Source organism: Marinobacterium jannaschii DSM 6295 (assembly GCF_000620085.1).
GTDB classification, from domain to species: Bacteria; Pseudomonadota; Gammaproteobacteria; order Pseudomonadales; family Balneatricaceae; genus Pontibacterium; species Pontibacterium jannaschii.
This window is the reverse complement of the sequence record NZ_KK211066.1, coordinates 129,135-244,477: the sequence shown is the minus strand read 5'-3', so window position 1 is coordinate 244,477 and position 115,343 is coordinate 129,135. Positions and strand designations below refer to the sequence as shown.

The following is a 115,343-nucleotide window of genomic DNA, read 5'->3' as shown; positions in this document are numbered from 1 at the left end:
ATCGCTGGCAGAAGCTCTATCAGGACCCGACTGCGGCGGTCAGTCACGCGGTGCCGCTGCGCACCCTGCTGATGGATCTGGTGAAGCTGCATCATGTCGACAGTGCACGGATTGCGCCCTTGATGCAGCGTCTGGGGTTGGGGCATGAGCTGCTGGATCGCACTGCCAGCCAGGTGTCCGGCGGCGAGTTGCAGCGATTTTGTTTGTTAAGGGCGCTGTTGCTGGATCCGGTGTTCCTGTTTGCCGATGAGCCGACCTCACGACTCGATCCGATCACCACCCGGGAGGTCAGTCAGTTGCTGGTGGAGGTAGCGCGGGAGCAGGGCTGTGGGGTAATGCTGGTGAGCCATGATCCGGCGCTGATCGAGAAGCGCTGTGACCGGGTGATCCGGCTCTGAAAATGGCCCTGCGGGCAGGGTTTGGCCCGGCCCGCAGGGCATCGTGGACTAACGCTTAATTGCCCCGTGCCATCCCTTCACGGCGTGGGTCGGCGGCGCCGATCAGCTTGCCATCTTTGAAGTGGATCGCATGCAGGCCGGAGTTGAGATCCTTTACATTAACCTTGTAGCCCATCGCTTCCAACGGTGCCTTGAAGCGCTCGGCAGCGGTGCCTTTCTCCAGGTCATAAGGGCCAAAGCGGTTATTGAGATGCGGCAGGTCGATCGCCTGCTGGATCGGCAGATCCCAGTCGATATGGGCGATCAGCGCCGAGGCGACGTAGCCGATAATGCGCGAGCCGCCCGGTGAGCCGATTGCCATATAGGGCTGGCCGTCCTTCATTACGATGGTCGGTGACATGGAGGAGCGCGGACGCTTGCCGGGCTCCAGCCGGTTGGCGATCGGATAGCCGTTCTTGTGGCTGGCAAAGGAGAAGTCGGTCATCTCGTTATTGAGCAGGAAGCCGTTGCTCATCACCCGGGAGCCAAAGCCGTTCTCGATGGTGGTGGTCATGGAGACGATATTGCCCGCCTTATCGACAATCACCAGATGGCTGGTAGAGGGCAACTCGATCGACTGGTCATCCGCCTGGTCCACAGCCTGTTCCCAGTGTGGCTCGCCAGCGCTGACCTTTTGCAGCGCCTTGCCCTGGGTGATCAGCCGGGCGCGTTCGGCCAGATAATCCGGGTCGAGCAGGCCTTGTGGCATCGGTACATAGTCAGTGTCGGCCATATAGCGGCCACGGTCGGCAAAGGCGAGGCGGGAGGCATCGCCGATCACCTGCCAGGCCTCGGCGCTATCGGGTCCCAGTGCCTTCAGGTCAAAGTGGCTGGCGATCCCCAGAATCTGGCCGACGGTGAGCGCACCTGAGCTGGGCGGTCCCATGCCGCAGATATCAAACTGGCGGTAGGGGGCACAGGTGGCGCTGCGTTCTTTGATGCGGTAGTTGGCGAGATCCTGACGGCTGAGCAGGCCGGGATTGTCTTTGACGCTGCGTACCTTGTTGACGATATCGCGACCGATCTGTCCCTCATAGAAAGCCGCAGCACCCTCGCGGGCCAGCGTTGCCAGGGTCTTGGCGTATTCAGGATTTTTCAGCAGCGTGCCTTCACTGAGCGGCTCGCCTTCCGGGGTGAAGAAGTAGTTGCGGGTATCGGGATAGCGGCTGAGGCGATCTTTATCGTTGGCGATGGCGCCGGCCAGACGGGGCGATACTGCAAAGCCTGCCTGAGCGGTGGCCTGGGCAGGCAGTAGCAGCCCGGCCCAGGGCTGCTTGCCATAGCGGGCGTGCAGCTCGGCCATCAGCTTGACCGTGCCCGGCGTGCCGACGGATCGGCCACCCACCACGGCATCGAAAAACTGCAGCGGATTACCGCTTTCATCCTGAAACAGCTCTGGCGTGGCCGCCATCGGCGCGGTCTCGCGGCCATCGAAAGTAGTGACCTGCTGACTGGCCGCATCGTAGTAGACCAGGAAGGCACCGCCACCCAGGCCAGAGGATTGTGGCTCGACCAGGCCGAGCATCGCCTGCACGGCGACCATCGCATCGATGGCGCTGCCACCTTTGTTCAGGGCATCGTAACCGGCCTGTACCGCCAGTGGGTGGGCGGCGGCCACCATAAAATTGTCGGCGCTGACGCTGGTTTTGCTGGCAAAACCGCTGGCGGCTTCAGGGGCGACGGCATCGGCGGTCTGGGCAGCATGCAGGTGCAGCGAGAGCAGGGCTGAGCTGATCAGCAGGGTGGATCTCTTCAGCATCATGGATATCCCTTCTTGATGAGATGACTTAGGTGAACCCGTTCGATACAGGATAGCGGATCGGCCGGGGCAATTCCCGCAACGCTTTGTTTGCTGTTGCAGTCGCCGGATCAGCGGTGATAATAGCCGGCCCGCTTTAGTGAATGATATTAACCTATGCGCCTTGACCGATTTATCTGTAAAAGTACCGAGCTGAACCGTGACCAGGCGACTCGCGCCATCGAAGCGGGTGAGGTGGTGGTAAACGGCGAAATGGTGACCGAAGCCCGGCAACAGGTGCATGAGAGTAACCTGATCAGCCTCAATGGCGAGTCGCTGACACCGCGACCTTCGCGCTACCTGATGCTGCATAAAACCGCAGGCACCGTCTGCTCCAACAGCGACGGGCACTATCCCTCGGTGCTGAACGGCCTGGATATTGAGCGGGTAGAAGAGCTGCATATCGCCGGACGGCTGGATGCAGATACCACCGGGCTGGTGCTGGTCACCGACGATGGCCGCTGGTCATTCAATATTATCTCGCCGAAGATGCACGCCACCAAGGTGTATCGGGTGGGCCTGCGCGATCCGCTGGCGGACGGTGTGGCAAGCCGCTTTGCCGAAGGCCTCTGGTTGCAGGGGGAGGAGAAGCCCACCCTGCCGGCAACATTGCAGCAGGTAACTGAGCGGGAGGTGCTGCTGAGCATTACCGAGGGGCGTTATCACCAGGTGAAGCGAATGTTTGCCGCGGTGGGCAACCGGGTGGTGTCACTGCACAGGGAGCAGGTGGGGGAAATCCGCCTGGATATTGCCGAAGGCGAGTGGCGCTATTTGACTGAGACAGAGGTGGCCTGTTTTGCCGGGCTATCCCAGCTGGACTAAAAAGGATTGGAAACGATGAGCAAGACACTGGTATTGGGTGCAGGTGGCCAGATCGGTCAGATGGTAGTGGCGAGCCTGCGCGACAGCGGCTGCGAAGTGCGGGCCCAGGTGCGTGAACCTGCGCGCTTTAGTGAAGGTGACAGCTTTGGCGGCTCACTGCAGGGGATCGAACTGGTCACCGGTGACCTGGAACAGGATATCAGCGCGCTGTTTGAAGGGGTTGATCAGGTGGTGTTTAGCGCCGGTTCCGGAGCCTCAACCGGCTTCGACAAGACCCTGTTGGTGGACCTCTGGGGTGCCTGCCGGGCGATCGATTGTGCCAGGGATGCGGGGATTCGCCAGTTTGTGATGGTCAGCTCCCGGGGCGCGAATAACCCGGATAACGGCCCGGAACGGATCAAACCCTATCTGGTGGCGAAGCACTTTGCCGACAAGCATCTGGTTGAGAGCGGCCTCGAGTACGTCATCCTGCAACCGGGAAGACTGCTGGATGAACCCGCCTGCGGCAGGGTGACGACAGTAAGACCGGTTGATCCGGCCGAGCAGATCATCTCCCGCCGCGACGTCGCCGACGCAGTCTTGCTGAGCCTGGGCAACGAAGCCCTGAATGGCAAGACCATCGAGTTGTTTAAGGGCGAGACAGAGCTGGCGGAGGCGTTGGCCGCCGTCTGAAGACGCCCACGATCCCAAGTCAGAGGTGACCGGAGGCGTTCGTCAGAGGGGCTGCGTCCGTCAATAGGTGTAGGAGATGGAGATCGAGCCGAAGTTGTGGCCTTCGCGCTGGTTCTTAAACTCCTTGCTGCGATGGACGCGGGCGAAGGAGACTTTCCAGCCTTCGTAGATGGCGGCGACGCCGATGGAGATTTCGCCGACCAGATATTCCTTATCGATGGAGTGGCTGTCTTCGAAGGTGTTGCCGTCGAGGAAGATATCCTGGACAACGAAGCGCGCATCACTGGAGATAAAAGCGTGTAAACCCATTGCCCGGGCACGCTTTCTCAAATGGAAGCGGTCGTCGGTGCGGCCCGGCGCGGCATTGTCGCCTCCGGGACGCAGGGCGGCGGTACCAAAGTCCTGGGGCAGGCGCCAGCCGAAGCGGATCTCGCCCCCGGCGTTAAGGTAGGTGGCAACGTTACCGATGCTGGCCCCGCTGTGGACGATGACGTCATAGCCAAAGATATCGCTGGTATAGCCCTTGATAATGCGGTTTTTATGCTCATACACCAGCTGTACGCCGAGTTCGTTTTCCAGCTGGTTATCCCAGCCGTTGAATTTTTCGAAGCCGCGCAGGTCATGGATAAAGTCCTGGGTGGTTTCACCCAGTGCTGCCGGGCCGACGATACCGAGGTTCAGCTCGACCGAATTCAGTTTATCCTTGGTGCGGCTGTGATAGGCGACGTTACCGTAGAGCCAGCCGGCGTAGGGGCGGTCGTTGGGATCGACGGTACGGCGGTCGATATCTTCCGGGGTATAGATCTGCTGGCCGAAGCCGATCACCATATTGCGCTGAACCCGGTCGCCATATTTTGAGGTTGGTTCGGGGTCAAACAGGGGTAGCAGCTTGTTCACATCCTGCATCCAGTTGGGCAGGATCGGATCGGTCAGGTAATCCTCTACGTTGGGGGATACCCAGCTCATACGTACGCCACTGGTATAGTTCTGGTCGGTCTCTGCGAAGAGATCGTTCTCGACGTAGAGGTTAAATGTCCAGGGCAGTGCATTGCTGTCGGCAGCGCTGGCAGCTCCGGCCAGTAACGAGGTGGCAAGGGTCAGTGATCGGCTAAATCGCATAAAATCGTGTAGCTCTCTGGTCCGTCCGGTGATGGCGTGATTCTGTTGGAGTGCAAAATGCTATGACAGTTCAGTCATACCTTAGATCGATTCAGTATAGATAGGGAAAGTGCGAAAAAGCCTGGGATTTTCGCTATTGCTAACTGGTTTGTGAGCTGGACGGCTGGCGGGCCGTGATTACCCGGGTGCGGTTGCAGGGCTCTGTTGCAAAGCGCTGATTCGAAGAGGTTCATGCTGGCGACCGGCCTGAGCCAGTCGCCGGTGCTGTCAGTCGTCGTCCAGCTGCAGGTCGTAGATCCGCTCGACGGCGTCTTTCAGGTGAAAGATCAGGTCGGTGTACTGGTCACTGTCGGCTTCGATATCCAGATCACCGAGGCGGTCCGCAGTATCTTCGAGGGATTCGCCGCGGAAGTCGATACCCTTATCCCGCAGTAGCCATGCCATCAGACCGGTGACTTCGGCGGCACTGAAGACGGCGTCGAGGTCATCGATATAGAGGTCGCGGAGCTGGCACAGCAGTGCCATTTCCGGGTTGTCGTCATCGGTGGCGACATAGCGTTCCAGCAGGTCACCGGCCTTGAAAATGCGCAGGTCGTTGTCGGACAGTTCCGCTTTCAGCAGAGCCGCTTCGTTGTCGAAACGCTGGTAGCTGTTCTGTTCGGGTTGCAGCAGGAAATACATCAGCGCAGCTTCCGTACCACGTTCATGCCGTCACGTACGGTCAGGAACATGTTCTCGACATTGGGATCGGCCGCGATGCGGCGGTTCATCTCCACCAGCACATCGTCAATCTCCGACTCAGGCTGCAGCACTTTGCCGGACCAGAGCACGTTATCCAGTACGATCAGTCCGCCGGGACGGGTCATCTCCAGCACTTTCTCGTAGTAATTGAGGTAGTTGCGCTTGTCGGCATCGATGAAAGTGAAGTCGAGCTCCATATCCAGCGTTTCGATGGTTTCGATTGCCGGGCCGAAGATGACTTCGATTTTGTGGCCGTGCGGGCTGCGCTCATAGAAGGTCTTGGCGAATTCGATGGCGCGCGGGTTGGTTTCGCAGCAGATGATCTTGCCATCTTCCGGCATCCCTTCCGCCATCGAGAGGGCGGAGTAACCGGTGAACATACCGATCTCCAGCACGTTCTTTGGCTGGTGCAGGGCGGTCAGCATCTTCAGGGTGCGTCCAACCAGGCGGCCTGACAGCTTCTGCGGCCAGCCCATGTTCTTGTTGGTTTCATCGATCAGTTCCTGAAGCAGCTCAGGTTCTGCGGTCGTGTTGACGAAAGCGTAATCTTCTACCGCTTCGTTGACGAGAAATTCGGCCATCGTGATTGTAAAACTGTCTGTTAAAAAATAGCGCGCAATCATAGCACTTTGCGTTGCTAAGGGGCAGTTTCCCTAAAGAATGATATGCGGCAGGAAGCGCGACAGGTCCTGGGTAATGGCGTTGCGATCTTCGCGTACCGATATTCCCGCCGGCTGATCGTTAACCAGCCAGGAGCCGATCAGGGTGTGGTTGTCACCGAAGCGCGGCAGTGGATGGAAGCCCTGGACGATATAGCCCTCCTGACCATAGGGGCCTTCGGCCTGCTGTACCAGCTCGCCATCCCTGTAGATGGCGACATTGGCGCCCTCGCGGGAGTAGATTGGCTTGCGCACATAGTGGTTCAGCTCACTGATACGCGGATCGCCGTCGAAGTAAGCGGGTAGCAGGTTCGGGTGATTGGGAAACAGTTGCCACAACAGCGGCAGCAGGCACTTGTTAGAGAGCACGGTTTTCCAGATCGGTTCTATAAAGCGGGTATGGCTCTGGCTAATATGCACACCATAGTCTTCGCGCTGCATAAACTCCCAGGGATAGAGCTTAAACAGCCAGCTGATCGGCCGGGCGCTCAGGTCGACAAAGCGCTGGCGATCGTTGATGCCGATATCCTCGACATAGACGAAGTCGCAGCTGATGCCTGCCTGTTCGGCACAGTCCTGCAGGTACTGCACCGTACCCCGGTCTTCCACCGTATCTTTACAGCTGGCAAAGTGCAGGGTATGGCCGGGTTGGCGTAGCCTGAGCTGCTCAAAACGCCGGATCAGCTGTTCCTGCAGGCTGTTGAACTGGTCGGCGCGGCGGTCGATATGGCCACGGTCTACCTGCTGCTCCAGCCATAGCCACTGCCAGAAGCCGGTTTCGTACAGGCTGGTGGGTGTGTCGGCATTGTTTTCGTATAGCTTGGCCGGACCACTGCCATCATAGGCCAGGTCGATCCGGCTGTAGAGGCTGGGTTCGCGCTCATACCAGCTGCGGGCGATCTGATCCCAGAAAGTTTCCGGGATACAGAATTGCTCCATCAGTTGCGGGTCCCTGACCACCTTGTCCACCACTTCGAGGCACATCTGGTGGATCTCGGCGGTGGGAGCTTCGATATCCTGCTCTATCTGTTCGAGCGTGAACTGGTAGTAGGCGGATTCATCCCAGTAGGCTTCGCCATACAGGGTATGGAAGTGGAAGCCGAACTGCTCGGCAGTCTGCTTCCAGTCCGGACGCTCAGCAAAGGGGATACGCAGCATCAGCCACCCCAGGAGGAGGATGCACGGCTGGAAACGGTCTTGCCGAAACCGCCACGTCCCAGTACCTTGCTACTGCCTTTGGTAGGCTTAAACGCTTTGCTGCTAACACTGACTTTGCGTTTGCCGTAGTCACCGTAGAGATCACCACTTGCACCGACCCATTTCAGGTAAGCCGGGGATCGATGGCTACGGGAGCGGGTCAGACCGCGCGGGCGATCGAAGTCGATATCGTATTCGGCATCCTGACCTACAGCCTCGCCCAGCATAAAACCCGCCAGCAGCGGGATGAAGTGGTTCTGATAGTTGCGACAGTCACCGTAGCCAAAATCGTACTCACAATCCTGCATGCGACTGTAGCGCGGTGCTTCGCGGTTCCAGTCGGACAGCGCTCTGCGGTAGGCGGACTCGCACTGGATCGGCTGGGTCGGATTATCCAGCGTACATTCCTGTGCATCGCGATAGATAAATCCATCCTGTGAGTCACAGCCCGTCAGTAACCAGCTGCCGGCGATTACGGCACTGAATTTGACGCCATTGCTGACCCCGGCAGGGGCCTTGCGCATCTTCTGCAGATCGATATTTCCTGAACGTTTCATCCAGAGCCTCCTGATCAGTAGCTCATGGATGCTGCATTGAGCACACCAATGGCAATGGATGTGGCGCCCAGTACGATACCGGCCGGTACTTCGTCATCCTTAATACGCTGGCTGATCAGCGGCATAAACAGGCGCACCACAAAATATGCGATCACCTGGGCAATCAGCGCCACCAGGGCCCAGACGGCGAAGTCGATCAGCGATACTGAGTTACTGGCGGCACTACCCAGTGCGATAGAGAAGCCGATAATGGCGCCACCCAGGGCACAGGCTGCGGCGGTATTCTTCTCCTTAACCAGCTGCCAGTCGTCGTAGGGGGTAATGGCGGCATAAGCGACTTTGAACAGCAGCAGGGCTGCCAGTGACAGGCCGAAATAGAGTACGAAGCTGGTCAGGCCGATCATCAGGTCTTGCAGGGCATCCATGCGGATCTCCTCGGGTGTAAGTTGTTTAGATTAATTGGGGCTAGCGGGACGCAAGCTGCGCCCAGTCAAAGTGATGTATCCGCCGCGCGGCGATGTAATAGAGGGTGCTTCCCGCCCGTACGCGCTTGTCCAGCGTCGGGTTCACCTCGGGCTTGCCATCCATATCCAGGTCGACCGCGATCAGCATCGCATCATAATGCTCTTTCAGCGGAATATAGAGGTCGCGTACGCTGATCTCCGGCAAACCTTCGGGATAGACCGTGGAATACTGGGTCATGCCCTCTTCGGCCATCAGCAGTTCGCGGTGCAATACACTGGAGCCCGGGTCCATCGCGGCTTTTACCATGATCTCCGCCGACACCGATGGCGTACATTCGATCGTCGGGCAGTGCTCTTTCAGCAACTGGCGCAGAGATTCATCCCGCAGGAAAGCGATCACATGTATGTCGTCTCTGTCCTTAACCTTGCCGTAAGTATACAGGGCCGCCGTCAGGGTCTGATCATCCTGCGAAGTATCGATAATGATGCTGGATGTGGTGGCGATACAGGCGCGATTGAGATCATCTTCATTGTTATAGGCGCTGCAGCGGACAAAATCGATATCGCCCGGCATCGGGTTTTCCATCTCATCGGTGACGCAGAGACAGATGGAACGGTTGCGATTATTGGAGGCTTCCAGCCGTAGCATTTGCAGCAGGTTGGGAGTCCGTTCCGGGTCCCAGCCAATAATTAGAATATGATCCTGCAGGTTATGGTCTTTATAACCCATGATGCCCTTTCTCCATTGATATGCGCCAAAGGCGGCGACCTTACCGGCGGTCAGCGCGAACAGGCTGAGTCCGAAGGGGATAACAAAGAATGCCACTATGGCCTTGCCCGCCGGGGTGGTGGGGGAGAGGTCGCCATAGCCGACTGTGGATGCGGTGACCAGCAGCCAGTAGAAGAAGTCGCTGCCGGTCAGTGCTGATTCACCCGCCTGACTCAGTAACAGCCAGCACAGTGCGGTATAGATACACAGTGAGATCAGCACGGCCTGCCAGTTCATCTGTTTGAAGTGGCGGTAGACGAGTTTTCGAAGCAGTTTTATTACTAGCACCTGAGACAGACTCCTTTCATGCAGCTGGCATCATAATAAGCCGGCGACTGTATAGGAAGCCTTAATCGACGATGCGTTGCTGTAATGAATCCCTTACAATGCGCCCTCAATCAAAGATTGCGGAGAGAGCGATTGTGAATCTGGATATGCAAGCCCTATATGTTTTTCTGTTTACCGGCTTTGTTGCCATGTCAGCGGCGCTGAGCGCCGGGGCGATCAATAAATTGCCGGAGGAGAACAAGCCTGACTTCGTGAAGAAGCCAAATGGCCAGGTCAGCGTCATCATGATGGGTAACTTTGCTGCGCTGGTGCTGATTGCGGCTATGGCCTACGGTGTGCTGAATCTGGACTGGTATATCCCGCTGGGCTGTATGTTCATTACCTTCCCGGCGATTCATGTATTGCTGATCCAGCGTGTGCTGGGTGAACTCAAAAGCCTGTTCGTGATGACGCCCCTGGTGGCATTCTCTGCCGTTGCGCTCTACTACTACTGGTAAGCGACACGATGACTGAAGAGCTGTCCGGCGTAGTGATCGCCGTTGCATTACTGGCACTGGTATTCAATGTGTTGCAATGGCGTGCTCGCCAGCGAATCAGCCGGGCACTGGCTGATTCTGATCAGCTTAACCGGCTGCAGGCTCAGAGAGTCGAACAGCTGGAGGCGGATCTGACGGCGGAAAAGGCCCAGCTGCAGCAGCTCGGCTTGCAGTTGCAGCAGCAGGAGCAATCCCTGCAGACACTGCAGATCCGCCATGCCCGCTATGAAGAGCGGGTCATGCAGCTGGAACGCTATGAAGACCGTACTGCCGAACTGGAAGCCGAGCAGCAGGAACTGCAACAGCAGCTGGCCGACCGCAGTCGTCAGGCGGCAGAGCTGGAAACCCTGCTGAATGCAGAGAGGCGCAATCACCAGGAAAAACTGGATACCCTGAATGAAGCGCGCCAGCAGCTGAAAACCGAATTCCAGAACCTGGCGAATCAGATTCTGGAAGAGAAAGCCGCCCGCTTTACCCAGGCCAATCAGGAAAATATGGGCCAGCTGCTTGACCCGCTGAAAACCCAGCTGGGAGAGTTCAAGCGTCGGGTGGATGATGTCTACGACAAGGAAACCCGGGACCGCCAGGCCCTGTCGGAGCAGATTAATCACCTGAAACAGCTAAACCAGCAGATGAGTCAGGACGCGATCAATCTGACCAATGCCCTTAAAGGCGAAACCAAGACCCAGGGTAACTGGGGAGAGATGGTGCTGGAACGGGTGCTGGAAGAATCCGGCCTGCGTAAGGGGCATGAGTTTGAACTCGAAGTATCGCTGCAAAACGATAATAAGCGTTATCGCCCGGATGCGATTGTCCGCCTGCCGGATGAAAAAGATGTCATTGTCGACTCGAAGGTCTCGTTAGTGGCTTACGAGCAATACTGTACTTCTGAGGACGCACAGCAGAAAGCGCAGCACCTGCGTGCCCATATCCAGTCCCTGCAGGGACATATTAAAGGGCTGAGCGAGAAGGCCTACCAGTCACTGGAAGGGGTGCGCTCGCTCGACTTTGTGCTGATGTTCGTGCCAGTGGAGGGGGCTTTCCTGCTGGCGATGGAAAAAGACCAGAACCTGTTTCGCTTTGCCTTTGAACGCAACATTATCCTGGTCAGCCCGTCGACCCTGCTGATCGCCCTGCGCACCATTCATAATATCTGGCGCTATGAGTACCAGAGCCGTAACGCCCAGGAGATCGCCCGCCGTGGTGGCGAACTACATGATAAGTTTGTTGGTTTTGTTGCTGCGCTTGAGGAGGTGGGTAAGCACCTTGATCGCGGCCAGGAGGCCTATAGCACTGCCTACAAGCGCCTTGCCAGCGGCCGGGGCAATCTGGTGAGTCAGGCGATCCAACTTAATAACCTGGGCGCTGATAGTAAGAAGAAACTCCCCTCAACGCTGACCGAGCTTTCCCGGGAAACCGATCTGCTGGAGTAATTTCCTCCGGTTAATCCTGTTGTCAGGCCTGTATAGCATTGCAGCTTATGCAGGCATTCCTCTGCTCACGCTGATCTAACCCGCGATTTCGCGGCTCTGAGCGGCTATACAGCCGCCTCGTCCCGCCACCTGTATGAATCTTGCTCACGCGCTCGCCTCCTTCTATAGGACGCTAACCCGCCCTTAATTCTGATAGATTTGAGTAGTGTAAAAATCAAAAATCGATATTGATATCTGCGTGAAAAATCAATATTAAATATTGATTTCATCGCGAAAAATCAAAACTTAATATTGAAATTATGGTGAAAAATCAAAATTGGATTTTGAAAGTTTTAAAAATCGTCAATATTAAATATTGATTTTTCAGCGATTTTTAACTGCTTGATGCAACAGGGTTTATTTTCAAAGATGCCTTTTTGGGAAAGCGTCTGAATGCTAGGGTGTTGAAATTCAATGGAAAAATATTCTAAAGCTGGAAAGAATCAGCCGATAACCTTAGTGAGAATTGAGCGCCGCAGCCTTTTTTTGTTGCAGCGCAAACCGGAAAGAAGTGAAAAATGGTCCAGCTTTATCGCTTTACTTTCTTAACCGGTGGCATACATTTGTATCAGTCTATAAAATAAACAGTCGTGAGATTTCAATGGGAATAAATTCGGAAATGGTCGTTGCTCTTGATATAGGCACCTCAAAAGTGGTTTGCCTGATCGCAGAGCTTTGCCCGGATGGTTCTCTTGAGATTGTCGGTGTTGGCAAACAGCCTTCCCGTGGCATGAAGCGCGGTGTGGTGGTCAACATCGAATCAACGGTTGCAGCGATACAGCGCGCGGTTGAAGAAGCGGAGCGGATGGCCGGTTGTAAGGTACATTCTGTCACGGTCGGGATCGCCGGTAGCCATATAAGCAGTATGAACTCCCACGGCATCGTGGCGGTAAAAAACCGTGAAGTCGGCGAGTCAGACCTGGACAGGGTGATCGATGCCGCCAGGGCGGTGGCGATATCGGCCGACCAGAAGATCCTGCATATATTGCCGCAGGAATACATTATCGATAACCAGGAAGGTATCAAAGAGCCGCTGGGAATGTCCGGGGTGAGGCTTGAAGCGAAGGTGCATATGGTGACCGCTTCCTGCAACGCCGCACAGAACATCGAGAAGTGTATTGGTCGCTGCGGTCTGGATACCGACAATGTGGTACTGGAACAACTCGCTTCCGGTTACTCGGTACTGACAGACGATGAGAAAGAGCTGGGTGTGTGTGTGGTGGATATCGGTGCCGGAACCACCGATATAGCGATTTATACCGAAGGGGCTATCCGCCACACCGCGGTACTGCCGGTCGCCGGAGATCAGGTGACCAATGATATTGCGATGGCGCTGCGTACACCGACCCAGCACGCCGAGCAGATTAAGATCAAATACGCCTGCGCGCTGGGACAGCTGGCGGGCGACGAGAAGATTATGGTGCCGGGGGTTGGTGAACGGGCACCGCGGGAGTTGTCACGGTCTGCGCTGGCCGAAGTGGTCGAGCCACGTTATGACGAGCTGTTTCAGCTTGTCCGGGCAGAGTTGCGGCGTAGCGGATTTGAAGACCTGATTGCGGCCGGTGTGGTACTGACCGGCGGTACCGCGCGAATGGAAGGAACCGTGGTATTAGCGGAGGAGATCTTCCATATGCCGGTCAGGCTGGCAGTGCCCAAGGGGGTCAGGGGCATGGAAGATGTACTGTCCAGTTCGATCTACGCCACGGGTATCGGCCTGCTGCGTTATGCGGCCGAACATATTGAAAGGCCTCAGTCCCGAGCAACCGGCATAGAACCGGAGCCGGAGCTGAGGCAGGAAATTCAGACTGCGCCGCAGCTGAATGTATTAGGCCGGATGAAAAGCTGGCTGCAGGGAAACTTTTAATTAGAGCGCGAAGCGCCAGGTGCATCGCACCACAACGGAGGTAGGAAACGATGTTTGAGATGATTGATAGCATTCCGCAGAGTGCCGTCATTAAGGTAATCGGTGTTGGAGGCGGTGGCGGAAATGCCGTACAGCACATGGTGTCTACAGAAGTTGAAGGGGTTGACTTCATATGCGCCAACACTGATGCCCAGGCACTTGATGGCATGGCCGCCAAGGCCCTTATTCAGCTTGGAGGGGAGCTGACTAAAGGCCTTGGCGCCGGGGCCAATCCAGAAGTCGGCCGCAACGCCGCTATGGAAGACCGCGAACGAATCGCAGAGATGATTCGTGGCGCGGATATGGTTTTCATCACCGCCGGTATGGGTGGTGGTACAGGTACCGGTGCTGCTCCGGTGGTTGCAGAGATTGCCCGTGAGATGGGTATCCTGACCGTCGCAGTAGTGACCAAACCATTCCCGTTTGAGGGGCGTCGTCGGATTCAGATCGCTGACGCCGGGATTAAAGAACTGAAGGAGAGCGTAGACTCTCTGATCATTATCCCGAATGAAAAGCTGTTGCCGGTAATGGGTAAGAACTGCACCCTGATTACGGCATTTAATACTGCAAACGACGTACTGAAAGGCGCTGTTCAGGGGATTGCTGACCTGATTATCCGTCCCGGTATGATTAACGTCGACTTTGCCGATGTGCGGACTGTAATGTCTGAAATGGGCATGGCGATGATGGGGTCCGGCGTGGCACGTGGTGAAAACCGCGCAGCTGAAGCGACTGAAGCGGCGATTAAAAGCCCGCTGCTGGAGGACGTTGACCTGCGTGGTGCCCGCGGCATCCTGGTGAATATCACAGCCGGTCTGGATCTCAGTCTGGGTGAGTTCTCGGAAGTGGGTGATATTGTCGAACAGTATTCCTGCGAGAACGCCACTACGGTGATTGGTACGGTTATCGACCCGACCATGCAGGATGAGATGAAGGTCACTGTTGTAGCGACCGGTCTGGGGCGCGCTGAGCAGCAGGCTGCTAAAGTCGGCAACAGTGATGTGGCTGCACGGGCGACACCGGCTGCGGGTTACAGCCAGCTGGAGCTGCCAACGGTAATCCGTAACCGCGAAGCGGCTAAGCCGCGTCGTGTGGCGGAGCAGCGTTCTGAAGTTCAGAACCAGATGCCGCTGCAGAGAACCGGTACTGACGACGGTATCGAGTTTCTGGATATTCCGGCGTTTCTGCGCCGACAGGCTGACTAAACGACAGCCGCTGTAACTACCTCCTTTTGCCGCCTGGCTTGCCAGGCGGCTTTTTCGTGCCTGTAATTCAGGGTATTTGTTACTGACTTGTACAGTTACCGTTAGAAATCTCCCTGTATACTGCCTGTAAGTTTCACTACAGGTGTCTTTCCTTGCGGTTTTTCAGACGACTTTGTCTCCGTTTATTTCTGCTGTTTCTATTGCTTGCCCTGCTGTCTGTGGTGCTGGTTGCGCTGCTGCGTGTCTTTGATCCGCCTGTCTGGGCGTGGCAGTTGGGGCGTGAACTCTCTCCACCGGTGGCCTATCCGGCTAAGGTTCAGCATCGCTGGGTCGGGATTGATCGTATTTCGCCGCGCATGCAGCTGGCGGTGATCGCTTCTGAAGATCAGCGCTATCCGCTACATCGGGGACTTGATCTGGAGGCGATTCAGGATGCGCTGGACGAACGTGAGAAGCGAGGGCGGGTGCGCGGGGCCAGTACCATAACCCAGCAAACCGCCAAAAATCTGTTTCTATGGCCGGATAAGAGTCTGTTCCGAAAGGGGCTGGAAGCCTGGTTTGCGATCTGGCTGGAGCTGCTGCTGGATAAGCAGCGGATATTGGAGTTGTATCTGAATATCGTGGAGTTTGGTCCCGGCATTTACGGCGTCGAAGCTGCCAGTCAGCGCTATTTCGGTAAGGCTGCGGCTGCGCTGCATGACTGGGAAGCCGCCCGCCTCGCGGCCGTACTGCCTAACCCCTACCGCTTCAGCGTGGCGCGCCCGAGCCCCTATATTTTGCAGCGTGGACGCTGGATCAGACGGCAGATGCGTCAGCTGGGGCAGGGTTATCTGAAACAGCTGGACTGACCTGAAACGACGAAACCCTGCACATTGCTGAGCAGGGTTTCTGTAATCGATGGCGGTGAGGGAGGGATTCGAACCCTCGATACCTTGCGGTATACACACTTTCCAGGCGTGCTCCTTCGGCCACTCGGACACCTCACCGTCTTGCTTTCTGAGCGATGCGTTGTTCGTCTCAGGAAGTGGCGCGTATCCTACCATAGTATTTTTCCCTGACAAGTATTTTTCTGAAAAAACTGAATATTTTCTATAAGAATCAGTGGGTTGGATAAATAATAGACAATCAGCGGTGGCTTGGCTGTGTCGGGCGTCCGGCGATGTTAAGTATTCGGCCGGGATGGTCATTGTCGGTCAGTTGTCGTGAGGTGAGACTTGAAGGTTCGATAGTTGTTCTATTCTGGCAGCGTCGTTAAGGCGCTGCGTCCGGGGTGTGGTTTGGGTAGGGAGATTCACTGTGGCGTTGAAAGATGCATTTGAAAATGTACCGGCGGCGGGGGAGATGCTGTCGGTGGCGGATGGGGTCTGGTGGTTACGGATGCCGCTGCCTTTTAATCTTGATCATATCAACCTCTACCTGCTGGAAGATGATGACGGCTGGTTGCTGATCGACAGCGGTATCAACAGTCCGGAGACCAGGGCCCTATGGCGGCAACTGGCTGATAGGGCGCTGGGAGGGTGGCCCTTGAAGCGCTTGCTGGCGACTCACTACCATCCAGATCATATCGGCCTGGCCGGCTGGCTGTGCTGCCAGTGGGATATGCCGCTGATGACTTCGGCGCCGGAGTACAGGGCGGCGGAAGGCTATCTGCAGTTTGTTGCTGCGGGGGCTGAGGTGATTGAGGCTCAGCGTGCCAGCTTGCTGCGTAAGGGACTGGACGAGGCTCAGTGTGACCAGGCGCTGAAGGCGATTGCGCAGGCTGCGCAGGGATACGGGGAGCTGCCCGGAAGTTATGAAGTGATCTCTGAGGGGGATTGCCTGTTGATCGGCGGGCGTGAGTGGCAGGTGCGACTGGCGAACGGCCATTCACCGGCACATATTACCCTCTATTGCGCGGCGCTGGGAGTGCTGATTTCCGGCGATCAGGTGCTGCCAAGAATCAGCTCTAATGTCAGCGTACAGCCCCATCAGCAGGACACTAATCCGCTAAAACACTGGCTGGAGTCGTTGCAGCGATTGAAGGCGCTGCCGTCCGATACGCTGGTGTTGCCCTCCCATGATGAGCCTTTCTTCGGGCTGCATAGTCGTCTGGATGCGCTGGCCGCGGGTCATCAGCGTATGCTGGATAATCTGAAGCAATGGCTGCACGTGCCCCAGACTCTGAGTCAGCTGACCCACCGTTTATATAACCGGCCCTTAAAGTATTTTGATCTGGTGTTGGCGACCGGCGAGTGCCAGGCGCATGTGAATTATCTGATTCAGGCCGGGCTGGTTTGCCGCCTGGATGATGAGGACGGTATTGCGCTTTATCAGCGCTGTTGATGCATGGTTTCCAGCCGCTTCCCGGCCTGTCGGCTAGTGGTTTTTTTTGCGAAACAGGCCCGGTGCAACGCCGGTCCACTGCCTGAAGGCGCGGGTAAAGGCGGCGGGCTCTGAAAAGCCAAGCGTGCGGGCAATCTGGGCGATGGAGAGCTCGCGCTGGCTAAGCAGATGGATTGCCGCGTCGCGCCGCATGCCGTCCTTAATCTGCTGGAAGCTGGTGCCTTCTTCGCTCAGCTTGCGTCGCAGGGTGCGTTCGGTGATATGCAGCTGTTCCGCAATAAATTCCATCCGCGCTTCTGCAACGTCACTCAGTTGTTGCAACTGATCAAGCACCCGGCGGGTATAGACCGGGTAGTAGGCTTGTCGTTTAAACCAGTCGAGCGGGCAGCGACGCAGGTAACCACTCAGGGTCTGTGTGGTTTGCACTACCGGCTTATTCAGCAGGCTGTTGTCGAACTCAAGATAGCTCGAAGGCTGATCGTATTCGATCGGGCAGGGGAACATCAGCCGGTACTCGGCTGAGTGTTCGGGCTCTGCATACCTCAGCCCCAGTTTGTTCAGCTTAATCGGTTGCCCGATCAGCCAGCCGGGAAAGCGGTGCCATATCAGCAACAGCAGTTCGGTCAGCAGGTTATCAGGGTCGCGCCGGGTCTGTTTCAGGCGAAGGCTGAGTCTGGCGGTTGTCTCGCTTTCGGTAAATTCCAGCTCAAAGGCATCGGTCACCAGGTTGTAAAAGTGGCAGATCTGCCGGAAGACGCTGCGCAGGTTTGAGGAATGGATCACCCTCTGGGCCATCAGGCTGAATACCCCGTGACGGGAGGCTGATGTGGCCAGCCCCATCAGTTCGTCATCGCCCTGTTGCCAGATAGCGATCAGCAGCCTGCTTAGCTGAACCGGTGTAATCCGCACCTGTGGGTTGTCGATCAGCGCCTCATTGAGACCGGCATATTCCAGAGCCTGAGTGCTGTCGAGGCCGTTGCTCTGCGCGGCGGCTGCAGCAGCCTGTGCGAAGTGGATCGAAATCGAGTGTCTTTCTACGCCCATTGCAATGTCCGAAACTGTCGATTTTATTGTCAAAAGTGATCGCTCATCGCGATTATTAGCTTTAATGGCGCAGCTCAGTGTAATGGTGATGTCCGCAAATGTTAAGTATTGGGCTGGTTTCGTTATTGTGGCAACGCCCCTCGCAGTGGAGACTAAAACCAGACTTCAGGCGCTCTGTTACAGACTGATGCCGCCCTGCGGGTGTGGCGGTTTAATGCCCGGCGCAGCTCGGGAGGTCGTCGTACTGTTTGAGCGGGACTGTTTGAGGGGGGCTGAGTACCCGATTAGTTTTTATCACTCTGGTTGGCGTTCCACGTCATTTGGCCACGGAAGGCCCTCTTTTTACCGGTCAGAGTGCTGTCTTGTATTAAGTTGCCGCTGGCGTCAGTGGCACTAAGGAGTTGAAGCGATGAGTGAGTATATCCATCCCTACCGTGATGCCGAGTTTGTGATCCGTCAGCTGGTTGAATTCGACAAGCTGTGTAAAAGCGCACAGCTGGAAGATATTAACAGCGACCTGGCTTCTGTGATTATGGAGGAGGCCGCTAAGCTGGGCTCCAACGTACTGGCGCCACTGAATGTTGTCGGTGACCAGAAAGGCGCCCGGTTAACGGATGCCGGTGTCGAGCAGACACCTGGATTTAAACAGGCCTACGAGCATTATGTTGAAGGCGGCTGGCCTTCCCTGACGGCCGCCGAAGCCTACGGTGGTCAGAATCTGCCCAACCTGCTGGGGACGGCGGTCAATGAGATCTGGCAGACCAGCAATCTGGCGTTCTCACTCTGTCCGTTGCTAAACCAGGGGGCGGCAGAAGCGATTGCCCACCACGGCTCCGATACCCTTAAGCGCACCTGGTTGCCGCATATGGTCAGCGGTCAGTGGACCGGCACCATGAACCTGACCGAGCCGGATGCAGGAACCGACCTGGCAGCGGTGAAGACCCGTGCCGTGCCGGAGGGCGATCATTACCTGATCACCGGTCAGAAAATCTTTATCACCTGGGGTGATCATCAGATGACGGAGAACATTGTTCATCTGGTACTGGCGCGTCTTCCTGATGCCCCACCGGGGGTTAAAGGTATCTCGTTGTTTATCGTGCCTAAGTTCCTGCTCGATGAGAACGGTCAGCCTTCCACGCGTAACGATGCCTACTGTGTCTCGCTGGAACATAAACTGGGTATTCATGGCAGCCCGACCTGTGTCATGAGCTATGGCGAGAATGGCGGGGCGGTTGGCTACCTGGTGGGCGAGGCGCACAAGGGGCTGGGTTACATGTTCACCATGATGAACCATGCCCGCCAGAATGTCGGCCTGCAGGGGCTGGCGATCTCCGAGCGTTCCTATCAGCAGGCCCGTGAATACGCCAAAGAGCGATTGCAGGGCACGAAGAAAGATGGCTCGCGCTTCCCGATTATCAAATTTCCCGATGTACGGCGCATGCTGATGCAGATGAAGGCAAGTAATGAGGCGATGCGTGCGCTGGCGTTCGTCGCTTCTGCCGAGATCGACCGGGCCACCTATGCCGCTGATCGCGAAGGTGGTGCGTGCCATCAGGCCCGGGTTGAGTTGCTGACGCCGATCGTGAAGGGCTGGCTGACCGAGTTGGCGCAGGAGGTCACCTATCTGGGCACCCAGGTCAATGGCGGTATGGGCTTTATCGAAGAGACCGGCTCGGCCCAGCATTATCGCGATGCCCGGATACTTACTATCTATGAAGGCACTACCGGTATTCAGGCGCTGGATCTGGTTGGGCGTAAAACGCTGGCGAACCGGGGCGAGCAGTTGGCGTTGCTGCTGACTGAAATTGCCGAAGTTCAGCAGCAGATGCAGGCGAAAGGCGGCTTCGGGCAGCAGGCCGAAGCGCTGGCGCAGGCGCTCAGCTGTGGCAGTCGTGCCCGTGATCTGCTGCTGGAAAATGCCGCCAGCGACCCCGATCACGCCGGCGCTGTCAGCGTCAGCTTTATGATGCTGTTCGGTTATCTGTGCGGGGGCTGGATGATGGCGAAGTCGGCGTTGCAGGCCTATGAGTTGCTGGAGTCGGGTGAGGGCGATCCGGAATTCCTCAAGGCCAAGCTGGTTACTGCGCGTTTCTACAGTGACTACCTGCTGCCGCGCACCGGTGCCTGTCTGGCGGCGGTGGAGGCGGGCAGTGAATCGATTATGGCGCTGGCAGAGGATCAGTTCTGATTGTCGCGAGCGGTTAAGCACCCGGGGTCCGGGCCACGGGTGATCAGAATAATAACAGTTTGCCCCGCTTCTTGACGGGGCCGAGCCGAAGCCGGTCACGGCTGTGCTTCGGAGGCATAGCTAGAGGTGCTTTGAGATGCGCGAAGCAATGGAATTTGATGTTGTGATTGTCGGGGCAGGCCCGGCGGGGCTGTCCGCTGCCTGTCGTCTGATGCAGCAGGCGCAGGCAGCTGCACAGGAGTTGACAGTCTGTGTGGTAGAGAAAGGCTCCGAGGTGGGGGCGCATATCCTGTCCGGAGCGGTGGTGGAACCGCGGGCGCTGGACGAGCTGTTCCCTGACTGGGCGGCGCGGGGTGCGCCGCTGACCACGCCGGTTAGCGAGGACCAGATCTATCTGCTGAAAGATGACAATGCGGCCACCCGACTGCCCAATGCGTTGGTGCCGAAAACCATGCATAACGATGGCAACTACATAATCAGTCTTGGCAACCTGTGTCGCTGGCTGGCGGAGCAGGCCGAGCAACTCGGGGTTGAAATCTTTCCGGGCTTTGCCGCCTCTGAGGTGCTTTATCACGCCGATGGCAGTGTGAAAGGGATTGCCACCGGTGATATGGGGCTGAATGAAAGTGGTGAGCCGAAAGATAGCTATATGCCCGGTATGGAGTTGCATGCCAGATACACGCTGTTCACAGAGGGATGCCGCGGCCACCTGGGCAAACAGCTGATCAGTCAGTTCCGGCTGGATCAGGATTCTGATGCCCAGCATTACGGTATCGGTATCAAAGAGCTGTGGGATATCGACCCCGATAAGCACCAGCCGGGTCTGGTGCTGCACGGATCCGGCTGGCCACTGGAGGGTGGCAGTAGCGGCGGTTTCTTCCTTTATCACGGCGATAAGAATCAGGTGGTGGTCGGCCTGATCGTCGACCTTAACTATGACAATCCTTACCTGAGTCCGTTTGATGAGTTCCAGCGTCTCAAGCATCATCCGGTACTGAAACAACATCTTGAGGGCGGCAAACGCGTCTCCTACGGTGCCCGCGCAATCACGAAAGGCGGGTTTAATGCGCTGCCGAAGATGACCTTTCCCGGCGGGCTGCTGATCGGTTGCGATGCCGGTACCCTCAACTTCTCCAAGATCAAAGGCACCCATACCGCGATGAAGTCCGGCATGCTGGCGGCAGAGTCGGTGTTTGAGGCGCTGGCCGGAGGCGATGCCGGTGGTAGCGACCTGACGTCATTTACCCAGGCCTACCGCGAATCATGGCTGTATGACGAACTCTATCGCAGTCGTAACTTCGGTCCGGCGATGCACAAGCTGGGTACTTATCTGGGCGGTGCCTTTAACTATGTCGACCAGAACTGGTTTAACGGCAAGCTGCCACTGACCCTGCATGACAATACGCCGGATTACAGTCAGCTGAAACCGGCCAGCGGTTTTACGCCGATCAGCTATCCGAAGCCTGACGGCGTACTGAGCTTCGATAAGCTTTCGTCGGTATTCCTCTCCAATACCAACCATGAAGAGGACCAGCCCTGTCACCTTAAGCTGGCCGATCAGCAGATTCCGCTGCGCGAAAACCTGCCACTCTATGCCGAACCCGCGCAGCGCTTCTGTCCGGCGGGTGTCTACGAGGTGGTAGAGGATGAGCAGGGCCTGCGCTTTCAGATCAACAGTCAGAACTGTGTGCACTGTAAGACCTGCGACATAAAAGATCCGTCACAGAACATCACCTGGGTTACGCCGGAAGGTGGCGGCGGTCCTAATTATCCCAATATGTGAGGCCTAAGCCGTCAATCACTGGCAACGGCGGGCAGAGGCTGTTCGCCGTGATTGTCAGAGGCCCAGGGGATGGCCCGCAGATAAGCGGGATTGCCGGGACTGAACAGGAGAAAAGCATGAAAGTGACCCCTAATGTTCGTAGTGAAAGAATCTGGTTGGCTGATCAAAACGCACTGCACCGCCTGGGGTGGCGTCAGGAGATCGGCGGACTGGTCGCCGCTGCGACGATGTGCGATCTATGCTCGGTTGCGCAACTGTTGGTGATCATGCGTAATAGCAACCTGACAGGCACCCTGGTGATCGAAGCGACATTGTTCGCAGAGCTGAGTAAGCGTTTGTCACCGCTGCAGTTCGGCCGGCATAACCTGGCACTGATTGTCTACGGCGCCTCGGCGGTGCACTTCAGTGCGACCCGGCTGAAGCGCTGGAAAGTTCGCGCCGTCATTGCCAAAGACGCCGCTCTGGGGCAGTTAAGGGAAAGCCTGTTCCGGGTACTACAGGGCGGCTGCGTTCGCAGCCGTGTGCGCCCGGCTTTCGATGAAGCGTTGCTTGATCCCGGTTTGCTGCGATTGGCGCAGGGACTGGACGGGCTGACCCGGCGCGAGCGCGCGGTGCTGGACCAGATGGTCGAGGGCCTGCTGAATAAACAGATCGGTTACCATCTGGGTATCCATGAAAGTACCGTCAAACACCACCTTTCCAGCATCTACCGCAAGGTGCAGGTGCCTAACCGGACCCGGCTCGCCGCCATGATGCGGCAGATGCAGGCACTGGGTCCGCTGCTGCAGGAGCAGGCCGGCGTCACGATTGCGGCCTGACCTCAGGGTTTATGGCTGCAGTGGAATCCTGAGCCTGAAATGGGCTCCCTGATCTGACGGCAGGCAGCTTATCTCGCCGTGCAGCAGCTGGCTGGTGAGGTTGTAGCAGATATGCATCCCCAGGCCGGAGCAGCCCTGGTGGCGTCGGCTGGTGACAAAGGGTTCAAACAGCTTTTTCTCCCAGCCGGCGGGAATACCTTGTCCATTGTCGCGGTAATCCAGTATCAGCTGCTTGTCATCGGTGCTCACATCCAGGTTGATATGACCGCCTCGCTGGTTGTCGAAACCATGGATCAGGGAGTTGATCAGCAGGTTGCTGATAATCTGGTAGAAGGCACCCGGGTAGCTCTCCAGCTCAATCGTCTGGTCACACCGGATACTGATCTCCGGGTTGCTTTGTTTTAGCCGGGGCTGCATTGAGACCAGGATTTCCGCCAGGTATTCGCAGACATCAAAGCAGCGGGGCTGCTCGCTGGACTGGTCTACCGATACCTGCTTAAAGGCACTGATCAGCTGGCTGGCCCGCTCCAGGTTCTGGCAGATCAGTTCGCTGCTATCGAGGGCGGTGTGATAGAAGTCCTGCTGCGCCTGCGAGCTGTCCTGGCCGGTCAGTTGTGCTTTCCCGGCGATCGCCTGATCGCGTAACCAGGAGGCGGCGGTAAAGCCTATGCCCATCGGTGTGCTGATCTCGTGTGCCACGCCGGCGACCAGTCCGCCAAGGGCGGCCATCTTCTCTGATTCAACCAGCTGGGCCTGGGTCGCCTTGAGTTCATCCAGGGTTTTATGCAGGGCCTGGTTGGCTGCCTCCAGCTCGCGGGTGCGATCGCTGACGCGTTGTTCCAGCTCGGTGTTGAGGCGGGCCAGCGCCTGCTCCGCCGCCTCCCGTTTGGCAATATCGTCAATCAGTGACTGGCGCATCTCATTAAAGGCATTCACCACTTCCGACAGCTCGTCCGGCGTGCTGCGGCGCTTGCGCTTCAGGGTCAGAGTCTGGCGCAGATCGTTCAGGGTGAGCTGGCGAGCATACTGGGCCATGCGGCTCAGGTGTTGAGTAACCAGCCGGTTAAAAATGGTGAGGATAAAGATCGAGACCAGAAAGGTCTTGATGCCCTGGGTCGTCAGGATCAGCGCCACCCGCTCTTCAAGCCGGTGAATAATCTCTTCCAGCGTGATTACCAGTCGCAGGGTGCCGAGTGGATAGGTGCGTCCCTGTTCGGTGGTGTGGCTAAGCGGGTAGCTGCGTTCGAGCCGGGCGCTGCCGTCATCCGCTGTCACGCCCAGCTGGTAGTGCTCGCCATGCGGGGTATCCAGTTGCACCAGTTCGACATCCGGCAGCTGTTTAATACCGCTGAGCTGAACCTGAACCTGCTCCGGGTTGATCGCCCAGAGGCTGGTGCTGAGGCTGTTCAGGGTGGTGGTTTCTATCTGCAGGATGCGTTCGTCGATCGCCGAGCGTTCGTAGCGATAGTCGAGATAGAGCTGCAGTCCGGTGGCAAACAGCGTGATCAGGGAGCTGCACAGCAGGATGGCGGCAAGCAGCCGGAAGCCGAGGGGCTGGTGTTGGCGGTACAGTTTCAGGCGTTGCAGCATCGGGTTTTGCTTCCTGGCCGGGCTGGGGCCTTATATTAGCGCGAATACGGTGAGTGCTTCTAATCGCTGACGGAGTCTGCTGATTTTTTAGTTTTACCGGGTGATTTAGAAGGGGTTTTAGCTGGCTTGGCACGGAAGGAGGTTTTATTGGCGCGAAATGCGTTCTTTGTTTTTCAGGTGGCTCAGTATGCTTCATATCACTCTTAGGTGAGCGCTCAAATAACTAATCAGTGGCGCGTTGGTCATTGTGTGCTGAGTGGCTCCCCTGAGCATTGTGAGAGTTCCGCCAACCGGCCTGAAGGAAACCGCGACAGGCTGGTGGCTGGAAATAATTCTGGCTGATCAGGATTCCGCGAATCCCGCTCCCGAAAATAACAAAGGATCACTATGTCTCTGAAGAAAAAGATTGCGACTGCTGTAGCGACCGCCACTGTAGGTCTGGCTGCAACCATGGGTTCCGTTGCGGCCCAGGCTGCACCCACTTATGTCACTATCGGTACCGGCGGTCAGACCGGCGTCTACTACGTGGTTGGCCAGTCCATCTGTCGTCTGGTAAACCGCGGTGCTAAAGACCACAACATCAAGTGTACTGCGCCATCTACCGGTGGTTCTGTGGTCAACATCAACGCGATCCGTGAAGGCAAGCAGGATATGGGCATGGCTCAGTCCGACTGGCAGTTCCACGCGCAGAAAGGTACCAAGCACCAGTCTTTCATCGATCAGGGGCCTTTTGAGAATATCCGTGCACTGTTTGCCGTACACAACGAGCCGTTTACGGTTGTCGCCCGTGCTGATTCCGGTATCGAGACTTTCGATGATCTGGAAGGCAAGCGCGTTAACCTGGTAAACCCGGGTTCCGGTACCCGCGGCACCATGGAAGTAATCATGGCCGAGAAGGGCTGGACCAAAGACAGCTTCAAGCTGGCGGCCGAGCTGAAAACAGCAGAGCAGGCTCAGGCACTGTGTGACAACAAGATTGACGCCATGCTGTTTATGGTTGGTCACCCAAGCGGCTCTATCAAGGAAGCCACTACCTCTTGTGACTCCAAAGTGATTCCGGTAACCGGTGCTGCGATCGATAAGCTGATCGCCGATAACGATTACTACTCCACCGCGACTATCCCGGGTGGCATGTACCGTGGTTCGGACGCCGATGTAACTACCTTCGGTAACGCTGCGACAATGGTGACCTCTGCTGATGTCGACGCCGATACGGTTTATCACGTCGTTAAAGCGGTATTCGATAACTTCGATCGCTTCAAGCGTCTGCACCCGGCCTTCGCAAACCTTGATCCTAAGAAAATGATCAATGATGGCCTGTCCGCGCCACTGCATGACGGCGCCGTTCGCTACTACAAAGAACGTGGCTGGATGTAATTCCTGACCCGGTAGACGCCGGAGGAGGGCAGGTACTGCAGTTTGCAGATGGCCTGACCCTCCTCTTTGCGTTACCCCCGGGGTGACGGATTTGTCACCTGTCCGAAGAACGTGAGAGCGATAGCGGTTATGACGACAATAAAACACGATCAGACAACGCTTGATGAGCAGGAACTGCAGGATATGGTTGCTGCGGCGGATACGGGTGCCCGTATCCCGGAAGGAGTTCAGGGAAAGTTTTTGCTGGCAACAGCATTCGCCTGGTCCCTGTTTCAGCTATGGATTGCATCCCCGCTGCCATTTTATGACTGGCCACTGATCGGCAGTTTCGGCATCTTTAATGATACCGAAGCGCGTTCCATCCATCTGGCGTTTGCCGTTTTCCTGGCGTTTACCGCTTACCCTGCTTTTTCACGTTCTCCGCGACACTGTATCCCGCTGGTCGATATGGCGCTGTCACTGGTGGCGGCTTTCAGTGCGGGCTATATATTCCTGTTTTACGAAGCGCTGGCCCAGCGTCCCGGCCTGCCGAACACCCTGGATGTGGTGGTGGCGATCGCCGGTATCCTGACGCTGCTGGAAGCCACCCGTCGTACCCTTGGGCCGCCGCTGATGGTGGTGGCGATGGTGTTCCTGACTTACACTTTTGCCGGTCCCTATATGCCGGAAGTGATCGCCCACAAGGGTGCTGATCTGGAAGATGTGATCAATCACCAGTGGATCACGACCGAAGGTGTCTTTGGTATCGCACTGGGGGTTTCCTCCGGTTTCGTATTCCTGTTCGTACTTTTTGGTGCCCTGCTGGATAAAGCGGGTGCTGGTAACTATTTCATTAAAGTGGCCTTCTCCCTGCTCGGGCACCTGCGTGGTGGTCCGGCCAAGGCCGCTGTAGTCTCTTCAGGCCTGACCGGTCTGATCTCCGGCTCCTCCATCGCCAATGTGGTGACAACCGGTACTTTTACCATTCCGATGATGAAGCGTGTCGGCTTCAGTGCTGAAAAAGCCGGTGCCGTTGAAGTGGCCTCATCCGTTAACGGCCAGATTATGCCGCCGGTGATGGGGGCTGCAGCCTTCCTGATGGTGGAATATGTCGGCCTGTCCTATTTCGAGGTGATTACTCACGCCTTCCTGCCTGCGGTGATCTCCTATATCGCGCTGGTTTATATTGTTCACCTCGAAGCGCTGAAACTGGATATGCAGGGGTTGCCTCGTCGCAGCGAGCCGAAGCCGTTTCTGCGTCGCATCATGGGTGTCCTGTTTGGCTTTATCGCGACGGCGCTGGTCTCCTTCGCGATCTATTTTGCGATTAGCTGGATCAAGCCGGTATTCGGCGCCTGGGCCAGTGCGGTGATCGCCCTGATGCTGGCGGCGGCCTATTTCTGGCTGGCGCGGATTGCCGCATCGGTGCCTGATCTGGAACTGGACGATCCGAACTCGGCGATGGTTGAGCTGCCGGAAGTGGCACCGACCGTAAAAGCTGGCCTGCACTATCTGCTGCCGGTGGTGGTGCTGGTCTGGTGTCTGATGGTAGAGCGCCTGTCTCCGGGTCTGTCGGCCTTCTGGGCGACGGTACTGATGATTATTATCCTGCTGACCCAGCGTCCGCTGATCGCCTGGTTCCGCAAGCAGGCCGATGTTAAAGCCCAGGCCGGTAAAGGCGTATCTGAACTGGTCGACGGTATGATCGCCGGTGCCCGCAATATGATCGGTATCGGTATTGCCACCGCGACGGCGGGCATTATTGTCGGCGCTGTGTCCCAGACCGGTGTGGGCTCGGTGCTGGCCGATCTGGTGGAGCTGCTTTCCGGTGGAAACCTGCTGCTGATGCTGGCGCTGACGGCCGTACTCAGCCTGATTCTGGGAATGGGGCTGCCCACCACGGCTAACTATATTGTGGTTTCATCACTACTGGCACCCGTAGTGATCTCGCTGGGCCAGGAAGCCGGGCTGATCGTGCCGCTGATTGCGGTGCATCTGTTTGTCTTCTATTTCGGCATTATGGCGGATGTAACGCCGCCGGTTGGCCTGGCATCTTTTGCTGCCGCCGCGGTGTCCGGGGGCGATCCGATCCGCACCGGATTCCAGGCATTTGCGTACAGCATGCGTACCGCTGCACTGCCGTTCCTGTTTATCTTCAATACCGACTTGTTGCTGATCGACGTCAGCTGGGGACAGGGGATCGCAGTGTTTATCATTGCCACACTGGCGATGCTGGTCTTTACGGCAGCGACCCAGGGCTTCTTCGTCACCCGCAACCGCTGGTATGAGAGCGTACTGATGTTGCTGGTGGCGTTTACCCTGTTCCGTCCGGGTTTCTGGATGGACCAGGTGGCTGCGCCTTACAGTCAGATCAATCCGGCCCAGTTGGAACAGCGTGCCGATGAAATCGCAGCAGGCACCGAGATGCGTTTCTGGATCAATGGTGAGGATGAAGTGGGCAATCCACGCTCCTTCCTGGCGCTGTTGCCGATGGCTCAAGGTGAGACCGGTGCCGATCGTCTGGCGAAGACCGGCCTGATGCTGGCCGAACTGGATGGCCGCACAGTGGTGGATATGGTTGAGTTTGGCAGTCCGGCGGAGAGTGCTGGCTTTGCATTCGATCAGGTGATTGAGAGCGTCGAAGTGCCCCAGTCCCAGCCCGCCAAGGAGTGGTTCTATATCCCGGCATTTCTGGTCATGCTCGCGTTGATGCTGCTGCAGCGCCGACGCCGGGATAACGCCCCGGAGATGAAGCTGAAAACTGTATAAGTGAAAAGGGGAGGCATATATGCCTCCCCTTTTTTAAGCGGTAAGGCAGATAGTACAAAACTGATCAGAAAACCTTATCGGACTATTTGCTTTGTCTATCAGATGTAAAAGCAATAACGGCCGTGTGGGGATAAATAATTCTTTTCAGCGGGTGTCTGATGAATTTTATTTTGCAGGCTTATCAGTCGATACGACATATTCGGTCGCTGACGGGTAAGTGAAATTTAAACTTTTAGACGCTTAAACGGAAATACAACGGTTTTAATAGAGGGCGAACGCGGTAACATTTCAGCGTTCGTCCGCCGGTATCGGACAGAGGCATCGACAGCTGGAATCTGTCATCGCCGCCTGTCGGAAATGATAGCAGGGGATAACGATGTTTAAGAAAGTACTGGTACCAATCGATCTGGAAGAGCCTGAATTTGCATCCCGCTCTATGGAGCTGGCGCTGCGAGAGGTTCAGCAAAGTGGCGCAGAACTGCACCTGATGAGCGTAATGCCCGGCTACAGTTCGACGCTGGTGGCTTCCTACTTCGGTGAGTCCGACCGTAAGGCGGCGGTGCAGGATATGGCGCAGAAACTGAAAGAGTTTGCCGCGCAGCGTGTGCCGGCCGGGGTGCCGCTGGTGTTGAAAGTATACGAAGGTCATCCGGCGCAGAGTATTCTTAACCGGATCAGTAAGGCGGGTATCGATCTGGTCATTATGTCTGCCCATCACCATAGCAAGATCGACGAATTTTTGATGGGTTCGACCTCTGCCCGGGTGGTTGATCGGGCGAAATGTTCAGTGCTGGTACTGAGGTAAAGAAAAATTTATCAGAGATGATCAGTTAATCTGATCATAGAATAGTGCAAATTCAGCGTAGTTTTCTGCAATATTTTTTAAACTGAATCACCTAGAGTGACGGCGTATTAAATCAGTGTGAAATTGATACGCCTGAAACTGAAAAAAAACAGAGCAACTATCAGCTATCAGCACAGTGTTATTTAGATCATCTGATCTGTGCTGAAATGGGCCGGGGAAGCCAAAGAGAATGTCTGAACATCGCAGCCACAAGAATAAACTGCTGTCTCAGTTAGCCGAGCAGTTCGAGTCCAATCTATCGGACTCTGTCGCCACCAAAGTGAAAGAGTTTGCTGCACAGTATTACCAGGTATCACCGGGTGAGGAACTTTCCGAACGCCGCCTGGACAATCTCTACGGCGCGACGCTGTCCTGCTGGGAGTTTATTCAGGAGTTCGATCCTAAAGAGCCTAAGGTGCGGGTCTTTAACCCGGACTTCGAGCAGCACGGCTGGCACTGTAACCACACCGTTATCCAGATCCTCTTTACCGATATGCCGTTTCTGGTGGACTCCGTTCGTATGGAGCTTAACCGCCATGAGATCGCTATTCACGCGATCCACAATACGGTCCTGAGCACGCGCCGCGATGGTTCGCTCTTTGATGGCTTCGATGCCGACGGCGGTCGCGAATCATTTATCTATCTGGAAGTTGATCGTCACAGCGATGTCGACTGGCTGAAAACGATCCGTCAGGGCCTGACAGAAGTGCACTGCATCGTTGCCGAAGCGGTGAACGATTACGAGCCAATGAAGCAGCGCCTGCAGGATCTGGTTGAAGAGCTGCGTAACGCCCCTTCAGCGGTTCCGTCTGAAGACGCTGACGAAGGCGCCGCTTTCCTTGAGTGGCTGCAGGAAGACCGCTTTACCCTGCTGGCGAGTGACGAACTCAGCTTCAGCGGCGAAGGCGAATCTTTCACGGTGACCCGTGTTGAAGGCAGTGAACAGGGCATCATGAAGCTGAGCGGCGCTTCCGGCCGCAGCCGTGACTATGCAAACCTGCGCGAAGAAGAGCTGGCCTTTATGCAGGACAGCGCGCCGGTACTGTTGGCGAAAGACAGCCATCGCTCCCGCGTTCACCGTCCTGCCTACCAGGATATGGTAGTGGTTAAGCGCTTCGACAAGGAAGGCAATGTTGTTGGCGAGACCCGCTTTTACGGTCTCTACACATCGCCGGTATACCGTGAGCGCCCGACGAATATCCCGATGATCCGCATCAAGCTGGAACGTGCGCTGGACCGTTCCGGATTCGATCGCTTCGGTCACAGTGGCAAAGCCTTGCTGCAGGTGATGACCGACCTGCCACGGGATGAGCTGTTCCTCTCCCGTGATCAGGAACTGTTCGAAACGGCAATGGGCATCTTCAACCTGCAGGAGCGTCGTAAAGCGCGTCTGCTGATGCGTCGTGATCGTTGCGGCAAGTTCTACTCCTGCCTGTTCTTCGTGCCGCGTGATGTTTTCAGTACCGCACTGCGTGTGCAGGTACAGGGCATTATCGGTAACGAGATTAAAGCTAAAGATTCCGAATTTACGACCTATTTCAGCGAGTCGATCCTGGCCCGTGTGCACTACGTTATGCGCATCGACCCGGAAGAGACCCGTGCGATCGACCCGGCCGTGATTGAAGCGGATGTGGTTCATGCGGCACGTTCCTGGGATGATGATCTGCACGGCGCGCTGGTTGAAACCTGTGGCGAAGAGCAGGGCAATCAGCTGGCAAACAGCTACCGTAACGCTTTCCCGGCGGCTTACCGTGAGCACTTCTCTGCCGGTAATGCCGTTTATGATGTACAGCGCATTGAAGACCTGTCAGACGAACAGCCGCTGACCATGAGCTTCTACCGCGTGCTGGAACAGAGCCGCGATCTGCTGCGCTTTAAGCTGTTCCATGCCGACACCACACTGGTGCTGTCCGATGTGATTCCGGTGCTGGAAAACCTCGGTATGCGTGTGGTGGGTGAACACCCATACGAAGTCCGTCGTGCGGACGGTCGTTCCATCTGGATGCACGACTTTACCCTGATCTACCAGAATGCCGAAACGGTCGAACTGGAAGAGGTGCGCGATGTCTTCCAGGATGCCTTCGGTGCAATCTGGAACGGCCTGGCCGAAAATGATGAGTTTAACCACCTGGTGATCGGTGCCGGTCTGAGCTGGCGCGAAGTGGCGATGCTGCGTGCCTATGCCCGCTACAACCGTCAGCTGCGCTTCGGTTTCTCCCAGCCGTATATCGCCGGTACCCTGGCCGGGCACATGCAGGTGACCAAGTTGCTGGTGAACCTGTTCCGCGCCCGCTTTGAGCCGCATCGCCAGAGCCACGAAAAGATTCGTGCGGTCTCTGAACGTCTCGAAAACAGCATTATTGATGCGCTGGATAAGGTCGATAACCTCAACGACGACAAGATCCTGCGTCGCTTCCTCGAGCTGATGAAGGCCACCCTGCGGACCAACTATTTCCAGCAGGATGAAAATGGCCAGCTGAAAGAGTACTTCTCCTTCAAGCTGAACCCGAGTGCGATCGCCGAGATCCCGCTGCCGCGTCCGATGTTCGAGATCTTTGTTTACTCCGCCACTGTCGAAGGTGTTCACCTGCGCGGGGGTAAGGTCGCCCGTGGTGGCCTGCGCTGGTCCGATCGTCTGGAAGATTTCCGTACCGAAGTACTGGGCCTGGTAAAGGCGCAGCAGGTGAAAAACGCCGTTATCGTACCCGTCGGTGCTAAAGGTGGATTTGTCGCCAAGGCCCTGCCGAAGAACGGCAGCCGTGAAGAGATTCAGGCTGAAGGTATCCGCAGTTATAAGACCTTTATCCGAGGCCTGCTGGATATCACCGACAACCTGAAAGGCGGTGATCTGGTACCGCCAGCGGATGTGGTACGTCACGACGAAGATGACCCTTACCTGGTAGTGGCGGCCGACAAAGGCACCGCAACCTTCTCCGATATCGCCAACGGTATCGCCGAAGAGTATGGCTTCTGGATGGGCGATGCGTTCGCATCCGGTGGCAGCCAGGGCTACGACCACAAAGGTATGGGCATCACGGCCCGCGGTGCCTGGGAGTCGGTAAAACTGCACTTCCGCGAAAACGGTCTCGACACTCAGTCCGAAGAGTTCTCTGTGGTTGCGATCGGTGATATGGCCGGTGACGTATTCGGTAATGGCATGCTGCTGTCTGAGCATATCCAGCTGGTTGCGGCCTTTAACCATATGCATATCTTCATCGACCCGAATCCGGAAGCCGCCAGCAGCTTTGTGGAACGTAAGCGTATGTTCGAACTGCCGCGCTCCAGCTGGGAAGACTACAACAAAGAGCTGATCTCACAGGGTGGTGGTATCTTCTCCCGCGCTGCCAAGTGGATCGAGATCTCGCCTGAGATGAAAGCCCGCTTTGATATTCAGGAAGATCGCCTGGCACCGAATGCACTGCTGACAGCGCTGCTGAAAGCGCCGGTCGACCTGATCTGGAACGGTGGTATCGGTACCTACGTTAAGGCTTCGCACGAGAGTCACGCCGATGTCGGCGATAAGGCCAACGACAGCCTGCGTATCAACGGTAATGAACTGCGCTGTAAGGTGCTTGGTGAGGGCGGTAACCTCGGTTTCACCCAGCTGGGCCGTATCGAGTTCTGCCAGAGTGGCGGTAAGTCCAACACCGACTTTATCGACAACGCCGGTGGCGTGGATTGCTCTGACCATGAGGTCAATATCAAGATCCTGCTGAACGAAGTGGTTGCCAACGGTGATATGACGGTTAAGCAGCGTAACGCGCTGTTGAAGGAGATGACCGATGAAGTCTCCGAACTGGTACTGCAGAACAACTACAATCAGGCACTGGCAATCAGCCTGGCGCATGAGCATGCCAAGCAGCACGTGGATGAGTACCAGCGCCTGATTCACCGCCTGGAAGGCGAGGGTAAGCTGAATCGTCCGCTGGAATTCCTGCCGACCGACGAAGAGCTGCAGCAGCGCAAGCAGGATCAGTCCGGGTTCACCCGTCCTGAACTGTCAGTGCTGATCTCCTATGCCAAAGCCGAGCTGAAAGAGCAGCTGGCCAGCACCTGGATCACCAAGGATCCGTACCTGGCCAAAGCCGTATTTACAGCCTTCCCGGCGGTACTGCAGCAGCGCTTCCCGGAAGAGATCGCTGCCCACCGCCTGCAGCCGGAAATTGTAGCCACCCAGATCGCTAACAAGATGGTTAACGATATGGGCATTACCTTCGTACAGCGCCTGCATAAGGCAACTGGCATGGACTTTGCGAATATCGCAGCAGCTTATGTCGTGGCCCGCGATGTGTACGACCTGGATCGCCTGCGTGGCGAGATCGAAGCCCTGGACAATGTGGTCGGCGCCGATACCCAGCAGCTGATGCTGGCGAACCTGATCCGCTTGGTGCGTCGTGCGACCTACTGGTTCCTGCGCAATGCCCGCCTGGAGATGAATGTCAGCGAGATCGTTGGCCAGTACCAGCCAGCCGTTGCCGAGATCGGTGGTCGTATCTCCGAAATGCTCAAGGGGCGTCCGTTGCAGGCGCTGCAGGCTGAGCATCAGGAACTGACCGATTCCGGCGTACCGGCAGAACTGGCCGATTACGCGGCGGCTGCAGACAGCCTGTACACCCTGCTGAGTGTGGTGCAGGCCACCGAGCAGACCGGCAAAGAGCTGAGTCGTGTGGCGCAGATCCACTTCGATCTGGGTGAGCGACTGGAGCTGCACTGGTTTGATGAGCAGGTGCGTGGCTTCGACGCCGTTAACCACTGGCAGCTACTGGCACGGGATGCTTTCCGTGAAGACCTGAGCAGCCAGCAGCGTGCGATTACCGTCGCCGTGCTGCGCCAGAGCGAAGCTGAAGATGAAGAAAGCTCCCAGCTGGACCACTGGCTGCACCGTAACGGTGCCCAGATGTCCCGCTGGCAGCAGATGCTGAACGAGCTGCGTGGCCTCAGCAGCTACGATTGCGCCATCTTTACCGTCGCCGTACGTGAACTGATGGAACTGGCTCAGGCTGAATAAGTCCGGGTCATCAGCAGAGGCGACTGCCCGCCGGGCAGCCGTCTCTGCACGAGATTGATCACTTAGACAAACAATAATCGGATCAGAGATCCATAACCTAACAGGTAGATAAGACAATGACCGCAATGACGTCGCTTCGTCATTTCCAGCCCGTACGTTACGTTCACAAAATCGTCGAGCAGACGGCAAACAGCTGGTGGGTATACCGTCAGCCAATCGGCCATAACGGCAGCCTCAACGCTATGTCCCGCGTGGTGTTTTTTGGCCGCAGTCAGGCGGATGTGGAGAGTTGGATCAACAACCAGACCGAAGAAGCGGTCTTTGTCCTGTCGGATAACTGATCGGCATTGTCTATCAGAATCTGAATTTGTAGTACCCCCGGCGGCCTCTGGCGTGGTTGCCGGGAAAATGTCTGGCGGTTTATCTGCCGGACAGCCCTGATAATGCAGGCTGCCGCTGAACAGCGGTTGCGGGCTTTGAGGGGCAAACAGTTGCTTGTGAAGAGTTTTCGGCAGCCCAGTTGCGCGGGGTGCCGGCACGCAATCGATATTGCACTCGACGGCAGGCTTCTCCCTGGGGCAGGGCGGTAACCGGAAACTGCGCTATCCGCCGACCGGCAGAGGTAATGGCTCTGCCGGGCAGCGGAAAGTCTGGTCTTCCACTGGGTTGCCGACTGTCCAGGCTGGTTTGAGGCTCGTCACCAATAACCAGCCAGATCAGCGTCATAAGCCCTCATCCGGTCCGGAGTTGCGCCTGGGCCGGCTTTTTCAGGCTTATTGTTGATGCATGGTTTACGGCATATGCCAGCGAACCCATGCAACACACCTTACTCCTCTCAACTTGGTATTTTGCCAGACCCGGTCCGCAGGGCCGGGTGGTTTTTATCCCGTCATTCAGCCTTCGCTGACAACTCAGATCGCTATACGGCTGCTGACCAGCGTGCTGTCACCTGCCTGAGCCGAGACTGTCGCCGAACCACCCATCTGCTGGCAGAGCAAGTTGATATTGCTTTCGAGGCGCCGGCACCAGTCCGGATTTTCCGTTGTTTCATCGCCTGTGCCGAACCCGGCCTTTACGCAGATAACCAGCTGCTGCTGTTCCCTGTCGAGTGTCAGTTTAAGGTCAGAACCCCGGCTTCTGAGCGCCGCCAGTTCGACCATTGTCAGCAGTAGCTGCCGTATCAGGTGCGGATCACTGTCGATCTGGTCGGGGACTGCGGGATCTTTGCTGTAATCCAGTAACCAGCCCTGACGCCGGGCCAGTGGCAGAAACGCATTGCTGACCTGATCGAGCAAGATCTTGAGATCCAGCTGTTGCGGAGTAGCGCTGGCCTTAACCGGCTGTAGCTGGCGGCAGCGGTTGTCCAGCCTGCTATGGAGTGATTGCAGCTCGTGGCAGAGGTCACGGGCCATCGGCGACAGGTCGAGCTGATTCAGTCGCTGCCCCTGGCGTTCAAGCTGGCCGGAAAGCTCCGCCAGGGCCTGCCCGCAGGCGGACAGGTCGCCGCTGACGTTGCCATCGGTGGCCGCGTCTGGCGCTGTATCCGGCTGCGCAATATCCCGATAAGAGCGCAGTGCGACCACTACGGAGGTCAGCAGGCGTGAGGCAGACAACTCGGCTTTACTCAGGTAATCGTTGATATCGTAGTTAACGATCACCTCGGTCTCCGGAGCATAGCCAGGGTGTCCGGTGCGCAGGATGATACGGATATGGCGGTTGCCGAGCTGGTTACGGATATATTCCACCAGCTCCAGCCCTTCATGATCGGTTTCCATGACTACATCCAGCAGTACCACGGCGATATCCGGATGACGGTTGAGCTTCTCCCGCGCTTCGCGGCCGCTCAGTGCGCTGATCAGCTCGACCGGGCGCTGCTCAAACTCATAGCTGCGAAAGATCATTCGTGTAATGCCGTGAATACCTTCTTCGTCATCCACGACCAGTATCCGCCAGGGCTGGCTGCTATTCATCATCGGGGGGAGGCTCAGCTTATTTGAATATAAAGGTGAGTATTGTACACAGTGTAAGACAGGGGCGGAATTCGCCGGTTAGTGGGCGAACCGGCTCAACCATTGCTCCAGCTGTGCGGCCTTGGCCTCTGCCGACCACTGGCGGTACAGCGTGATCGCCTGTCTGATCAGCAGGTTTCCGGCCGCCGGACGCTTAAGTGCGACTGAGTACTTGCCATAGCGCTCGCTGATTAATGCCTGCAGCATCAGCCCGGAGGCACCTTGTAGCGCCTGTTCGTAGCACTCAATTGCCTCCGCCGGACGTTCCCCCAGACTGGCTGATTCGGCCCGAATCAGCAGCCACATGGCACCGAAGTTCGCCGGATTGCGCTCAGCCCAGAGTTCAAAGCGGGCAGATTGTCGCTGGACCTCATGCCGGAGTAGCGGATGGTGGCCTGTATGGGGGCTGCGCAGCCGGTCAAGGCGCATCAGGGTCGTGAACAGCTGCATCAGCGCTACGGCCTGCTGGCCGGCCAGCTGATTCTCAAGCTGGGTTTCATGTCGCAGGCAGCGATCCCATTCGGCGCGGTTATCCATCAACAAGGCGCTGCAACTGCGAGCCAGCATATGCCAGCTGTCGCTGCTGTCAGCGGCAGGCAGCTGCCAGGGGGCAGCGGATTTCTGGTTGCCGGCAAGTTGCTGAACCAGCCACAGGGCTGAATTCTTCAGCCGGGCTACCTGATGGGGCAGCTGCAGCTGACGCAGCTGCTCCAGTGGCCCAGCTTCGAGTGCCTTGCTGTCGGGTAACGGCTGGTCAGCAAAGAGTTGCTGATTCACCCCGATCACAATGGCCTGTCCGGCCAGCGCCCATTCCCGGCTGTTCAGGGCGATATCCGTCGCTTGCTGAACCAGTTGTGCCGCGTGGGCATGATCCTGGTACCAGTGACAGGTACGACTGCCACAGATCAGCAAGGCCCGGGCTTTATGACCGCAGTCCGGGAGCCGTTCGGCCCGCTCCAGCGCCTGCCGGGCGTAGCGCTGTGCTGATCCCGGGTCTTCAATTAACCAGCTGCTGACAAAGCTGAGGCCGGCAAAGGTTACGGCATCCCAGGGCCGTTGTGCGGTTTCAGACATCGCTGGCAGGCCGGGGCGGGTAATGGCGCAGGCCTGATGCAGCGGGAAACCGCGCAATTCGGCGACCTGGGCGTAGAGCTCGAGCAGGGCGCGATGCGGCTCCTCTCCGCTGTCTGCATCATCGCCAGGGGCCAGCTCCAGGCGGCTCCACTGATCGGCCAGCTGCAGCCGCAGGGCAGTATTATCATCCGGTATCGGTGCGCCAAGTAGTGTCAGCGCCTGATTCAGTAGCTTAAGCGCATCAGCCTGCTGGCCGGATTCCGACAGTTGCCGGGCGCGATGATACAGCAGCAACTGCTGTTGCTGCGGCAGGCGCTGGCTGCGCTTCAGTTTCCGGTAGACGGCGACTGCCGCGTCCTGCCGCTTCAGTGCCCACAATGACTGCCAGTGCAGGATCTGCAGCTCGAAGTTTAAGCCGTCGCTGGCACTGGTCTGCAGCTTCAGGCCGTGTTGTGTCAGTTGCAGGCCGCGTCCGGCATCATCCTGTTGCAACGCAAGTGATGCCAGGTCCCGGCACTGGGCGGCGAACAGCTGGCGTTGATCTGGTGGCAACAGGTGAGGGCAGTGGGCCAGATGTGATAGGTGTGCACTGCTGAGCGGTTCATCATCTGCCCCACCTTGCGGTATCAGGCTCAGACCGATATGCAGGTGCAGCTGGCAGCGGTGCTGTGCAGGGATGTTGCGATAGATAAAGCTTGCCAGCTGAGGATGACTGAAGCTGAACCGTTGAGGCTGTCCCTCACAGCGGACCAGTATATTTGATTGCAATAGTGGCCAGAGATGGATCTCCATCCGTGCCAGCGGATCGGCCATCAGGTCGGCCACCTGGTCCAGGCTGAAAGGGGCATCGATGACGGCGGCAATATTCAGCAGTTCCCTGCTGATCGAATGCAGCTGCAGCAGGGTATCGCTGTAGAGCGGTCCCAGTGCGGAGTCCGCTACGACCGGTGACTGATCGTCATTGTATCGCCACTGAGCCTGATCGCTGCGGTAGCTCAGCGCGCCGCCTTGCTGTAGCTCGGACAGCAACTGACTGATCTGCGCCAGGGAACCGTCGGTTTTACGGCTTAGCAATGCCGCCAGCACCACGCTATCTGACGCGGGCCGGTTTTCCATTGCCAGCGAGGCGGCCACCAGCTGACTGATCTGCGCCGGGGTCAGTGGCTGCAGCCAGTGAATCTCATTGCCCGGAGAGGTATCGGGATGACTGGCGGTGGTAATCAGCAGCAGTGGTTGTGACAGCGGCCTGGATAACAGGTCGTGGATCAGCGACTGGCCGAACGGGGACAGCTGGTCACAGTTGTCCAGCATCAGTACGACGGTTTGATCGCCGCAGGCCTGAAGCAGTTCGCGGTAGCTTTGCAGCCACTGGGATTCTTTCAGGGCCGGAGCCGCATCGCTGGTTGTGCTTTCACCGTAGAGGCTGCTCAGCCCCGAAAGCTGCCGGCCCAGCTGGAGCGGGTAGCTAAGATGTTGTCGCAGGCGCTGTTGCCAGTGCGCGGGCGCGCGATACATCCGGTGAATCAGCGGGCTGAATATCTGGACGGGCAGGGGGTGCTCTGCATCTATCGAAGCATCTGCGTAGAGTACAATGGCGTGGTGGCACAACTGTTGCTGCAGGTAATTCAGGAAGGCGGTTTTACCGCTGCCGCTGCCGCCACAGATAGCGATATGCTGAAAGTCCTGTGTCTGTGCGATCAGGGGGGATAGTTCTGCCAACGGCGTTTGCCAGAGGATCGCGCTGTTCAGCTCAATCTGGCTGGGCAGGTCCGGATCGGGTGGATACTGTTGCGGGTCAGTTTTCTGTTGCCAGAGTTGTTGGCTGCGCATCAGGTCGGCGGTCAATGCTGCATCGCTGTGATAGCGCGTCTGAGTATCTGCGGCCAGCAGGCGGATGATCAGTGCGGCCAGATGGTCGGGCAGGTGGCGTGGTAATGGCACCCGGTCCGGGTGCTGCTTGGCATCCAGGATGGCGCCGATATCCGGCTGGTCGAAGGCGTCACTGCTGCTCAGCAGGCGGAACAGCAGGGTGCCGAGGTTATATAGCCGGGCGGCGTTGCTGCCGAGCTGCGGACGCAGGCTGCTGAAATCGTATTCGGGTGCCTGATAGCGCAGGCGGTCAAGGTGATTCTTCTCCGGACTGTTGTCCCGGCGAATCCGGAACTGTTCCTGATGCCGGCTCAGCTTAAGCATTGCCGGTGTTGTGCAAGCCGCCTGTAGCGGCCAGAGCCTGCTGCTGGCCACCAGCTGTAGCGCCAATGGATAGAATTCGGACAGAGACAGCGCCGGCAGGTTATCCAGCGCGGTTTCCTTGTCGGCCGGTTGCACCGGTTCGGCACTGGCGCTTAGCTGGCGCCGGTACTCGGTAGGCGGCATCCCCTGCCAACGCTTAAATGCCTTCTGAAATGCCGATGGGTTAGAGAAACCCATGCGATAGGAAATTTCGCCAAAACTCAGTTTGCCTTTGCGGATCTCCTGCAGGGTGGCTTCCTTGCGGGTCTGATCCAGCAGTTGTTGGAAACTGCTGTTCAGCGTACCCAGTTTACGCTGCATGGTCCGCAGGCTCATATTAAGCAGGCCTGCGATCTGTTCCCGGCGTACCTGACCCTCACCATTGGCCAGCTGCAGACGGATCTGGCTGCGGATTCTGGCGATCAGGGCGCTCTCCTCACTGGAGTGGCTCAGCAGGGTATCGGCGAACTCACGGTGCAGCTGGTGCATCTCCTCGTTGGCATCGAGGCAGGGATATTCCAGATAGCGTGAAGGCAGAATGATCTGGTTGGCCGGTGCATCGAAGCGCACTTCAGCGGCAAAGAACTGCTGCCAGACGTGGCTCTTATCCGGCTCGGACTGAAGCAGGCTGACACTGACGGCCGGGATCTGCTTGCCACTGAGCCAGCGAGGCCAGTTGTACAGGCAGGCCAGCAGCCATTCTTCGGTGAATGGCAGTGACTGACTAAGCTCCAGTCGCAATATTCTGCCGGAAGGCGTTTCCCTGTAGTCCAGATGCGCCCCTTCGAGCAGAATCGGCATATAGTCTGCCAGTAGCTGGAAGCTGCTGTTAAGGTCTGTTGCGGTGGTCATCAGGAAACCGACCGACCCCAGCATCCGCGGCTGGGTGGCTTCGCCAATGCGCAGGGCGATACGCGGGTTACCGAGTCGTTCTGCCAGTGTGGCCAGCAAGTCGTTGTGGGTCTGGCTGCTGATTCTGGCCCCGGGTTGATTCAGGGTTTCCAGCGTCAGTCCGGCATTCTGCAGCAGCTCCTGTGGGTCCAGGCGCTGGTGGCGTGCGACTTCAAGGATCGGTTCCAGCAGCTTCGCTAAGACGGTTGAGTCAGGCATTCAGTCTCTGATCTGTGTTGTGGCGTTCGTTTGGCAGATATTATCAGTTGTTGGCGCGTTAGGAGGTTTTTAATGTGCCTGTCCCGGCCTGTTCTCTCTGTTCGAGCTGTTTTCCGGATTGGCGCTGGGGCGTTGCTGAGGGATAATGGCCGTCATTCCACGATGAGGTTTGCTGGTGAAACTGAAAGCCCTTTTGTCCCTGTTGCCGCTTATGTTGCTGTCGCTTTCAGTCAGTGCCGAAAGCCTGAGAATCGGTATGCCCGCGCCGGGACAGGTGCCGTTTCTGTGGCAGGACGAGTCGGGTGTTTACCGGGGCATCTATGCAGATACCCTGCAGCAGATAGCGCAGCAGCTTAATATCGAACTGGAGTATATTCCGCTGTCCCAGGCCAGGCTGGTTGCGCACTTTCTGCAGGGTGAGGTCGATGTAGAGGCCGGTGTCAGTCCCCTGGAACAGGACAGCCCGGGACTTGAGGCGGTGTCGCTGTACAGCCAGCCCTACGGACTGGTGAACGAAGTGATTATCTACCGGCCGGAGTTCTCCTTTCCTGCCTTCGTGCTGTCTGACCTGAAGGGGTTGCGCGTGGCAACGGTGCGGGGAGCCGGGGTGCCGGACTATATTGCCCGCGAGGACTTTGCCAGTCAGATTCAGGTGGCCCGAAGGGTCTCCCGGGGCTGGAACGATGTCGGTTTGATGAAAGAGGCGGCTGCCCTGCATTACCAGCGCTCACTGACACTGGATTACCAGATATCCCTGCCGTATGCCTCAAATCCGGTAGTGTTCCGCTTGCACCGGAGTAAAGCGCCACTGCTGGAGGAGATTAACCGGGTCATTGCGCAGCTGAAAAGGGATGGCACCCTGGATGAGATCATCTGCAATTATCTCTGTGGTACCCAGTAGGCTGTTAGCCCGCGACAAGCCATAGCCAGCAAAGACATCTGCCTCCGGCCTGGCTGGTTCCTGACGTGCGGCAGGGATATGGTAAAGCCTTCCCATGTCCGGATGTGCCCGAGAACCATGAATTCTGAACATACCGATCGGCCCGCCAGGCAGGTCGTCTTCCTGTTGTTTCCAGGCTTTGCCCTGACCTCATTCTCGCTGGCTGTCGAAGCGTTAAGTGTTGCCAACCAGCAGGCGGGCAGAGAGCTTTACCGGGTGTCTCTCTATAGTGCCGGGGGGACGGTGGGCGCTGCGACGGGCGGAGGTGATCTGCAGGTCGTCAGCTCCAATCAGGTGCCTGTTCAGGCTCAGGCACCGCTATCGATGCTGGAACAGTGCGATATCCTGTTTGTCTGCGCCTATCGTCAGGCGGGTCTGTTTGAGGATGCGCCGCTGATCGCCAGATTGCGCTCTTTGTCCCGCCAGGGGTGTCTGTTGGCGGCCTTGTCCGGGGGTAGCTTCGTCCTTGCCAGGGCCGGATTGCTGGATGGGCTGAGTTGCACTGTTGCCGCGGAGCAGGTTGATTCATTTCATGAGCTGTATCCGGATATTCCGCTGCAGGAAAATATTTTTACCGTCAACCGCAATATCCTGACCTGTGCCGGTGGGGTCAGTGCACTGGACATGCTGCTGTATGTCATCGCTCTGGATAATGGTCGGGAGTTCGCCCATGAGGTCTCGCAGCCTTTCCTGCAGGATCGTATCCGCTCTGAGCAGGACATGCAGAACAGTAACCGTTACCTCCGCCTGCGCATGAAATCTGCGACACTCGGGGCGGCAATCGAAGTGATGGAAGCCAACCTGGAAAGCCCCTGCAGTATCGAGCTACTGGCGAAGAAAATCGGTACCACTCCCCGTACCCTTGAAAATGTGTTCCGCCGCTATGAGTCGACCACACCGCGCCGCTATTACCTCAATATGCGCCTGAAGCGCGCCCGCCAGATGGTCGAGGAAACCAGTGTGCCGTTGTCAGTGATTGCCATGGCAACCGGCTTTGCTTCCCAGAGTTACTTTACCAAGTGCTTTAAGGCCCTGTTTGGCGTTCCGCCCCGCGCCCTGCGTAACCCGGATTAACAGCCGCCGGGTAAATCTTATAGTTCTTTTCGGATCTGTTATATCGCACCGAGAGTGACTGAAGGACACTGTGACTCCCCTATACAGCTGATTCCGGAGAGTGAATTCGGGCTCCTTTATCGCTGGGGACGGCAGAATTCCTTCAATATAAGAATAATCGGTAGAACAAAATGACAGTCCTTGTTGATCGCAGTCTGCAAAGTAAAACCACTTCATTCCATGAGATTCCTGTGGTGGATATCGCTGCACTGATCGATAACTCTGATCCCGAACGGGTTGCCCGGGAGATCGGGGATATCTGCGAAAATATCGGTTTCCTCTATGTTCGCAACCATGGAGTGCCGGCTGAACTGATCCGGGAAGTCTATGACCTGACCGAGGCATTCTTTGCTCTGCCGTTTGAAGAGAAGGAGCGGCTTAATATCGTCAGGTCCGGGCCGACGCTGCGTGGTTATATCCCGATGTACGGCGAAAATGTCGACCCGGAGAATACCCGTGACTTTAAGGAATGTTTTGATCTGGGTGCCCATCAGGAGGCGATCTCACCGTTCTTTGGGCCTAACCAGATGCCTGCCCAGCCAGCTCGTTTTGCTGAAGTGATGATGCAGTATCATGAGGCCATGATGGCACTGGGGCGCAAGCTGGTCAGCGCCATCGCTCTGAGCCTGAATTTGCCTGCGGACTATTTTGAAAAGTTGCAGACCCGGCCGATCACAATCCAGCGTCTTCTGCATTATCCGCCGCAGAGTGGCGAGATTACCCGCAAGGAGTTTGGTATCGGTGCCCATACTGACTACGGCTTTCTGACTATCCTGAATCAGGATGCCGTGGGGGGATTGCAGGTACAGAATCGCGTCGGGGAATGGGTCAGCGCGCCGCCGGTGGAGGGGACCTTTATCGTCAATATCGGCGATCTGGTGCAGACCTTCACCAATGGACGCTATACCTCCACCATGCACCGGGTGATCAATACCAGTGGTCGTGAGCGTTACTCACTGCCGTTTTTTATGGACCTGGATTTCGATGCCGTGGTGGACGTGGTGCCGACCTGTATTTCAGAAGATACGCCACTGACGACCCGGCCCTATACCTGCGGCGAGCACAAATACAAACGCTTCGTCGACAGCTATGCTCATCTGCAGCAGTAAGGCCATTATCCGGCTGACAGCAAAAGCCCCGGCATAGCAGCCGGGGCTTCTGGTTTGAATGGAAGCAGGTTAGCCCGCGGTAACCGCTGCAGCTTGCTTCTCCGTAGTCAGCAGCGATTTGAGCATTGCCACGCACATCAGCACCATCACCATCGAGAAGGGTAGTGCTCCGATAATCATCGCCTTCTGGATAGCGCTGACGCCTCCTGCCAGCAGCAGCGAGCCTACCACTAGCGTCAGGATGCCGCCCCAGACAATCCTGTGTTTCGGCAGCGGATCCCTGTTGCCGCCGGCCATGATGGTATTCAGCACCAGCACCCCGGAGTCAGCCGAGGTCACCAGGTAGGTGACTATCAGAATGATGGAGGCGAGTTTCACCAGGGTGCCTAGGGTACCGGAATTCAGCAGGTCAATGGTCACAAACAGAACCGATGCGATATTGTCATTTACGGCCTGAGTGATTGCGCCCTGAGCGGCACCGCTCAGTTCCAGTTCCAGCCCGGTGCCTCCCAGGAAGGCCATCCAGGCGAAACAGGTCAGAGCCGGTACCAGTACACATCCGATGACGAACTCGCGGATCGTGCGGCCTCGGGATATCCGCGCCAGGAACAGTCCGACGAATGGCGCAAAGGCGATCCACCAGGCCCAGTAGAGAATGGTCCAGCCGGTCTGCCAGCCACCGATTTCAGAGCTGCTGCTCCAGACGGAGAATGTCAGGGGAATCAGGTTGGCGGTGTAGTCGAGCAGGCTGGAGCCAAATAGCTGCAGCCCATAGAGGGTGGAGCCAAACAGGATAAAGAATCCCAGCAGTCCGAAGGAGAGGTACATATTAATCTGGCTGAGCCATTTGACGCCGCGTGTTACGCCGGTGAGGGCGGAAATGGTCGACAGGAGCATCACAACCAGCAGGGTGATAATCAGTGCCGCCGCGGTGGGGGTGCCGGCATCACTGACCAGTGATCCGCTGTCAAACACGAACTCTACACCGGAAACCAGCTGTGTAACACCCGCCCCCATAGTAGTGGCAACCCCCAGAGTGGTCGCAACCACTGCGACAATATCGACGATGTGACCGACCGGGCCGTTCAGCTTTTCACCGAACAGTGGCTGCAGGGTTGAGCGAATCGTCAGTGGCTGGCCCTTACGGTAGGCAAAGTAGGCCATGGCCAGCCCGGCTGCTACATACACGGCCCAGGCATGCAGTCCCCAGTGAAGCAGGGTATAGCGCATCGCGCTGGGAACCGCCTCGGCATTGGCACCTTCCGCACCACTCATCATCAGCGCCGGATTAGACTGGAAATGGTAGAGAGGCTCTCCGATGGAGTAAAACATCAGCCCGATCCCCATACCGGCACTGAACATCATGGAAAACCAGGAGAAAAAACTGAACTCCGGTTTTTCATCATCCCGTCCCAGGCACAGGCGTCCATACGGGCTCAGGCAACAGCCCAGACAGAAAATCAGAAAAAACGCCACTGCGTAAATGTAGTAACTGTTGAAGGTGGCCAGAAGGGCTGAGTTGATCTGGCCGAGTATCCTGACCGCATTGTCAGGGAAGGAGACGGCATAGACAACCAGCAGTGCAATGATGGTTTTGCTGACCAGTGTGACTGTGGGATTCAGGCCTTCATAGATCCCTGTGCGGGACAGGCCTATTTTTAACTTACTTGATTTCTGCATTTTGATACCCTGATTTTATATTTATTGTAAAAAGGCCCTTCCTTGGGCAAGCGGTGTTCATGGGGCGGAGTTGCGGACCGACCGAACGCCTGTTTCCCTGATAGTCCTCGGAGTAGGAGGTTGGGCATTCACCCTCGCATCCATCGTCAGTCTTGATGCGGGGGAGACATGTAGGTTGATTCAGGCCCGGGGCGTAATTAGCTCAGTAGGGCTTCTTCAAATGGGAACTTGGATAAAACTTCGATACCGGTTTCGGTCACCAGAATCTGTTCTTCCAGCTTGACTCCCTCAGCCCCTGCTTTCTCGCCGATATAGCTTTCCACACAGAGTGTCATGCCCGGCAGGATCAGGCCGTCATAACCGGCATCGGTGTAGTCTGCATGGTGGTAAAGGTAGGGGTACTCACCGGTCATACCTACACCGTGGGCGGACAGGTAATAGCGGTTAGCGTGGAACTGCTCCGGGATATTCCATGCCTGGTCTGAGTATTCCCTGAAGCTCATGCCCGGTTTGATGATCCCCAGATTGTGCTGGACCTGTTCATGGGCCATTTTATACAGCGTCCGTTGCAACTCGCTGGGGGCTGCCGGGCCGGAATGGAAGGTGCGGGAGAAGTCTGAATAGTAACCGTGGCAGCCGACGACATCAGTATCCAGAGCGATAAGTTCGTTTTCGCCGATCAGTTTGCTTGCACACTCCTGGAACCAGGGGTTGGTGCGACTGCCGGAGCTGAGCAGACGGGTTTCGCAGTAATCGCCATTTTCTGCGATGACAGACTGGTGCAGAACAGACCAGAGTTCGTTCTCGGTGATACCCGGGCGGATCGCCGCGCGCAGGTTTTCTACGGCACGTTCGGTTGCCCGCAGGGAGGCCACCACACATTTAAGTTCTTCGGCTGACTTAATACAGCGTGCCATCTCCAGCGATTCCTGAGCATCGACCACCTTAACGCCCAATTCGGCCAGCGAGATTGCGCTGCCTGCATTCATGCGTTCCATGCCGACGATTGGTCGGGGGCCGGTGATTTCGCTGATAGTTGCCAGCATATCCCTGGCCCAGCGCTTTTCGCGTGCCTGGATATCAGGACCCGCAGCGACGAAGCTGGCGGTCATGGAAGGGCGAACTTCATCGATGGTTTCAAAGCCCTCACCGAGGTGTTCGCAGCCGGTGAATTCAAACAGGATATTTTTACTGGCGGTGACCAGCAGGTAACGAGAAGGGGTGTTGCGGGCGCAAAATATCTGCATATTCCGGGCGCCGCTGGCGTAGCGGATATTGACAGGATCGGAGATGATCAAGGCATCAATATTTCGCTTCGCCATCTCGTTTCGCACTCGTCCCAGCCGATACAAGCGTACTGCCTTCAGGTCTATACCGGCGCTTTCCGGTGCCTGATCCAGCAGGTGAAGTCCGGCCAGGTCTGATCGCTCTGCATGCCAGTCAAGGATTGTCATAAAAGTATTCTCCGCTCAAGGTTCTCTGCAAATAACTAAGAGTTATCTGGGCGATAAAAACCCATAGCTTTATTCTTATTAGTTGGTTAGCTTTCAATCAGAATTTCACGGCTTTTAGTCTAATTTTGTGCAGGCAGGCTGTACATCCATTGGATTTTTATTAAAGGTGATAACCTGAGGTTATGTGCAATCCTGTCCGGGAGGGTTTTGCAATTTTATGAAGAGCATCAGACATCGCCTGCCACCTCTGAACAGCCTGCTGGTGTTTGAAGCTGCCGCGCGAACGCTGAATTTCACCCGCGCAGCGGAGGAACTCCACGTTTCTCAGGCGGCAGTCAGCAAGCAGATTCGCTATCTGGAGGACCACCTTGAGGTTGAGCTATTCGAGCGTCATGGCCGTCGGGTACAACTTTCCGGGCGCGGCGAACAGCTATACCGTAAGGTCAGTGCATCACTGAATTACCTTGCCGACGCGGTTGATGAACTCCAGCCGGTAGCGTCTATCCCGACGGTCACCGTGTCAGCTAATACGGCGATGTCCCATTACTGGCTCAGTGTGGCCATTAATGGATTCCATCGGGCCCACCGCGATAGCCGGGTGAATATCCGTGTTATTACCTCGGACGTGACCCGGGACCTGTTCCATGAAGATGTCGATATAGCGATTGCCTATGAGCCGGGCCGGCGAATTGGATGGCAGATGACGCCGTTGTTTGCCGAGGAACTGTTTCCGGTTGCCAGTCCGGATTACCTGCAGCGATGTCCGTTTCGTGGTGACGGCCCGGCTGAGCTGATGCAGCATACTCTGCTGGACTTTGATCGTATTGAGCCGAACTGGATCAACTGGAAACTGTGGTTTGAAGCACTTGCAGTCGATAGCCGGCAACTGGTACTGGGCAGTCGCTTCAATAACTATATTGTGCTGGTGGATGCGGCTGAGCGTGGTCAGGGCATTACGCTGGGAGCGCGCTTTCTGATAGATCAGAAAATGTGTGACGGCGTGTTGCAGCGAGTGTCTGACTTCAGTGTCGTTTCGGGAAGGAGCTACTGGGTGGCGTTGAATGAGTCGCGTCAGTTACCCGATGAAGTTCGCTTGATCTACGATTGGCTGGCCGCCTGGCAGTCGAGCTGAACAGGGGCTGGTCGTACCAGTTGCTGATTTTTCTGCTTGCTGCATGCTGCTTATTGTTCTGTGTCACGTTGAATCAATAGCCGGAATGTATACTTAACTGCAATTGTTTCGTAAGACTTTCGTCGGTTGTTTACCTTTTGTTGCGGTGCAGCATTAGGTAGAATCCTAGCAACTATCCAGTATCAGAAAGGCAGGATTTGAGTGGCTACCAAATACCTCAAACGTTTTTTTAAACCTAAATCGATTGCTGTGTTCGGCGCTTCCGAGCGGGAGCTGAGCATGGGTGGCATCGTCCTGCAAAACCTGCTGGACAGTGGATTTGAGGGGCCATTGATGGCTGTGAATTCACAGGGATATGAGAGCGTTTTCGGGGTGCCGTGCTATCGCAGTGTGGCCAACCTGCCGGAGATGCCGGATCTGGCGATCATCTGTTCGCCGCCTGATACGGTACCGGACCTGATCCGTAAACTCGGTGCCAATATGGTGAAAGCCGCATTGATTCTCACCGGGGGACTGTCACGCCCGCTCGAATCCCAGGATATGAGTCTGCGTGAAAGCGTGATTGAAGCCGCGAAGCCTTACGGCATCCGGATTCTTGGCCCCGACTGTATGGGCATGCTGGTGCCCGGGCATAAGATGAATGCCAGTTACTCCCATGTAAATATCCTTAAGGGCAAGGTGGCCTACGTAGGTCAGTCCGGGCTGCTGGGGACAGCGATGATCGACTGGGCCAACGGTCAGGAGATCGGATTTTCCCATTTCCTCACCCTCGGTGACGGTGTCGATGTGGATCTGCCCTCGGTGCTCGATTACCTGGCACAGGACCCCTATACCCAGGCGATCCTGTTACAGCTGGATCGGATGGTGGGCTCGTCCCGTGACTTCCTCTCTGCGATCCGGGCCGCATCGCGCAATAAGCTGGTGCTGGTGCTGAAGTCGGATATCGTTGCTGATCCTGAGCTGAAAGCGCAGCTGGCACCGGGAATCCATGATGAAGATATCGTCTATGATGCCGCCCTGCGCCGCGCGGGTGTCGTACGGGTCGAAACTTCGGACGAACTGTTTCATGCCCTGGAAACGCTGTCACGAATGAAACCGATGCGGGGAGAACGACTGGCGATTCTCTGCAACGGCATGGGGCCTAACGCATTGGCGACTGACCGGCTGCTGAAAAGCAACGGCAAACTGGCGCCGCTGACGGAAGAGACCGTCACCCAGCTGGCGGCGATTCTGCCGGGACACTGGAATGGCCGCAATCCGATAGACCTGCATGCAGATGCGACGCCGGAACGCTTTGCCGAAGCGCTGGCGATCGTGACCAAGGATGTCAATGTTGATACGGTACTGGTCATTCATGCGCCCACCCGGCTGGCACAGGGCGTGGAAACCGCCGACGAACTGATCAAGGTTATTCGCAAGACCCGGCGGAATGTGCTGACCTGCTGGATGGGGCGGGCAACGGCGATCGAAGCCCGTAACCACTTTAACAGTGCCGGTGTACCGACCTTCATCACGCCGGAAGAAGCGGTCGATGCCTTTATGCATATGGTCGATTACCACCGGAACCAGGAGGTGATGCGCCAGACGCCGCCGCCCTATATCGAACAGAATACCCCGAACCACCAGCAGGCCAGAGAGATGCTCAGCCAGGCGGTGGCGGAGGGGCGTGACTTTCTCAGTCACCGCGAGTCTTCACAGCTGCTCGACCTGTACGATATTCCCTGTGTCAATTCGCGCTACGCCGATGATATTACTGATGTGGTTGAGGCGGCCAAACACCTGGGTGGTTCGGTCGCAGTGAAGGCGCTGCACAAGGATAATGTCTATCCGTTCTGTTATGACCAGACCTCCGGTCAGCGCTGGAAGGACCTGGCACAGGATCTGTACTCCATCAGTGAAGTACGTCATTCAGCGACTAAGCTGGCCTACCGGGTCAGTGAACGTTACAGCGATGATGAGTGTTTTGGCTACTGTGTGCAGCAGATGAAGCGTGGCTTCCAGTCGATGCAGGTAAATCTGGGCGTAACCCGCGATCCGACATTCGGTCCGGTTATCGTCTTTGGCGCCGGTGGCTATACCACTGATGTACTGGCTGATCGCCATGTGATGCTGCCGCCGCTCAATATGGCACTGGCCCGCTCGCTGGTGAACAACTCCCGTATCAGCCGGATTATCCGCGAGAGCAGCTACCAGCCGGAGAAGGATATCGACCAGATCTGCGAGGTACTGATCAAGATTTCCGAAATGGTGGTGGACCTGCCGCATCTGGAAAGCCTGGAAGTGAACCCGCTGTTGCTTAACAAGCGTGGAGTGCTGGCGGTGGATATGGCGGTATCGATCAGTGCCGAACCGGCGAAACTGTCGATCTCGCCTTACCCGGAACACCTGACCGAGCATATCCAGCTGCGTCGCTCGAAACGGCCGGCGATTGTGCGGGCTATTCGGGGAGAGGATGAGCCGGACCACCTGGTTTTCTACAACACCCTCAGCCCTGAATCGATTCGCATGCGTTACTTCTACAGCCGTGGCGTACCGACTCATCAGGAGCTGGCTTACTGGACCCAGATTGACTATGACCGTGAGATGGCGTTTATCGTCTCCGCTGAAAAACAGGATGGCAGCGGTTATGAGACCCTGGGTGTTGTGCGGGCAGTAACCGACGCCGACAATATCCGCAGTGAGTTCTCTGTAGTGATTCGTGACGAGCTGCAGGGAGAGGGGCTGGGGGTAATCCTGATGCAGAAGATTATCGATTACGTGCGTAGCCGGGGGACCCTGCAGATCGTTGGTTCCACGCTGCCAAGTAACCGGGGCATGCAGGGACTGGCGAAGAAGCTCGGCTTCCAGAACAGCTACAACATGGAAGAGGATGTGGTTGATATGAAGATGATGCTGAATGAACCCGTTGAGGACTGGCAGCGTTACCGCCTGCAGCACTAAGCTATACCGGTCTACGCGAAAGAACAGCCGTCCCCGGGGCGGCTTTTTTAATTCCGGACTTGAATGTCTAAGGGTAAACACTTATATAAGGTGTTTCTTATTTTAATCCTGACTCAATCCTGATCTGCCCCGGATGCGGCCTGCTGGATGCAGTGCCAGTTCTGTGTGGGACAGACTCTTTAACCCCGGCATGGAAAGCCCGGGGTGTCGGAGCAACTTTAGATGCAATCTCAATCCGTCACGGCACAGGCGTTTAGGGCCTCGCTGCCGGTTATGTTCGGCTATGTGCCGTTGGGCATCGCCTTTGGTGTGCTGTTCAGTGATCTTGGCTATCACTGGCTGTTTGCCACCCTGATGGGGGTGATCATTTTCGCCGGAGCGGCCCAGTTCCTGGCCGTTGGCTTATTGGCGAATCAGGCCGGGTTGGCAGAGGTGTTTATCACCACCTTTCTGCTTAATTCCCGCCACCTTTTTTACGGAATATCGCTTCTTAATCAGCTCGAAGTGAAAGGCTGGCGACGGCTTTATGTGATCTTTGGACTGACGGATGAAACCTATTCATTACTGACAGCCACCAAGGTCGATCCGGGAGTTGATCGTGGCGCCTTTCAGTTTAACGTCACGGCAATGAACCAGTGTTACTGGATACTGGGCTGTACCCTTGGTGCCTGGTTGGGCGGACAGATCGAATTCTCAACCGCGGGGATCGAGTTCGCGTTGCCTGCGCTGTTTATGGTGTTGGTGATAGAGCAATATCGCAGTGTGAAGCACTTTGCGCCTTTCCTGCTGGCACTGGTTTGTGGCGTGACGACGCTGTTATTTATCAGCCGTGATCAGATGTTGCTGATCTCTATCGTGTTATCACTGAGTGTATTGCTGCTCTACAAGGGAGGTGAAAGATGGAATCCATATCGTACCTTATCGCAGTAACGCTGGTGATGGCTGTGGCAACGTTTCTGACCCGGGTGTTGCCTTTTGCCCTGCTCTACAAGGTCGCTGACCATCCACTGCTGGGCTATCTGGGACGTTATCTGCCGCCGGTGCTGATGGTGTTGTTGGTGCTATATACCTTCAAGAATGAGGATTTTTCCGGTAGCGGGTTTTTACCGGAGCTGCTGGCACTGGCCTGTGTCAGCCTGCTGCACCTGAGCTTCAGAAGCCCTCTATTGAGTATCCTGGGGGGGACTGGCTGTTATATGTATATGGTGCAGGCCGGGGTGCCGGGGTTGTGACTGAAGTGTCAGCGGCTTGCTGAAGCCGCTGACATGTCAGCGAGATTATCGGTGCGGATAGCTGTCCGGAGGGATCAGTGATCCGGACAAAACATTTCGTGAAGGGTGCTGATGATGCGCTTTGCCGTCTGACCTTCCAGTGAGTAGTAGATGGTCTGAGATTCACGACGGGTTTTTACCAGTCCATCCTTGCGCAACACCGCCAGATGCTGGGAAAGTGCTGACTGGCTAAGGTCCAGGCTCTGATTCAGCTCTGAGACGGAAAGTTCTTTTCCATCCAGGTAGCAGAGAATTAGCAGGCGGCTTTCATTCCCCAGTGCCTTCATTAACTTCGCCGCTTTTCCCGCGTTCGTTTTCATCATCTCCAGCGTTGCCGGGTCCATTGCCGTAACGCTGCTTTCTTTTAGATCATTCAACTTAGTACTCCGGCCGTAATGCGTGTTCGAGCGGGGGAACCGCCGAACGCTTGGGATGTTCTTATTTTGTCAATGCCCCAATTAGCAGTAGGGATTCTACTGAAAGGAAACTTGAATCTCAATTTTCTAATATAATAGTTGAAATATTAGATGTTACTAATGTATATTTTGCGATAACCCCCTAATCAACGGTTATAAACAGGAGCCGGGTTAATGTTATTGCGCAATCGCCTCATCGGGTTCTGCATGAACCAGCCGCGCTGGATATTTATCTTTGTGCTGCTGCTGGCTGCGCTGGCGGCCCTGCAGATACCGAACATTCAAATCGATACCGACCCTGAAAATATGTTGTCGCATGAGCAGCCGGACCGGATGTTTCATGATGAGGTGAAAAAGCGCTTTAAACTGTATGACAGTATTGTCGTCGGTGCGGTCAATGACCGCGATGAAAATGGTATCTATAACCCGGAATCCCTGCGGGACCTGCACCGGTTGTCGGCCGCCATTCAGCAGATGGAGGGGGTGGTTCGACAAGACCTGATGTCGCTTGATACGGTGGATAACATCACTCAGGAGGGGCCTGGTACGATCCGTTTTGCCTGGATGATGAAGCAGGCGCCGGTGACCCAGGCGCAGGCCGATCAGGTACGGGCGGCGGTGAATCGATTGCCATTGTTACAGAACACGCTGGTGTCCGGTGACGGTCAGGCGGCGGCGATCTATGTGCCCATTGTTGCCAAGTCAGAAAGTTACCGCCTGTCTCAGGAGATCGATGCGGTCATTGCATCGCTGGGTTCGGAAAACCGTTATTACATGGCCGGTCTGCCGGTGGCTGAAGATACCTTTGGTGTGGAGATGTTTGTCCAGATGGCCATTTCAGCGCCGCTGGCCGGGCTGATGATCTTTGTGCTGATGTGGTATTTCTTCCGCTCCTTCCTGTTGATTACAGCGCCGATGCTGGTGGCAATGGCTACCGTAATCATCACTATGGGGTTGCTGATCGGTCAGGGCTACACCGTGCATATTATGAGCTCGATGATACCGATCTTCCTGATGCCGATCGCCGTCGTCGACTCGGTGCATATCCTGTCCGAGTTTGCCGACCGCTATAAACCGGGCACCGATCCGCGTCAGGCGTTAAGGGAAGTACTGGGTCACCTTTTTACCCCGATGCTGTATACCTCAATTACCTCAGCAGCGGGATTTGCATCGCTGGCATTCACGCCGATACCGCCGGTTCAGATATTCGGTCTGCATGTCGCGGCCGGTATATTCCTGGCGTTTTTCCTCACCTTCATTCTGGTGCCGGCTTACATTGTCAGCCTGTCTCCGCAGCGTATGGCACGACTGCAGGACCATCGTATCGTCGATGAGGACAGTGGCGCGTTGGGGCGCTGGTTGTCTGCAGCCGGGCGCTTCTCTCTGGCGCGCAGTAAGCTGCTGTTGCTGGGACTGATTGCAATCGGCTCGCTCTCAGTCTGGGGTATTGCTCAGATTCAGATTAACGACAATCCGCTGCGCTGGTTCAAGGAAGATCATCGTCTGCGCATCGCCGATCAGGTGATGAACAACCACTTTTCCGGCACCTATGATGCCTTTCTGGTACTGGAAGAGCAGGGCGTAACAACGGCTAAGCCCCGCCTGATCAGGCAGTTGCAGGCCGCTTCAGTCGCAGCCGACGCCGGCTTTCGCCAGCAGCTGGACTCACATATCGCCGCTGCAGAAGCGGACAGTTTTCAGGTATTTGCAGATAATCTGGTTGCCGCTTTTGATGACGCCGGTTTCTCGGCTTCCGACGCTGATGCCCGCCGCTGGCTGGCACTGCTGAATATGACAGAGCAGGCGCAGGCAGAAGCAAAGTACTTTCTTAGGCCGGATGCGCTCTCCTATGTCGAGGGTCTGCAGGCCTATCTCGATCAGTCTGCCGATGTTGGCAAAACCAACTCGCTGGTGACGCTGCTGAAAACCGTGTATCGCGAACTGAACGGAGGGGCGGAGCCGGCCTACCGTCTGCCAGATACTCAGGCCGCAGCGGCTCAGACGATTCTCAGCTTTCAGTCATCGCACAGGCCGGATGACCTCTGGCACATGGTAACGCCGGACTACAGTTCGACAGCACTCTGGCTGCAACTTAGGAGTGGAGACAATCAGGATATGTCCCGTGTCATCGCTCAGGTTGACAGCTACTTCCGTGATAACCCGTTACCTCAGGGTGTGTCGGCCCGCTGGGCAGGCCTCTCATATATCAATGTGGTGTGGCAGGATGAGATGGTTAAGGGCATGTTGAACAGCCTCCTGAGTGCCTTTGTGATGGTGCTGGTGATGATGGTGGTGCTGTTTCGTTCGCTGCCGCTCGGACTGCTCTCCATGTTGCCCCTGACGGTCACGATCCTGTTTATATATGGCCTGATCGGCTGGGTTGGCAAAGATTACGATATGCCCATCGCGGTACTCTCGGCACTGACTCTGGGCTTGTCGGTGGATTTTGCCATTCACTTCCTGGAACGGACCCGCGCCATCTATCGCCGGCAAGGCGACTGGCAGCAGACGGTTGCCGAGGTCTGTCGTGGCCCTGCACGGGCAATCAGTCGCAACGCTATTGTCGTGGCGATTGGTTTCACGCCGTTATTACTGGCACCGTTGGTGCCCTATATCACTGTGGGCTTCTTCCTGGCCGCCATAATGGCCGTCTCTGCTTTGGTCACCCTGGTGCTCCTGCCTGCGGTGATGAACCACCTGTCGGACAAAAAACGTCTGTTCTCATGCCCTGATTCCCGCCCGGAGGAGAAACAAAATGTTTAAACCGAGTCTTATGCTGTCTGCTTTGCTATTCGCTTCCGGTGGCGCTCAGGCGTCGGAGCTGCAGGATGTAAACAAGATTGTCCAACAGGCTAATCTGGCGGCTTACTATGCTGCCGATGATGGCCGGGCTGAAGCGAGAATGCTGATTGAGGACCGTGATGGAGGGCGCCAGAGCCGGCAGTTTACCATCTTGCGCCGCGACCGTGCCGAGGGCGGGGATCAGGATTTTCTGGTGGCTTTCAGCCGTCCCGCCGATGTGCGAAATACGGTATTTATGGTGGCGAAACATGTTGCAGCAGATGATGACCGCTGGCTCTACCTGCCGGGGCTGGACCTGGTCAAGCGCATCTCGGCAGGGGATAAACGTACCAGTTTTATGGGGTCTCACTACTTCTACGAGGATGTCTCCGGACGCAACCTCAACGATGACGAGCATAAGCTGTTGTCGTCAGAGGGACGCTTCTATCAGGTACTGAATACGCCTAAAGATCCGGCGACGGTGGAGTTCAGCCGCTATCAGGTGTGGATAGACAAAGCGAATATGCTGCCGGTTAAGATTGAGTATCAGGATGAGACGGGCAGTGTCTACCGTCGGGTGGAAGTGCTGGATATTTCTGAGGTGCAGGGGATTCCCACCGTGACCCGTTCCAGGGTTTCGGACCTGCGCAGTGGCGGTTCTACCACCATGGAGTTTCGCTTCCAGAAATACAATATCGGGCTGGATGATGCGGTCTTTAGTGAGCGTTCGCTGCGCAAGTTGCCTCGTCAGTGGCTGAAACGGCCTGCGTCATGAACAGGTCGCTGCCAACCCTGCTGTGGGGGCTGCTTAGCCTGATGGCACCGCTGCCGGCAACGGCTGATGACTCTCCTGTGACCGATGATGGCTGGGAGCAGGGTGACGACAGCTGGGATGATGCCGGCTGGGATCAGACCGATAGCGATACCGGGCCGGTATTGCACGGCTTTTCTGAACTGGCTTTAGGCGGGCGCACCTCTGATGATCCGGCTCTGGCTGATGAGAGTCTTACTCTGGGCGAGTTCCGTAACCGCTTCGAGCTGGAATCGGCGGTCAACGATATGCGCCTGAGCATCAAGGCGGACCTGTATGTCGACGCTGTTGAACATGGTGGCCATGGTCGTCTGCGTGAGGCAAAGCTGGATCTGAGCCCGGCAGAATCCACAGACCTGCGGCTGGGGCGTCAGGTCCTTACCTGGGGAACCGGTGATCTGCTGTTTCTGAATGACCTCTTTCCCAAAGACTGGGTATCGTTTTTCGCCGGGCGTGATGATGAGTATCTTAAAGCGCCGTCGGATAGCCTGAAGCTGAGTCATTTTACCGACAGGGTCAATTTTGATCTGGTCTGGACGCCGGAATTTGAAGCTGACCGCTCGATCAGCGGGCAGCGCTTTTCCTACTTTAACAGCCAGTCAGGCCTGCAGACCGCTCAGTCCCCCCGTATTGTTGGTCAGGATAAGGGGGAGTGGGCGGTACGAATCTTTGGTACTGAGGGCAGTACCGAGTGGGCACTCTATGGTTATTACGGATTCTGGAAGCAGGCCAATGCTATGACGGTCTCCGGGAGTGCCTTCCATAGCCCGCTACAGGTCTACGGTGCCAGCCTGAGAGATAATCTGTTTGGCGGGCTGGGTAATATTGAGATCGCCTGGTATGAAACAGCCGATGGTCAGGGTACGGATCCCGCGATACCAAACGACCAGTTTCGCTGGCTTAGCGGCTATGAGCGGGAAATTCGTCCCCGTCTGACCCTGGGAATCCAGTACTATCTGGAGTGGACACAGCAGTATGATGTGCTTAAAAGCGGCGATGCCGGTAATCCGTTTCGGGTAGATGAATACCGGCATCTGATCAGCCTCCGGCTGACACAGCGACTGCTACAGGATAGTCTGCAGCTTTCCTGGTTCAGTTTCTGGTCTCCCTCTGATCGTGACTGGTTGCTGCGCCCGGTTGCCGATTACCGCTTCAACGATCAGTTTGCTCTCACCGCTGGCGCCAATATATTCGGTGGTAAAGAGCGCCACACCTTCTTCGGCCAGTTCGAAGATGCCAGCAACCTTTATCTGAGGCTGCGTTACTCTTTCTGACAGCAGCCCGGTGTTGGCCGGGGGAAGAGTAACAGACCCTAAGGTCGGTGGTGCTTGTTAGAATATCCTTATATTCGTTTCTTCTAATACCTCTTGCTAATAGGAATTCCCGCTTAGGTGTGGGTGTTTATTTCGTAGGGGGATTCCTGTAATACTTTGGTATTGAAGGGCGACTAAAGTCGCCCTCTCTGTTATCGACTTGCTGCTCTGCACAAAGTAATTTCTCCATGCTTTTAAAACTTGGCATTGTTGGTGTTGCAGTGCATCAGGCACGCATCAGCATGACTTAGCATGTGTGATAACAGGTAGCTCATTATGGCGCTTATAAAAAGAAATCATGGCGAGGAACATCCCTATTGGCCGATGGGGCCATTTAAGGTTCGTATCCCTCTGATTCACTACCGCTGGGAATGGCCGGAAACCGTTCAGGCACTGATCATGTTCGTGGTCGCAATGGGGATGATCCCATTGCTGGAAAAATACCTGGGCCTGCCTTACGACGTAGCACTGGCGTACGTTGTTATCTGTGGTATTGGCTTTATGTTGCCAAACCTGCTGGGGGTTCCTTATGTACCCGGCTGGATTACACCGGCGATTCCGGTGGTCATACTCTACCTGAAGGACTTCGAACCGGGCCCTGAAGCGATTCGTGCACTGGTGGGGCTGCAGCTTATCGTGACGCTGATCTTCTTTGTCCTGGGTATCACGCGGCTCGGCAGTAAGCTGGTGAACATGTTCCCGGATTCCATCAAGGGCGGTATCTTGCTGGGGGCCGGTATTGCAGCAATCACGGGTGAAATCGTTGACGGCGGCCGTCTGGATGCAACACCAATCTCGCTGACGCTGGGCTTCTTCGTAACGGCCTATGTGCTGTTTTCCCTGTCTTTCCGCGACTATGTTGAAAAGCATCGCTGGGCCAAGGTCATCGCCGGTTACGGCATGGTACCGGGTTCTCTGGTGGCAATGTGCATCGGCTGGGGTGTGGGTGAGTATGACCTGCCGGATGTACAGTTTGGTTTCACCTCGCCGGCTTTTGACCAGCTGATCAACTATCTGCCGTTTACCGTCGGCTGGCCAACGCTGGATATGCTGTGGATGGCGATCCCAACGGCGATCATCGCCTACGTTATCGCCTTTGGTGACATCATCGTTGGCCAGACTCTGCTGGGTCGTGTTGACCATCTGCGTCAGGATGAGAAGATCGAAGACAACGTAGACCGCGTTCACCTGGTCACTGCGCTGCGTAACCTGATGCACTCCTTCTTCGCGCCATACCCTGGCCTGGCCGGTCCTCTGTTTACCGGTGTTATGGCTACAATGGCGGAGCGTTACCGCTACGGTCGTTCAGCGATGGATACCATCTACTCGGGCGCAGGCGTGTTCTGGATTGTTGGTTTCCTGGCGCTGTTTATGCTGCCGCTGGTAACCCTGTTCAAGCCAGTACTGCCAATCGCTCTCTCCCTGACACTGCTGATCACCGGTTACCTGTGTATCTCTGTCGGTGTTGAACAGATCAACAATGCGACCTCTATGGGCGTAGCCGGCACTATGGGTGTGGTGCTGTCTGTATACGGTGCCGCTTACGGTCTGGCTATCGGCGTCATCCTTTACCTGCTGCTGGAAAAGCGCTCGAAGAAAGCGTTGGAGGAGCATAAAGGCGAAAAGCATGAGGAACCGATAAAGGTGGAGGAGACGGCGACGGTCGATAGCTGACGCTGATCCCCACTGCTGAATCAAAAGCCCATCCACTGTGATGGGCTTTTTCGTTTCCGACGTCTGTCCCGCAGGAGGCTGATAGCTGAATGCCAGGCACTGAACGTAATGTGATCGATGACCGGCTGAGCGCTGCCTGTTGCCGCGGATATACAGATGTCCAAAGCCATCGAGGCTCAGGTCGCAATGCTTAGCGCTGCCGGGAGGGTACCGGAGTTCTGCAGAACAATAAGAGACTTTGTTGTGCCGCCGGATCTTCGCGCAATAAAGCTGTTGTTAGGCAGCGCGGCTAGCGCGGGGGGTTAAGGCAAAGCCGCAGTTGAAGCTGGCTGGTACTTGTACCGGGCAGCTAACCCTGTCGGGCGAAATCCTTTGGCGCCCCTGCTGCTGAACGCGGGCGTTTTCTGGTTTCAGGTTCCTGCTGGCTGGTGACGGAGCAGTTACGACCGGCTTCCTTGGCCTGATAGAGCGCCTGATCTGCCGACTTGATCACCGCATCGGCATCCTCGTGGCTTTCCTGTTTCTCGGCCACGCCGATACTGATAGTGACTGATACCACTTCGGTGCCGCGGTGGTTATCCCGTAAACGTTTGCCTTCCTTATGGTCGTCTGGGCGCTGTTCGCTGCGGATGGCCATCGGGTAGTTGGCGATTATTTCGCGTACCTCCTCAAGATAGGCCAGTGCCTGCTGCTCGGTTTTGCCGGGGAAAACCACGGTAAATTCTTCACCACCGTAGCGGTAGGCTTTACCGCCGCCCCGCACCTGATTGATCTTGGCGGCGACCATACGCAACACCTGATCACCGATATCGTGGCCATAGGTATCGTTAAACTTCTTGAAATGGTCGATATCCATCATGGCGATACTGTACTGACGCCCCAGCGTGGCCAGTTTATTGCGTAGCGCTCGCCGGGCCGGAATACCGGTGAGTTCGTCGATAAAAGCCATATTGTAACTGTTCTGGACAACCGATATCGCCAGGGAAATCAGCGCTGCAGAGACAAACAGGGATGAGATCAGCGGCCGGTCAAACCACAGAATCATTACCAGCGCAGCCACCAGTGACGCCAGTAAGCCCGCATCCGTATGGGTCTTGCGTAATATCAGTGAGGCCATTACCGGAATCAATGCCAGCAAAAACACTATAGCTGCGGCTTCGCTGAGATAAGTGTCTTCAGCCACCATCTCCAGCATGCTGGCTGGAAGCTCCGGCAACAGGTAGGGCAATTGTTGTGCTTGTAGCAGTATGTACAGCAATGCATAGCCCAATGAGACTACGCCAATACGTAGCAGGCCGGGAAGGGTAAATACGCCGCGTTCGCCATAGATGGCGATGAGCGCAATATTCAGTGGCAGCAGCAGAGATATGGCCGTAAACAGCACATAGGCATCCGGGCGGGCAAGGCTGGTCTGCAGATAAGTCTGAATCAGGAAATAGGCGGCGGCCAGGTTAATGGCGATAAACAGAATACGGCTCCGTCTAAAACTACATCCCAGAAATCCGGTAATCAGGGCCAGCAGGTAGGGCAGGGCGGCAACGGTATTCTGGTGGGCGCTGGGCAGGGTGGCGACGGGCATAAGCGCTGCGAATGCACCACCCAGTAAAACCATTGCCGGTAACAGCAGCGTGAAAAGTCGGAGCGCCAAGCGTTGATCCTTTTTCGGAGCAGATCTTTTAAGGAATAGGAGAGCGCTATTTTAGCCAACCGATATAAAAATAGTATCGTTGCGGGAGTATTTTTTGGCTCTGCTAAGCAATTGAGGTGAATAAATGCAAGATTGCCCTGTTGATAGAAAACAGGGCAATCCATTTTGAGGTTGCGGGCTTTTCAGGCATAGAAAATGAAGGGAACCTGCTAACCAGTCCGGGACTTCGTATCTGGGGATTTTGGCAGCTGGGTTCCCTCTGGGTGCGTCCATAGCTTTACGCTGGCTGTTTGAAGCCGAGCAGCCTGGCGATTGAAAATGCCGGGCACCAGCCGCTGAAGGCAGACTGCAGCAGGCTAAAGCCGAACACAGCTGTCAGCAGCAGGATCATCGGCGTCATCTTCAGGAAGACCACCATTGCAACGGTCACCAGCACCATACTACCGGCGATGATGTGAACGCCCTGATGGATACTTCTACCGGAACTGACACAGGGCTCAGCTTTCAGGCCTGCCATCTTGAAGATCGATACTGCCGGACACCAGCGGGTTACGCCCGACTGAAGCAGGTTCAGGCCAACAAATCCGGTCAGGTAATACCAGTATTCATGTAGATAGGTGCCCAGTGCGAGACTGATCAGGATTACAGATCCAGCCATCAGGCGCAGCGCAGCATTAAGGGTCATAGATCACCTCTGAGATCGGGTTGAGATGGGCTATATTCTACACATAAGATAAATCTAATTTAATAAAAACTAATATAAAAATTGGTTTTATTGGATATCTGTTATCTAAGGTCTGGTTTGATCTGGGAAGCTGGAATTCAGGCCTGAATATCGATCAGTGAGCCAAGCATCTCGTCGCTGGTCTGGATCACTTTAGTGCCTGCGAGGGCATAGGTTTCACTCTGTTGCAGACCGACCAGAGACTCTGTAAGAGGTTTGCGCGCGGACGCATCCGAACTCACGGTTGTGGCTGATGTCGGGGCCAAATTGCGATTGTCTGCAGAATCCGCGGTGGGAGCAGTGGTAACACCCTGTGTCGCAATCTTATGAGCGTGCTGATTCAGCTGCTGGTTGGCAGTGTAGAGACTCTGCACGCCGGAATTAAAAGCAGGAATGGTGCTCATCAACTGTCCCTGAAGCCGTAGAGTTGGTAGGTAAATAGTATGAGTGAAAACACAGCTAAGATCGAGTGATTGTATAGAAAATGTTACAACTTAATCTTGCTGGAACGACAGCTGGAAGCGGCCCGTGTAGGCTGAGTGTCCGTTGCCGTTCCGGGTGGCCGGAAACACGGTCTTAGTCATCCGGCGTCACAAGGCCACGAGGCCACGAGGCCAGACTATAGTTCCTGATTGAGCGGTATTTTCAGGTATTTAATACCGTTGCTTTCAGCTTCAGGCAGCTTACCGGCGCGAATATTTACCTGGATTGCCGGGAAGAGCAGGGCCGGAATAGCCAGAGTAGCGTCGCGTTGCTGTCGGAGGGCGATATAACTGTCACAGTCACCGTTCAGGTGGATATTGGCTGAGCGCTGCTCGGCGACAGTTGCAGAGCAGGTTGCTTCACGACCTTCTGGCGGGTAGTCGTGACAGACATAAATACGGTAATGGTCGGGAAAGTTCAGCAATTTCTGGATTGATTGAAACAGGATACCGGCATCACCGCCGGGAAAATCCGCTCGTGCCGTACCCAGGTCAGGCATAAACAGAGTATCGCCGACAAACAACGCTTCACCTATCTGGTAGCTGATGCAGGCCGGTGTGTGGCCGGGTGTATGCAGTACCCGGATCTCCAGGTCTCCGCATTGCAACCGGTCATCATTATCCAGCAACAGGTCAAACTGGCTGCCATCTGCTGTCAGTGCCGTCCCTTCATTGAACAAGCTGCCAAAAACCCGCTGTACCTGGGTGATCTGGCGACCAATGGCAACCTTGCCACCACATTGCTGCTTCAGGTGTTGTGCGGCTGACAGGTGATCGGCGTGGGCATGGGTTTCGAGTATCCACTCCAATTCCAAACCGTTGCGGGTGATGTAGCTTATAATTTGATCAGCAGATTCAGTTGAAGTGCGGGCGGGCTGGGCTTCAAAGTCGAGTACCGGATCTATCACAAGGCAGCGATGACTGTGCCGGTTCGTCACTATGTAGCTGAAGCTGCCGCTGGGGCTGTGATAGAAGGGTATAACGTTCATTCTGCGTACCTGATTATAGTTATATGTATATTAGTTTTAGTTTATATAGGAGCTTAAGCAAAAATCCGTTTATCTGCAATCGGAGCCGGAGGGACACGGTGCCGACTGGTGTTTGATTTTGGGAGACTCTCAATGTCGGGTATCGAGAAAATTCTTGTTCATGTAGATACGCAGGCAGACAACGGAATGCTGCTGGAAAAAGTGGCACGTATAGCGAAATCCTGTGGTGCCAGAACTGAGCTCTACTCGCCTTGCTATAACCGGGCGATTAAGCAGGGCTACCTGTTCGATAACAAGGCTGAGCAGAGTGCTGAGCACAGGTATCTGAAGCAGATTGAAGCGCGACTGGAAGAGCTGGCACGGCCACTGCTGAAGCGGGGGCTGGAGGTGACAACCGATGTTACCTGGAACAGTCACAGGGTTGAAGCCATTCTGAAGCAGATAGCCCGTTACCAGCCCGACCTGGTTGTGCATGGCATTGCCGAGCACCACACCCTGGGGCACCTGGTTTCCAGTTGTGACTGGGATATGATGCGGGAGTGCCCGGTACCATTATTGCTGCTCAAGGGGCGCAGCTGGGGGGAGGCACTGCACCTTTCTGCCTGCATCGATCCGTTCCATGAGTGTGACGAACCTGTGTCGCTGGATGAAGCAATAGTGTCAGAAACACGTATTTTTGCGACTGCTCTGGCGGGGCGCTGCAGCTATATACACAGCCTTCATACCTTGCCGCACTCGGCGGTTTTTGATGAGCATGTGATTGCGGATTACGGGGCTCTGCAGCACCGGGTACGCGAGCAGCATCGTGACCGGGTCGCATCGTTTTTGCAGCGTTTTGATATCGATACCGGCGCCGGTCAGTTGCATATGCTGGAGGGCGAAACCCATAAGACACTGCCGATATTTGCCAGCGAGCAACAGGTCGATATCCTGGTCGTGGGGTCGGTGCCGAAAGGCTTTATTGATCGCTTACTGCTGGGCAGTACCATCGAGCGGATTGCCGATGATCTGGTATGTGACATGCTGGTGGTGAAACCACCGGGCTTTACAAGCCCGGTGTCCGATATCTGATACGGTCGGCGTCAACAGCTGCCGCTGTGGCTGCATTCAGAGTGTGAATTCAGCCCATAGAGGCGCATGATCAGAGGGTTTTTCCATGCCGCGGATCTCGTAATCCACACCGGCATCGCTGCATTTCGCCAACAGGCTGTCAGTCGCCAGGATAGCATCGATACGCAGGCCACGTCTGGGTTCACGGTCAAAGCCTTTGGAACGGTAATCGAACCAGCTGAAGGTATCGTCGTTCTCTGGATGCAGGTGTCGGAACGTATCGGTCAGTCCCCAGGCCTTGAGCTTGCCCAGCCACTCGCGCTCTTCAGGCTGGAAGCTTGCCTTACCGTCACGCAGCCAGCGCTTACGGTTCGGCTCTCCGATACCGATATCAATATCCTCGGGTGAGATATTGAGGTCACCCATCACGATCAGCGGTGCAGCGGGATCGTATTGCTGCTCCAGTGTTGTCTGCAGGTCGGCATAGAATTTACGCTTGGCCGGGAATTTGGTTTCATGGCTGACATTTTCACCTTGCGGGAAATAACCGTTCAGGATAGTGACGGTACCGCCATTGCCATCTTCAAACTCTCCGATGATCATGCGTCGCTGAGCGTCTTCGGTATCCGTGCTAAAGCCTTTCTGCAGGCTCAGAGGTGGTCGCCTGGAGATCAGGCAGACGCCGTAGTGTCCCTTCTGACCATGAAACTCGACGTGGTATCCCAAAGATTTTATATCCTCTACCGGGAACTCTTCGTCGACAACCTTGGTCTCCTGAATGCCGATCACATCAGGCTGATGTTTGTCGATCACCGCTTTGATTTGATGGATACGGGCCCGCAGGCCATTGACGTTGAAGCATACGAGTTTCATTTAGATCCGTTCCTTAGTGTCAGGCTGCAGGAGTGTATCACGGCTCTTTCAGCTGTGCTGGATAAGCGATAGCTATAAGGCTGTTTGCCTGTTTCTATTGGTAGTTTGACCGCCATGCGATTAGCATTGCCGTCATCGTCTTTTGCACGCCAGCTTCGTCTATAGTATTGGCCGTTGTCTTATCCCGGATGCGATGGAGCTGTCCGGGCGGCGTTTAGCGTTTTGGGGAGAATATTGTGTCAGCATATGATTTTGATCTGTTTGTCATTGGTGCCGGTTCCGGTGGTGTCCGCGCTGCGCGGATGGCGGCAGCGATGGGCGTGCGCGTAGCGGTTGCCGAAGACCGTCACCTGGGCGGTACCTGCGTTAACGTGGGTTGTGTGCCTAAGAAGCTGTTTGTCTATGCTTCTCACTTTGTTGAGGAATTCGAGAACGCCCGGGGGTTTGGCTGGTCTGCCACTTCGCCTGACTTTGACTGGCCGACCCTGCGCGACAACAAGACCCGGGAGATCGAGCGTCTGAATGGCATCTATCGCAACCTGCTGGTGAACTCCGGCTGTGAGCTGATCAATGGCCGTGCCACCCTGGTTGATGCCAATACCGTTGCGGTAGGCGATAAGACCTATACCGCAGAGCGGATACTGGTCGCGGTCGGAGGCTGGCCACATGTACCGGAGTTTCCGGGCAGTGAACATGTAATCAGTTCGAACGAAGTATTTTATCTGGATCAGTTCCCGAAACGCGCGGTGGTCGTCGGTGGCGGTTACATTGCGGTGGAATTTGCCGGTATCTTTGCCGGTCTGGGGGCCGATACCAGCCTGATCTACCGTGGCGAGCTGTTCCTGCGCGGCTTCGATAAAGAAGTACGTGAATTTACTGCTGAGGAAGTTGCGAAGAAAGGCGTGGATCTGCGATTCAGCAGCAATATCGCCTCCGTCGAGAAGCTTGAAGATGGCTCACTGCGCGCCACTCTGGAAGATGGCTCGGTGCTGGAGACCGACCTGATCATGTACGCCACGGGTCGCAAACCGAAGGTCGAAGGGATCGGTCTGGAGGCGCTGGGCATTGAGCAGGCGGCAAATGGAGCCATCGTAGTGAACGATCAGTTCCAGACCTCGGTGCCATCCGTTTATGCGATCGGTGATGTGATCGACCGGGTTCAGCTGACACCGGTGGCTCTGGCCGAAGGGATGGCACTGGTCCGTAACCTGTATGGCAACCAGAACCAGAAGGTTGACTATGAACTGATTCCGACTGCCGTGTTCTGTCAGCCGAATATCGGGACTGTCGGCCTGACCGAAGAGCAGGCGGCAGAGCGCTACAGCAATGTCGACGTTTACAGTTCCAGCTTCCGCGCCATGAAGCACACCCTCAGCGGCAGTGATGAGAAAACCTTTATGAAAATGCTGGTGGACGCCGATACGGATAAGGTGCTGGGTGTTCATATGGTCGGGCCGGATGCCGGCGAAGTACTGCAGGGTATTGGCGTAGCGCTTAAAGCCGGTGCGACCAAGGCGGTCTTTGACTCGACCATCGGCATTCACCCGACCGCAGCGGAAGAGTTTGTTACGATGCGCGAACCGACTCGCAAGGCAGTCAAGGCATAAGGTTACAGTGACGCCCAGTCATTGCGGGTAACGCTGACACTCTTAATCTGGGCGAAGATCTCTTCGCCCGGTTTCAGTTGCAGATCCGCCGCCGCCCATTCCGATACATAGGCCCAGAGTTCGGCCTCGCCCAGTGTCAGCAAGACCTGTATTCGCGATGCTTCACGCTGCATCAGACGGATCTTCGCCGGCAGGATATTGCGGATGCTGGAGTCCTCAGGCCGGCTGCGCGCCAGCGATACCTCCCGGGCATAGATCCTCACCCTGACCGCAGCACCCGGCTGCGCATCAATCTTTGGTACCCACAGCTGTTCCCCGGACCCCAGTTGCAGGCAGCTCATGGGATAGTCTGCATGGTGGTGGCTGAGCTGGGTTGGCAACAGGCTGCTCTGTACATCCGGGCCGAACCAAGGCTGCAGTGCTGCCGACCCCCACAAGCGCTCTACCGGGCCGTTCAGTACCACCTCTCCTTTATCCATCAGCACCATATTATCAGCCAGGTGCAGGATCTCATCCAGGCTGTGACTGACATACAGAATCGGAATTCTGACCTCCTGTGCCAGCTTTTCCAGATAGGGTAGCAACTCTCTCTTGCGGGGCAGGTCGAGTGATGCCAGCGGCTCATCCAGCAGTAGCAGTTCAGGCTCTGACAGCAGGGCGCGACCAATCGCGACACGTTGTTTCTCGCCGCCGGAAAGACGTGCCGGGTAGCGCTCCAGCAACGTTTCGATGCCAAGTAGCTGGGTAATAGTTTCAAACAGGACAGCGTCGGAACGGTCTTTGCGGCCATAGTTGAGGTTGCCTCTGACGCTGTAATGAGGAAACAACCGGGCATCCTGGAAGACGTAACCGATCCGGCGTTTCTCTGGCGGCAGGCATAGCTTGTTAGCCGTATCGAGCAGTGGTTTGCCGTTCAGCTCGATCAGGCCAGACTGCGGCGTTTCCAATCCGCTGATCAGGTTGATCAGGGTGGTTTTGCCGGCGCCGGAGCGACCAAAAATGGCAGTGATCCCCTGATTCGGCATAACCAGCTTGGCGTCGAGGGAGAATGCACCCTGCTGGTGTTGCAGTTCGAGTTTTAGCACTATCCCTCCAGCGTCCGCCGGGCCCGGCGAGACAGCCACTCGGATACCAGCAGCGAGAGCAGGGCGATGATGATTGATATTACACAAAGCCGGGCGGCTGAAGCCTCAGCGCCGGGCGTCTCTATAAACGAATACATCGCCAGCGGAATGGTGCGGGTCTCGCCGGGAATGTTGGATACGAAGGTGATGGTTGCGCCAAACTCCCCCAGGCTGCGGGCAAATGCCAGCAATATCCCGGTGAAGATGCCCGGCAATGCCAGTGGCAGGGTGATAGTAAAAAAGACCCGCAGCGCTGAGGCCCCGAGTGTGCGGGCGGCGGCTTCCAGTTTGCTGTCGATCGCCTCAAATGCCAGTCTTATTGCCCGCACCATCAATGGAAAGGAGACCACCGCTGCCGCCAGGCTGGCTCCAAGCCAGTTAAAACTGAAACTGATACCAAAGTGATCATAGAGAAAGCTGCCGATCAGGCCCTGTTTGCCCATGGCGATCAGTAACAGGTAGCCGATAACGACAGGCGGCAGCACCAGAGGCAGGTGGATAATGCCATCCAGCAGGGCTCGCCCGGCAAACTGATAGCGGGCCAGTATCCAGGCGGTGAAAATACCAACCGGCAGACTGGCGAGTACGGCTACGCCCGATACCTTCAGGCTGAGTAAAAGGGCCTGCCACTCAAACGGCGTCAGCATCAGTGTGCATTCCTGAAACCGTAGCGATGGAAGATCCCCGCCGCTTCTTCCGAGCGCAGGTACTGGTAAAGTTTGTTGCCGGCATCTTCCCGTCCAGAACCTGTGATCAGTGCCATTGGGTATTCGATGGCTGGATGACTGCCGGCCGGAAACTCGGCCACTATCCGGACATTCGGGCTCACCATGGCGTCGGTCTTATAGACGATGCCCAGCGGCGTTTCGCCGCGCTCGACCAGCGCCAGCGCCGAGCGGACGTTCCGACTGCGGGTGATCAGTGTTGCTGCCTGTTGCCAGAGGCCGAGCGATTGCAGGGCCTGCTTTGCATAGATACCGGCCGGTACATGGTCCGGATCGGCCATGGCCAGGCGCTCGCCATCCAGCTGTTGCTTAAGCGGCCAGCCAGCGTCAAGGGAGATTGATTCTGTGTTGTAGTCGCGGCTGGCAATGATCACCAGGCGGTTATTCAGCAGGGTAGCGCGGTTCGATGGCTCGACCACTCCCTGTTGTTGCAGGTAATCCATCCATTTACGGTTCGCCGAGATGAAAACAGTGGCCGGCGCGCCCCGTGCAATCTGCCGGGCCAGGGCCGAAGAGGCTGCATATACCGGGGTCACCTCGATATCCTGCTGAGCCTCAAAGCGGCTGATGACCTCCTGCAGGGCATTGGTCATCGAAGCCGCTGCAAACAGGGTGATCCGCTCAGTTGCCGAAGCGGGCATTGCAGTGAACAGCATAAGCAGCAGAAAAGCCCGAAAGCGGTACATAGCAGTCTATCCATTGGAATCCAGGAATTCGTTATATACCAAGTTATATAGCGATGTACAATCTAAGCCTTGAGATTGATCCAATCAAAGATATGGGAGTTGATATGGAACTGGATTCCGCGCTAATTCTGCAGCGGGCGGGAAAGTTGTTCGCTGACCCCCGCCGTATAGCTCTGCTGGAACAGATCGGGGAGACAGGGTCGATCAGTAAAGGCGCTGCGGCTGCGGGAATGAGTTATAAGTCGGCATGGGATGCCGTGAATCAGTTCAACTCGCTGGCGGAAAAACCGGTGGTGGAACGCGTCGTGGGTGGCAAAGGCGGTGGCGGTGCCCGCTTAACACCCTTTGGCCTGAGGCTGGTGCAGATGTACCGATTGGTCGGGCAGGTACAGAATATTGCACTGACTGCCCTGCAGGACGAAACACTGCCGATGGATAATCTGCACAGTCTGATTGCCCGTATCTCCCTTCAGACCAGTGCCCGTAACCAGCTTAGTGGACAGGTCGCGGCCATCAGCTCGCGGGATCACAACGACCTGGTTGAGATCAGGTTATCAGGCGGCCAGAGCCTCTTCGCCTCTGTCACCCGTGGCAGCAGCCTGCGCTTGCAGTTACAGCCGGGGCGGGAAGTAGTCGCGATGATCAAAGCCTTCGCGGTGAGCCTGGGACCGGGGGGCAGTGACCGGCAGCAGCACAATCAGCTGGATGCCCGAATCGAGGCGGTTACACCGATGAGTCGCGAGACCGAGGTGAAACTGACCCTGTGCGGGGGGGAACCGTTCTATGCTCTGATTGCCAATGATAAGACTGACCTCAGCTGGATCAGTCCGGGCATCTCCTGCAAAGCCTTTATATCGCCGCGCCAGGTGCTGTTAGCAACCCTCGCCGACCCCGGCTCTGCTACAATGGCCGGCCTTTAAGTCTACCGCTGATAGAGACCCGCACTTCATGCGACTGCTGCACACCTCCGACTGGCATCTGGGCCAGAACTTTATGGGAAAGAGCCGCGCTAACGAGCACCAGGCTTTTCTGGACTGGCTCCTGGTGTTGATTGAATCGGAACGGATCGATGCACTGGTAATTGCCGGCGATATTTTCGACACCGGCACCCCCCCGAGCTATGCCCGTGAGATCTACAACCATTTTGTGGTGCAGATTCAGGCCAGCGGTTGTCAGCTGGTTATTCTGGGGGGGAACCATGACTCAGTGGCCACCCTGCATGAGTCGCGGACCCTGCTGGCCTGTCTGAATGTCACTGTTATAGGCGGTGCCCAGCCGGAGATCCGGGATCAGCTGGTGGTCATTCATGACCGCAGCGGCGAGCCGGCGGCGGTTCTGGCCGCAATACCCTATCTGCGCCCGCGCGATCTGGTCAGCAGCCAGGCGGGTGAATCCCCTGAGGCTAAACAGCAGGCGATGACACAGGCGATTGCGGATCACTATGCCGCGCTCTATACCGAGGCTGAAGCGCTGCGGGACAGCTTTAGCAGTCCTTTGCCGATCATCGCTACCGGGCATCTCACGACGGTTGGTTCAACCAGTTCGGAATCGGTACGGGAGATCTATATCGGCACGCTGGAAGCCTTTCCGGCATCGGCTTTTCCGCCTGTGGACTATCTGGCGCTGGGCCACCTGCATAAGGCGCAGAAAGTGGCGGGTGAAGAGCACCTGCGCTATTCCGGCTCACCGATACCGCTCAGCTTTGATGAGATCGGAAACGACAAGCAGGTGCTGCTGGCCGAATTCTCTGAGGGGGCTCTCCAGAGCGTTACACCGGTGGCTGTGCCCCATACCCAGCCGATGGCTCGCTGGAAAGGTAATCTGCAACAACTGGAAGCCCGCTTCCAGGAGCTGGAACCGTTGAGTCTCCGGGCAAAGCCCCTGTGGCTGGATATTGAGGTCCAGGAAGATGATTATCTCAGTGATTTGCATAACCGTCTGCAGGCACTGGCTGAAGAGCATGGTGTTGAGATTCTGCGATTGCGTCGCCAGCGTCAGCGTAATCGTCAGGGGCTGGAGCAGCAGTCCCGGGAAACCCTGAGTGAATTGAATATTGATGAGGTGTTTGAACGCCGCCTCAGCGCAGAAGCGCTGGAGAATGATCCTGCGGCGGCAGGCCTGAGAAATGCTTTTGCAGAGATCAGGGCGTCGCTGGATGAGGAGTTGAACGGATGAGAATTCTTAGCCTGCGGCTGAAAAATATCAACTCCCTGAAAGGTGAGTGGAAGATCGACTTCACCCGCGATGACTTCGTCAATAGCGGCCTGTTTGCGATTACCGGCCCCACCGGCGCGGGTAAAACTTCGCTGCTGGATGCGATCTGCCTGGCGCTTTATCACCAGACCCCCCGTTTACAGGTCAGTCAGAGCAGCAACGAACTGATGACCCGCCATACCGCAGAGTCACTGGCTGAAGTTGAATTTGAGGTTAAGGGGATCGAATACCGTGCTTTCTGGTCCCAGCGCCGCGCACGAGGTAAGGCTGAAGGTAATCTGCAGGCACCTCAGGTCGAGCTGGTGGATGCGGATGGCAAGGTTCTGAGCCGGAAAATCAGTGAGAAGCTGGCCCTGATTGAATCGATCACCGGACTGAATTTCGAGCGTTTTACCCGATCCATGCTGCTGGCTCAGGGCGGTTTTGCTGCGTTTCTGGAGGCCTCTGCCAATGATCGTGCTGAACTGCTGGAAGAACTGACCGGTACGGAGATCTATAGCGATATCTCCATGGCGGTGTTTGAACGTGCCCGCGATAAGGAGTCCGCCTTGCAACAGCAGCGTGCGCGTCTGGAGGGAATAGAGCTACTGCAACCTGAGGCGCAGACCCAGCTAGAGCAACGTCTGGCTGAGCTGCTGCCGCAGAATGAGGCACAGCGTGAACAGCGCAAGCGGCTGGAGCAGCTTCAGCAGTGGCATCTGAAACATCAGCAATTATCGCAACAGAAAGCGCAGGTCGAAGCAGAGCAGAACCAACTGCTGCTGCGTGAGGAGGAGAGTGCCGATGCGCTTAAGCGTCTGCAGCAGGCGCGCCCCGCGATGGTTCTGGAGCCGGACTGGCATATGCTGCAGGAACGCCAGCAACAGCACCAGCGTCTGAGTGCCGAGGCCAGCGCGCTGCAGCAGGACCAGGGACTGAAACGCGAAGCCCTGCAGGTTCTTGAAACCCAGTATCGAGAGGCCCAAAGCCGGGTCGGGCTGGCTGAACAGGCTCAGGCTGATTTCCGCCAGTTGCGCGAGCAGGTGCTGCCGCTGGATCGGGAACTTGAAAGGCTTTCGACAGAGCAACAACAGTTGCGTGCCGAAGTGGAGAGGCAACAACAAGCCGAGGCAGAGTACAGCAGGCAACGGAAGGCGCTGGAGGCGGAGCAGGCTGCAGCGGCTGCCCGGCAGTCTGAAATCGACGCCTGGCTGGCTCACAACAGCCGCTACGCAGAGCTGGAATCACGCTTGTCCGGCTGGCGGCCACAGTTTAGCCAGCGCCGTGAACTGGGCATTCAGCAGGCGGATCTGCGGGTCCGGCTGCAGCAACTGGAGTCCGAGCGACAGCAGTTGCAACGGGATCAGGTACAGCTACAGGGAGATCAACGGCAACTGAAAGCGCTATCGGATACGGCGAGCCAGAAGCTGCAGGAGACCGAACTGCAGCTGAAGACGCTGTTGAATGGTGATGATGAAGCGCTGCTAAGCCAGCGTTATCATCGCTGGGGTGAACTGCGTGGTACCCGAGACCGGTTGATCGCCCTGCAGCAGCGCTACTTTGCGTTGCTGAGCGAACAAGCGGACAGTGATAAGGCGCTGGCGCAGTTGCAGCAGGAAAAAAACCGTTGCGACAGCGGGCTGTTACAAACCCGGGAGCAGTGGAAGCGGGAAGATCAGACACTGAAAGACCTGAAACAGCTGATGCGGCAGGAGCAACTGATCGCGGATCTTTCGGTGCATCGCCAGCAGCTGCAACCTGACCAGCCCTGTCCGCTCTGTGGTGCCACAGAACATCCCGCCGTAGCGGCTTACCAGTCACTCGACAGTCAGGAGACCGGGCAGCGCCTGGAGGCCCAGGAGCTGCTGCTAAAACAGATTCAGGAGCGTGGCAGCCAGCTTCGAGCAGAGCAATCGGCGCTGGAGGCCCGTATTAATGGCAGTGTCGATCTAGCGCAAAAGCTGGCGCAGGAACTGCAGCAGATTCAGCAGCAGTGGCAGGCGGATATTGCGATACTGGAGGTAAACCTGTTGCCGGACCAGGTCGAGCCGTTGCAACACTGGCTGCAACAGCAGGAGGAACAGGGAGCCCTGCTGACGCAGCAGATGCAGCAACTGAACCAGCTCAAACAGCAACAACAAAAGCAGAGTGAAGAGAGGCAGCGTGCCGATCAGCAGCTGCAGGGTCAGCAGCATAAACTCGGCCTTATCGGCCAGCAGCAGCAACAGCTTGAGCAGCAGCATGGGCGGTTACTGCAGGACTTGTCGCAGGCGGATCAGGCGTTGGCAGATCTGACTGAAAACCTTAAAGCCGAAGTGCATGCCTCGGGATTGGACTGGCCTGAGATGGATGATCAGGTTGAGGCCTGGCTGCAGACCCTGGCGGCGGGTAGCCAGCGCTATCTCGCTCAGCAGCAGCAAAGGCAGGGCCTGGTCGAAATGCTGCAACAGCTTGATCAGCAGCAACTGCTTTCTCAGGAACAGGGCCGCCGTGCTGCAGAAGATCTGTCCGGGGTCCGGGCGCAACTGGCACAACGGGTCAGCTGCGCCGAACAAGTTGCTGAGCAACGCAAGGGACTGTTTGGCGATAGATCACTGGGCGTCGAGAGTGAAACTATCGATAGCCAGCTGCTGAACGCCCGGACCGGTTTCGAACAGCTGCAACAGCAACAACAGCTGCTGACTCAGCAGCTGCAGAGGCTGGAGGGGGAGTATGCGGTTAAACACCAGGCGCTACAGCAGGCCAGTGCCGAACTGGATCAATGTCGCGAACAATGGCAACAGAAACTGACTGAAAGCGGTCTGGAGTCAGTTGAGGCGTTTCTGTCCGTCAGGCTGGGCGCGGCAGACTTTGCTTCACTGCAGCAACTGGAGCAGGAGCTGTATAACAACCGCATGCAGCTTGATGCCCGTCTGAAGGATATTGCGGATCATCTGACTCAGCTAGAGGCTGGCCGAAGTGACGAGAAGACCTTCGATCAGGTAGTGCAGCATCTGACAGAGACTGACCAGCTGATTGAACACTGCACCATTGAGATAGCCGGAATCCGGCGCGATCTGGAGAAAGACCTGCAGCAGCGTCAGGCGCAACAGGCACTACTCGCTGAACTGGATAAGGCGATAGCGGACCTCGATGTCTGGCAACGTCTGAACAGCCTGATCGGGTCGAAGGACGGGCGCAAGTTCCGCCGCTTCGCCCAGGGGCTGACACTGGATCATCTAGTGGCGCTGGCAAACCGTCGCCTGGTGCAGCTACAGGGGCGCTATCAGCTGGCACGAAAGCAGGGCGAAGAGCTGGAGCTGGCAGTCATCGATACCTGGCAGGCCGATGTTTGCCGGGATATAAAGACATTGTCCGGCGGCGAAACCTTCCTTGCAAGTCTGGCGCTGGCGCTCGGGCTTTCCGATCTGGTCAGCCATAAAACCAGTATCGATTCGCTGTTTCTGGACGAAGGCTTCGGTACGCTGGACAGCGAAACTCTCGAAATGGCGCTGGATGCGCTGGACTCACTCAACGCTGCCGGTAAAACCGTGGGCGTAATTTCCCATGTGGAGGCATTGAAGGAGCGTATCGCTACCCAGATTCAGGTGAGCAAAATGAGTGGGCTTGGGATTAGCCGGCTGGATAAGCGCTTTGCCTTTAGTCCGGCCTGATATTGCAGTCGTTTCCTGACAATAAAAACGGAGGCCTGATGCCTCCGTTTTTATTGACTCTGACAGATGTCAGCACTGAGTGTTATGCGCTTTAATCTGCGATTACAACCTGATTCCTGCCGTTTTCCTTGGCTTGATACAGGGCCTTATCGGCCCGTTCGATCAGCTGGTCACGGCTTTCCTGTGGCTTGATTTCGGCGATACCGAAGGAAGCGGTGATAGAGCTGATAACATCGCCGGATTTCTTCTGCTTGATGCGGATTGCCTGAATTTTCTGGCGCAGGCTCTCGGCGACTTCTGCCGCTTCAGCTACAGTGGCCTTTTGCAGCAAAATAGCGAATTCTTCGCCGCCGAACCGCACCGGGAGGTTCGGCTCCGAACAGCTATCGCGGAGCAGCTTGCCGACGTACTGCAGCACTTTATCGCCCATAAGATGACCGTAGTCGTCATTAAAGCGCTTAAAGTGATCGATATCGACGATAACCAGGCTGAGTGGAACGGCGGCATCAAGCAATGGCGTGATTTCGCTGTCGAATACGCGGCGGTTAAACAGACCGGTGAGGGGGTCTATGCGGGCATCCTGACGGCTACGTTGCAGTTCCTGTTTAAGCTGCTGTATCTCTGCCTGCGCGTCATTGATCTTCTGCTGGAACTGCAGAGTCGAGCGTCCGATCTCAGCGGTCTTGCTGGCAAGGCTCCTTAGGACTGATTCCAGCGGCAGCTGGCCTTCACCCTGCAGTGCTTCGATGCCTTCCGCCAGGGCATCACCATAGTCGCGTGTATTCTCGGCGGTAACTTCAGTGTGTTTATGCAGGTCGTTGATAATACCGACCAGATTTGACTGAAACTTTTCAGTGTCATCAAACTCCTGCCGGATAAGGTGCTCTCGGAAAAGCTCCTCACTTAACCGGTTAGGACAGGTGCCGTAAGTCTTGAGCGTCTTATCAAGCTCAGAGTTCAGTTGTGGAATACGTTTGGATACGTAGGTATACCACAGGGCGTAGTTTAGCGGGTTTGGCGCGATATTGTGCTTCACCATCAGGGGGACGGCCTGGCGAAGATACTCGGCGGCTTGGCTATTATTCTCTGCGAAATTCATACTTCCTCTTCGCGTAACGCTTAAATTCCGGAATCCGTTCCCACGCATCGATCCCTATACGGCACTCAACCAAAGCTCTCTGGCTTTTCGGTTTTAAACAGTTGTTTTAATCTGGCGTCAGCATAGCAAATTCGCCCGGTGCGCGCAGCATATAACGCCGATAAGGACGAATGTCGTGAATGATCATTACATAAAGGCTATCACGCATCGATTGCCTGTGGTCTCCGTCAAACGACCTAAAAACAGTCGCCTTAATACCAGACTTAGTAGCATATCCTCTACCGTGGCGGCCTGTAATGATAGAGGTCAACTTCCCTGTCCGAATATAGATTATTGAGTAATCGATATTGCTTATCTGGTCGTGAACTGTTGGCTAAAAGGCGTTATTTGTATTGAACCGGTTGAGGGTAAGGTTGATCAGGTCCGGACGGCCGCTGTTTTCAGGCGGGTTATTCAGACGACACTGAAGCTGAATTCAAGATTTTTAGTATTGGCAGCTGATTAACTATTTATCAGTGATAAGCTGAAGTTCATTACCGTAGGGCGCGATTGCCTGCTGCAGATCATTTAGCCGTTCGCTGTCAATCTCCGCTTCGATCTTAAGCTGCTCACCCCATTGGCGATCCGCGACAGTAATCTCAAAGCGCGAGATCAGATGCTCAATGGTACCGGTCTGATTGAAGTCAGCCAGCAGGGTGATTGTATCCCGAGCGACCACCGGTTCCGTAGGCATGCTGGCGAGCGCTTCGTTCACGGCCTGACCATATGCCCGCACCAACCCGCCTGTGCCCAGTTTAACGCCGCCGAAATAGCGGGTTACAACGGCGGTAATCTCGCCGACGCCGCTATGCTCAAGCACCGTTAACATGGGGCGTCCGGCTGTACCTTTGGGTTCGCCGTCGTCGGAACAGGACCAGAAGCGGCCATCACCGGGAGCCGCCGTAATCCTTGCCCAGCAGTTGTGGTTCGCTCCGGGATGAAGCTGCCGGATACGGTCTATGAACTGGTCTGAGCTGAAATTGTCCGGAGTGTGGGCCACGTACGTTATAAAGCGACTGTTCTTAATCACGATTTCAGTTTCAAAGTCGCCGGCGGGACGAAGGTATTGGGACATATCAGGATTTGTTCCACACCTGAATCCTGCCGCACCAGGGGGCGGAGGCACTCAGGGACTGCTGTAGTTGTTGCTCCAGCTGCCGTGCTGTAATGCCAGGCAGGCTGGTGTAATAAAGCTCTATCTCAATTTTGTCACTGTAATGCAGGGTGAGCTGAGACCATTGCGTCAGTGTTGTATCGATTTGCGAGAGCCGGTCGCTGAGTATATCGGAAACTTCCGGCCGCATCGGCAGTGTTTTACAGTAGTTGTCCGATTCGTCGTTGTAAGTATCGATATGGAAGATGATATGCGCGATATCATCGAATTTCTGCAGGATATTACAGACCGCCGAGTCGCCAATATAATGGCCTTCAGAGGCGCTGATGCCGGGTTTAACCTGCAGGTGCATCTCGAGAATACCGCGGCCGGCCATCTTCCTGCTTTTGAAACTGTGAACGTCGAGTACCCCTTCGACGTCCATGATGACTTCTTTCAGCGCGGTGACCCGCTCGGCAGGCAGGGCGGTGTCGACCAGCTCCTTAATGCTGTCCCAGGTCAGTGACCAGCCGATTTTAGCGACCAACAGGGACACTGCCAGTGCGGCTACCGCATCAAGCCACCATATCCCCATCATGGCTCCTGCCACGCCTGCTAAGACCACAATAGAAGAAAGGGCATCGGTGCGGCTGTGCCATGCATTTGCGATCAGCAGGTCAGATTTAAGCTTCTCGCCGATCGCCCGGGTGTAGTGATAGATCCATTCCTTGGCACCGATCGAAATCGCAGCCGCCAGTAATGCGGGCCATTGTGGTGTCTGGGACGGCTCACCCTGAAACAGCTTGACCGCATTCTCATAGCCCATGGCACCGGCAATGGCGATTAGCACCGAGCCGAGAATAACGGTGCCGACCGTTTCAAAGCGGCCATGCCCCCAGGGATGCTCTTTATCAGCTTCCTTGCCCGAGATGCGGATGACGACCACTACCAGTAAGTCGGTCAGAAGGTCTGAGAGCGAGTGAATGCCATCGGCAATCAGCGCACTGGAGTGGGAAAGGGTTCCCACAACGACCTTAAGGGCGCCCAAAAAGGCATCTATAACAGCGCCTATCAGCGTGACTTTTTCCGCGGCTTTTTGCTCAGTGGCATTGCGTTCCATTCCGTCTCCCGGATTGATGCATATTACGCTCAGAGTTGGCTTCCTTAGCCGATTATAGTACCAGTTGCTTTCGCTACTGTTATCCTGACGCTGGTTTTTCCGTCAAAACGGGTGCAACCGCCATAAGTAAGTAGTTGAAATTAATAGGGCTTTAGCGGGTGGCTAAAAAATGATCAATTTAAGTGGGCGTAACGTTTCATAAGGGTTACAGCCTGTTTCATTTGTGTAACTCACAAGCTTATCCACAGAAGTTGTGGGTAGTCCTTTTCAGGCTGCGCCCCGTGCGATGTTGACTGAATGAAAGCGGTGTTGCGCTGCGGAAAGTTGCTATACACTGCCAGCCATATTCAATGGATCTGATTTCAGGAGGCCCAGGTTGTCCGGCGCACTTATCCCTCAGCTGGTTTTACCCGCTGCGTTATTCACGATTATGCTGGGTCTTGGGCTAACCCTGTCAATGGCGCAGTTTATTGAAGTCTTCAGACGGCCTCGCGGACTGCTGTTAGGGCTGTTCCTGCAGATCGCGCTGCTACCGCTGTTAGGCTGGCTGGTAATCGGGCTTTTTGGCCTCACTGCGCCGATCGCGCTGGGGCTGATTATCCTGACTCTTTCGCCCGGAGGGGCCACCTCTAACATTATTACTCTGCTGGCCAGAGGGGATACGGCGTTGTCCGTGTCTCTGACCGCGGTCAGTAGTTTGCTGACGCCTTTCACGCTGCCGCTGTTGGCCGCATTTTTCCTCAGTCAGCTAATGCCGGATATGCCAGCCGCGCAGTTTCCGGTTATTACAGTGATGGCTAAGCTACTGGTTATGAGCGTTTTGCCGGTGCTGTTGGGAATGTGGTTTGCCAGTCGGTTCCCCGCATCCGCTGCCGTGCTCAGGCACTGGGTAGGCCGAGCGGCGCTGCTGTTCATGGCCGTCGCTGTCGGCTTGATTGTCACAGTCAATCTTGAGCGCCTGCCGGGATTGCTTATCGAGTCGGGGCCGGCTGTGGTGTGTCTGATTCTGCTGGCTGCCGGTGTATCCCTGATGTTGTCACGCCAGTTTGGTCTTGATGACCGGCAGTGCTGGACGCTGGTGGTGGAAGTTGGCATTCAGAATGCTGCGACAGCGATATTTGTTACAGCGGTTGTGCTGCAGCGCGCTGATATGGCAGCGACAGCGCTGGTGTACGGAATCTTGATGAACCTGCCGGCGCTGCTACTCATTCTTTACCGCCGACGATTGGGGCAAAAAGAGATTGCCTGAGGGAAGGCGGGTATTTACTCGATGCCGATAATCTTATGCGTCTGCAGACTTAGCTTCCAGCGCGGATTTTCCAGGCAGTATTGTACTGTGGCCGAGGTGTTTTCCGATCTTGCCGGGCCATCCATCGGTTGCAGGTAGAAGTGTTCAAACTGCATCGATTCGAAACGGCTGGGCATTGCGTCGGTTTGAGGATAAACCAGCTTAAGCTCGTTGCCGCGCTCGATAATCACTTCCGCGCTGGCTTTGGGGCTCACACAGATCCAGTCAATTCCGTTCGGAAGTGGTTTGGTACCGTTGGTTTCAATGGCGATGACCATACCCAGCGCTTTGCAAGCGGCAATCAGCTCATCGTCCAGCTGTAGCGCAGGTTCTCCGCCGGTGAAAATCACATAGCAATCTTTCCTGTCCTGCGGCCATAGGGAGAGGATGGCCTGAGCCAGTTCGGCGGCGGTTTTAAATTTTCCGCCATTGCTGCCATCTGTACCGATAAAGTCGGTATCGCAGAAATCACATATCGCCTTTGCCCGATCCTGCTCCCGGCCAGACCAGAGGTTGCAGCCGGTAAAGCGACAGAAAATAGCCGGACGGCCGCTGTGGGCACCTTCACCCTGCAGGCTGTAAAACATCTCTTTGATGGAGTACATATAACTTACACTATCGCTTTAGGGTTAAAGCCCTGTCAGATAAGGATCCTAGTATCGATTTCAACTGTTTGAGCGGCAGAGGTGATATAGGCAGATATCGCTGGTCTGGGCAATTCGTAGACATTGTGCCGGTAGTAGTTGCAATTTACCGGTTCGATGTATGAAATGTGCGGCTAGTCTACACAGCGTCTGGCAGAGTTCAAGCGCAGGTTAATACTTTTCAGGATTAATGATGGAATTAAGAAATATAGATAAGACGCTGTACCGTAAACGTTACCGCCAGGTATCGATCATCTGCATGCTGGTGTTTGGTGTGCTGGGCGTAAGCAGTGCCACTTTACTGCGTCATTGGGTCGGTAATCCCGAAGGCGAAAATACCTGGATTAACCTGGCCGGAGTGTTGGCCGGTTTGCTTGTCAGCGGTGGTATTTTTGCACTCTTCCGTCATCGCCCTGAGCTGGAGGAGCTTATCTACGTCTGGAAGCTGAAGCGGGAAACACTGCGAATCCAGAACAAGATTCATAAATGGAAAGCGCTGCTGCAAGAGGGAAACCAGAGTGCGGCGGTCGTACTGGCGTTCCATTATCAGGCGACCCAGCGGGTGCAGTATCTGGAAGACAATGAATTCGGGGAAAGCGAGACGGTGAAACAGGGTGAAGCCCATCTGCGAGATTGTACTGAATTAGGGCTGGTGCCGGATCTGGCGGAGTACCGCAGTGATCTGCTGGAACTGGTAAAGTAGTACTCGGCGTTTAAGTAGCGTTGCAGTAAACAGCATGGCCTGAGGCTAAGCGGCCATGCTGTTGCGTTTTGTCAGCAGAGGCTATTCGTCAGTCAGACCGCCAAAGGCTTCCAGAATAACCGGAATCAGTCGGGTCAGCTCCAGGCCGATCATGGCGATGTCAGCATCAAACTGGGCCAGCTGATCTTCCTGGCTGTCCTGATCACGCTTTTCCTGCATCTGCTCGGTCATCTTGAGGCGTTTGATCGCCAGATCTTCCTGCAGCACGAAGCGCAGTTGTTCTTCCCACTCAACGGCAAGCTTAACAACCCGCTTGCCTGCTTCAAGATGGGCGGTAAACTCGTCGTCTGTCAGATCCTGGCCCTTGATCCGGATGACGCCACTTTCGACCAGGTTATCCCTCAGTTCGCACTCATCGAGAATCGTCAGGCCGTTAGGCATCCCCTGACCGCTCTCAAGCCAGCTGGTCATGACTGCAGATGGAGATTGTTTGACTTCCGGCAATGCCACCGGCAGTGAGCCGACAGAGCCGCGCAGGTGGGTCAGCAGCTCTTCTGCACGTTTGTGGCTGGAAGCGTCAACAATGATCCAGCCCTGTTGCGGAGCAATCAGTGCCATAGTGCGCTGAAAGCGGCTGAATGCTCTGGGCAGCAGGTCGATAATGACTTCATCCTTAATCTGATCGCGCTCCTTGCGATAGACCTTACGTGCCTGCTCATCTTCGATCAGTTCTACTTTTTCATCCACTATCTGTTTGACTACCGCAGGTGGAAGTATCTTTTCCTCCTTCTGGGCTGCCACAACATGAAATCCGTGAACGCTGTGACACAGCGTATCCTGCAGCTCTTTCGCAGGCGTAACCCAGCCATACCGGCTTAGTTCCTGACTGCCGCAGGGGGAGTAAGTATGCTCCTGGAGTGCTTCTTCAAGCTGGGTTTCATTGAATTCAAAAGGCCCGGTAAAACGGTAGAAGATAAAGTTTTTAAACCACATATAGCTACTCTGGGAAAATTGAAGTGGTGTGAACGGATGGGATTTTACCTGTTAACGCCGGAAAATGCCTTTCTGATACAAGGTATTCCGTGCGCTCAGGTGATATTTCAGTTCAGCTAGCTATCAGGGTATGGTGTTGATTGAGGGGCGGCGGCTAAGTCCGGCTATTGGTCGTGGAGTGCATTTCTGATGTTCCGCTCGACATAGAAGCCGTACATGTCACGGTTAGCAACCCCGACAACCGGTTTTGCAAGGCTGGACCCTTTATTGTCGAGTAGCAGAAGTGTTGGTGTGAAGGTTGCTTTATAACGCTGTGCAAACGCCCGGTTACTCAGCTGAATGCCCTTTGCATCGGTGACTGTTTGCTCTTGATCGATTTTGAGTTCCCTGATCCTCAGCTGCGTACCAAATATATCGCTGCGCAGAAGTGGCGTCAGTACCTCTTCGCGTACAAAGTCGCAATAAGGGCAGTCGGCTCTGGAAACGAGCAGCAGTGTCAGCTGGTTTTCGCTGTCTGTGCCGGGCTGGCTCCGCAGCTGCTTTAGCGGGGAGATCGGTGTATTAACTGCAGGGGCGGCTATTGCCGGCAAGGGGCTCAGGGCTGCGGCGACTAATAGCAGGGCTCTTAGCATATCTGTCATATAAGGTTGAGAGAGACAGGCGCGCCAGGCGCCTGTCCTGCAGCAATTAATGACCTTCAAATGCCATCAGTGCATGCACGGGGATTCCCGCTTCCTGAATGCGTGCGGAGCCTTGCAGATCAGGTAGATCGATCAGGGTAGCGACTTCATGCACACTTGCGCCCAGTTTCTTGATCAGCGTAGCAGCCGCCAGAACGGTGCCTCCGGTGGCAATCAGGTCATCAAAGATCAGTACGCGATTACCTTCTGTAACGGCGTCAGTCTGCATCTCGACTGCCGAGGTACCGTATTCAAGGCTGTATTCCTGTTGCAATGTTTCGCCAGGCAGTTTGCCTTTCTTGCGAACCATTACCAGTGGCAGGTTCAGCTGGTGAGCCATAATGGCGCTGAGCAGAAAACCGCGTGCGTCGATGGCTGCAATATGAGTGATCTCTGAAGAGATATAGCGCTGGATGAGTGCGTCGGAGATCATTCTTAGCGCTTTAGGGTCCTTGAACAGTGGCGTTATATCACGGAACTGAACACCGGCTTCAGGCCAGTCAGGAATTGTACGAATGACCGACTTTACATAGCACTCGTCGTATGACATTTAAGGCTCCCGTTTGCCCATTGAGAACAGCTATTGATATGTCTCAATGTTTCTTAGGTACTTTAGGGGTTTAATGGACTTGTTGGGTTACACACTGAGATGGCTACTTCATTGTGCAACATTCGGGCACCTGTGCTGAGGCACAGGTGCCTTTTTTATTTACTGCGCTGGGCTTTACTCAGGAGGCCGATTCTGAGGCTGTACTTGGGCAACCGTTGTCCGGGTTGGTTCCGGGGCATTCGCCGGATACTTCATACAACTGGTCGAGGCAAAGCAGTTCGACTTCCTTGCCATCTACCCGGATCAGTTCGTTTTTCTGGAAGCGGGTAAAGATACGGCTGACGGTTTCTACCGCGAGGCCCAGATAGTTGCCGATCTCGTTACGTGACATTGACAAGCGGAATGCGCTGGCCGAATAGCCACGCTGCTTAAAGCGCTGGGACAGCTTGATCAGGAACGTAGCAACACGCTCTTCAGCGTTCTTCTTCGACAACAACAGCATCATCTGCTGTTCTTCGCGAATTTCCTTACTCATTGTCCGGAGGATCTGACGTCTCAGCTCAGGCAGCTGGCCGGAGAGTTCGTCGAGGTGAGTAAAAGGAATTTCGCAAACAGTCGTTGTCTCCAGAATCTTGGCGGAGACAGGGTATTCATTGTTATCAAATCCACTCATACCTACCAGTTCGCCCGGGAAGTAGAACCCGGTGATCTGCTCTTCACCATCGTTGGTAATGGTATAGCTTTTGACTGAGCCGGCACGTATCGCATAGACCGAAGTAAATTCTTCTCCCTGATGAAATAGATGTTCGCCTTTTTTGAGCGGACGACTCTTTTCAATAATGTCGTCCAGGCGATCCATTTCGGTCATATTCAATGATACAGGCAGGCACAATGAGCTGAGGCTGCAGGTATTGCAATGAACCTGTTGAAGGCTGCGCAGTTTCCCTTCTGTCACTTTGTTATCACCCATATATCAGGTCCTGCTAATTAAGTTACTTATTAAGAGGGGCTACCAAGACTGAATTATGTAACATTTAGAGATGGTCGTGAAGCGGAACCTGCGATTTACCACAGGCGACAATAAGAATTGCCGCCTGTGGTCTGTGGGCGTTAGGCGCTTAAGTCTCAGATAATGCGGGAAAAGCCGCGGCTCGGAGCCTGTTTAGGGATATAGGCATCAAATGTCATGCAGATCCTCCGGATAAGTAGTCGTCCGGCTGGGGTGACTTTGATGTCGCTGTCAGACATCTCAAGCAGGCCGTCAGCAACGAATGAGGACAGCTCCTCCAGTTCGCGGCGGAAGTAGTCGCCAAAGTTGATTCCGAAGCGCTGAGCAATCTGCTGTGGCTGAAGTTCAAAATGACAGATCAGCTGGGTAATGACGGCACGGCGGATCAGGTCGTCGTTATTGAGTTGCACTCCGCGATTGATCGCGTGGCTGGCCGCTTCTACTGACTGGCTGTACGCAGCCATATCGTGTTGGTTCTGGTAGTAGACATTGCCAATCTGGCTGATCGCCGATACGCCCATCGCCACCAGGTCGCACTCCTTATGCGTGGTGTAGCCCTGGAAGTTACGGTGTAACTGGCCGTTACCCTGGGCCAGTGCCAGTTCATCATCCGGCTTGGCAAAGTGATCCATACCGATGTACTGGTACCCTGCCTTCAGCAGTTTCCGGATGGTCATCTCCAGAATCGCCAGCTTGGTCTCTGGTGAGGGCAGGGTGGTGGCATCGATATGCTTCTGCGAACGGAAGCGGTCCGGCATATGTGCGTAGTTAAATACGGAGAGCCGGTCCGGATTCATCTCGATCACACAATCCAGCGTATCGGCAAAACTGTCCAGGCTCTGATAGGGCAGGCCATAGATAAGGTCCATATTCAGTGAGCGGAAGCCTTCGGCCCGGGCAGTTTCCAGTACGGCCATTGTCTCTTCTATAGACTGTACCCGGTTTACTGCTTCCTGAACCTTGAGCTGTACATCCTGTACACCGAGGCTGATACGGTTAAAGCCGATTTCACGCAGCACTTTCACGGTATCGGCAGTCGCTTCGCGCGGATCAATCTCAATCGAGTAGTCGCCACTGTCATCGGTCAGCAGATTGAAGTTGCTGCGCAGTTGTCCCATCAGCTCAGCCATCTGCTCATCGCTGATAAAGGTTGGCGTACCGCCGCCCCAGTGCAGCTGATCGACTATCCTGTCGTTGCTATACCATTCGGACAGCTGGCGCATCTCTTTGTACAGCGTATCCAGATAGGGCTGTGCTTTCTTTCGGTTGCGGGTGATAACCTTATTGCAGGCGCAGTAGTAGCAAACGTGTGCGCAGAACGGAATATGGACGTAAAGCGACAGAGGTGCGGATTGATCTGAGCTCTGTGTGCCGGTAGCGACCAGTGCCTCGGCAGACAATTCAGGGTCGAACTGAAGCGCGGTCGGGTAGGAGGTATAGCGCGGGCCTGACAGATCGTAGCGTTTGATCAGATCAAGATCCCATTGAATCAGGTTTTCGGTATCCACAGAGAGGGCCTCAAGTACTTCACGTTAAGGCCATAAGTCTAGTGGCCGAACGCTCGGTCGGCGTTGATATCGGTCAATACCCGGTGATGCCTGCCCATGGAATGGTGTAAATTCCGAAAAAGATGATCAAAGAGCCAAACAGGTTCTTGGTAATCTTTTTTTGCAGGACCTGCTTGACCTGATGCGCCAGTACTCCGGTGAGCAGCATGGTTGGCAGGGTGCCAATACCAAACGCCATCATCAGCTGTGCGCTGGTCTGCCAGTCGGCAGCCGCAGAGGCCCATATAAGCGTACTGTAGACCAGGCCACATGGCAGCCAGCCCCATAAGGCGCCCAGAGTGAGTGCCTGAAGCAGGTTCTTAACCGGCAGTAGCCTGCTGGCGAGGGGGCGGACTCCTTGCCAGAGTCGGCTACCCGCTTTTTCCAGGTGAACTAGTCCCTGCCACCATTGCGCGACGTAAAGGCCCATCGCGACCAGCATCAGGCCAGCCAGTGTCCGCATTGCGATCAGGCTGGCTTCGCTCTCAAGTAACCAGCTGATACTGCCAATCAGGCCGCCTGCAAGGGTGTAGCTGAATATCCGTCCGGTATTGTAACCCGTCAGCAGCCATAGGCCTTTGCCACCAGACGGGGTGCTCATTGAGACGGTGGCGGCAATGCCGCCGCACATGCCGAGGCAGTGGGCACCGCCCAGCAGTCCCAGCACCAGCGCTGTTGTCAGTGAGAGAGTCTCAATCATCTTTGCGTTGCTTAGCGTCGTCCGGAATCAGTGCATCATCGTCTTCAAACAGGATGCTGTGAGCGGGAGATTCCAGATCGTCATACTGGCCGGTGTTCACGCTCCAGAAGAAAGCCCAGACCGCGAAGCCTGCGAGTACGATTGCGATGGGAATAAGAAGATAGATGATATCCATTTATTTACCTGAATCCTCAGGGGATGTTCGTTTAAGTAACTCCACGGCGCGAACCCTGGACAGGCGCAGTGCGTTACCAACCACGACCAGTGAGCTTGCAGACATACCGATTGCGGCCATATAGGGAGCGATAAAGCCGGTCGCCGCCAGCGGCAAGGCAGTGATATTGTATATCAAAGCCCAGCTCAGATTCTGGCGTATGACGCGCTGCGTTTTCCTGGCCAGCTGGATGGCATCAACCAGCCTGAGCAGGTCGGCGGAGATGAGCACCGCATCAGCATTGGTCTTAGCCAGGTCTGTCGCGCCGCCCATCGCCACAGAGGTTTCAGAGCCCGCCAGTACCGGAATATCGTTGATGCCATCGCCCACCATGATGACCTTGGCACCCTGTTGTTGCAGGGTCTGAACGTGGATGAGCTTCTCTTCCGGTGAAACGCCGGATACTACCTTATCCAGCCGCAGTATCTCATTGACTTCAGAGACCGCTGCGGAGCTGTCGCCGGTGAGCATCTGACACTCCAGGCCGAGTGCCTGCAGATACCTGATGGCGGAAGTCGCTTCATGGCGTAACTGATCGTTAAGCTGGAACCAGGCAAGCGGGCCGGAGTCCGTCGTAAGTAATAACCACTGGCCGTTCTCTGTTGGTGGGCTCAGCTCCTGAGTTGCGGTTATCTCAAGGGCATAGGCCGGTTTACCGATGCGGTATGTCTGGCCATCGATGATGCCCTGCAGGCCCTGTCCCAATTGGGCGTTCATCTCTTCGGCCCGGATTGTTGGGGTGGCCGAAAAAGCCTTGGCAATCGGATGGGAAGAGTGAAGCTCCAGTGCGCTGGCAATATCCAGGGCCTTCTCAGTCGGCATGTCTGATACTGACACAACCTGCTGCAGTGTCTGATTGCCTTCGGTCAGCGTGCCGGTTTTATCAAACACCACATGGGTGGCCTGTGACAGGCTCTCAAGAACGTGGCCGCGGGTGATCAGGATGCCGTGCTGGCGCAAGGCCCCGGTGGCTGCAGTCAGGGCGGTTGGTGTTGCCAGCGATAAGGCGCAGGGGCAGGTAACAACCAGTACCGAAAGTGTTATCCAGAATGCATCCGCAGGTGAAAGGAACCACCAGATTGCACCCACCGCTATGGCGGTGGTCAGCACTGCGGCAACAAAGTAGCTGGCTACTTTGTCTGCGATACGTGCGGCTTTTGGTTTTTCTTCCTGTGCTCTGTCCAGCAGGCGCACGATTGCCGAAAGCTGGGTCTCACTGCCAATGTGAGTTACTTCAACCACGATTGGGTTTTCGACGTTAATGGTACCGCCAATGACGGTGTCGGCATTATCTTTGCGGACCGGCAGGTATTCACCGGTCAGGGCTGATTCGTCGACGGAGCTATTACCAGACAGGATGATACCGTCTGCCGGAATGGTATGGCCGGGCTTTACCAGAACCTTGTCGCCTATGATCAGATCTGAGGCTGGGATCAGCTGTTCTTCATCGTCAACGATTCGTGTGGCGCTGGCAGGCAGCAGATTAAGCATCGAATTACCCGCTCTGCCGGTACGATGGCGCGCTTGCATCTCCAGAAAGCGACCGATCAGCAGGAAGAAGGTAAACATCGTCACCGAATCAAAATAGACTTCGCCGCTATTGGTGACTGTCGCCCAGACGCTGGCCAGGTAAGCGCCCCCGATAGCAATCGATACCGGAACGTCCATGCTCAGGTGACGGGTTTTTATATCGCGCAGGGCTGCAACGTAGAAAGGGCGGGCTGCATAGAGGGCGACCGGGCTGGCGATCACCAGACTTGCCCAGCGAATAAACTGAACGTACTGGTTTTCGATGCCCTGTAATGCGCCGCCATAGAGCGCGACTGCCATCATCATCACCTGCATCATGCCAATGCCGGCTACGCCAAGGCGCCTGATGGCGACTTTCTTTTCTTTCTCGAGGAGCTGTTCTTCTTTGTCCGGATGGTAGGGGTGTGCCTGATAGCCGATACGGTAGATCTCTTCGAGAATCGTGCTCAGCGGGACCTGTTCCGGATCCCAACTCAGCCTGGCGCGGTGTGTCGTCAGGTTGACATGGGCTTTGCTAACGCCAGAAATGCCGCGCAGGTGGTGCTCCAGCAGCCAGACACATGCCGCGCAGGTGATCCCTTCTATGACCAGCGCTGCCTCACTGTCGCCCTCAGGCAGGACGTGCACGAAATCTTTCTGAATGCTCGGCTGGTTATAGAGCTGCAGCTCCAGTGTCAGGGCCTTGGATAACTCCCTTGACGAGGCCTCGGGCCTGGCCGCGGTGACTGTACGGTGCTTGTAGTAGTTATCGAGACCACTGTCGGCGATAGTTTGCGCCACTGCCTGACAGCCCGGGCAGCACATTCGCTGCTCCGTGCCCTGGATGCGGGCGTAAAACTGGCTGTCTGGCGGGACATCGAGGCCGCAGTGGAAGCAGTTTTCTGCATCCACTGCCTGAAGCTGGAGGGTACTGCTCATGCTGATTAGTTCGCGTTAATAGTGAAAGAGCTCTGATCGTAAGGAGGACTGATCTCTCCGCGAATTCGCCACTCGTTCTGGGCAGGATAAAGCAGGAGATAGCGTTTACCCTTCAGCTGGCTCTGCAGCGTGCCGGAGTAAAAGCGGCTGCCAGGCACCAGCTTAAGGGTGATTTTCTGGTCATACTTCTGATGAGTAGGGTGTACCAGATCGAGATTCAGTGATGCCGGATAGCTGGCGAGATTCCCCTTGAGGTCAAGCATCAGGTCTCCGGTCAGGTTATCCAACTTAAGCTCGGATGTCAGGGAGAGTTCGGCGGCGGCGAGTTCGAGGGAGTCATCCTTGGTGATGCCGCGGGCTACTTTGTAATGGTCTTCCTTAACGATGCCATCCATTGTAGTTATGGAAAGGTAAAGGAAGACAAATCCGTAGATGAAAACAGCGATCAGGGGGGTGAGGATAAACCACAGCCAAGGCTGTTTATACCAGGGGGCGACAGGGGTATTACTATTGCTCATGGACTTCTCTTTACTAAAAAATAGCTGCCTGGCATTGTTGCCAGGCAGCTATTTTAACCGTTAAAGGTGCTTAAGGACTAGCGGCGTGGCGCCGGTCCGATAAAGCGGCTCTCTTCATCGATGATGATGCTTTCGTCGTCAGTGGCCTGTACCTGGAAGCTGATGTCGTAGTTTGGCTTACTGATATAGCGCGGATCTATATGCAACCTGACCGGGTGATCCAGCAATTCGCCTGACTTAACAGTGACAATGCTGTCTCCGATCAGTTTCAAACCGTCCAGACCTTTCACCGAAATGGTGTACTGGTGATCGACCTGCTCCTTGTTAGCAAGCTTCAGTGTGTATACGTTTTCGATCAGGCCGTTAGGAGTTTCAACGAACAGCTTGCCCCGGTCGCGAATGATATCGACTTCAAGTGGGATGCGGCTATACAGCGTGTAGGCGAATGCAATAAACATTGCGACAAGGCACACAAAGTAGCCTATCAGGCGTGGTCGCAAAATGTGGGTGGTGTTGCCATCAAGCTGATGCTCGGTGGTGTAGCGCACCAGGCCTCTTTCATAGCCCATTCGATCCATAATGTCGTCGCAGGCATCGACGCAGGCACCGCAGGCAACACACTCATATTGCAGGCCATCCCTGATATCGATCCCCACCGGGCAGACATGGACGCAGTTGCCGCAATCGATGCAGTCACCCAGTCCCTCAGCTTTGTAATCGGCATTTTTCTTACGCTTACCGCGGCTCTCACCCCGGGCTTCGTCGTAAGAGATGATCAGTGTGTCCTGATCAAACATAACACTCTGGAATCGAGCGTAAGGGCACATATAAATACAAACCTGTTCCCTGAGCCAGCCTGCCGCGCCGTATGTGCCGACTGTAAAGAAGGCAAGCCACCAGCTTTCCCAGGGGCCCAGGTTAAGGATCATGATATTGGGTATCAGTTCACGTATTGGGGAGAAGTAGCCGACGAATGCGATGGCGGATGCCGCACCGATTATCAGCCAGAGCGCGTGTTTGGCTGATTTTCGCAGGATCTTGTCTTTACTCCAGGCGGCCTTGTCCAGCTTCATGCGCTGATTGCGGTCACCTTCAGTCACTCGCTCGGCCCAAAGGAAAAACCAGGTCCAGACAAATTGAGGGCATGCGTAGCCGCACCAGAGGCGCCCGGCGAAAACAGTGACAAAGAACAGGGTGAAAGCCAGGATTATCAGGAGCCACGACAGCAGCATGAAATCCTGTGGCCAGAATGTCAGGCCGAAGACGTGAAACTGTCTGTTTGGAAGGTCGAACAGAACGGCCTGTCTGCCATCCCATTGCAGCCATGAAAAGCCGAAAAACATTGCCAGCATCATAAAGCCGGAGATAACACGAAAGTTCTTGAATAATCCTTTATAGAACTTCACGTAGATGTGTTCGCGCTTGGCGTACAGGTCGAAACTTTCACCCTTGCCCTGTTTGGGATCAGGTGTGACATTCTTGACCGGTATCTGGTTCATACCATTGCTCACTGCTTATAGGTGCCTCCGGGGCGGCTCAGGCTGCATCGGAAGCAATACTTATTGAAGACCTCACCGAGTTTCCAATGAACCGACTGTTGGTTTCATTAGGAAAGCTTAATATTATCATAGGTCGGCAAAAAAAAAGGCGATATGATCTGCATCATATCGCCTTTTATTGTCAGCAAATGCCGTTAGTTTTTAGACAGGCTATAAACGTAAGCAGTGATCAGGTGGATCTTGTCTTCGTTCAGCAGGTCTTTGTGAGCAGGCATCATACCGTTACGACCGTTACGGATGGTATGAGCAACTTTCTCGAAAGAGCTGCCATACAGCCAGACGTCGTCAGTCAGGTTCGGAGCACCCAGAGCCAGCATGCCTTTGGCGTCAGCGCCGTGACAAGCTGTGCAGAGTGCCTGGAACTGAACACCACCACGCGCTGCAGATTCAGCGTCAACTTCACGACCGCTGAGCTGAAGTACGTAGCTGGCTACGTCACGAACACCGTCTTCGCCCAGTACGGCACCCCAAGGTGGCATGCCGCCATTACGGCCTTCAGTGATGCTTGTTTTGATAGTGGCTGGATCGCCACCGTACAGCCAGTCGTTGTCAGCCAGATTCGGGAAGCCGAATGCGCCAGTACCTGCAGTGCCGTGACATACAGAGCAGTTATTGGCAAACATACGCTGACCCATTTTCAGGCCGGCCTCGTTGTCTGCATTCTGCAGGTCTTCGACAGAAAGGGTAGCGTATTTAGCGAATACAGGCTTGTACACCTCTTCCGCGTGCGCCATCTCTTCTTCCCACTGTCCGGTAGAGGTCCAGCCCAGGATGCCTGGGAAATTACCCAGTCCAGGGTAAAGAACCAGATATACCAGACCAAAAATAACGGTTCCCATGAACATCTGGAACCACCATTTTGGCAGCGGGTTGTCATACTCTGCGATACCGTCGAACTCGTGGCCGAGGGTCTCTTCTGTTGTTTCTTTAAACGTTTCGCTTTTGCGTGTAGCCAGCAGCAGCCAAGCGCAGCCCAGGATGACTGCCAGGGTAATGGCGGCTACCCACAGGCTCCAAAAAGTACTCATTATAGGTCTCTCCCGTTATTGGCGTCGTTCTTGCCGGTATTTACAGGCGCATCTTCATCAGCGAAGGGCGCCTGAGCTGCTTCATCAAACCGCTTCTTGTTGCCGGGTAATAGCACCCAGACAAATAGGAGCACAAAGGTGATGAGCATAATCACCGGAATATACGGGCCATAATCCTGGTAACTCACAGTGACTTACCGCTTGTTTGTGTACCCTGGGGCATTGTGGGTTTTACCCAGTGCCTGCAGGTACGCTACAAGTGCGTCGATTTCGTACTTGCCAGCAACGTCATCCTGAGCGCTTTCCATGTCGTCGGCAGTGTAAGGTACGCCAACAGTTGCCAGTGCTGCCATCTTGTCAGCAGTTTCCTTACCGGACAGTTTGTTTTCAAACAGCCAAGGGTAAGAAGGCATTTTTGACTCAGGTACTACGTCACGCGGGTTGTACAGGTGTGCACGCTGCCAGTCATCGGAGTAACGACCGCCAACACGAGCCAGGTCAGGACCAGTACGCTTAGAACCCCACAGGAACGGATGCTCCCATACGTGTTCGTTAGCGGTGGAGAAGTGACCGTAACGCTCAGTTTCTGCACGGAAAGGACGGATCATCTGCGTGTGGCAGACGTGGCAGCCTTCACGGATGTAGATGTCGCGACCTTCAAGTTCCAGAGCGTTGTACGTACGCAGGCCTTCGATCGGTTTAGTCGTAGAAGACTGGAAGAACAGCGGAACAATCTCTGCCAGGCCACCACCGCTGATCACGATGATGATCAGCAGGATCATCAGGCCGATATTCTTTTCGATAGTTTCGTGTTTAATCATTTCTATCTGCTCCTTCGACCTTAAGCTGCCTGTGCGGACGCGTCAGCAGCAGGTGCTGTGCTGTCTTTGCGAACGGTCTGCCAGGTGTTGTATGCCATCAGCAGCATACCAGTTACCCAGAACATGCCACCCAACCAGCGTACGAAGTAGCCAGGGTGAGATGCTTCCAGTGCTTCTACGAAGCTGTAGGTCAGGGTGCCGTCTTCGTTTACTGCACGCCACATCAGGCCCTGCAGGATGCCGTTTACCCACATCGCGCAGATGTACAGTACGGTACCGATAGTTGCCAGCCAGAAGTGTGTGTTGATCAGGCTTACGGAGAACATCTGAGCCTTGCCAAACAGACGTGGCAGCATGTGGTAAGTAGCACCGATAGAGATCATTGCTACCCAACCCAGGGCGCCCGCGTGTACGTGGCCAACAGTCCAGTCAGTGTTGTGGGACAGTGCGTTAACTGTCTTGATGGACATCATCGGGCCTTCGAAGGTAGACATACCGTAGAAGGACAGAGATACGACCAGGAAGCGCAGTACCGGATCGGTACGCAGCTTGTGCCATGCGCCGGACAGGGTCATCATGCCGTTGATCATGCCACCCCAGGAAGGAGCCAGCAGGATCAGGGACATTACCATTGCAACACTCTGAGTCCAGTCTGGCAGTGCAGAGTAGTGCAGGTGGTGACCACCAGCCCACATGTAGGTCGCAATCAGCGCCCAGAAGTGCACGATAGACAGACGGTAGGAGTAGATCGGACGCTCAGCCTGCTTCGGTACGAAGTAGTACATCATGCCCAGGAAGCCAGCAGTCAGGAAGAAACCTACGGCGTTATGACCGTACCACCACTGAACCATCGCATCTACAGCGCCAGGGTATACAGAGTACGACTTCCAGAAAGATACCGGAATAGCCATGCTGTTTACGATGTGCAGTACAGCAACTGTGATGATGAATGCCATGTAGAACCAGTTACCCACATAGATGTGAGATGTCTTACGGTTCTTGACGGTGCCCAGGAACACAATGGCGTAGGAAACCCATACCACAGCGATCAGCACGTCAATCGGCCATTCCAGTTCTGCGTACTCTTTAGCAGAGGTCAGGCCCATTGGCAGCGTGATTGCCGCCAGCAGGATAACCAGCTGCCAGCCCCAGAAGGTAAAGGCGGCCAGGCCGTCAGAGAACAGACGGGTTTGGCACGTACGCTGTACAACGTAGTAGGACGTTGCGAACAGAGCAGAACCGCCGAACGCAAAGATAACTGCATTTGTGTGCAGCGGACGGATACGGCCGTAAGTCAGCCAGGGAATATCAAAGTTCAGTGCAGGCCACACCAACTGTGCAGCGATCAGGACACCGACGGACATACCGACGATACCCCAGATCACTGTCATGATGGCGAACTGGCGCACCACTTTATAATTGTATGTGGGGTGTTCAGTTGCTGTGCTCATGTCAGGCTCTCATCAACAAGCTATTTTGGGAAATAGAAAATTTCGCCGCCAATTATCATGAAATAGCCCAGTGTTTTCAATGTGATCGGTCAATTTGGTATGGCATTTTGTCGCACCTGCAATAGTTTGTACGGTACTTTGGTCGGTACAGACCGGTCGGTAGGGTGCTCTTCCTAACTATATGAAAAATAAAATAAATATTGTTTTATTGCGGGTGGTTAATATGCAGGAGGATAGCTGCAAACGGTATTGCCTGATACTTTTGTCGTGCTTTGCAATAAAAGGGGCGCATTTTCTATATGAAGGTTACTTGATATAGATCAAGCGCAAAAAATGGCTGAAATATGATCAGGGTGGTTAATGATTATCCAGGGTGAGCCCGGTAAAGGCCGGGTATTTCTGGCGCATGGTGCCGGAGCGGGAATGGAATCAGACTTTTTACAGGATGTCGCCCAGCGGCTTGTGATAGCGGGCTTTCAGGTAGTCAGGTTTAATTTTCCTTACATGGAAAGGATCTGTCTTGAGGGGAAGCAGCGTCCGCCGGACCGGTTGCCCAAGCTGATAGAGCACTACAAGCAGCTGGTTGAGCAGTTTGATGACGGTGTGCCTGCCTGGCTGGCCGGAAAATCGATGGGCGGGCGAGTTGCTACCCACTGTCTGGATCTGGCCGGAGTACAGGGGGCGCTGGTGTTTGGCTACCCTTTCCATCCTGCGGGTAAGCCGGAAAAGCTGCGAATCGATCACTTGGGTGTTATTGATAAACCGGTACTGATCTTTCAGGGTACGCGCGATAAATTGGGAAGTTACCAGGAAGTGTTAGAATATGCCCTGCCATCGTCGGTTCACCTTTGTTGGGCGGAAGATGGTGACCATGATCTGAAACCCAGAAAATCGAGCGGTTTCGTGCAGTCGCAGCATCTAGACGCTGCTGTTGCCAGTATTGAGGAGTTTATTCGTTGAGTGATTTTGATCGTCTGATCCTGCAGTGTCGGTCCGGGTTTGAGAAGGAAGCGGCTGCAGAGATTACGGATCGTGCTGCAGAGGCGGGACATTACGGTTATTGCCAGCTGGCTGAAGGAGAGGGCTATGTGCAATTTATCATCCCTCAGCCGGGGGCGGCAGAAGCAGTACTGGAGCAGTTGGATTTTTTCAGCCTTATTTTTATACGCCAATGGATGGTGGCGCGTCCCCCGGTTACCCTCGAGGGGCGTGATCGTATTGCGGAACTGGGTCCTCTGATTGAAGGAATTGGTGGTTGCAGCGAGGTGTGGGTCGAACACCCCGACACCACTGAAGGGCGTGAAATGAATCGCTTTTGTCGCAAGTTTTCGTCGGCTCTGGCTCAGCACCTGCGCAAGGCGGGTGTGTTGGGTAGCAAGTCAGGGGGTAATCGAAAGCGCCTGATGCTGTTTGCATTGTCTGGCAGTGAGATGTTTGTGGGATATGCCGCGACCAGTAATTCGGCGCCATGGGAGATGGGTATCCCCCGATTGAAGTTTCCGAAAGCGGCGCCCAGTCGTTCGACCCTCAAGCTTGAAGAGGCCTGGCACTGGTTTTTGCCAGCCAGAGTGTGGGATGAGCGATTGCGGATGGGGGGGACGGCTGTGGATCTGGGAGCGGCACCGGGTGGCTGGACCTGGCAGTTGGTTAAACGCAGTCTGTTTGTTACGGCGGTCGACAACGGGCCGATGAATACAGATCTGATGGAATCAGGCCAGGTGACGCATGTGCGTGAAGACGCGTACCAGTTTGAGCCGGAAAAGCCGGTGGACTGGATGGTGTGTGATGTGGTGGATAAGCCGGTCAAGACCGCTTCGATGGCTGTGACCTGGTTAGCGCAGGGCTGGTGCAGGGAGATGATCTTTAATCTAAAACTGCCAATGAAGAAGCGATATGCTGAGACCGTCAGCTGTCTGGGGTTGATTGCTGACCAGTTGGAGCAGCTTGAGATTCCCTATCAGATGAGGGTGAAGCAGCTGTATCACAATCGTGAGGAGGTAACTGTTCACCTGTACCGCACCGGGGTTTTGTAACCTCTGTTGGTCCATTGACGACAGGGATGGCAAGACAGGGATGAACTCAGCCGAGGCTGAGGCGAGCTGTCTTGCCTGATGCTTGTCTAGTGCTCCAGTATGGTGATTTTTTCGTCAGTCTGGAGCATCGGTGTCAGTGCTTCCATTATCTCTTTACGTTCGCTGGAGGCGGCCCAGCGCTGCCAGTCGGCAACGGTGCGATAACTTGCCAACACGACGCGATGATTCTCATCAAAGGCGTTGTGCAGGGCTTCTCCTGATATAAATCCATGGGCCTGCATCGCTTTTTGCAGGGTATCTCTTGCTGCTCTGTCGTAGTGCTCGGCTAATCCGTCCGCGATTTGGCGTTCGATAATTACACGAATCATGATGACGTCCTCTTTCTCTATCTACTGCGGGTGTCTTCAGGATAATGATGGCGTAATAATCTAAGAAATGCGACTTTTGATGCGACAGGCGCTTTTTATGGGCCACGTATTTTGCGACAATACCGGCCTACTGCAGTATGAGTAATGAAATGTCCGATATAAAAGTTGACCATATAATGGATGCATCCGGGCTCTATTGTCCGGAGCCTGTCATGTTGCTGCACAACAAAGTGCGGGATATGACCGAGGGTCAGGTCTTGCACATAGTCGCAACAGACCCTTCGACCCAACGAGACATTCCCAAGTTTTGCGCGTTTCTCGGTCACGATCTGCTGCGGCAGGACGGAGACGGTGAGCGCTTTGAGTATTTCATTCGCAAGGGCGCTGAGTAGATAAATGACCCCGGATATTGACCAGATCTGTGCTGAAACCGATCAGGTAGTTGATAAGTTAGATCAAATGCTAAGTGCTGAAGAGGCGCAGCGAGCTAAGCAAACTGAGGCGAATAAGGTGAACGACGCAGTTACCCCTAATCCGAAGACCAAATCAAAGAACCGCGCAGCGAACATGGCCGCTCTGCAGCAGCTAATGGAAGCTTACCCGGCGGTGTTTAGCCGCGAAAATGTCCGCCCTCTGAAAATCGGCATCCAGGAAGACCTGGTGGCCGACGATAAGCTGGCTAAGAACAAGATCAAGCGCGCGCTCGCCAGTTATGTGCGTTCTCCGCAGTATTACCGTTCGATTCGGGAAGGTGCCGAGCGTATCGGTATAGACGGCGCAGCTTCCGGTCTGGTGACTGAACAGGAAGCTCAGTACGCTAAGGAAAAGCTGAAAGAGATCAATCAGAATCGTCGTCAGAAGCAGCGTGAAGTGCAAAAGGCGAAAGAGAAGGAAGAGCGTTTCAGTCGCAAGCTGGAAGCGCTGGTTACACGAAAGTAACCACAGAACTGTATTAGAAAAGGTGATCTTGGAAAAGATCGCCTTTTTTATTGTCCGCAAAACCCAGTGGCCTTCGGGGGCAGGGTCAGTGCTCAGTCTGTCCGGCGGCTGCCCGGCATCATTCCACACTGGGTGAGCAGTGCCTGCCATGATTTGATATGTTGCTTTCGCGCTTGCTGGTATCTGCTTAATAAGCTGTTTTGCTCACCATATATCTTCTCTATATAACTTTTCATCGCAGGAGGAGGGGAAAAGCTAGCCAGCAGCGCTTGTTGGCTGGCAATCCAGGCGCGCGTTTCGCGGTCCACTCTGGCCAGATATGGCTGGAAACGCCTGGCGTAATGCTGCTGAAAGACGTTATTCAGGATGGTGCTTTTCTGCGTTTGATGGCCTTTAAAGCACAGCGGCTTACCTGCGAGTCTGCTTTCGATGGCGGTGCTGGTTCTCTCCATCGTGGTTGTTAGCAGCTGGAGTGAGCGCAGAGCCTGGCCCCCGAAACGGTTGCTGTTGAGTGTCTCGTAATCTGATTCCAGCGAATCCAGGAATGGCGGGAGTTGCCACTGTTCCGGGTCGTGAAGTGCTTTACTGAGGAGTTGCAGGTGGCCGATGCTGCGACTTGCAGCGGCATAGCCCGAGGCTGCGCTGAGTGGCAGGGGCTCTGCTGTGGTGGTGAACTGCAGCTCGACCTCTCGTGCTGTATAGATTCCGTTCCATAAAGTGTTATGCAGATTAGAGCGCTTAACCCGGTAGATCTCGGCAATGCGCTGACGCAGTTCAGGCTCTGCGTCCAGCGCTTTGCTGTTCTCTGCCCGTTGTTTGCAGTCGCGAATAGCGGCAAAGAACTTTAACTCATAGGCCAGTTGTTTGGACGGCAGCATCACTTTGCCAAGCGAGCTGTTTCGCTCTGCGATCAGGGGCAGGATGTTGCAGAATTTAAGGTCCAGCACTTCCAGAAGCCCCTGTCGGACCTCTTCGACGGGAAGTATGCGATCTCTCCGCGCAGGAAACAGGGGCAGGGGATCCAGATAGCTGAGATCGTTGTCGATATCGGCTTCGAGAGTGTTGGCGACACGCCACATATAGTCGCTCATCATGGATTCCGGGTCATCCTTGCTACAGCCGGACAGCAGTATCAGGCCAATCAGGATCAGGCAGGCTTTGTGCATCGGGAGACTCTGGTCATACGAATCATTCTGGATAACAGAAGTATAGCGCCCACGGTGAGCCCGATAATCAGGCCGATCCAGAAACCGTGAGGTCCCGAGGGGGCGGTCAGCAGGTCTGTTTTGGCCAGAATATACCCGGTAGGCAAGCCAATTACCCAATAGGCGACAAAGACGAAAAGCAGCGGCGTGGAGGTGTCCTTATAGCCGCGAAGTGCACCTGCACAGGCAACCTGAATTGCATCCGAGAACTGAAAAATCGCGGCGATAGTAATCAGTTCTGCGGCCACGGTGATAATAGCAGCTGCATCAGTATAGATCGTGGCGATCTGCTGGTTGAGCAGGAGCATTGTGCCGGAAGATATAAAGGCGCATACCAATGTCATCGCGAGGCCGCTATATGCCGCCAGCCGGGCGCCCCCGGCATCGTCTGCGCCGAGGCGCTGACCCGTGCGAATGGTAATCGCCATTGCGATGCTAAGGGGGATCATAAAGGTCATACCGGTAAAGCTGATAGTGACCTGGTGTGCTGCTATGGCATTCTCCCCCAGATCCGCCAGTAGCAAGGCGATAAAGGCAAACATGCTGGCTTCAATCAGCAGGGCGATACCAATCGGGATACCCAGCCGCAGGAAGCGCTTGGTGGCCTCTAATTCCGGCAGGCGCAGGTTCTCCCGGAGTTTGCATGCCTGAAATGTACGGGTGCGTTTGAGATAAAAACTACCGCAGAAAAGCATGATCCACATCACCAGGGCCGATGCCCAGCCGCAGCCCTCTGCTCCCATCGCGGGCAGGCCCAGTTTGCCAAACACAAACAGGTAGTTCAGGGGGATGTTGCAGATTAAGGCGATAACGGCAATTTTCATAACCGGACTTGTGCGGCCAAACCCTTCAGAAAAGCTACGTATCACCTGATAAAACATAAAGGCTGGAAAACCCCAGGAGATGGCCGACAGATAAGCGTCGGTTTTAACCCTCAGGCTTTCCTCTACACCCATTAATACAAATATTTCCGAGGAATTGTTCAGGAATGCGAATGCGATGATGCCGCATGCCAGTGCAACCCAGGTTGCCGTGGAGAATATGCCTGCGGCCTGCTGTGGGCGGCTGGCCCCGACTTCATGGGCAACCAGAGGCGTGGTCGCCATAAGAAGGCCTTCTAAGGCAAGGAAAAGGGGAATCCACAGACTGGAGCCCAGTGCGACGGCGGCCAGTTCAGTAGCCCCCGCACGTCCTGCCATCACTGTATCGACGAAGCCTATGCCATGCTGGGCCAGCTGTGTCATTGCGATGGGCAGGGCGAGGGCGAGTAGTGCACGAAATTCAGTTGAAATCGGAGTGGCTGTGGTCATATGGCTTCGGCAGAGGTAATCAGGTGCGGGCGACTATCACCCTGATGTCGGAGTCAGCTGATGTTGCCAATAGAGGTTACAGGCTGCACTCATCCAGTGAAGGTCAAGTATGCACGGATTGGGGCGTGAAGGCGATGGGAGAGTCGGTGCGGGGAGAGGCGGGAGGCACTGCCAGAGTGCCTCCCGCTGTAACGGCGTCGTGCTTAGCTGTGACGTACTTTAACGTAACGGCCTGGAGCGGGTTCGATCGCTTTAAAGGTCGCATTACCGTAATCGGCGCGGGCATCCATCTTCTTGCCGGCGCGACGCTTCAGCCATTCAGCCCAGTGAGGCCACCAGGAGCCATCTTTGCGCTCGGCTGACTCCAGCCAGTGCTCGGCACCTTTACCGAGTTCGCCTTTAACCCAGTAATTGCGGCGGTTTTTCGATGCCGGGTTAATCACGCCGGCGACGTGGCCGCTGGCTCCCAGTACGAACTCAACACTGCCTTTCATCAGTTCAGTGCCTTTGAAGGTACCTTTCCAGGGGGCGATGTGGTCCTCAATGGTGGAGAGGAAGTAGACCGGGATCTTGATGTTACTCAGATTGATCTTCTCGCCACAGATGGTCAGCGCATTCTTTTCTGACAACTTGTTTTCTACATACATATTGTTGATGTAGAAGGTGTACATATTGGCAGGCAGGTTGGTTGAATCGCTGTTCCAGTAGAGGATGTCAAACGGAGGCGGTGTCTGGCCTTTGAGGTAATTATTGACCACATAGGACCAGATCAGGTCATTAGAGCGCAGCATATTAAAAGAGGTTGCAAGTTCGCGACCGTGCAATATGCCCTGATTGTTAACCTTGGTTTCCAGCTGTTTGACCTGCTGATCGTCGATGAATACGCCGATATCACCTGGATCGGTGAAGTCCACCAGTGTTGTAAAGAAGGTGGCGGATGCAATGTCGGTATTCTTACGCGCAGCCATGACCGCCAGCGAAGTGGCCAGGATAGTACCGCCGACGCACCATGCAACGGCGTTGACCTTGTCTGACTCGCAGATTGATTTGACCACTTCAGTGGCTTTCAGTACGCCTTTTTCAACGTAGTCATCCCAGCTGATGTCGCTCTGTTCGGCGGTTGGGTTCAGCCAGGAGATGAGGAACGTTGTCTGCCCCTGTTCGACACAGTAGCGCACGAAAGAGTTGTGTTCCTGCAGGTCGAGGATATAGAACTTATTGATGCTCGGGGGAACGATCAGCGTCGGGCGCTCAAACTGCTGCTCGGTCAGCGGCTTGTACTGGATCAGCTGGAACATATCGTTTTCGAAAACGACGCTGCCTTCGGTTTTGGCGAGGTTGGTGCCCAGATCGAAAGCGGTCTCGTCGGTCATCGAGATCCGGCCCTTGTCCATATCCGTGAGCAGGTTCTTCAGGCCATCGACAAGGCTCTGCCCTTTGGTTTCAAGGGCCTGCTGCAACACCTCGGGGTTCGTAATCGCGAAGTTGGTTGGCGACAGTGCATCGATATACTGGTTTGTGTAGAACTCGAGCTTCTTCTGTTCCTTTTCAGACAGGTTGGCGTTGGATGCCATTTCCTGAATCAGTCGTGAACTCAGCAGGTAAGACTGTTTGATGTAGTCGAAAATCGGGTTTTTGCTCCACTCCTCGGACTGGAAGCGGCGGTCACCCCGGGCGGGTTCTGCTACCGGTGTTTCAGATGTGTTGCCGGTGAGCAGGTTGCGCCAAAGATTCAGCTGGCTCTGCTGATAGTCAGTGATAGCTCTGATCCAGACTGTGGGGTCTTCCCATGAGCGCGTGGCGAGCTCGGTCCAGGACTGTGCTAGCTGTCGGAATACATCGTCGCCACCGGACGTAGAGTACATTTCCAGAACTTTCTGGGTCTCTGTGTTCAGGTAGTCGACAAATTCCTGAGGATTGTTAAGCATGCTGCTGTTTGTATCCATATTTAAAAATCGCCTTTCATCGTCTCAATCCGTGTTTCGGACGTAATGCTGTAGTTGGCTCTTTTTCAAGAGGTACTGTTTCTTATTGTTATTGTCAGTTTCCCGGGCAGCTGACGCTGCGGCGGGTATGGCGCTAAGGTGCTAACTACCCGGTCACTCGGTACCGGATATACAAAAAGCATCACCACCAGCTTATGTAACCTGATAGCCTGATGACAAGTCGTTCCGCATTTGATGCGACTAATGTGTGACTAAAATCGGTTCCAAAGTCTGATCTGAGCATAGTCTCACACAAATATTGCATTCATATAGCAGTCTGTGCTGGTCGCCCTCCGCGCAGTTGCTGGCTGGCAGGTGTCGGTAAAGTCCGGTTTTTGCAGTGCCGCAATGAAGTGTAGTACAGCTTGCGGAAAACGGCTTTTTGGCCGCGAGTGGCGGCAGATCTGCCGTCTCGGTGCGGGGCAATGTAGAATAGACGGATTCGTTCTTGATAGGGCCTTACTGATGAGACAGCTCACCTTGATGAGTACCCTGGGATGCCACCTTTGCGAGGTGGCGGCTGAGATATTGATACACACCATGAATCCGGCGGAATATCAGGTTGACGAGCAGGATATTGCCGATGATGACGGGCTTATGGATCGCTACGCTGTTCGCATACCGGTGCTGGTTGATGAGACCAGCGGTAAGGAGCTTGGCTGGCCATTTGACCAGGCCGGGTTGATTGAGTTTCTACAGGGGCTTCAGAGTGAGTGAAACTGTGCCTGAGGCGTTAGATCTTGTTGATATCGGTGTCAATCTGGCGGATGACTGCTTTGATGCCGATCGTGAAGCAGTGATTACAAGGGCGGTCGAGGCCGGTGTCGGGCAGATGATCCTGACCGGTACGACTGAAGCCGAGAGCGAAGCGGTGCTGCGGCTGGCGGAACAGTACCCCGGGGTTTGCTACGCCACTGCGGGTATACATCCCCACTATGCCAAGGATTACGCCGCTTCGTCGCTGAAAACCCTGAAGTCACTTTGCCTGCAGCCGGCTGTGTGTGCTGTCGGAGAGACCGGGCTCGATTTTAACCGTAATTTCTCGTTACCGGAGCAGCAGGAGCAGGCTTTTGCAGCGCAAATCGAGCTGGCTGCCGAGCTGGCGATGCCGCTGTTTGTGCATGAGCGAGATGCGGGTCAGCGGGTGTTCGAGATGCTAAAGCATTACCGGGATCATTTCCCCGAGGCGGTGGTGCACTGTTTTACGGCGGAAAAGCGTGACCTCTATCGCTATCTGGACCTCGATCTTCATATCGGTATAACGGGCTGGGTCTGTGATGAGCGACGCGGCGCACATCTTATACCGCTGTTGTCTGAGATTCCCCCAGGCCGGCTGATGCTGGAAACCGATGCACCTTACCTGATGCCACGGGACCTGAAGCCCAAACCTAAGACACGTCGTAATGAGCCGGTCAATCTGGTGCATATCTGTCAGCGTATCGCTGCTCATCTGAACATTGCGCCGCAGCAGCTGGCAGCACAAACCTCGGCAAACGCCCGCCGCTTTTTCAGTCTGCCGGGAATACAGGATGCAAATGTCTGAACGTGATGCGCTTTGGCTGGCGATAGATGGCGGTGGCACGCGCTGTCGGTTGAGGCTTTATGATCCGCAGGGGCAGATTATCGCCGAGGCTGATTCAGGCAGTGCTAATCTTCAGCTGGGCATCGATGTCACATATGGTGCGATCCATACCGCACTGCGTAAGCTGCTGTCCGCTGCGGGGATGTCAGATGAGAACCTGGGCCGTATGCGGGTCGGGGTCGGGCTGGCAGGTGTTGTCAGTCCCGCAGATCGGCAGCGGGTGCAACAGTATCCGCATCCGTTCCGTGATCTGGTGGTGGAAAGTGATGCCTACACGGCCTGCCTTGGTGCCCACTCCGGTAAGGAGGGGGCGGTGATGATTCTGGGTACCGGTTCCTGTGTGGTCGTGAATCAGGCCGGAGAATACCGCGTCCTCGGTGGCTGGGGATTCCCGGTTTCAGATCAGGGCAGCGGAGCTGTGCTGGGCCTGCGCTTATTGGAGCGAGCCTTGCTGGCGTACGACGGAGTCGTTGAGCAATCTCCGCTGCTATATGCAGTGATGCAGGATTTTAAGCATCAGCCTGCACAGCTTGTGGAATGGCATATAAGGGCCAGGCCGGCTGACTATGCGGCATATGCGCCGCGGGTTTTCGCCTATGCAGTTCAGGGGGACCTGGCTGCAGAAGAGCTGTTGCGGCGGCAGGCTGACGATATCGACGGCTATCTGCAGCGGTTGCAGTCGATGGGCGTGACGCGTGTTGCTCTGTTGGGCGGTCTGGCGGAAGCGATCAGGCCCTGGTTAGATGCGCAGCTCAGCTTAATGCTGGTCGACGCCGAGAGTGATGCGCTCACCGGCGCCTGGTTGCTCGCGCGTCAGCGGTTGTCGGGAGAGTAGCTGGATGCGTTATTGCTTTTACAACGGCCCGGTATTTGACGGGGAACAGTTTTGTCAGGATTGCTGTGTCGTAGTTGATGGCGGCAAAATCGTCTCGGTCGGCCCTCAGGCGACAGGTCCCGATGCGGATCAGCTGATCGATCTGCAGGGGCAGATGCTGGTGCCGGGCTTTGTTGATCTTCAGGTCAATGGTGGTGCCGGGGTGCTGTTTAATGATCAGCCTGATGTTGCCGCGCTGCGATCGATATTTGCTGCCCATCGGCGTTTTGGGACTACATCAATGTTGCCGACCCTGATCAGTGATCGTTTTGACGTGATGATATCCGCTGTCGAGGCGATTGCTGACGCCTGTAGCGCTGATGAACCGGGGATTCTTGGTCTGCATCTGGAGGGGCCCTACCTTAGTCAGGCCAAGCGTGGGGTACATAATGCGGCTGTGCTTCGTGAGCCGGATCCTGAATTTTCCAAGCTGCTGGCATCGCTGCCCTCGGACGCGGCGGTGCTGCTCACCGTCGCTCCGGAGAGGGTTACAGGTGAATGGATAGCGCAGCAGGTTGCGCTGGGTCATGTGGTGGCAATTGGCCACAGTGATGCGACCTTCGAACAGGTCGGGATGGCGTTGGTCTCAGGGGTGACGGGGTTTACCCACCTTTATAATGCAATGAGTCAGCTAAATTCCAGGGCACCCGGCGTGGTAGGCGCTGCACTGCTATCTGATCACAGTTGGTGTGGGGTGATCGCTGATGGCTTCCATGTACATGCAGCGGCGCTGAAAGTGGCTCTCCGGGCTAAGCCCGCAGGCTCCGTATTTTTGGTGACTGATGCGGTTCACACGGTAGGCTCGGAGCAGAGTGAGCTTGAGCTCTGTGGGCAGCCTATATTTCGTGCCGAAGGGCGGGTTACAACCGCCGATGGTACCCTGGCCGGTTCGGATCTGACCATGAATCAGGCGGTGCGTAATGCAGTCAGCTGGCTTGGGGTTTCGCTTGAAGAGGCGCTGCGGATGGCGTCGCTCTATCCGGCCGCGGCATTAGGGGCTGATAACCGAATTGGCCGGATCGCAGCCGGATATCAGGCAGATCTGCTGGTTCTGGATGAAGGCCTTAACGTGCGTCAAAGCTGGGTGAAGGGTGCCGGTCAGCGCTACGATTGCGGGGCGTCGTAAAGGCGTGGGCACTGGCCGCAATGCTGCCAGTGCCCCGGTCTGTTATAGCGGGCGAAGGGTTGTACCCTGGGTTTGGTTTATTACCAGCGAGTCGACCTCTTCGTTGGTCAGCAGGTTGCCTTTCTTACCGGCCATGCGGTCATAGATCACCCTGAATGCCAGTACGTTCTGCACATAACGGCGTGTTTCGTTAAACGGAATGGTCTCAATCCAGATATCGAGCGGCAGATCCCCCCGGTCTTTTAGCCAGCGAGATACCCGTGCCGGCCCGGCATTGTAGGCGGCGGTCGCATAAGCCCTGTTCTGACCAAACTTGTTAAGCATCTCACCCAGGTAAGCGGTACCCAGTGCGATGTTTACCTCAGGGCGGGACAGGTCGGCAACACCCCGGTAACGGACTTTGTGCTTCCTGGCTGTACGTTTGGCGGTTTTGGGCATTAGCTGCATCAGGCCCCGGGCACCGGCGTGAGAACGGGCTGTCGGTGAAAGAGCGCTTTCCTGGCGGGCGACGGCAAGTGGCCAGGTCCGGTCAATCCTGTTTTTAATCGCGTGCTTGCGGAACAATTTTTCATGGGCCCGTGGGAAGCGAGGGGCAAGATCGTCCCAGTGGCGCGTACGAACGACATTGAAAATCGCGCGGTGATGCCATCCCCATGACAAAGCAAGATGGCCGGCAGCTTTCTTATCATCTTCGTTCAGCTTATTCCAGACCGTACGCCATTCGCGGTTCGCCTCGATCTTGCGATTCAGGCGATATAGCTCATGCGCGCGCGCAAACCCTGCGATCTTAGACAGGCGTTTTATGCTGGTTGTATTGCCTGCAGCCTTGGCCTGATTAAGCTGGAAAGGGGTCTCGCTCAGCTCGGCCGCAAGAAAGCCATAAAAGCTACGTTCCTTGGTCAGGTCGCCAAACAGTGTAGCCGGCTTGATACCTGACTTAGCGGTTTGGGAGTAAGCCACGCCTTTCCAGTAAACCCACTGGTCTTTCTTCTGTGACTCTTCAGGCAGCTTGCCGATTAGCCGGGCAACGCCTTTCCAGTCTTGCTCTTTCAGGGCATTGCGGATACGCCACTCAGTGATATCAGGGTAGCTGTAATCGTGATCGATCTTACTGATCAGTGCTTCCGCTTTCGGGTCGTAGTTTGCAGCCAGGCGGCGACTGATCAGCTGATCGATAACGCTACGCTGTTTGCCTTGCAGCGAATGTCTAGCGCGATACTGGAGCCATGTTTCAGCTGTCTTTTGGCGGTTTTTACGCAGCAATCGCTTGAAAGCATAGCTATACAGTGCCGAATGGGCCTGTGGAGACAGTTGTTTCGGATCTGAAGAAAGGATCTTATTCGGGGCTTTCTGGATCTTCTTGAACAGCGTGACCTGCTTCTTGTGAGGTGCCTTGGTGATATAGCGTTCAAGGTATTTCGCCAGTCCGAGGTTGTTCTGGCCGATGGCTAGCCAGTAGCGCTTCAGGCCCTGCTCGGAGCGGGGTTTCTTTTCTGCCATCCAGGCTTTGAATAGCGGATCGCAGGCATCAGGCTGGGAGTGGCCGACCATCCACAGGGAGGGGGCCGATTTGAGGGCTTCTGCACGCCTGCCGGTCTTTAATAACGCGGTCTTCTGATGGCACTGATAGACAACGGCGCGATCGGGATGCTGGCGATAGGCTGTGAGGTAAGAGCGCCAGTGATTTTTTCGCGCCAGATAATCCAGCCAGCGTCTGTTAACTCTGGCAGGCAGCGGGCTGGGCGAGTTGGCTTTGTAGAACCGGTTGATCCGGGCCTGGCTGGCTTTCTCCGGATACTTGCTCAGGAAGGCCATCTCGAGATAGCCATGTAAAGGGTAGGATTTCAGGGCCGCCTGTTTTTTCTCAAACCGGGTAAGCTTTTTCTGCTGCAGGAGTTTAAGTGCCTGTTGAAACTGTTTGCGCTGATCTTTGTAAGTGGCTTCGGTCAGTGCGCTGGCCGGGCTGGTCATAAAAAGAGTCAGAATAAGGGCGGTGATTGCCGATGCCGTTCGCCTTGATAACCCTGTCCAAAGGTGTGTCATGGTGCCTCAGAGTACAAAAATTAAAATTGTAGTAACCCGGCTTCCTGATGCCGAAATCCGCGGCTCAGGAAGGAAATAGCGAAATGATCCGGGAAAAAATATGGGGAGATCTAGCCGGGCATTGCTGCCCACCCCGACAGATAACGTATATATACGGCAATAGATCTGACAATGGAAAGACCAAATTTGCTGGTTGAAGTAATTTCATGCATAGCGGCAGATTTTGGGTAGAATAGTGGCCCTCTGAAATTTTATTAGTTGAGACGCTATGCCGCTGATTCGTTTAGACAAGGTATCTGTTGCGTTCGGAGATAAACCTCTGATGGACCAGGTCGATTTCCAGATCGACCCGGGCGAACGTGTGGCCCTTGTTGGCCTGAATGGTGCCGGAAAATCCACCCTGCTGAAAGTTATTGCCCGACACCAGAAACCCGATGGGGGGGAGTTCTGGCAGGACCCCGCTTGTCGAATAGCCGAGCTGCCGCAGGCAATGCCGGCTGCTGATGAACGCTCAGTGGAAGCGGTGGTGACAGAAGGGTTAGCGGACCTGCAGGCGTTGCGTCATGCCTACGATGAACTGGCGGTGTCCGAGAATGCCGATCTGAAGGAGCTGGAGAGGCTGCAGCACGCGATTGAGGCACAGCATGGCTGGAACCTGGAACAGCGGGTTGCTCGTGTGATGGAGCGGCTGGAACTGCCGGCGAACAAGAAAATGTCCGAACTCTCAGGCGGTTGGCGGAGGCGTGCAGCCTTAGGCGCGGCTCTGGTACAGGAACCGCAGCTGTTGCTGCTGGATGAGCCGACGAACCATCTGGATATCGAGACGATCGAGTGGCTGGAACAGCAGTTGCTGGATTTCCGCGGTGGTCTGTTGTTTATCTCCCATGACCGTGCGCTGGTGGATAAGCTGGCAACCCGTATTATCGAGCTGGATCGGGGAGTGCTAACTTCATTTCCGGGTAACTATTCCGCTTACCAGGTTGCCAAAGAGAAATTGCTGGCAGAAGAGGAACGTCGTAACGCCGAGTTTGATAAGAAGCTGGCGCAGGAAGAAACCTGGATCAGGCAGGGCATTAAGGCCCGTCGAACCCGCAATGAAGGCCGGGTCCGGGCGCTGAAGGCGATGCGTACCGAGCGTACCGAGCGTCGCGGACGCCAGGGTAAAGCCAGCTTTAACATGGAGGAAGCCCGTCGCAGCGGCAAACTGGTCACCGAGCTTTTATCGGTGAGCCATAGCTTTGGTGAGCAGACGCTGATTGATAATCTGGACTTCCTGCTGCAGCGAGGAGATCGCGTTGGCCTGATCGGCCCGAATGGTGCCGGTAAAAGTACCCTGCTGAATATCCTTCTGGGAAGGCTTCAGCCGGAGTCCGGCGAAGTCCGCCTGGGCACCAAGATGGAAGTGGCCTATTTCGATCAGCTGCGTGCCCAGCTCGATCCTGAGAAAAATATTATCGATAATATCGCCGGTGGACGGGAGTCCATCGAGATCAATGGCCGTTCGCGCCATATGATCAGCTATCTGAGTGATTTCCTGTTCTCGCCGGAGCGTGCACGGACACCGGTCAAGGCGCTGTCCGGCGGCGAGTGCAACCGAGTGCTGCTGGCCAAGCTGTTCAGCCAGCCGGCCAATATACTGGTGCTCGATGAGCCGACCAACGACCTGGACGTCGAGACTCTGGAACTGTTGGAAGAGATCCTGATGGATTTTGACGGAACCGTGCTGCTGGTTAGCCATGACCGACAGTTCCTCGACAATGTGGTTACCAGTACCCTGGTGTTTGAGGGTAACGGGCAGGTCAGGGATTATGTGGGTGGCTACAATGACTGGTTGCGCCAGCGTCCAGGCAAGGATGTCAGTAAAGCTGCGAATAAGCCTGTCGAGTCCCGGGAGAAGCCTGCTCAGCCAGCCGCACCTAAGCCGAAAAAACTCAGTTACAAGCTTCAGCGAGAGCTGGATGAACTGCCGGGTAAGCTGGAAGCTGCAGAAGCAGCGCTGGAGCAGTTGCAACAGGAAACGGCGGCCGCCGATTTCTATCAGCAGGATCATGCACTGGTGACTGAGAGGCTGAGTGCACTGCAGGATCAGGAAGCGGTGGTTGAAGCGCTGATGGATCGTTGGGTTGAGCTGGAGGCGATGCAGGAGGGCGGCTAAGCCCTCCTCTCGGGCGGTTAGCTTTCTTTAACGCGAACCGCCAGTACATCACAGGTTGCGCCGTGAAGTACGCTGTTGGCCGTGGAACCCAGTAACAGGGCCAGTCCGTGTCGGCCGTGGCTACCGACGATAATCAGGCTGATATCGAGCTCTTCGGCGATTCTGTGGATCTCGGTTTCGGTGTGGCCGGAAACGATATGCATACCCGCAATCGGGTATTCCAGTTTGGCTGCATACTGTTCCAGTTTACTACGCGCGTGCTCGTCAAGCTGGTCCTGAATAGTGGTCAGATCCATTGGAACGTCGCCACCATAGGCAAAACTCAGCGGCTCGATAACGTGGATCAGGTGCAGTTCAGCTGTATTTCGATCCGCAATCGCGCGGGTTTTTTCAATTAGCTGATCGGACTCTTCTGAAAGATCAATCGCAAGCAGTATTTTTCCGTACATACTCAAAGCGCCTTTCTTCGGTTTGCTGTAATTAAAAGATTAGCATAGGGTGGGAGCCTGTTGGCTGACCCCTATCAACGTTGGAGTGGTTGAATGAAGTGGTTGATTATTGCCGCCGTAACAATGTCCCTGGTTGGCTCTATGATGTGGGTAATGCCCTCTAAACGTCAACGGCAACAGGCAGATTTGAGAACCCGCGCGCGCAGTTTGGGGTTTCAGGTCCAGTTGAGCCGGATAACGGCGCCGCGTGCTGAAGGGGAAAGTGAGGCAGAACATTACAATACGGCCGGTTACCGGCTTCTGCGGATCGGTGAAAACGGTAAAAAGGTGCAGACCGAACCCTGGCATATATTCAGAGTCCGCTCGGTGCGTAACGAGGGATTACCGGAGGGGTGGAGCTGGTCAGTCGGTGAACGCCTTCTGAGTGAGGGGCAGCTGGATATTCTGCGCGATATGCTGTCGCAGCTGCCGCAAGGTATCAGCTCGGTGGAGTCGACTCCTCTTTATGTCACCTTGTATTGGGATGAAAGAGGGGAAGAGTCGGATCTGGAGCAGTTAAAAGTCCAGCTGCAGCGTCTGTTGGATAACGTTTTTTAACAGGTTAAAGGGTAGACTGAAATGCAGATTCAAACAGGTCGCTACCGGCATTATAAAGGTGCAGAGTATGACGTTCTGCACCTGGCCAGGCATTCGGAAACAGAGGAGTGGCTGGTGGTTTATCGTCAGTGCTACGGTGACAATGCGGTCTGGGTACGCCCTCTGAGGATGTTCACTGAAGAGGTCGTGCTGACAGATGGCACTGAGGTTGGCCGGTTCGAGTATATCGGTTCAGAGTAGCTGGTCCAGTCTGTCCGCCAGGGTCCCTTCTGACTGACGTCGTCGGGGCTGAACCTGCTGAATTGATTGCTCGATCTGCTTCAGGCGCTTGGTTTTTTCCGGCTGTGGTATCTGCGCTCTCAGCAGCACGGCCTTGGCGTGTTTGTAGTGAGAGAGGGCTGTGATCTTGTCTTCATTGGCCTGAAAGCGCTGAGCCTGGTGGATATGCGCATCAGCCACGAGGGTAATCTTGAGCCAGTAGAGCTCCTGTTGGTAGGTTTTACCCAGTGGAACGCTGATGCGGCCTGATTTGGCCAGTCGGGCAATCATACGTTCGGCATAATTGATATAGATCTGGGCCCGTTTCAGTGCCCTGTCGCTTTCAAAGGCGGCAGGGTTTGGCAGGGTCTGATCCGCAGAATTTTTCAGCTGCTCGACCTCTTTCTGCAGTTCGGAATCGGGTGACAGCAGGGTGATTTCTTCAAGCAACAGGTTTGCATGTTGGTCCAGCTTGTCGATAATGCCGTCTTTACAGTTGGCTTCACGCAGCACGGCAAGGCACTGAATCAGATATTCGGATTGTTCTTTTAGCCATTTTAGACGTTTGTCTTTTGCTTTTTCCTGTAGCTCTCTGGTAGAGATAATATAGTTAACTGTCAGCGCGACAACGCCAACGATGGCAATCAGGATAATAAACAGCAGGTTTTGCTGGAGCATAGGTCACGACGTGAACAAAATTAGTAAGTTAGTCTGAGTTTTAATTGTGGCTTCAAGCGGGCTTTGGGTAAAGTGCCCTAACCGTTTGAAGACATTTATTTTTGTATGTGAGCTTGACCCTGCGCTAGTCTGCACTTATATATGCTCGCAGTTTTATAAGCCGTGTCCCCAAAGGATTCTGACTCTATGGGAAAGTCTCTGGTAATCGTTGAGTCACCAGCAAAAGCAAAAACGATCAATAAGTATCTGGGTAATCAATACGTTGTTAAGTCCAGTGTCGGTCATATCCGGGATCTGCCTACCAGTGGTAGCGGTCCGAAGAGTGATCCTAAAGAGCGTGCCCGTCAGGCCGCACTAACCCGTAAGATGTCGCCGGAAGATAAGGCGGTATACAAGCAGCGTAAGGCGAAAGAACAACTTGTGGCCCGTATGGGCATTGATCCTGAAAATGGCTGGGAAGCGAATTACGATATCCTGCCGGGTAAGGAAAAAGTCGTTGATGAATTAAAGCGACTGGCGAAGAACGCTGACGCTATCTATCTCGCGACCGATTTGGACCGTGAAGGGGAGGCGATTGCCTGGCACCTTCGCGAGGCGATCGGTGGTGATGAATCGCGCTATCGCCGTGTAGTGTTCAATGAGATCACCAAAAAGGCGATTCAGGGGGCTTTTGAAGATCCCGGCCTGCTTGATATGGATCGCGTTAACGCCCAGCAGGCGCGTCGATTCCTCGACCGCGTTGTGGGTTATATGGTGTCACCACTGCTCTGGGCCAAGATTGCGCGAGGTCTGTCTGCCGGTCGCGTTCAGTCTGTGGCGGTAAAGCTGGTGGTCGAGCGCGAGCGTGAGATCCGTGCTTTTATCCCGGATGAATTCTGGGAGGTGCACGCTGAAACCGCTACACCGGCCGGTGAGGCAGTGCGCCTGCAGGTTGTAAAGCGTGCTGGTGAGAACTTCCGCCCTTCATCCGAGGAGCAGACCAGTGCTCATCTTAGTGCGCTGCGCAGTCTGCCTTTTGAAGTTGTTAGCCGTGAAGACCGGGCAACCAGTAGCAAGCCTTCTGCGCCTCTGATTACTTCAACGCTGCAGCAGGCGGCCAGTACCCGCCTTGGCTTCGGCGTGAAGAAAACCATGATGCTGGCGCAGCGACTTTATGAAGCAGGCTATATCACCTACATGCGTACCGACTCGACTAACCTGAGCGCCGAGGCGGTCGAGGCGTGCCGGGGTTATATTGGTCAGCACTACGGAGATAAATACCTGCCGGAAGAGCCTAATCGCTACAGCAGCAAGGACGGTGCTCAGGAAGCGCATGAGGCGATTCGTCCATCCGACGTCACTGTGCCGGCCACTTCGCTGACCGGTATGGAACGCGATGCGGAGCGCCTGTACGACCTGATTCGCAGTCAGTTTATCGCCTGTCAGATGACGCCGGCTCAATATACAAGTACCCGTATTACCGTAAGTGCCGGTGACTTTGAGTTGCGTACTAAAGGGCGCATCCTGCGGTTTGATGGTTATACCCGGGTCATGCCTTCGCGCGGCAAAAGTGACGAAGATGTGATTCTGCCCGACGTTAAAAAGGGTGAGTTGCTCTCGCTGGCAGAGCTGTTGCCAAAGCAGCATTTCACTAAGCCTGCACCGCGTTATACGGAAGCGAGTCTGGTAAAAGAGCTTGAAAAGCGTGGAATCGGACGCCCATCTACCTATGCCTCCATTATCTCGACCATCCAGGACCGGGGTTATGTTGAGGTGCAGAACCGTCGTTTTTATGCGCAGAAAATGGGCGATATCGTGACCGATCGTCTGTCTGAGAATTTCTCGGATCTGATGGATTACAGCTTTACTGCCCGGATGGAAGAATCCCTCGATGATATCGCTGAGGGCAGCGCAGAATGGAAAGCTCTGCTGGATCGCTTTTACAAAGAGTTTGTGTTCAAACTCGACGAAGCGCAGGCTGGCGATAATGAGATGCGTCCGAATACACCAACTGAAACTAATATCAGTTGTCCGGACTGCGGGCGTCCGATGATGATCCGCACCGGAAGTACGGGTGTTTTCCTAGGGTGCTCGGGCTATAGCCTGCCACCCAAAGAGCGCTGTAAATGCACCATTAACCTGGTTTCCGGCGATGAAGTCGTCAGTGTCGACGGTGATGATGAGGAAGAGTCCCGTATCCTGCGTAACAAGCATCGCTGCCAGCTTTGTAGTTCCGCTATGGACTCCTATCTGATTGATCAGAACCGCAAGCTGCATGTATGTGGTAACAACCCGGATTGCTCTGGTTATGAAGTCGAGCAGGGCGAGTACCGTATTAAGGGTTATGACGGTCCGACCATCGAATGCGATAAATGCAGCGCTGAGATGCAGCTCAAGACAGGCCGTTTTGGTAAGTTCTTTGGTTGCACCAATGCTGACTGCAAGAACACGCGTAAGCTGCTGAAGAGTGGTGAGCCGGCTCCACCGAAAATGGACCCGGTCCCAATGCCTGAGCTGCAGTGTGAGAAGGTGGAAGATACCTATATCCTCAGGGACGGGGCGACCGGCTTATTCCTGGCTGCCAGTCAGTTTCCGAAAAACAGGGAAACGCGGGCTCCTAAGATTGTAGAGATCCTGCCGCACCAGAAAGAGATTGATCCCAAGTATGAGTTCCTGTTTTCGGCGCCGGAAGCGGATGGAGAGGGTAATCCGACCGTCATCCGTTATAGCCGCAAGACCAAGGAGCAGTACGTTATGACAGAGGTCAATGGCAAGGCAACCGGATGGAAGGCATTCTACCGTGATGGAGACTGGGTTGTGGAAGAGCCCAAGAAACGGACTAAAAAAGCCTAGGAGCTATGCATGAGCGGCATCTATCTCGCGCGGACTAACCAGAAACTGAACTTTGCCAGGCTGCATATTGAGGCTTTGCGGGGTGCTGTTGATTCCACTGGCTGGAATAAGCATGCCCTGATCGAGTCTTACAATGAGTCCGTGCTGTTCCATCTGGTATCGGCCTATGACGCCTTCCTGCGGGAGGTGGCCGAGCTTTACCGGTTGGATACCGAGCACCTTCAGGGGTAC

Annotated in this window: 96 protein-coding genes and 1 tRNA gene (2 of these 97 cut by a window edge); 48 read left to right on the top strand and 49 right to left on the bottom strand. The window is 55.5% G+C overall.

Translation table 11 applies throughout. The annotated features are described in order from the left end of the window. Positions 1-398: the 3' portion of an ABC transporter ATP-binding protein gene (locus tag Q354_RS0120310; protein ID WP_027859211.1), read on the top strand. 982 nt of this gene lie to the left of the window's left edge; only the last 398 of its 1,380 coding nucleotides appear in the window; the start codon falls outside the window, past its left edge; its stop codon occupies positions 396-398. Positions 399-453: 55 nt separating this feature from the next. On the opposite strand, the gene ggt is transcribed toward Q354_RS0120310, so the two are convergent. Further along, a complete protein-coding gene (gene ggt, locus Q354_RS0120305; protein WP_027859210.1) occupies positions 454-2,199 on the bottom strand; it encodes a gamma-glutamyltransferase in 1,746 nt (581 codons plus the stop codon). A 153-nt stretch (positions 2,200-2,352) separates the two neighbouring features. On the opposite strand from ggt, the gene Q354_RS0120300 reads away from it, so the two are divergent. Then, positions 2,353-3,057 (top strand): pseudouridine synthase, encoded by a 705-nt coding sequence (locus Q354_RS0120300; RefSeq protein WP_027859209.1) that lies wholly within the window; start codon positions 2,353-2,355, stop codon positions 3,055-3,057. 15 nt (positions 3,058-3,072) lie between these two features. Next, the gene (locus tag Q354_RS0120295) at positions 3,073-3,729 is read left to right on the top strand and encodes an SDR family oxidoreductase (RefSeq protein ID WP_027859208.1); all 657 of its coding nucleotides are present in this window, start codon (positions 3,073-3,075) and stop codon (positions 3,727-3,729) included. A 60-nt stretch (positions 3,730-3,789) separates the two neighbouring features. On the opposite strand, the gene Q354_RS0120290 is transcribed toward Q354_RS0120295, so the two are convergent. The 7 genes from Q354_RS0120290 to Q354_RS0120260 all read right to left on the bottom strand — a co-directional run bounded on the left by Q354_RS0120290 (position 3,790) and on the right by Q354_RS0120260 (position 9,523). Then, positions 3,790-4,848: a lipid A deacylase LpxR family protein gene (locus Q354_RS0120290; RefSeq protein WP_027859207.1), complete on the bottom strand. Its 1,059-nt coding sequence runs from the start codon at positions 4,846-4,848 to the stop codon at positions 3,790-3,792. 267 nt (positions 4,849-5,115) lie between these two features. Then, the gene (locus Q354_RS0120285; RefSeq protein WP_027859206.1) at positions 5,116-5,529 is read right to left on the bottom strand and encodes a hypothetical protein; all 414 of its coding nucleotides are present in this window, start codon (positions 5,527-5,529) and stop codon (positions 5,116-5,118) included. After that, positions 5,529-6,170 (bottom strand): O-methyltransferase, encoded by a 642-nt coding sequence (locus Q354_RS0120280; protein ID WP_027859205.1) that lies wholly within the window; start codon positions 6,168-6,170, stop codon positions 5,529-5,531. Before Q354_RS0120280 ends, Q354_RS0120285 begins: the two co-directional genes overlap by 1 nt. Positions 6,171-6,242: 72 nt before the next feature. Next, positions 6,243-7,406, bottom strand: coding sequence for a glutathionylspermidine synthase family protein (locus Q354_RS0120275; RefSeq protein WP_027859204.1), 1,164 nt, complete (start codon positions 7,404-7,406; stop codon positions 6,243-6,245). Further along, positions 7,406-8,002 (bottom strand): DUF1190 domain-containing protein, encoded by a 597-nt coding sequence (locus tag Q354_RS0120270; RefSeq protein ID WP_027859203.1) that lies wholly within the window; start codon positions 8,000-8,002, stop codon positions 7,406-7,408. Before Q354_RS0120270 ends, Q354_RS0120275 begins: the two co-directional genes overlap by 1 nt. Before the next feature lie 14 nt (positions 8,003-8,016). Further along, the gene (locus Q354_RS0120265) at positions 8,017-8,427 is read right to left on the bottom strand and encodes a DUF350 domain-containing protein (RefSeq protein WP_027859202.1); all 411 of its coding nucleotides are present in this window, start codon (positions 8,425-8,427) and stop codon (positions 8,017-8,019) included. 40 nt (positions 8,428-8,467) lie between these two features. Then, positions 8,468-9,523 carry a potassium channel protein gene (locus Q354_RS0120260; RefSeq protein WP_027859201.1) on the bottom strand — a complete coding sequence of 352 codons (1,056 nt, stop codon included), beginning with the start codon at positions 9,521-9,523 and terminating at the stop codon, positions 8,468-8,470. 134 nt (positions 9,524-9,657) lie between these two features. Here Q354_RS0120260 and Q354_RS0120255 point away from each other — a divergent pair, with 134 nt between their 5' ends. The 5 genes from Q354_RS0120255 to mtgA all read left to right on the top strand — a co-directional run bounded on the left by Q354_RS0120255 (position 9,658) and on the right by mtgA (position 15,487). Then, entirely contained in the window at positions 9,658-10,020 is a 363-nt protein-coding gene (locus Q354_RS0120255) for a hypothetical protein (protein ID WP_245601102.1), read from the top strand. A gap of 8 nt (positions 10,021-10,028) precedes the next feature. Further along, complete coding sequence (rmuC, locus tag Q354_RS0120250) at positions 10,029-11,492, top strand: DNA recombination protein RmuC (RefSeq protein WP_027859199.1); 1,464 nt, start codon at positions 10,029-10,031, stop codon at positions 11,490-11,492. A 640-nt stretch (positions 11,493-12,132) separates the two neighbouring features. Beyond that, positions 12,133-13,395: a cell division protein FtsA gene (gene ftsA / locus Q354_RS0120245; protein WP_036230857.1), complete on the top strand. Its 1,263-nt coding sequence runs from the start codon at positions 12,133-12,135 to the stop codon at positions 13,393-13,395. A gap of 50 nt (positions 13,396-13,445) precedes the next feature. Beyond that, positions 13,446-14,639, top strand: coding sequence for a cell division protein FtsZ (ftsZ, locus tag Q354_RS0120240; RefSeq protein ID WP_027859197.1), 1,194 nt, complete (start codon positions 13,446-13,448; stop codon positions 14,637-14,639). Positions 14,640-14,791: 152 nt separating this feature from the next. Beyond that, complete coding sequence (gene mtgA, locus Q354_RS26650; protein WP_051560430.1) at positions 14,792-15,487, top strand: monofunctional biosynthetic peptidoglycan transglycosylase; 696 nt, start codon at positions 14,792-14,794, stop codon at positions 15,485-15,487. A 50-nt stretch (positions 15,488-15,537) separates the two neighbouring features. Here the strand turns inward: mtgA and Q354_RS0120230 are convergent. Further along, positions 15,538-15,625: transfer RNA gene (locus Q354_RS0120230), tRNA-Ser, on the bottom strand. Between the two features lie 310 nt (positions 15,626-15,935). Here Q354_RS0120230 and Q354_RS26645 point away from each other — a divergent pair. Next, positions 15,936-16,961, top strand: a complete 1,026-nt coding sequence (locus Q354_RS26645) for an MBL fold metallo-hydrolase (RefSeq protein ID WP_036230851.1) — start codon at positions 15,936-15,938, stop codon at positions 16,959-16,961. A 33-nt stretch (positions 16,962-16,994) separates the two neighbouring features. Here the strand turns inward: Q354_RS26645 and Q354_RS0120220 are convergent, their stop codons facing one another. Then, positions 16,995-18,005, bottom strand: coding sequence for an AraC family transcriptional regulator (locus Q354_RS0120220; protein ID WP_027859196.1), 1,011 nt, complete (start codon positions 18,003-18,005; stop codon positions 16,995-16,997). Positions 18,006-18,414: 409 nt separating this feature from the next. Between Q354_RS0120220 and Q354_RS0120215 the strand changes: the two genes are divergently transcribed. The 3 genes from Q354_RS0120215 (at position 18,415) to Q354_RS0120205 (ending at position 22,794) form a co-directional block, all read left to right on the top strand. Beyond that, positions 18,415-20,193 (top strand): acyl-CoA dehydrogenase, encoded by a 1,779-nt coding sequence (locus Q354_RS0120215; RefSeq protein ID WP_027859195.1) that lies wholly within the window; start codon positions 18,415-18,417, stop codon positions 20,191-20,193. Between the two features lie 136 nt (positions 20,194-20,329). Continuing rightward, complete coding sequence (locus Q354_RS0120210) at positions 20,330-21,976, top strand: electron transfer flavoprotein-ubiquinone oxidoreductase (protein ID WP_036230849.1); 1,647 nt, start codon at positions 20,330-20,332, stop codon at positions 21,974-21,976. A 116-nt stretch (positions 21,977-22,092) separates the two neighbouring features. Next, positions 22,093-22,794, top strand: a complete 702-nt coding sequence (locus Q354_RS0120205; protein WP_027859193.1) for a helix-turn-helix transcriptional regulator — start codon at positions 22,093-22,095, stop codon at positions 22,792-22,794. 9 nt (positions 22,795-22,803) lie between these two features. Here the strand turns inward: Q354_RS0120205 and Q354_RS26640 are convergent, their stop codons facing one another. Further along, on the bottom strand, positions 22,804-24,384 hold the full coding sequence (locus Q354_RS26640; RefSeq protein ID WP_036230846.1) for a sensor histidine kinase: 1,581 nt from the start codon (positions 24,382-24,384) through the stop codon (positions 22,804-22,806). 387 nt (positions 24,385-24,771) lie between these two features. Between Q354_RS26640 and Q354_RS0120195 the strand changes: the two genes are divergently transcribed. The 5 genes from Q354_RS0120195 to Q354_RS0120175 all read left to right on the top strand — a co-directional run bounded on the left by Q354_RS0120195 (position 24,772) and on the right by Q354_RS0120175 (position 34,702). After that, positions 24,772-25,761, top strand: coding sequence for a TAXI family TRAP transporter solute-binding subunit (locus Q354_RS0120195; RefSeq protein ID WP_027859192.1), 990 nt, complete (start codon positions 24,772-24,774; stop codon positions 25,759-25,761). Positions 25,762-25,890: 129 nt separating this feature from the next. Then, positions 25,891-28,509, top strand: a complete 2,619-nt coding sequence (locus Q354_RS0120190) for a TRAP transporter permease (protein ID WP_027859191.1) — start codon at positions 25,891-25,893, stop codon at positions 28,507-28,509. 376 nt (positions 28,510-28,885) lie between these two features. Then, the gene (locus tag Q354_RS0120185; RefSeq protein ID WP_027859190.1) at positions 28,886-29,314 is read left to right on the top strand and encodes a universal stress protein; all 429 of its coding nucleotides are present in this window, start codon (positions 28,886-28,888) and stop codon (positions 29,312-29,314) included. A 229-nt stretch (positions 29,315-29,543) separates the two neighbouring features. Further along, a complete protein-coding gene (locus Q354_RS0120180) occupies positions 29,544-34,361 on the top strand; it encodes an NAD-glutamate dehydrogenase (RefSeq protein WP_051560426.1) in 4,818 nt (1,605 codons plus the stop codon). Positions 34,362-34,477: 116 nt separating this feature from the next. Beyond that, entirely contained in the window at positions 34,478-34,702 is a 225-nt protein-coding gene (locus tag Q354_RS0120175; RefSeq protein ID WP_027859188.1) for a hypothetical protein, read from the top strand. Between the two features lie 570 nt (positions 34,703-35,272). On the opposite strand, the gene Q354_RS0120170 is transcribed toward Q354_RS0120175, so the two are convergent. Both Q354_RS0120170 and Q354_RS0120165 read right to left on the bottom strand, forming a co-directional pair. After that, positions 35,273-36,334, bottom strand: a complete 1,062-nt coding sequence (locus tag Q354_RS0120170; protein ID WP_027859187.1) for an ATP-binding response regulator — start codon at positions 36,332-36,334, stop codon at positions 35,273-35,275. A 75-nt stretch (positions 36,335-36,409) separates the two neighbouring features. After that, positions 36,410-40,786: an AraC family transcriptional regulator ligand-binding domain-containing protein gene (locus Q354_RS0120165; protein ID WP_027859186.1), complete on the bottom strand. Its 4,377-nt coding sequence runs from the start codon at positions 40,784-40,786 to the stop codon at positions 36,410-36,412. A 175-nt stretch (positions 40,787-40,961) separates the two neighbouring features. Here Q354_RS0120165 and Q354_RS0120160 point away from each other — a divergent pair, with 175 nt between their 5' ends. The 3 genes from Q354_RS0120160 (at position 40,962) to Q354_RS0120150 (ending at position 43,948) form a co-directional block, all read left to right on the top strand. Then, positions 40,962-41,687, top strand: a complete 726-nt coding sequence (locus tag Q354_RS0120160) for a substrate-binding periplasmic protein (RefSeq protein WP_245601100.1) — start codon at positions 40,962-40,964, stop codon at positions 41,685-41,687. A 117-nt stretch (positions 41,688-41,804) separates the two neighbouring features. Continuing rightward, positions 41,805-42,800, top strand: coding sequence for a GlxA family transcriptional regulator (locus tag Q354_RS0120155; RefSeq protein ID WP_027859184.1), 996 nt, complete (start codon positions 41,805-41,807; stop codon positions 42,798-42,800). Positions 42,801-42,970: 170 nt separating this feature from the next. Further along, on the top strand, positions 42,971-43,948 hold the full coding sequence (locus Q354_RS0120150; protein WP_036230843.1) for an isopenicillin N synthase family dioxygenase: 978 nt from the start codon (positions 42,971-42,973) through the stop codon (positions 43,946-43,948). A 69-nt stretch (positions 43,949-44,017) separates the two neighbouring features. Here the strand turns inward: Q354_RS0120150 and Q354_RS0120145 are convergent, their stop codons facing one another. Further along, a complete protein-coding gene (locus Q354_RS0120145; RefSeq protein WP_036230841.1) occupies positions 44,018-45,628 on the bottom strand; it encodes a BCCT family transporter in 1,611 nt (536 codons plus the stop codon). A gap of 197 nt (positions 45,629-45,825) precedes the next feature. After that, on the bottom strand, positions 45,826-47,082 hold the full coding sequence (locus Q354_RS0120140; RefSeq protein ID WP_027859181.1) for a M24 family metallopeptidase: 1,257 nt from the start codon (positions 47,080-47,082) through the stop codon (positions 45,826-45,828). A gap of 217 nt (positions 47,083-47,299) precedes the next feature. Here Q354_RS0120140 and Q354_RS0120135 point away from each other — a divergent pair, with 217 nt between their 5' ends. From Q354_RS0120135 to Q354_RS0120120, 4 genes are all read left to right on the top strand, one after another. After that, positions 47,300-48,214 (top strand): LysR substrate-binding domain-containing protein, encoded by a 915-nt coding sequence (locus Q354_RS0120135; RefSeq protein ID WP_027859180.1) that lies wholly within the window; start codon positions 47,300-47,302, stop codon positions 48,212-48,214. A 201-nt stretch (positions 48,215-48,415) separates the two neighbouring features. Then, positions 48,416-51,154: a bifunctional acetate--CoA ligase family protein/GNAT family N-acetyltransferase gene (locus Q354_RS0120130; protein ID WP_027859179.1), complete on the top strand. Its 2,739-nt coding sequence runs from the start codon at positions 48,416-48,418 to the stop codon at positions 51,152-51,154. Positions 51,155-51,376: 222 nt separating this feature from the next. After that, complete coding sequence (locus Q354_RS0120125; RefSeq protein ID WP_027859178.1) at positions 51,377-52,084, top strand: AzlC family ABC transporter permease; 708 nt, start codon at positions 51,377-51,379, stop codon at positions 52,082-52,084. Continuing rightward, entirely contained in the window at positions 52,054-52,386 is a 333-nt protein-coding gene (locus Q354_RS0120120; protein ID WP_036230838.1) for a branched-chain amino acid transporter permease, read from the top strand. The genes Q354_RS0120125 and Q354_RS0120120 overlap by 31 nt, the downstream gene beginning before the upstream one ends. A gap of 74 nt (positions 52,387-52,460) precedes the next feature. Here Q354_RS0120120 and Q354_RS0120115 read toward each other — a convergent pair whose 3' ends face one another. Further along, positions 52,461-52,769, bottom strand: a complete 309-nt coding sequence (locus tag Q354_RS0120115) for an ArsR/SmtB family transcription factor (protein ID WP_027859176.1) — start codon at positions 52,767-52,769, stop codon at positions 52,461-52,463. Positions 52,770-53,015: 246 nt separating this feature from the next. Here Q354_RS0120115 and Q354_RS0120110 point away from each other — a divergent pair, with 246 nt between their 5' ends. The 4 genes from Q354_RS0120110 (at position 53,016) to Q354_RS0120095 (ending at position 59,420) form a co-directional block, all read left to right on the top strand. Further along, positions 53,016-55,604: an efflux RND transporter permease subunit gene (locus Q354_RS0120110; protein WP_027859175.1), complete on the top strand. Its 2,589-nt coding sequence runs from the start codon at positions 53,016-53,018 to the stop codon at positions 55,602-55,604. After that, positions 55,597-56,397 carry an outer membrane lipoprotein-sorting protein gene (locus Q354_RS0120105; protein ID WP_036230829.1) on the top strand — a complete coding sequence of 267 codons (801 nt, stop codon included), beginning with the start codon at positions 55,597-55,599 and terminating at the stop codon, positions 56,395-56,397. The genes Q354_RS0120110 and Q354_RS0120105 overlap by 8 nt, the downstream gene beginning before the upstream one ends. Then, a complete protein-coding gene (locus tag Q354_RS0120100; protein WP_027859173.1) occupies positions 56,394-57,707 on the top strand; it encodes a hypothetical protein in 1,314 nt (437 codons plus the stop codon). The genes Q354_RS0120105 and Q354_RS0120100 overlap by 4 nt, the downstream gene beginning before the upstream one ends. Before the next feature lie 315 nt (positions 57,708-58,022). Further along, complete coding sequence (locus tag Q354_RS0120095; protein ID WP_027859172.1) at positions 58,023-59,420, top strand: solute carrier family 23 protein; 1,398 nt, start codon at positions 58,023-58,025, stop codon at positions 59,418-59,420. Between the two features lie 349 nt (positions 59,421-59,769). Here Q354_RS0120095 and Q354_RS26635 read toward each other — a convergent pair whose 3' ends face one another. From Q354_RS26635 to Q354_RS0120070, 4 genes are all read right to left on the bottom strand, one after another. Continuing rightward, positions 59,770-61,068, bottom strand: coding sequence for a GGDEF domain-containing protein (locus Q354_RS26635; protein ID WP_051560424.1), 1,299 nt, complete (start codon positions 61,066-61,068; stop codon positions 59,770-59,772). Positions 61,069-61,345: 277 nt separating this feature from the next. Continuing rightward, complete coding sequence (locus Q354_RS0120080; RefSeq protein ID WP_027859171.1) at positions 61,346-61,753, bottom strand: YgaP family membrane protein; 408 nt, start codon at positions 61,751-61,753, stop codon at positions 61,346-61,348. A gap of 137 nt (positions 61,754-61,890) precedes the next feature. After that, positions 61,891-62,196 carry a hypothetical protein gene (locus tag Q354_RS27645; RefSeq protein ID WP_051560422.1) on the bottom strand — a complete coding sequence of 102 codons (306 nt, stop codon included), beginning with the start codon at positions 62,194-62,196 and terminating at the stop codon, positions 61,891-61,893. Between the two features lie 215 nt (positions 62,197-62,411). Further along, the gene (locus Q354_RS0120070; RefSeq protein WP_027859170.1) at positions 62,412-63,263 is read right to left on the bottom strand and encodes an MBL fold metallo-hydrolase; all 852 of its coding nucleotides are present in this window, start codon (positions 63,261-63,263) and stop codon (positions 62,412-62,414) included. Positions 63,264-63,395: 132 nt separating this feature from the next. Between Q354_RS0120070 and Q354_RS0120065 the strand changes: the two genes are divergently transcribed. Continuing rightward, complete coding sequence (locus tag Q354_RS0120065; RefSeq protein WP_084332687.1) at positions 63,396-64,334, top strand: universal stress protein; 939 nt, start codon at positions 63,396-63,398, stop codon at positions 64,332-64,334. A gap of 36 nt (positions 64,335-64,370) precedes the next feature. Here Q354_RS0120065 and xthA read toward each other — a convergent pair whose 3' ends face one another. Beyond that, positions 64,371-65,186, bottom strand: a complete 816-nt coding sequence (xthA, locus tag Q354_RS0120060) for an exodeoxyribonuclease III (RefSeq protein WP_027859168.1) — start codon at positions 65,184-65,186, stop codon at positions 64,371-64,373. A gap of 236 nt (positions 65,187-65,422) precedes the next feature. On the opposite strand from xthA, the gene gorA reads away from it, so the two are divergent. Beyond that, positions 65,423-66,793 (top strand): glutathione-disulfide reductase, encoded by a 1,371-nt coding sequence (gene gorA, locus Q354_RS0120055; RefSeq protein WP_027859167.1) that lies wholly within the window; start codon positions 65,423-65,425, stop codon positions 66,791-66,793. Positions 66,794-66,795: 2 nt separating this feature from the next. Here the strand turns inward: gorA and modC are convergent, their stop codons facing one another. Genes modC through modA form a run of 3 tightly spaced genes read right to left on the bottom strand, consistent with a single transcriptional unit; the run spans position 66,796 to position 69,328 of the window. Then, positions 66,796-67,878 (bottom strand): molybdenum ABC transporter ATP-binding protein ModC, encoded by a 1,083-nt coding sequence (gene modC / locus Q354_RS0120050; RefSeq protein WP_027859166.1) that lies wholly within the window; start codon positions 67,876-67,878, stop codon positions 66,796-66,798. Further along, positions 67,878-68,564: a molybdate ABC transporter permease subunit gene (modB, locus tag Q354_RS0120045; RefSeq protein ID WP_027859165.1), complete on the bottom strand. Its 687-nt coding sequence runs from the start codon at positions 68,562-68,564 to the stop codon at positions 67,878-67,880. Before modB ends, modC begins: the two co-directional genes overlap by 1 nt. Continuing rightward, complete coding sequence (gene modA / locus Q354_RS0120040) at positions 68,564-69,328, bottom strand: molybdate ABC transporter substrate-binding protein (RefSeq protein ID WP_027859164.1); 765 nt, start codon at positions 69,326-69,328, stop codon at positions 68,564-68,566. The genes modB and modA overlap by 1 nt, the downstream gene beginning before the upstream one ends. Positions 69,329-69,432: 104 nt before the next feature. Here modA and Q354_RS26625 point away from each other — a divergent pair, with 104 nt between their 5' ends. From Q354_RS26625 to Q354_RS0120025, 3 genes are read left to right on the top strand one after another with little or no spacing between them, the layout of a single operon-like run. Beyond that, a complete protein-coding gene (locus Q354_RS26625) occupies positions 69,433-70,248 on the top strand; it encodes a TOBE domain-containing protein (RefSeq protein WP_169828917.1) in 816 nt (271 codons plus the stop codon). A 28-nt stretch (positions 70,249-70,276) separates the two neighbouring features. Continuing rightward, positions 70,277-71,503 (top strand): exonuclease subunit SbcD, encoded by a 1,227-nt coding sequence (gene sbcD / locus Q354_RS0120030; RefSeq protein WP_027859163.1) that lies wholly within the window; start codon positions 70,277-70,279, stop codon positions 71,501-71,503. Next, the gene (locus Q354_RS0120025; protein ID WP_027859162.1) at positions 71,500-75,174 is read left to right on the top strand and encodes an AAA family ATPase; all 3,675 of its coding nucleotides are present in this window, start codon (positions 71,500-71,502) and stop codon (positions 75,172-75,174) included. Before sbcD ends, Q354_RS0120025 begins: the two co-directional genes overlap by 4 nt. A 91-nt stretch (positions 75,175-75,265) precedes the next feature. On the opposite strand, the gene Q354_RS0120020 is transcribed toward Q354_RS0120025, so the two are convergent. The 3 genes from Q354_RS0120020 to Q354_RS0120010 form a co-directional block, all read right to left on the bottom strand. Then, on the bottom strand, positions 75,266-76,273 hold the full coding sequence (locus Q354_RS0120020) for a GGDEF domain-containing protein (RefSeq protein ID WP_027859161.1): 1,008 nt from the start codon (positions 76,271-76,273) through the stop codon (positions 75,266-75,268). Positions 76,274-76,778: 505 nt separating this feature from the next. Then, on the bottom strand, positions 76,779-77,387 hold the full coding sequence (locus Q354_RS0120015) for a YigZ family protein (RefSeq protein WP_027859160.1): 609 nt from the start codon (positions 77,385-77,387) through the stop codon (positions 76,779-76,781). Between the two features lies 1 nt (position 77,388). After that, positions 77,389-78,525, bottom strand: coding sequence for a cation diffusion facilitator family transporter (locus Q354_RS0120010; protein ID WP_027859159.1), 1,137 nt, complete (start codon positions 78,523-78,525; stop codon positions 77,389-77,391). A gap of 376 nt (positions 78,526-78,901) precedes the next feature. Here Q354_RS0120010 and Q354_RS0120005 point away from each other — a divergent pair, with 376 nt between their 5' ends. Next, entirely contained in the window at positions 78,902-79,774 is an 873-nt protein-coding gene (locus tag Q354_RS0120005) for a bile acid:sodium symporter family protein (protein WP_027859158.1), read from the top strand. Positions 79,775-79,788: 14 nt separating this feature from the next. On the opposite strand, the gene queE is transcribed toward Q354_RS0120005, so the two are convergent. Then, the gene (gene queE, locus Q354_RS0120000) at positions 79,789-80,418 is read right to left on the bottom strand and encodes a 7-carboxy-7-deazaguanine synthase (protein WP_027859157.1); all 630 of its coding nucleotides are present in this window, start codon (positions 80,416-80,418) and stop codon (positions 79,789-79,791) included. A 232-nt stretch (positions 80,419-80,650) separates the two neighbouring features. Here queE and Q354_RS0119995 point away from each other — a divergent pair, with 232 nt between their 5' ends. Beyond that, positions 80,651-81,160, top strand: a complete 510-nt coding sequence (locus tag Q354_RS0119995) for a DUF3087 family protein (protein WP_027859156.1) — start codon at positions 80,651-80,653, stop codon at positions 81,158-81,160. 81 nt (positions 81,161-81,241) lie between these two features. On the opposite strand, the gene rdgC is transcribed toward Q354_RS0119995, so the two are convergent. The 14 genes from rdgC to ccoN form a co-directional block, all read right to left on the bottom strand. Continuing rightward, positions 81,242-82,153 carry a recombination-associated protein RdgC gene (rdgC, locus tag Q354_RS0119990; RefSeq protein ID WP_027859155.1) on the bottom strand — a complete coding sequence of 304 codons (912 nt, stop codon included), beginning with the start codon at positions 82,151-82,153 and terminating at the stop codon, positions 81,242-81,244. A gap of 164 nt (positions 82,154-82,317) precedes the next feature. Further along, the gene (locus Q354_RS0119985; protein WP_169828916.1) at positions 82,318-82,785 is read right to left on the bottom strand and encodes a thioredoxin fold domain-containing protein; all 468 of its coding nucleotides are present in this window, start codon (positions 82,783-82,785) and stop codon (positions 82,318-82,320) included. Between the two features lie 55 nt (positions 82,786-82,840). Further along, positions 82,841-83,383: an adenine phosphoribosyltransferase gene (locus Q354_RS0119980; protein ID WP_027859153.1), complete on the bottom strand. Its 543-nt coding sequence runs from the start codon at positions 83,381-83,383 to the stop codon at positions 82,841-82,843. Between the two features lie 178 nt (positions 83,384-83,561). Continuing rightward, the gene (gene fnr / locus Q354_RS26620; protein ID WP_211252299.1) at positions 83,562-84,353 is read right to left on the bottom strand and encodes a fumarate/nitrate reduction transcriptional regulator Fnr; all 792 of its coding nucleotides are present in this window, start codon (positions 84,351-84,353) and stop codon (positions 83,562-83,564) included. A 155-nt stretch (positions 84,354-84,508) separates the two neighbouring features. Further along, on the bottom strand, positions 84,509-85,900 hold the full coding sequence (hemN, locus tag Q354_RS0119970; RefSeq protein ID WP_027859152.1) for an oxygen-independent coproporphyrinogen III oxidase: 1,392 nt from the start codon (positions 85,898-85,900) through the stop codon (positions 84,509-84,511). Between the two features lie 73 nt (positions 85,901-85,973). Beyond that, entirely contained in the window at positions 85,974-86,639 is a 666-nt protein-coding gene (locus Q354_RS0119965) for a sulfite exporter TauE/SafE family protein (RefSeq protein ID WP_027859151.1), read from the bottom strand. Next, positions 86,632-86,814: a cbb3-type cytochrome oxidase assembly protein CcoS gene (gene ccoS, locus Q354_RS0119960; RefSeq protein WP_027859150.1), complete on the bottom strand. Its 183-nt coding sequence runs from the start codon at positions 86,812-86,814 to the stop codon at positions 86,632-86,634. The genes Q354_RS0119965 and ccoS overlap by 8 nt, the downstream gene beginning before the upstream one ends. Further along, a complete protein-coding gene (locus Q354_RS0119955) occupies positions 86,815-89,301 on the bottom strand; it encodes a heavy metal translocating P-type ATPase (RefSeq protein WP_027859149.1) in 2,487 nt (828 codons plus the stop codon). Between the two features lie 5 nt (positions 89,302-89,306). Then, positions 89,307-89,819, bottom strand: coding sequence for a FixH family protein (locus Q354_RS0119950; RefSeq protein ID WP_027859148.1), 513 nt, complete (start codon positions 89,817-89,819; stop codon positions 89,307-89,309). A 77-nt stretch (positions 89,820-89,896) separates the two neighbouring features. Continuing rightward, positions 89,897-91,318, bottom strand: a complete 1,422-nt coding sequence (gene ccoG, locus Q354_RS0119945; RefSeq protein ID WP_027859147.1) for a cytochrome c oxidase accessory protein CcoG — start codon at positions 91,316-91,318, stop codon at positions 89,897-89,899. A gap of 194 nt (positions 91,319-91,512) precedes the next feature. Next, positions 91,513-92,406 carry a cytochrome-c oxidase, cbb3-type subunit III gene (gene ccoP, locus Q354_RS0119940; protein WP_027859146.1) on the bottom strand — a complete coding sequence of 298 codons (894 nt, stop codon included), beginning with the start codon at positions 92,404-92,406 and terminating at the stop codon, positions 91,513-91,515. After that, positions 92,406-92,594 carry a cbb3-type cytochrome oxidase subunit 3 gene (locus Q354_RS27640; RefSeq protein WP_051560418.1) on the bottom strand — a complete coding sequence of 63 codons (189 nt, stop codon included), beginning with the start codon at positions 92,592-92,594 and terminating at the stop codon, positions 92,406-92,408. Before Q354_RS27640 ends, ccoP begins: the two co-directional genes overlap by 1 nt. A gap of 6 nt (positions 92,595-92,600) precedes the next feature. Continuing rightward, positions 92,601-93,227, bottom strand: coding sequence for a cytochrome-c oxidase, cbb3-type subunit II (gene ccoO, locus Q354_RS0119930; protein WP_027859145.1), 627 nt, complete (start codon positions 93,225-93,227; stop codon positions 92,601-92,603). 20 nt (positions 93,228-93,247) lie between these two features. Beyond that, positions 93,248-94,678, bottom strand: a complete 1,431-nt coding sequence (gene ccoN, locus Q354_RS0119925; RefSeq protein WP_027859144.1) for a cytochrome-c oxidase, cbb3-type subunit I — start codon at positions 94,676-94,678, stop codon at positions 93,248-93,250. A 360-nt stretch (positions 94,679-95,038) separates the two neighbouring features. On the opposite strand from ccoN, the gene Q354_RS0119920 reads away from it, so the two are divergent. Further along, on the top strand, positions 95,039-95,638 hold the full coding sequence (locus Q354_RS0119920) for an alpha/beta family hydrolase (protein ID WP_027859143.1): 600 nt from the start codon (positions 95,039-95,041) through the stop codon (positions 95,636-95,638). Next, on the top strand, positions 95,635-96,711 hold the full coding sequence (rlmM, locus tag Q354_RS0119915) for a 23S rRNA (cytidine(2498)-2'-O)-methyltransferase RlmM (RefSeq protein ID WP_027859142.1): 1,077 nt from the start codon (positions 95,635-95,637) through the stop codon (positions 96,709-96,711). Before Q354_RS0119920 ends, rlmM begins: the two co-directional genes overlap by 4 nt. An 86-nt stretch (positions 96,712-96,797) precedes the next feature. Here the strand turns inward: rlmM and Q354_RS0119910 are convergent, their stop codons facing one another. Beyond that, entirely contained in the window at positions 96,798-97,079 is a 282-nt protein-coding gene (locus tag Q354_RS0119910; protein WP_027859141.1) for an antibiotic biosynthesis monooxygenase family protein, read from the bottom strand. Positions 97,080-97,228: 149 nt separating this feature from the next. Here Q354_RS0119910 and tusA point away from each other — a divergent pair, with 149 nt between their 5' ends. After that, positions 97,229-97,471 (top strand): sulfurtransferase TusA, encoded by a 243-nt coding sequence (gene tusA / locus Q354_RS0119905; protein ID WP_027859140.1) that lies wholly within the window; start codon positions 97,229-97,231, stop codon positions 97,469-97,471. 4 nt (positions 97,472-97,475) lie between these two features. Continuing rightward, the gene (locus Q354_RS0119900) at positions 97,476-98,018 is read left to right on the top strand and encodes a ProQ/FINO family protein (RefSeq protein ID WP_084332684.1); all 543 of its coding nucleotides are present in this window, start codon (positions 97,476-97,478) and stop codon (positions 98,016-98,018) included. A 92-nt stretch (positions 98,019-98,110) separates the two neighbouring features. Here the strand turns inward: Q354_RS0119900 and Q354_RS0119895 are convergent, their stop codons facing one another. From Q354_RS0119895 to Q354_RS0119885, 3 genes are all read right to left on the bottom strand, one after another. Beyond that, a complete protein-coding gene (locus Q354_RS0119895) occupies positions 98,111-99,184 on the bottom strand; it encodes a DUF3080 family protein (RefSeq protein WP_027859138.1) in 1,074 nt (357 codons plus the stop codon). Continuing rightward, the gene (locus Q354_RS26615) at positions 99,166-100,533 is read right to left on the bottom strand and encodes an MATE family efflux transporter (RefSeq protein ID WP_036230820.1); all 1,368 of its coding nucleotides are present in this window, start codon (positions 100,531-100,533) and stop codon (positions 99,166-99,168) included. Before Q354_RS26615 ends, Q354_RS0119895 begins: the two co-directional genes overlap by 19 nt. A gap of 203 nt (positions 100,534-100,736) precedes the next feature. Next, entirely contained in the window at positions 100,737-102,479 is a 1,743-nt protein-coding gene (locus tag Q354_RS0119885) for a PHA/PHB synthase family protein (RefSeq protein WP_027859137.1), read from the bottom strand. A 504-nt stretch (positions 102,480-102,983) separates the two neighbouring features. Here Q354_RS0119885 and Q354_RS0119880 point away from each other — a divergent pair. The 4 genes from Q354_RS0119880 to nagA are packed head-to-tail and all read left to right on the top strand — an operon-like array spanning position 102,984 to position 106,100. Further along, positions 102,984-103,235, top strand: a complete 252-nt coding sequence (locus tag Q354_RS0119880) for a glutaredoxin family protein (protein WP_027859136.1) — start codon at positions 102,984-102,986, stop codon at positions 103,233-103,235. After that, positions 103,228-104,061 (top strand): TatD family hydrolase, encoded by an 834-nt coding sequence (locus Q354_RS0119875; RefSeq protein WP_027859135.1) that lies wholly within the window; start codon positions 103,228-103,230, stop codon positions 104,059-104,061. The genes Q354_RS0119880 and Q354_RS0119875 overlap by 8 nt, the downstream gene beginning before the upstream one ends. After that, a complete protein-coding gene (locus tag Q354_RS0119870; RefSeq protein WP_027859134.1) occupies positions 104,054-104,935 on the top strand; it encodes a BadF/BadG/BcrA/BcrD ATPase family protein in 882 nt (293 codons plus the stop codon). Before Q354_RS0119875 ends, Q354_RS0119870 begins: the two co-directional genes overlap by 8 nt. 4 nt (positions 104,936-104,939) lie before the next feature. After that, entirely contained in the window at positions 104,940-106,100 is a 1,161-nt protein-coding gene (gene nagA, locus Q354_RS0119865; protein WP_027859133.1) for an N-acetylglucosamine-6-phosphate deacetylase, read from the top strand. A 42-nt stretch (positions 106,101-106,142) separates the two neighbouring features. Here the strand turns inward: nagA and Q354_RS0119860 are convergent, their stop codons facing one another. Further along, positions 106,143-108,071 carry a transglycosylase SLT domain-containing protein gene (locus tag Q354_RS0119860; protein WP_051560416.1) on the bottom strand — a complete coding sequence of 643 codons (1,929 nt, stop codon included), beginning with the start codon at positions 108,069-108,071 and terminating at the stop codon, positions 106,143-106,145. A 340-nt stretch (positions 108,072-108,411) separates the two neighbouring features. Between Q354_RS0119860 and Q354_RS0119855 the strand changes: the two genes are divergently transcribed. Beyond that, positions 108,412-110,298: an ATP-binding cassette domain-containing protein gene (locus Q354_RS0119855; protein ID WP_027859131.1), complete on the top strand. Its 1,887-nt coding sequence runs from the start codon at positions 108,412-108,414 to the stop codon at positions 110,296-110,298. A 17-nt stretch (positions 110,299-110,315) separates the two neighbouring features. Here Q354_RS0119855 and Q354_RS0119850 read toward each other — a convergent pair whose 3' ends face one another. Further along, on the bottom strand, positions 110,316-110,753 hold the full coding sequence (locus tag Q354_RS0119850) for a universal stress protein (RefSeq protein WP_027859130.1): 438 nt from the start codon (positions 110,751-110,753) through the stop codon (positions 110,316-110,318). An 87-nt stretch (positions 110,754-110,840) separates the two neighbouring features. Here Q354_RS0119850 and Q354_RS0119845 point away from each other — a divergent pair, with 87 nt between their 5' ends. Beyond that, positions 110,841-111,344: a hypothetical protein gene (locus Q354_RS0119845; protein WP_027859129.1), complete on the top strand. Its 504-nt coding sequence runs from the start codon at positions 110,841-110,843 to the stop codon at positions 111,342-111,344. Between the two features lie 21 nt (positions 111,345-111,365). Continuing rightward, on the top strand, positions 111,366-111,584 hold the full coding sequence (locus tag Q354_RS0119840; protein ID WP_027859128.1) for a DUF1653 domain-containing protein: 219 nt from the start codon (positions 111,366-111,368) through the stop codon (positions 111,582-111,584). On the opposite strand, the gene Q354_RS0119835 is transcribed toward Q354_RS0119840, so the two are convergent. After that, on the bottom strand, positions 111,576-112,280 hold the full coding sequence (locus Q354_RS0119835) for a hypothetical protein (RefSeq protein ID WP_027859127.1): 705 nt from the start codon (positions 112,278-112,280) through the stop codon (positions 111,576-111,578). The two genes, Q354_RS0119840 and Q354_RS0119835, sit on opposite strands and share 9 nt — an antisense overlap. Positions 112,281-112,466: 186 nt before the next feature. Here Q354_RS0119835 and topA point away from each other — a divergent pair, with 186 nt between their 5' ends. Together topA and Q354_RS0119825 are read left to right on the top strand one after the other, a co-directional pair. Further along, a complete protein-coding gene (topA, locus tag Q354_RS0119830; RefSeq protein WP_027859126.1) occupies positions 112,467-115,112 on the top strand; it encodes a type I DNA topoisomerase in 2,646 nt (881 codons plus the stop codon). A 9-nt stretch (positions 115,113-115,121) separates the two neighbouring features. After that, positions 115,122-115,343 carry the 5' portion of a DUF6586 family protein gene (locus Q354_RS0119825; RefSeq protein ID WP_027859125.1) on the top strand. It continues 303 nt past the right edge of the window, so the window shows 222 of its 525 coding nt (coding positions 1-222); its start codon is at positions 115,122-115,124; its stop codon lies beyond the right edge, outside the window.

Coding starts and splice junctions, on each gene's coding strand:
- ggt (WP_027859210.1), bottom strand. CDS start 2,199: ATGATGCTGAAGAGATCCACCCTGCTGATCAGCTCAGCCCTGCTCTCG.
- Q354_RS0120300 (WP_027859209.1), top strand. CDS start 2,353: ATGCGCCTTGACCGATTTATCTGTAAAAGTACCGAGCTGAACCGTGAC.
- Q354_RS0120295 (WP_027859208.1), top strand. CDS start 3,073: ATGAGCAAGACACTGGTATTGGGTGCAGGTGGCCAGATCGGTCAGATG.
- Q354_RS0120290 (WP_027859207.1), bottom strand. CDS start 4,848: ATGCGATTTAGCCGATCACTGACCCTTGCCACCTCGTTACTGGCCGGA.
- Q354_RS0120285 (WP_027859206.1), bottom strand. CDS start 5,529: ATGTATTTCCTGCTGCAACCCGAACAGAACAGCTACCAGCGTTTCGAC.
- Q354_RS0120280 (WP_027859205.1), bottom strand. CDS start 6,170: ATGGCCGAATTTCTCGTCAACGAAGCGGTAGAAGATTACGCTTTCGTC.
- Q354_RS0120275 (WP_027859204.1), bottom strand. CDS start 7,406: ATGCTGCGTATCCCCTTTGCTGAGCGTCCGGACTGGAAGCAGACTGCC.
- Q354_RS0120270 (WP_027859203.1), bottom strand. CDS start 8,002: ATGAAACGTTCAGGAAATATCGATCTGCAGAAGATGCGCAAGGCCCCT.
- Q354_RS0120265 (WP_027859202.1), bottom strand. CDS start 8,427: ATGGATGCCCTGCAAGACCTGATGATCGGCCTGACCAGCTTCGTACTC.
- rmuC (WP_027859199.1), top strand. CDS start 10,029: ATGACTGAAGAGCTGTCCGGCGTAGTGATCGCCGTTGCATTACTGGCA.
- ftsA (WP_036230857.1), top strand. CDS start 12,133: ATGGGAATAAATTCGGAAATGGTCGTTGCTCTTGATATAGGCACCTCA.
- ftsZ (WP_027859197.1), top strand. CDS start 13,446: ATGTTTGAGATGATTGATAGCATTCCGCAGAGTGCCGTCATTAAGGTA.
- Q354_RS0120220 (WP_027859196.1), bottom strand. CDS start 18,005: ATGGGCGTAGAAAGACACTCGATTTCGATCCACTTCGCACAGGCTGCT.
- Q354_RS0120215 (WP_027859195.1), top strand. CDS start 18,415: ATGAGTGAGTATATCCATCCCTACCGTGATGCCGAGTTTGTGATCCGT.
- Q354_RS0120210 (WP_036230849.1), top strand. CDS start 20,330: ATGCGCGAAGCAATGGAATTTGATGTTGTGATTGTCGGGGCAGGCCCG.
- Q354_RS0120205 (WP_027859193.1), top strand. CDS start 22,093: ATGAAAGTGACCCCTAATGTTCGTAGTGAAAGAATCTGGTTGGCTGAT.
- Q354_RS26640 (WP_036230846.1), bottom strand. CDS start 24,384: ATGCTGCAACGCCTGAAACTGTACCGCCAACACCAGCCCCTCGGCTTC.
- Q354_RS0120195 (WP_027859192.1), top strand. CDS start 24,772: ATGTCTCTGAAGAAAAAGATTGCGACTGCTGTAGCGACCGCCACTGTA.
- Q354_RS0120190 (WP_027859191.1), top strand. CDS start 25,891: ATGACGACAATAAAACACGATCAGACAACGCTTGATGAGCAGGAACTG.
- Q354_RS0120185 (WP_027859190.1), top strand. CDS start 28,886: ATGTTTAAGAAAGTACTGGTACCAATCGATCTGGAAGAGCCTGAATTT.
- Q354_RS0120180 (WP_051560426.1), top strand. CDS start 29,544: ATGTCTGAACATCGCAGCCACAAGAATAAACTGCTGTCTCAGTTAGCC.
- Q354_RS0120175 (WP_027859188.1), top strand. CDS start 34,478: ATGACCGCAATGACGTCGCTTCGTCATTTCCAGCCCGTACGTTACGTT.
- Q354_RS0120170 (WP_027859187.1), bottom strand. CDS start 36,334: ATGATGAATAGCAGCCAGCCCTGGCGGATACTGGTCGTGGATGACGAA.
- Q354_RS0120165 (WP_027859186.1), bottom strand. CDS start 40,786: ATGCCTGACTCAACCGTCTTAGCGAAGCTGCTGGAACCGATCCTTGAA.
- Q354_RS0120155 (WP_027859184.1), top strand. CDS start 41,805: ATGAATTCTGAACATACCGATCGGCCCGCCAGGCAGGTCGTCTTCCTG.
- Q354_RS0120150 (WP_036230843.1), top strand. CDS start 42,971: ATGACAGTCCTTGTTGATCGCAGTCTGCAAAGTAAAACCACTTCATTC.
- Q354_RS0120145 (WP_036230841.1), bottom strand. CDS start 45,628: ATGCAGAAATCAAGTAAGTTAAAAATAGGCCTGTCCCGCACAGGGATC.
- Q354_RS0120140 (WP_027859181.1), bottom strand. CDS start 47,082: ATGACAATCCTTGACTGGCATGCAGAGCGATCAGACCTGGCCGGACTT.
- Q354_RS0120135 (WP_027859180.1), top strand. CDS start 47,300: ATGAAGAGCATCAGACATCGCCTGCCACCTCTGAACAGCCTGCTGGTG.
- Q354_RS0120125 (WP_027859178.1), top strand. CDS start 51,377: ATGCAATCTCAATCCGTCACGGCACAGGCGTTTAGGGCCTCGCTGCCG.
- Q354_RS0120120 (WP_036230838.1), top strand. CDS start 52,054: ATGGAATCCATATCGTACCTTATCGCAGTAACGCTGGTGATGGCTGTG.
- Q354_RS0120115 (WP_027859176.1), bottom strand. CDS start 52,769: ATGGACCCGGCAACGCTGGAGATGATGAAAACGAACGCGGGAAAAGCG.
- Q354_RS0120110 (WP_027859175.1), top strand. CDS start 53,016: ATGTTATTGCGCAATCGCCTCATCGGGTTCTGCATGAACCAGCCGCGC.
- Q354_RS0120105 (WP_036230829.1), top strand. CDS start 55,597: ATGTTTAAACCGAGTCTTATGCTGTCTGCTTTGCTATTCGCTTCCGGT.
- Q354_RS0120100 (WP_027859173.1), top strand. CDS start 56,394: ATGAACAGGTCGCTGCCAACCCTGCTGTGGGGGCTGCTTAGCCTGATG.
- Q354_RS0120095 (WP_027859172.1), top strand. CDS start 58,023: ATGGCGCTTATAAAAAGAAATCATGGCGAGGAACATCCCTATTGGCCG.
- Q354_RS0120080 (WP_027859171.1), bottom strand. CDS start 61,753: ATGACCCTTAATGCTGCGCTGCGCCTGATGGCTGGATCTGTAATCCTG.
- Q354_RS27645 (WP_051560422.1), bottom strand. CDS start 62,196: ATGAGCACCATTCCTGCTTTTAATTCCGGCGTGCAGAGTCTCTACACT.
- Q354_RS0120070 (WP_027859170.1), bottom strand. CDS start 63,263: ATGAACGTTATACCCTTCTATCACAGCCCCAGCGGCAGCTTCAGCTAC.
- Q354_RS0120065 (WP_084332687.1), top strand. CDS start 63,396: ATGTCGGGTATCGAGAAAATTCTTGTTCATGTAGATACGCAGGCAGAC.
- xthA (WP_027859168.1), bottom strand. CDS start 65,186: ATGAAACTCGTATGCTTCAACGTCAATGGCCTGCGGGCCCGTATCCAT.
- modB (WP_027859165.1), bottom strand. CDS start 68,564: ATGCTGACGCCGTTTGAGTGGCAGGCCCTTTTACTCAGCCTGAAGGTA.
- modA (WP_027859164.1), bottom strand. CDS start 69,328: ATGTACCGCTTTCGGGCTTTTCTGCTGCTTATGCTGTTCACTGCAATG.
- Q354_RS26625 (WP_169828917.1), top strand. CDS start 69,433: ATGGAACTGGATTCCGCGCTAATTCTGCAGCGGGCGGGAAAGTTGTTC.
- sbcD (WP_027859163.1), top strand. CDS start 70,277: ATGCGACTGCTGCACACCTCCGACTGGCATCTGGGCCAGAACTTTATG.
- Q354_RS0120025 (WP_027859162.1), top strand. CDS start 71,500: ATGAGAATTCTTAGCCTGCGGCTGAAAAATATCAACTCCCTGAAAGGT.
- Q354_RS0120020 (WP_027859161.1), bottom strand. CDS start 76,273: ATGAATTTCGCAGAGAATAATAGCCAAGCCGCCGAGTATCTTCGCCAG.
- Q354_RS0120015 (WP_027859160.1), bottom strand. CDS start 77,387: ATGTCCCAATACCTTCGTCCCGCCGGCGACTTTGAAACTGAAATCGTG.
- Q354_RS0120010 (WP_027859159.1), bottom strand. CDS start 78,525: ATGGAACGCAATGCCACTGAGCAAAAAGCCGCGGAAAAAGTCACGCTG.
- queE (WP_027859157.1), bottom strand. CDS start 80,418: ATGTACTCCATCAAAGAGATGTTTTACAGCCTGCAGGGTGAAGGTGCC.
- Q354_RS0119995 (WP_027859156.1), top strand. CDS start 80,651: ATGGAATTAAGAAATATAGATAAGACGCTGTACCGTAAACGTTACCGC.
- rdgC (WP_027859155.1), bottom strand. CDS start 82,153: ATGTGGTTTAAAAACTTTATCTTCTACCGTTTTACCGGGCCTTTTGAA.
- Q354_RS0119985 (WP_169828916.1), bottom strand. CDS start 82,785: ATGCTAAGAGCCCTGCTATTAGTCGCCGCAGCCCTGAGCCCCTTGCCG.
- Q354_RS0119980 (WP_027859153.1), bottom strand. CDS start 83,383: ATGTCATACGACGAGTGCTATGTAAAGTCGGTCATTCGTACAATTCCT.
- fnr (WP_211252299.1), bottom strand. CDS start 84,353: ATGGGTGATAACAAAGTGACAGAAGGGAAACTGCGCAGCCTTCAACAG.
- Q354_RS0119965 (WP_027859151.1), bottom strand. CDS start 86,639: ATGATTGAGACTCTCTCACTGACAACAGCGCTGGTGCTGGGACTGCTG.
- ccoS (WP_027859150.1), bottom strand. CDS start 86,814: ATGGATATCATCTATCTTCTTATTCCCATCGCAATCGTACTCGCAGGC.
- Q354_RS0119955 (WP_027859149.1), bottom strand. CDS start 89,301: ATGAGCAGTACCCTCCAGCTTCAGGCAGTGGATGCAGAAAACTGCTTC.
- Q354_RS0119950 (WP_027859148.1), bottom strand. CDS start 89,819: ATGAGCAATAGTAATACCCCTGTCGCCCCCTGGTATAAACAGCCTTGG.
- ccoG (WP_027859147.1), bottom strand. CDS start 91,318: ATGAACCAGATACCGGTCAAGAATGTCACACCTGATCCCAAACAGGGC.
- ccoP (WP_027859146.1), bottom strand. CDS start 92,406: ATGAGTACTTTTTGGAGCCTGTGGGTAGCCGCCATTACCCTGGCAGTC.
- ccoO (WP_027859145.1), bottom strand. CDS start 93,227: ATGATTAAACACGAAACTATCGAAAAGAATATCGGCCTGATGATCCTG.
- ccoN (WP_027859144.1), bottom strand. CDS start 94,678: ATGAGCACAGCAACTGAACACCCCACATACAATTATAAAGTGGTGCGC.
- Q354_RS0119920 (WP_027859143.1), top strand. CDS start 95,039: ATGATTATCCAGGGTGAGCCCGGTAAAGGCCGGGTATTTCTGGCGCAT.
- Q354_RS0119910 (WP_027859141.1), bottom strand. CDS start 97,079: ATGATTCGTGTAATTATCGAACGCCAAATCGCGGACGGATTAGCCGAG.
- tusA (WP_027859140.1), top strand. CDS start 97,229: ATGTCCGATATAAAAGTTGACCATATAATGGATGCATCCGGGCTCTAT.
- Q354_RS0119900 (WP_084332684.1), top strand. CDS start 97,476: ATGACCCCGGATATTGACCAGATCTGTGCTGAAACCGATCAGGTAGTT.
- Q354_RS0119895 (WP_027859138.1), bottom strand. CDS start 99,184: ATGCACAAAGCCTGCCTGATCCTGATTGGCCTGATACTGCTGTCCGGC.
- Q354_RS26615 (WP_036230820.1), bottom strand. CDS start 100,533: ATGACCACAGCCACTCCGATTTCAACTGAATTTCGTGCACTACTCGCC.
- Q354_RS0119885 (WP_027859137.1), bottom strand. CDS start 102,479: ATGGATACAAACAGCAGCATGCTTAACAATCCTCAGGAATTTGTCGAC.
- Q354_RS0119880 (WP_027859136.1), top strand. CDS start 102,984: ATGAGACAGCTCACCTTGATGAGTACCCTGGGATGCCACCTTTGCGAG.
- Q354_RS0119870 (WP_027859134.1), top strand. CDS start 104,054: ATGTCTGAACGTGATGCGCTTTGGCTGGCGATAGATGGCGGTGGCACG.
- nagA (WP_027859133.1), top strand. CDS start 104,940: ATGCGTTATTGCTTTTACAACGGCCCGGTATTTGACGGGGAACAGTTT.
- Q354_RS0119860 (WP_051560416.1), bottom strand. CDS start 108,071: ATGACCAGCCCGGCCAGCGCACTGACCGAAGCCACTTACAAAGATCAG.
- Q354_RS0119855 (WP_027859131.1), top strand. CDS start 108,412: ATGCCGCTGATTCGTTTAGACAAGGTATCTGTTGCGTTCGGAGATAAA.
- Q354_RS0119845 (WP_027859129.1), top strand. CDS start 110,841: ATGAAGTGGTTGATTATTGCCGCCGTAACAATGTCCCTGGTTGGCTCT.
- Q354_RS0119840 (WP_027859128.1), top strand. CDS start 111,366: ATGCAGATTCAAACAGGTCGCTACCGGCATTATAAAGGTGCAGAGTAT.
- Q354_RS0119835 (WP_027859127.1), bottom strand. CDS start 112,280: ATGCTCCAGCAAAACCTGCTGTTTATTATCCTGATTGCCATCGTTGGC.
- topA (WP_027859126.1), top strand. CDS start 112,467: ATGGGAAAGTCTCTGGTAATCGTTGAGTCACCAGCAAAAGCAAAAACG.